The sequence below is a fragment of the Pararhizobium gei genome (assembly GCF_029223885.1).
Taxonomy (GTDB): Bacteria; Pseudomonadota; Alphaproteobacteria; order Rhizobiales; family Rhizobiaceae; genus Pararhizobium; species Pararhizobium gei.
On sequence record NZ_CP119409.1, the window covers coordinates 3,772,501 to 3,887,843 of the forward strand.

Consider the following 115,343-nt stretch of genomic DNA (forward strand, 5'->3'; position numbering starts at 1 on the left):
CGCCACTTCCTCGATGCCGGCGGTTACGACGAAGCCGCCGATGTAATCCTGCTTGCCGCTATCGACAGGCGCGACGAAATCCGACAACGCCACGTTCGGCCGGCCATCGCGCTTGCTTATCTGCTGGCGCAACGTGAAGAAGGTGGCCTCCTGCGTTTCCCGCGTCTCATCGGTGAACAGGCGGATATCGTCGCCGACTGTACCGGCCGGCCAGAAGCCGACGACGGCCTTGGGCGCAAACCAGGTTTCCGCGATCACCTTGGCAAGCATGGCTTGCGCATCGGCAAGCAGCGCGCGGGCGGCCTCGCCCTGGCGCTCGTCATCGAGGATCTTTGGATAGACCCCCTTCATCTCCCATGTCTGGAAGAACGGCGTCCAATCGATATACCGGGCGAGTTCTGCAAGATCCCACCCCTGGAAAACGCGGGTACCAAGAAAGGAGGGCGTCTTGGGCTGGTAGGTCTGCCAATCAACCTTCTGGGCATTGGCGCGGGCTTTGGCGAGCGGCAGGCGTTGCTTTTCCAGCTCGTTTTTCCCATGAGCCGCCGCGACCTTTTTATACTCGGCCTGCACGGTCTCGACATAACCGGCCTTCGTGTCAGGTGAAAGCAGGCTTGAGACCACGCCGACGGCGCGGCTGGCATCGGTGACATAGATCGTCTGGCCCGCGTTGTAGCGCGGATCGATCTTGACGGCGGTGTGCACGCGGCTGGTCGTCGCACCGCCGATCAGGAGCGGAATGTCGAACCCCTCGCGCTCCATTTCGGCCGCGACATGCACCATCTCGTCGAGTGAGGGCGTGATCAGCCCCGACAGGCCGATGATATCCACCTTCTGCTCGCGGGCGACCTGCAGAATCTTCGCAGCCGGGACCATGACGCCGAGATCGATGATTTCGTAGTCGTTGCAGGCAAGCACGACGCCGACGATGTTCTTGCCGATATCGTGCACATCGCCCTTCACGGTGGCCATCAGCACCTTGCCGGCGCTTTTGCGCTCGCCAAGCCCGCCGCCGGCGAGTCGCTCGGCCTCCATGTGCGGCAAGAGCACGGCGACCGCCTGCTTCATCACCCGTGCCGATTTCACCACCTGCGGCAGGAACATCTTGCCTGCGCCGAAGAGGTCGCCGACGACATTCATGCCGGCCATCAGCGGCCCTTCGATGACATGCAGCGGCCGCTCGGCATTGAGGCGCGCTTCGTCGGTATCGGCTTCGACGAATTCGGTGATGCCGTTGACCAGCGCGTGCTCCAGCCGTTTTTCCACCGGCCAGTCGCGCCATTTCAGATCGCGCTCCTTGGCCTCCTTGCCGGCCGTACCCTTGAAGCGCTCGGCCAGTTCCAGCAGGCGCTCGGTCGCGTCATCGCGGCGGTTGAGCACGACGTCCTCGCAGGCTTCCTTCAGCTCGGGCTCGATCTGGTCGTAAACGGCCAGCTGGCCGGCATTGACGATGCCCATATCCATGCCCGCCTGGATGGCGTGATAGAGGAAGACAGCGTGCATCGCTTCGCGCACCGGCTCGTTGCCGCGGAAGGAGAAGGACAGGTTGGAGACGCCGCCGGAGATGTGCACATGCGGCAGGGTCTGGGTGATCTCCCGCGTCGCCTCGATAAAATCGACGCCGTAATTGTTGTGCTCCTCGATGCCGGTCGCCACGGCAAAGACGTTCGGATCGAAGATAATGTCTTCCGGCGCAAAGCCCGCCTGCTCGGTCAGCAGCTTATAGGCGCGGGTGCAGATCTCGACCTTGCGGGCTTGCGTATCCGCCTGCCCCTGTTCGTCGAAGGCCATGACGACGACGGCGGCGCCATAGGCGCGGCAGAGTTTGGCGTGATGCAGGAAGGCCGCCTCGCCTTCCTTCATCGAGATCGAATTGACCAGCGGTTTGCCCTGCACGCATTTCAGGCCGGCCTCGATGATCTCCCATTTGGACGAATCGATCATGACCGGCACGCGGGCGATATCCGGCTCGGCGGCAATCAGGTTCAAGAACTCGACCATCGCCTGCTTCGAATCGATCAGGCCCTCGTCCATGTTGATGTCGATGATCTGGGCGCCGTTCGCCACCTGATCGCGCGCGACATCGAGCGCTGCCGCATAATCGCCTGATGTGATCAGCTTGCGGAATTTGGCCGAGCCGGTGACATTGGTACGCTCGCCGACATTGACGAAGGGAATGTCCTTGCTGAGCGTATACGGCTCCAGACCGGACAGCTTCATCAGGCGAGGCACGTCCGGAATGGCGCGCGGCTTGTGTTTGGCGACGGCCTGCGCAATCGCGTGGATATGCGCCGGCGTCGAGCCACAGCAGCCGCCGACGATGTTGACCAGGCCGTCGCGGGCGAACGCCTCGATCTGGGCCGCCATCTCATCCGGACTTTCGTCATACTGGCCGAATTCGTTCGGCAGGCCGGCATTCGGATAGGCGCAGACAAAGGTATCGGCGACGCTCGAAATTTCGGCGAGATGCGCGCGCATGGCGTTGGCGCCGAGCGCGCAGTTGAGACCGATGGTGAAGGGAGCGGCATGGCGCACCGAATGCCAGAACGCCGTCGGCGTCTGGCCGGACAGGGTGCGGCCGGAGAGATCGGTGATCGTGCCTGATATCATCACCGGCAAGCGCACGCCCATTTCACCGAAGATTTCCTCCGTTGCAAAGATGGCCGCCTTGGCGTTCAGCGTGTCGAAGATCGTCTCGATCAGGATGATATCGGCGCCGCCATCGATCAGGCCGCGCAGCTGTTCGCCATAGGCGATGCGCAGGTCGTCGAACGAGGTCGCGCGAAAACCGGGATTATTGACGTCGGGCGAAATCGAGGCCGTGCGGTTGGTCGGCCCGAGCGCGCCTGCGACGAAGCGACGCCGGCCATCGACCTGCTGCGCCCGAAGGGCGGCGCGCCGGGCCAGACGCGCGCCATCGCGGTTGAGTTCATAGACCATGGCCTCCATGCCGTAATCGGCCTGGGCGATGGAGGTCGAAGAAAAGGTGTTGGTTTCCAGGATGTCGGCCCCGGCGATAGCGTAGTTGTAATGGATTTCTTCGATCGCGCCCGGCTGGGTCAGCGTCAGCAGGTCGTTGTTGCCCTGCAGGTGGCAATCGCAGGCCTGGAATCGCTCGCCGCGAAAATGATTCTCGCCCAGACCAAGCTGCTGGATCTCGGTGCCCATCGCGCCATCCATAATCAGAATGCGCTCGCTGGCCGCCACTTTGAGCGCTGCCATGACCTCGGATCCATCCGGTTTGGGGGAAACTGCGCCGAAAAGTGCGTCGATGGCGGACATGGGAAATCTCCCGTTCTGAAAGCGTCAATAAACTGCCGGGTACAATTCACATAAAGATATCTTTATGTCAACATATGAGTTGGGCAGATGTTGCGATCCAAAACGGAAGCGGTCCGCCTGTGACAAGGCGGACCGCATGGAGTCGCGGCGATATCTCCGGTCAAAGCCGCTTCAGGCAATCCTCCACTTCATAAATCGCGCAAAGAATATGGTAAAAACTGCTGGCCGGTGCGGGTTCATCGACGAAGCTGCCGTCCGCCTTCTGCTTGTCCCGCCACAGACCGTTGACCGGGACATCGAGAAAGCTCTGAACAGCAGTGGCGGCACGGACAGCGGACCGCAGGTAGCGTTCGCGCTCCTCGTCCTGCGTCAGAGCGGCAAAACGGACCGAAGCCTTCAGCCATTCCGTCTGCGGCCACAGCCGGGCGATCGGATCGGCAACCGAGAAATCGTCGAAAAGCGTCATGACCGCCACATCGCGAGGCTGGACTATGCCGTGTTGCTCGCCGATCCCGAACAACCGCCGGGCCTTGACCAAGGCATCTGCATTGCCGCGCCGCTCGCCCCAGCGCAGAAGCAGCCAGGCCCATTCGAACTGATGTCCGGGCTCGACGATACGCCCCTTGTCACCGGGGATTGGCGCCCAGTCGTGATCGAAGAATTCACGTAGCGCGCCGCTTTCCCGGTCGATGAAATGCTCCATGCAGAGAAAAGCGATCTCATCGGCAAGATTGGTCCAGGCAACAGTGTCGAAACCGTCAACCGTTTCGCTGGCGAGACAGGCCTCGAAAAGATGCATATGCGGGTTGGAACACAAGGGTAGCCGTGGCGGATTGTCTTCCTCGAAGCCCGAGGTCGGATGTTTGCAATGCGCCTCGAGCCGGCCGCGTAGGGCATTGCTGCGTGCCGCCATTTCGGCACTGCGCTGCGGAAACACCTGCGCCAGATAAGCGAAGGCAAGCAGCGCGAAGGCCTGATTGTAGAGATCGAAGGACGGATCGAGCAACACCCCATCCGCGTCGGCAAGCGCGCCGTAAAAACCGCTCGGCTGCAGATAGACCCTGTCGAAATAGGACAGTCCATCGGTGGCGATCGTCTGCCAATCGCCGCTCCAGCCACGCCGCCCGGCCTCGGCAAAACAGTAAACCTGGCGTGGCTGAACGCGCGAACGCCGGTTGGCGCGCGTCGGCTGCCCGTCCATGCCGATGGTTTCGACAAAACCACCGCTCGCGGCGTCAAAGCCCTTCTCGCGCCAGAGCGGCAACGCGGTTTGAGAGAGCCATTCGTTCAGCGTCGCGGAAAACCCGGCAATATCCATGTTTCGATTATCCATTCGGACGTCAGTCTGAAAGCGTCAGCGAGGCGAGATCCTTGCCGAGAAGCCGGGCGAGCGCTTCAACAACCAGCACGTGATCGTCGCGCTGCGGCAATCCGGACACCGTGACCGCGCCGATACAGCCGGTCCCCTTGACAACGATCGGAAAGCTGCCGCCATGCGATGCGAACTCGGCTTCAGAAAGGCCGAATTTCGCCTGGATCGTGGTCTCCTGCGCGGCGAGAGACAGGCCGACGGCGTAGCTGCTCTTGAGGAAGCGGAAGACGCAATTGCGCTTGCGGCGTACCCAGTTCGGATTGTCCGGTGTGGAGCCCTCAAGCGCCACATAAAAGATCGGCATGGAAAACAGCGTCACATCGATGACGACGCCAAGTTTGCGCTCGACCGCCATGTCCCGCAGCAGAGATCCAAGCGCCCATCCCGTCGCAAGGTTGAAACTGTCGAACTGCAGTTCATGCTCCTGAAAGGCGATCCGCTCCAGATCCGTGTCGATACTCATCCTGCTCTCCCTTTGAGTTTTCAGTCTTTCCAGAGCCATGCGGCACCGCGCACGCCGGAACTGTCGCCATGCACCGCCTTGCGGATCGGCGTTTCGAAACTGTCACCGAAGATGTATTTGACGATCAGGCCGGGCAATTCATCGTAGATTTCATCGACATTGGACATGCCGCCGCCAAGCACGAAGACATCCGGGTCTATGATATTGGTCAGAAGCGCAAGGCTGCGGGCAAGCCTGTCGATAAATCGCTCGTAAACGGCGGCAGCAACCGGCTCTCCCTTGCGCTTGTCGGCGATGATGTCGCGGCCGCGCCGGTCGATGCCGGTGACCGTGCGATAATCGAGTTCCAAACCGGTGCCGCAGGCATACATGTCGAGACACCCGTGTTTACCGCACCAGCATGCATGTCCCGGAAACTCGTCTCCGGTCATCCAGGGCAGTGGATAATGGCCAATCTCCGCGGCAATACCCTGATAGCCGGCATGAACATGTTTGCCGATTGCCAGTCCACCGCCATGACCCGTCCCTATAATCACGCCGAAAACCGTGTGCGCATCCTTGCCGGCACCATCGACGGCCTCCGAAATCGCCAGGCAATTGGCGTCGTTGGCAAGCCGGACCTCACGCTTGAGCGCAGCCCCAAGATCGCGTCCCAGCGGTTGGCCGTTGAGGAGAACCGCATTGGAGTTGCGCACGATGCCGGTTCGCGGATTGGGGCTGCCGGGAATACCGATGCCGACCGTTCCCGTTTCTCCTGCCATCTGCTCGGCGGTTGCCACCAGTTCCTGGACCGCCCGAATGCAGGCTTCGTAACCGCTCGTTGGCGTGGCGATCCGGTGCCGGGCTCTCGTCTGGCCATCGCGGTCGAGCGCGATGACTTCCATTTTCGTTCCGCCCCAATCAATACCGATGAACATGCCGGATCAAACTCTCATGCTTCATGTTGCCGCTACGCGGCGGTCCCTGGAAATCCCCTCCCGCGCCGCCGCCCATGCTTAACACTGGAAAAGCATCGCGCGCCAGTCTACGTCTCGGCCTTGGAGACAAACAGCGATCAAGCCAATGCGACGGGGCCGTAAAGGGATATTGGACAGGAATCCGCGCACTGAATACGCAAACCAACGCCAAACCCGTTGATTGCTGAAGGAAGGTCGGTTATTGAAAGCGCGTTGTTCACGTAGCTCAGCAGGATAGAGCACAGGATTCCTAAAATTGGGGGTTGTACAGGGAAACCGTACAATCGATCTGCTCAAAGTCGGGGAACGCTTCGCTGTCTTCAGCATGCCAATCCCGAGCCAAGCTCCGGAGAAATCCGGTGAAGGTGTAGAGACTGGACGGGCAGGACCTAACGACTTCGGTCCAGGGTCAAGGGACAGTCCAGACCACGAACGCTAATGGCGGCGGCGAAAGCCGAAGTGGTATGAATCCTGGGGTCGGAGGTTCGAATCCTCTCGTGGACACCACTCTCTTCCTTGTCCGACCCGATTTTCGTTCGGTCGCTGGCGACAGCCATGGGTCAAAAGACGGTCAGGTTCGACTAGGAATTGAGTGATTCCTGAACCACCTGCTTAGGCCAGAATTGAAGCGCCATATCGATGACGCGGTAGAGTCCCGCCCGGTCTGCGCCGGACGCCGCCTGAATCGCGGTGCCCTGTGAAATCGTCATGATGTAGCGGGCGAGATCGAACGGATCATGGCCGGGCGGCAACTCTGCCTCGGTGGCCCGTTCAAAGCGTTCGCCGAGTTGCTGCTCTCCGCGATGCCGGTTTTCCACCAGGCATTTTTGAATATGCTCGGCCCCGTCGCTGCAGGCCAGCGCCCCGTTTATGCCGAGGCAACCGCTTGGTCCTGTTTCGGCCGTCTGTGAATCGGCAAAGCCCTTCAGGACTTTTTCAGCAACTAGGCGTGCAGTAGAAGCATTCAGGGCTTCCTCGAAAAAATTCATCTTGGTGCGCTGGTAGCGCTCGAGAGCCTGCAGGAAAAGACCTTCCTTATTGCCGAATACACCATATAGACTTGGCTTGGTAATCCCCATGCCTTCGGTTAAATCTGCCAGCGACGTTCCCTCATAGCCCTTTCTCCAGAACAGCTCCATCGCCGTTTCAAGGGCCTGATCGACATCGAATTCTCTTGGCCGAGCCATGGGCTTGAGACCTCCCGTATTTTTTTATACCGATCGGTATATAACGCATTGACAGTGATCGGTGAAGAACTCTATTTTATACCGATCGGTATTGAACGTCAATGAACTCGCGCCCGGAACTTTCGCCTCCCACGAAAGACAATCCGGTCAGCCCTCCCGGGGCAGAATCTAGGATAGGTCATGTCTCTCTCAAGTTTTACGAGCAAGCTGCTCGCCAGCGCCTTCGTATTTGGCATCGCGACCCTCGCGCCGACTGTCTATTTCGAAATGCAAGGCAGCCCTGCCGGCAGCGGAAATGCTGCAGATGTGACCGCCGCGGCACCGGCGGCAGTGCCGGTATCCGTTGCCGTTGTCGAATCAAAGCCGGTTACCCGGTGGAATGCCTTCTCCGGACGTCTCGAGGCCGTTGATAATGTCGAGCTCCGGTCCCGGGTCGCCGGTGCGATCGAGAGCGTGCATTTCCAGGAAGGCGCCGTCGTCCGGAAAGGCGATCTGCTTTTCACCATCGATCCGGCACCCTATCAGGCCGAAGCGGCGCGTGCACAGGCGAGCGTGACCGCTGCCGAGGCAAGAGCAGCGCTTGCCCGTATCGAGCTGAAGCGCGGCCAGCAGCTTCTTTCCTCGAATGCGGTCTCGCAAAGCGACTATGACCAGCGCCTCAACAATCAGGCGAGTGCTGAGGCGGACCTTGCAGCCGCCCGCGCCGTGCTGCAGTCGGCAACACTCAATCTGGGTTACACGCAAATCCGGGCGCCGATTTCCGGTCGTGTCGGAAAAATAGAAATCACAGCCGGCAACCTGATCGCCGCAGGCCCATCGTCGCCGATCTTGACACGGCTCGTATCGCTCAGCCCGATCTATGCAAGCTTCCAGGCCGACGAGGAGATCGTCGCGCGCATTCTTTCCGAACTGCCCGAGGGTGTGAACGCCCGCAACTTTCTCGACCGTGTACCGGTACGGATGGATGTGGCGGGGCGCGCGGATGTCGGCGGCAAACTGCAACTCGTCGATAACAGCGTCGATGCCGAAAGCGGCACCGTTCGCGTGCGAGCCGTCTTCGATAATACCAATGGCGCGCTGATGCCAGGGCAGTTCGCCCGTCTGAGCCTGGGTCAGTCGAAGAGCGAAGAAGCCGTTCTCGTTCACGAACGCGCCATCGGCACGGACCAGAACAAGAAATATGTGATGGTGGTCAATCCGGACAACACAGCAGAGTATCGGGAGATCACGCTGGGCACGAAGTCCGACGGGCTACGCATTGTAACCTCCGGCCTGAAGGCCAAGGAACGCATTATCGTCAACGGGTTGCAGCGCATCCGCCCGGGCGCTTTGGTCGCACCGGAAATGGTGTCCATGGCATCGGGCGCAAGTGCGCAGATGCAGGCATCCGTCAGCCAATAGGCCGTTCACGGCACCAGACATAAGGGCGATCCGCGCCATGAATATTTCCCGTTTTTTCATCGATCGCCCTGTCTTTGCCGGCGTTCTTTCCTTCATGATCTTTCTTGGCGGTTTGATCGCCATGACGATCCTGCCGATTTCCGAATATCCGGATGTCGTGCCGCCGCAAGTCGTCGTTCGCGCCAACTATCCCGGCGCCAACCCGAAAGTCATCGCCGAGACCGTGGCAACGCCACTGGAGGAATCCATCAATGGCGTCGAGGACATGCTCTATATGAGCAGCCAGGCGACGACCGATGGTCTGATGACGCTGACGGTGACCTTCAAACTCGGCACCGATCCCGATCAGGCCCAGCAATTGGTTCAGAATCGCGTCAGCCAGGCCGAGCCGCGGCTTCCCGAGGAGGTGCGACGTCTCGGCGTCACGACCATCAAGAGTTCACCTGATCTCATGATGGTCGTGCACCTCACCTCCCCCGAGGGTCGCTACGACATGACCTATCTGCGCAATTATGCGCTCATCAACGTCAAGGACCGCCTCGCCCGCATTGATGGCGTCGGTCAGGTCCAGCTATTCGGTTCCGGCGACTATTCGATGCGCATCTGGCTCGACCCGCAGAAAATGGCCGAACTTGGCCTGTCGGCATCCGATGTCGTCAATGAAATCCGTGCCCAGAACATCCAGGCCGCCGCCGGCGTCATCGGCTCCTCGCCAAACCTTGACGGCGTCGATCTGCAGTTGTCGGTCAATGCTCAGGGCCGGTTGCAGAGCGAGGAGGAATTCGGCGAGATCATCATCAAGACGAGCCCGACCGGCGCGATCACGCGTCTGCGCGATGTCTCCCGCATCGAACTCGGCTCTGCCGAATACTCATTGCGATCGCTGCTGAACAACAAGCAAGCCGTCGCCATCCCCGTCTTTCAGGCACCTGGATCGAACGCCATCGAGATCGCCGATCAGGTTCGCGCCACCATGGAAGAGGTCAAGGCATCCATGCCGCAGGATGTCGACTACGACATCGTCTATGACACGACGCAGTTCGTTCGCGCCTCGATCGAGGCGGTCATCCACACCCTGCTCGAAGCCATCGCCCTCGTCGTCATCGTCGTCATCATCTTCCTGCAAACATGGCGCGCCTCTATTATCCCGTTGATCGCCGTTCCCGTCTCGATCGTCGGGACTTTCGCCGTCATGCAGATGCTGGGTTTTTCGATCAACGCGCTCAGCCTTTTCGGCCTGGTGCTTGCCATCGGCATCGTCGTCGACGACGCGATTGTCGTCGTCGAGAATGTCGAGCGCAACATCGAGAACGGCCTTGCCCCGCGGGAGGCGACCTACAAGGCGATGACCGAAGTTTCCGGCCCGATCATCGCGATCGCGCTGGTGCTAGTCGCCGTCTTCGTGCCGCTTGCCTTCATCTCCGGTCTCACCGGCCAGTTCTACAAGCAGTTTGCCCTGACGATCGCCATATCGACCGTCATCTCGGCGTTCAATTCCCTCACCCTGTCGCCGGCGCTTGCCGCCCTGCTTTTGCGGGGTCATGACGCCCCGAAGGACAGGCTCACACGCGTCATGGACTTCCTGTTCGGCTGGTTCTTCCGCGGCTTTAACGCCGTCTTTTCCCGGGGGTCGCGGGCCTACAGCACCGGCGTCAAGGGTGTGATCTCGCGAAAGACGCTGATGATGGGGGTCTATCTGCTGCTCGTCGGCGCCACCGTCTTTCTCTTCAAGGCGGTGCCGGGCGGCTTCGTGCCGCCGCAGGACAAGCAGTATCTCGTCGGCTTCACGCAGCTTCCGGACGGCGCATCGCTCGACCGGACGGAGGAGGTAATCCGCCGGATCAGCGATATTTCACTCAAGGTGCCCGGTGTCGAAAACGCCATTGCCTTCCCAGGCCTCTCAATCAACGGCTTTACCAACTCCTCCAACGCCGGCATCGTCTTCCTGTCGCTAAAGCCTTTCGAGGAGCGCACCACGCCGGATCTTTCCGCCGGAGCGATTGCCGGGCGGCTGAACCAGGAGTTGAGTGTCATCCAGGATTCGTTCAGCGCTATCTTCCCGCCGCCGCCCGTCCAGGGTCTCGGCGCCATCGGCGGTTTCAAGCTGCAACTGGAGGATAAGGCGGGCCTCGGTTACGAGGCGCTCGACGCTGCCGTGAAGGGGTTCATGGCGAAAGCCTATGCGACGCCGGAACTTGTCGGCATGTTTTCCAGCTATCAGATCAATGTTCCCCAGCTCTACGCGGATGTCGACCGTGCCAAGGCGCGCCAGCTAAACGTACCTTTGACGGAGATTTTCAACACCCTGCAGATCTATCTCGGCTCGGTCTATGTGAACGACTTCAACAAGTTCGGGCGCACCTATTCCGTTCGGGTGCAGGCAGACGCTGCCTATAGGGCGCAGGCGGAGGATATCGGTAAGCTGGAGGTGCGTTCGAGTTCGGGCGAGATGATCCCCCTTTCCGCCGTGCTGAAAGTTAATTCGAGCGCCGGGCCGGAACGCGCCATGCGTTACAACGGCTTCCTGTCCGCGGATATCAATGGCAATACGGCACCGGGCTATTCATCCGGACAGGCCCGCTCCGCCATTGAGCGGATTGCTGCCGAAACCCTGCCGGCAGGCGTTGCCTTCGAATGGACTGAGCTGACCTATCAGGAGATTATTGCCGGCAATACGGGATTGCTGATCTTCCCGCTGTCGGTGCTCCTCGTCTTCCTCGTGCTGGCGGCGCAGTATGAAAGCCTCTCGCTGCCCTTGTCGATCGTCCTCATCATTCCGATGGCGCTGCTGGCAGCCCTGGCCGGAGTGTGGCTGACGGCAGGCGACAACAACGTCTTTACCCAGATCGGCCTGATCGTCCTTGTCGGTCTGTCCGCCAAGAACGCCATCCTGATCGTTGAATTCGCCCGTGAACTGGAGTTCGAGGGCGCCACACCGTTCAAGGCCGTCATCGAGGCAAGCCGCCTTCGCCTGCGGCCGATCCTGATGACGTCGATGGCCTTCATCATGGGGGTCGTGCCGTTGGTCACCTCGACGGGCGCCGGTGCCGAGATGCGCCACGCCATGGGCGTCGCGGTATTCTCGGGCATGATCGGCGTGACGCTTTTCGGCCTGTTCCTGACGCCGGTCTTCTACGTCACTGTGCGCGCCTTGACCGGAAACAGACCCTTGAAGAACACCGGTGGCCACCCGGGGCCAACGCATGCGGCAACGGTGACGCCGCTGCACAGCCAGCCAATTTTGCCGGGACTTGAGGCGGCGGAATAGTTCCCGCCGCAGCGGGCTGTGGAATCGTTGAAAGATATTGAAACCGACATCGTCCGGGGCGAACAGACCCCGAAGTTGAAAACCAACTTCGGGGGGTGGGGTCACAGCCTCAGCGGGATTTCTTGTAAAGCTTCTCGGCGATCTCGAACATTTCCTCGGGCGCATAGTCCGGCGTGAAGGCAGAGGGAACGCCAACAAGCTGATGGATCTTACCGCCTTCGGGCATGCCATCGACGACCTCGAGTTCCCCCGGCGGATCGTTCGGCAAGGCGACTTCTCCATTGCCCCAGATGCCAGCCATGTCCTTGTAATCGTTCGGGCTGAACGTATAGAGGCGGCGATGCGAGCCTTCATCCAGATATTTCTGGCACTCCGGAATTTTAGCGAGCGGGATATTCGGTGTCGGCAGAAATTTTTCGATCTCGACGCCAGTGATCTTCTTCAAAGCCAGCGCATAGGCATGGGCATGGACGGAACCACGGACAAGCAGGTAGCCGCAGACTTCGCGTCCCGTCGGGTCCGTCAGCGTTTCATAGACACGCAGCTTGTGCAGGCGAGCACCGCATTCAAGATGAAAATTGTGAAGAAGGTCGATAACGACATTGCCGGTCGTGGTGATGAAATCATTGTTCCAGGAGGCGCCATTGCTGTTCACCGGCATCGCACCGCCGGCACCGGAGAGGAATGCTGCCGCCAGACGGATGTCCTTCATGTCCTCGAAGGGTGCACCCGAAATATCGCCGCCATCCATGGCGTCGGCGTCTGGGATGTCCGGCCCGTTGTTGAGCATGGCCACGCCGTTACTCACCAATTCGACATGGCCGAGTTCTTCGGCGGTGATACTGGCGACGAGAGAATAAAAGGGTTTAAGTTTTTCTTTGGAACGAAAATTGAAGCTCTGAAACATGTAGTTTCCGAGGGTGGACATTTCTCCGTATTTTCCACCGAGCAGTTCCTGCAGTGCGGCAGCGGCATTGGGATCGGCACGTTTGGGCGCTGGCAGATTGGCCTGCAGCTTATCGACTCTCATGAACATATTGATGTTCCTTTGGTTGGAGGCACCGGCACAACCAGAGCCTCTGCCGATTGTTCCCTCGGAAAGGACAACCGGCGGGCATATCACGCCCCGTTGCTGCTGCGCCGTAGCCGGCACAACATGAAGCCTGCCGCGGCCGCATGATTGCCTGTCAGAGACTGCTGCTTCCGCTGAACGCAGAGCTTGCCATGTACTGTTTTTCGAAGTCGATCTGAATATCCATCAAGGCTTTCGCGAGAGGTGAATGGACAAATCGCTCCCGGCCAGAAAGATTCATCGACAACAAGCCGTTTTCACAGGCGCGGTCGTCGTCCCACCCAAGATGGTTGATGATCGGATAAAGGCATATTCCCTCCATCGGCACGCCGTTCTCCATGGCCGCTTTCACCTCGGTATAAACATACCGGATCCAGTCGGCACGCCGGCCCGCTTCGATCCCTGTTTCCGCAATGAAGATGGGCCTGCCATACCGGGCATAGGTTTCAATCAGGATGATGCGAAGCGGTTTGTAGAGCGCATGGCCCAGGTCCATCGGCTGTCCGCCGTGGATCCATTGATTGTTGTGGTAATAGTTGACGCCGACGATATCGAGATAGGCTTCAGCGCCGCCGATTTGTGGCCACATGCGTCCGGCAAGCAGGTCCCAGCCCTGAAACTGCGATTGGCGGTGACCTTCCGCGACACCCCGCTCCCAGGGGCGAGTGGGGTCGGCTACAACATTGATCACGGGATCGCAGTGCACGAAGCGCGCCCGCGGATCGACAGCAAGCACGGCGTCCATGGCCGCGATCGCGGCACGCGCCAACTGAACCTTCAGCTCGAATCCGCGGCCGTTGGCAAAGGGATTGAGATAGCCGGCATCGCCGCCGCCCCAGGAAAAGAACGAGATCTCATTAACAGGCGCGTAAAATGGCACGGTCTCGGTTTTGGCCCGCACGACCTTGGCAACGGCACCGGCAAAACGCGCAAAACGCTCCACGAAATCCGGCGACCAGATATCGATGTCATCTGGCCAGCCATAATGCAGCAGATCCCAGATCACCTGCGTCCCCGTATCCCGCGCCGCAGCGAGCATCGGCAGGAAACTTGACCAGTCATAGACGCCGGGGGTCGCTTCGATGAGATGCCAGCGCAATCCGTCTCGCACCGTGCAGATCGAATGGCGTGCGAGTTGCGCATAGTCTTGCGCCGCATGGACATCGTGATAGGTAGCGGCGATCACGTCCAGACGTTTGCCGGCCGTCTCGCCCTCGCGCGGTCGCAAGCGATGGGTTGAACTTTCGAACCCGCCGTGTAGAAAGGACTGGAATAAGCCCAGCGGAACGGCGGACGGCCTTTCACCGACCATCGCCTGCAGGAGATCCTCCCATTGTGGAAGGACAGCGCCAATGCTGTAATCCCTCTCGACCTTCGATCGAAGAGCCCGGCCCAGGCGCGCGCGCAACTCCGGGGACTCCATCAGTATCCTGATCGCTGCAGCGACGGCGGCAGGGTCGCGATAGGGCACGAACACACCGGATATGCCGTCGTCGATCTGCTGCAAAGCTCCATTGTCAGGCGTTGCGATAACGGGCAGACCCGCAGCCCCGGCCTCTGCGATTACATGCGGCATGCCTTCGCCCTCGGACAGCCAAGCGAAGATATCGAATGCCGACATCAATGCAGGAATGTCTTTTCGGTCGCCGAGAAACGTCATTGCTCCTGTTAATCCCCGATTGATCGCAAGCGATTGCAACCGAACGGCATAGTCGGGCATGAAGGCGTCCGGACCGCCGACAATGGCGAACCGCGCCGATTTGTCTTGTGCATGGACGAGCGCCGCCGCCTCGATAAAGTCCTCGACATTTTTCTTAGGATCGAGCCGCCCCACCCAACCGACAAGAATTGCATCGTCCGCAATTCCAAGGGAGGCCCGGATCGGGGCACGTAGAACCGGGTCGAACTCCGACAGATCGACCATCGAGGGGATTTCGATCGCATCGTCCTCGCGCCCTGGCATAACACTCGCCGCAGCATCGCGAATGGACCGGCACACACCGACATAACGGGTGGTGAAATGCTTCGGCCCCGCCAGAGCTTCCGACACGAGCCCGCCATGCTCGATCAAAGGCGGGCGGAGATGGAGCTGCTCCAGAGCCGGATAAATGTCGGCGACATTCTGGCAGGAGACCACCACGTCATAGCCCGGTATCTTGTTGGCGAGATAAGAGACCGTATCCTCGAACGAAAGATCGTATGGTGTTATATCCACATCGATGCCGAGCGCGGTCAATTGCTCATGGGTTTGAGGGGGCATATCGGGCTTGCGGAAACAGGCAACCACATCGATCCGGTAGCGGGTGCGATCGAGATTGGCGGCCAGCAGCCGCACCTCTGTTTCCTCCCCGCCGACGACAAGCCAGGCAAAGACGAACAGGACACGGATTGGGGATTCGGGCGGGTTCATTCGTGGACCTTAAAAACGATCTGCAGGAAATCGGGCCGGTTTTTCACCAAGTCGGCAAGGAAGGTCGGCCCGTCATCGAATGGAATGACATGCGTGATCATATGCTCGCGGATAAGGGCGCCATGGCTCTTCATAAGCCGGACTGTCTCCCCCGCAAGGCGGCGTCTGTCCCAAAGGGTTCCCAACCCGCGCGGGACGCGATTGATCTGGGCGCAGCGGATGTTAAGACCGTTGTGGTGAAATTCCTCGCCCAGCCGCAACGCGTCCGCGCCGCCTTGATAAAAGGCAAGATCAATCACCGTGCCCTGCGGGCGCAGCGTTTTTAACGCCGTGTGCAGGCTCTGCGCGTGCGCCCGGGTTTGAAAAACCACATCCGCGCCGCGGTCGCTCCCGCCATTGTGCCAACGGGCTTTCGCATGCTGCCAGACCTCGTCCTCGGTCATCGCCTGCACACCCATATCCTGCGCCTTGCGACGCCGGAACTCCGAGGGATCGGCGATGATCACGCCGGATGCCCCGGCTGTCTGCGCAAAAAAAGCGGTCATCAATCCGACCGTCCCCGCACCGAGCACAACGACACGACGCCCTGCGATGCCAGCGCCTAGAAAAGGGACATTGCTTCCAAGCGCGTCCGCATCGGCGTGCAAAATGCCATTGGCAGCAATCGGCCCCATCTGGGCGACGAACACGCCGAGAATGGGATCGATCTCAACGGGCAAAGGTACGAGCACGTCATGGAACGGATCAGCGGTATGGCCGCTCTTGTGCGCATAGGTCGTGGCGAAAACGTCGCCGTCGGAAAATCCGGAAGCCCTCGATTCCTGGACCCGCGCGACTTCCATATATCCAAGGAAAGGCACCGGATAGTGAAGATCGGGCTCGCTTTCGATGAAAACGCCGCGACCTGCATCGAACCGGGAGTGGAAATAGGGATTGGTATTTTTCATGAAGGTCAGCTCGGTGCCCGCCGAAAAGCCGGTATAGAGCGTCTCCAGCCGGACATGGCCCTCGGCTGGCGGACCTTCCTCGTACTCGAAGACATAGGCTTTCCCGGGCGCTTCGATCCCGAGTGAGCGGATCATGCGATGGCCCGGCCGCAGGCCTTGCGGTGGCTCGTTTCGGGGTTGCTGCTTCAGCGGCGCCAGAACATTGCGCTGGACGCTCGGTGGGGCGAGCCGGATAGGTTCACCCAAGCGCGCAGCGGACACGACCGCCAAAGCGACCCGATGCGTTTCCAGCGCATCCGCGTAGGTGCAGCGGATATGGTTGTCATTGCCACGCACCGCATCGACAAAATCGCGATCTTCACGCCAGACAGGGTCGCCGTCAGCGTGACGGGTAGGACGGCCGGCCCCCACGTCGACCATGATGTCATGGTCGGTCAATTCGATCGCGAGCCTGTCGGCAAAGATATTCAGTCCAACCTTGTGGTTCCAGCCAAGAAGGCAGGTGGATGTGATATTGGCGATGACACCCGACTGAAACGTGAGACTTGCTGTGGTGACCGCAGGCACGTCGAGACCCGGGAATTCAGCCCGGTCCCTGAACCCGACGTGCCCGTAGACATCCGCAACCTCGCCGACAAGGTATCGTGCCAGATCGATGATGTGCGTTGTCTGCTCGACCATCTGGCCACCTGAGCGCTCGTTCTTCCACCACCACTGGGGCGGCGGCGTCTGGTCCAGCCAATAGCCCGACAGGAGTTGTGCGGGATTATCCGCCAGAAGCCGGCGCGCTTCTTCGACAGTATCAAGGTAACGCCAGTGATAGCCGACAGCCGTGATCAGGCTTGCGCCGGCAATCGCAGCACTGATCTCTTCCGCCAGTTCGATGTCGAGCGTTATCGGTTTTTCGACAAAAAACGGGATTCCGCGAGCGATCAGATCCCGTTCCGCATCTCCATGCGCAAAGGGCGGTATGCAGATATAGACGGCATCCAGCGCTTCGCTCTCCAGCATGGCCTTGTGACTGTCGAAAGCTTTTGCACCGAACCGCGATGCCGCCTGCTCCGCGCGTGCAAAATCCGGATCTGCAAAAGCTACAAGGGAAACGTCCTCGAAACCGGCGAGAATGTCGAGATGCCGATGGGCAATTCCGCCGACGCCGATGAAGCCGATACGTGTCTTGTGCATGGAAACATGTCCTTGTCTGTCACTCGTCTGTTCAGAGAGAAAGCGCCGGTAAACGGCTGCGGTTTCATTGGCCATGCGTTGCGCCGAAAAGTCGGCGCGAAACCGCCTTTGGCCCGCCTGGCCCACCGCTTTGGTGTGTTCCGGCTCATTCAAAGCCCGAATTAAGGTCGCCGCCAGCGACGCGGGATTTCCGGGCTCCGCCAAGAGAGGATGCTGTGACCCCAGCGCTTCGATAGTGCCGCCGATCCGTGTCGCGATGACAGGCAGACCGATCGACATGGCTTCGAGAACCGCTAGTGGCAAGCCCTCGAATTGCGACGGCAGGACAAAGAGATCGGCACCGGCCATCAGGTCGGCAATATCCGTGCGATGACCCATGAATTGGACATGAGAGCCGAGCGACAGGTCGTCGGCCAACGCCCTGATTGCCTCCATTTCCTCACCCTGACCGACAAGAAGCAGGATGACGGAGGGGTCTGCAGCGATAACCGCTGGCATTGCCCTGATCAGGGTCGCGTGATCCTTTTGCAACGAGAAGCGCGCCACTGTCATGAGGACCTTCTTGCCATCGAAGCCGAGGGTTGTTCCGCGCCGGACGTTCTTTGGTTCCAACGCGAAAATGCCATTGCGGACGACGGTCATGCGGCTGGCATCGACGCCGTTGGCTGCAAAACTGGCCAGCGAAGCTTCGGACACGACGATATGATGCGCAAGAACCTGGGTCTCCCGGGCATAATGCGCTCTCTGTCCGCTCTCCGTCAGCAGGTAGGGAAGATGCTCCGTGCGGACAACAGGGATTCCGCAGGCCGCGCCAGCCTGGGCAAGGGCATGCCCTTCCCAACCAATACCCGCATGAACATGGAGCAACGAGACACCGGAAGATTTAAGCCATTTCTCGAAGGATCCGGCGTCGTCGAGAGATTTTACCGCAAGCCTCGCGCGGGCTGCCCGCGAGAGCAGTCTATCGTCCGCTCCATCGTGAGCAGCAAGCGTGATATCGAACCTTTCTCGAAGCGCTCGCCCGAGCGTCAGCATATGTTCGCCGAGGCCGGAGGGGTTCCGGCTGTCGGTCGCGAGAACGATGCGCAACGGGTATCCGCTCATTGCGTGTCAGCAGCAACTGCTTTACCGGAAACCGGTTTCATCATCCGCCTGTATGTCGCCAATGCTTGGCCGACCACCTGATCCATATTGTAATATTTATACGTTCCAAGCCGTCCGACAAAAGTGACATCGGTCCGTTCACGCCCGAGCGCTTCATACTGCTTATAAAGCGCCTGGTTTTCCGGGCGTGGGATCGGATAATAGGGATCGCCATCAGCACAAGCGAATTCGTAGGACATGCTGGTTTTCGGATGGATCTGCCCGGTTAAATGCTTGTACTCGGTAACCCGTGTGTAGGGGACATCCTCTGACGGATAGTTGACGACGGCGACCGGAAGCTTCTGCGCCACATCATGTGTCTCGTGCTGGAACTTCAGGCTGCGATAGGGAAGCCGGCCGAAGCGGTAGTCGAAATATTCATCGATCGGACCGGTAAATATCGTATGCGCCGCGCGCGTGTCCTTGCGGATATCGGCATATTCGGCGCCGGTCACAACCGTGATATTGTCGTGATCAAGCATTTTTTCGAACATGGCGGTATAGCCGTGAAGCGGCATGGCTTGGAAACTGTCCAGAAAATAACGGTCATCCGTGCTGGTGCGTGTCGGCACCCGCGCTGTCACCGACTTGTCGAGTTGCGAAGGATCCAGTCCCCATTGCTTTCGGGTGTACCCTTCGAAAAACGTCCGGTACAGGTCACTGCCTACCTGCGACACGACCACATCCTTCGAGGTCAGGATCGCATCACATGGCTCCGCCTGGCTCGCCAGAAAACGCGCGGCGTCCTCTTCGTTCTGCAGATCCAGGCTGTAGAGACCATTCAGTGTCGTTCTGTTGATCGGGACAGGCAATTGACGATCGCCGACTTGGGCGAGCACACGGTGTTCATACGGCCTCCACGCTGTAAAACGGGATAGATAGTTGAAAACATCTTCGCTGTTGGTATGAAAGATGTGTGGGCCGTAGCGGTGAACCAGAATGCCGTCTTCATTCTGAAAATCATAGGCGTTGCCGGCAATATGCGGACGCCGGTCGCAGATCAGCACCCGTTTCCTACCATCGGACGCCAGTCGTTCGGCCAACACAGACCCGGCAAAGCCTGCGCCGACGATGATGTAATCATAGCTGTTCGACGATGGTTTACGCGCTTTGGGCCGGTCTCTTTTTGCAGATTGCCTGGAAACGAGCCTCTGCGTCGTCGCCTCCTCCACAAGCGCCCGCATGGAAACGAAGGTGCCGTCCCAGGACAGGTCCGCCAGCATGGTATCGACGCGCGCCAACCAGCCAGGCATCGTCTTCTTCAGCGCAATGGCATCGTCACATGCCAGCGCGAAACGCTTGGCATCTTCGGCCAGGAAGACTCCGCCAAGCTCGCCGTAATGGCGCACCACATCGGTGATCGGCGTGCTGACGACCGGGCGTCCTGCCGCCAGATATTCAGGCGTTTTGGTCGGGCTGATGAATTTCGTTGCGTCATTCCGGGCAAAGGGCATCAAGGCAGCATTCCAGCCTGAAAGATAAGCCGGGAGTTGATCGTAATTCTTCTGGCCGAGGTAGTGAATGTTGGCAGCCTTGGGCAGGTCTTCGCGAGCGATCTTGACGACCGGGCCGATGAAAATAAAGGAAAATTCCGGTCTTGCCTTGGCCACCTCGCCGATCATCGCCAGATCGAGGCGTTCGTCGATGACCCCGTAATAGCCAAGCTTGGGACCGGCGATCGATCGCTGATCGGACGGCTCATCCTGGCATGTTCGCGCCGTTTCGAAATGCGCGACATCGACGCTCGACGGAAAGGGATGAATGTTCTCATGGAGGTGACGTTTGGCCTCGTAGAGGCTGTGACCTCCAGTGAACATGACGTCGGCGCGCGTAATAAGCGCCGCTTCCGTTTCCCGAAGCTTTGGGGGCGCAAATTTGAAATTCGCCAACTCGTCCATACAATCGTAAACAACCGCAGAGGCGTCTACATGACGGGCGAAGCTATACATCATGGGCGTATAGAACCATAAAATAGGGCGTGAAGCGCCGTGAAGCGCCAGCAGTTCATCCAGCAGTTGGCTCAATGCGCGTTCACGGTCATGCTCGTTCCACCAGTGCGGTATCCGCGGACGGACGGATTTGACGGTCGTTCCTGCAAAGGGATGGATTTCCAGATAGGCAAGACTGTGGTCTGTGGGAATAAATTCCTCAAAGAAAAAAACCTGCCTGTCTTTTGAGAAGCGCTCCATCAGGTGTTGCGGGCGCTGCAGCACGAAATCCCAGCGCAAATGGGAAAAACAGATCAGAGGCGCTTTGCGTCCAGGTGATGCAGGAGAGGAAAACGAGCTGGAGAGATTCATTGCACATCCGCGATTGAGAGACGGACGCAAACCAAGGTTACAGCGCTTTGTTCCATGCGGATCAAAACAGATTTCTAGACAGGCGAAAACTCGCCGGAATACGAGTTCCGACTCACTGCACCACGTTCGGTTACCGGTCAGCAAGCGTGGCCGTGACTGCGATCTGAAACGACCTCTCCGACACATATCCTCCTGCTGCGTTCGACAGCCGGAGAGGGCCGGTTACGCTGATCGGCGAATTTTAACCGGCACGCCCTTGTAGGCGGGCGTTCCGGATCTTTTGTCGTAATCGGCCAAGGCGATGACCCGGTTCATCTCGGGGTAATATCCTGCCACCGAGCCCGGCGGAATGTCATAGGCGACGGCAGTAAAGCCTGCGACGATCCTGGCGCTTTCTCCACCCATCGCCTCGATATCGATAAGATCGCCATCGGCCAGACCGCGAGCCTTAAGATCCATCCTGTTCATGAAGACAACGTCGCGGCGGCCGAAGACACCGCGGTAGCGGTCATCGAGGCCATAGATGGTTGTATTGTACTGATCATGGCTGCGCAGCGTGGTCAGCACGAGAGCATCGGGATCGCGCAGGCGGTCGTCCTCATCCAGACCGGGTGCGACCAGGAATTCGGCCTTGCCGGACGGTGTTTTCCACACGCGATCCGAAGCAGCGACGGTGAGGCGGAAGCCACCCGGTCGTCTGACGCGCGTGTTGTAGTCGTGAAAGTCCGGGAAAACGGTCTCGATCTTGTCGCGGATCCGGTCGTAATTGTTGGTCATACCTTCCCAATCAATGCCATATCGGGCTCCAAGTGTCGTCTGCGCCAAGCCGGCAACGATCGCCGGTTCCGAGCGAAGCTGGTCGCTCGGGGGCTTCAGAAATCCGCGGGAAGCGTGCACCATCGACATCGAATCCTCGACCGTGACCGATTGGACACCGGCTCTCTGGATATCCTGATCGGTGCGGCCCAGCACCGGCAGGATGATCGACGTCTTGGAGATCAGCAGATGCGAGCGGTTGAGTTTGGTCGCCATGTGGACGGCGAGATCGAGCTTGCGCATGCCCGCGAAGGTGGCCTCCGGATCGGACATGGCGACGGCAAGATTGCCGCCGAGGCAAACAAGGGCTTTGGACCGGCCTTCGATGATAGCTTCGATCGCCTCGACGGCGTTATGCCCCTTTTCAGCCGGTGGCCGAAAGCCGAATGCTTTCTCCATGCCGTCCAGAAGCGCTGCATTGGGGATTTCCGTGATGCCGACCGTGCGGTCGCCCTGGACGTTGGAATGTCCCCGCAGCGGACATATGCCGGCGCCGGGACGGCCGATATGGCCGCGAAGCATCAGGAAATTGGCGAGCTGCTGGACGTTTGCCGTGCCGTTGGCATGCTGGGTAATACCCATGCCATAGCAGAGAATGACGTTCCTGGCCTTGAGGTAGACATCGACGGCGCTGTCCAATGCGGCCATTGACAGGCCGGATTTTTCGATGATGTCCGGCCATTCGGTCTGCTCGATATCCGCCTTCAGCGCCTCCAGCCCAACCGTATGGCTTTCGATGAAATCGCGATCGAGGACACCCGGTCCGCCAGCTGCGATGTCGGCAGCATCGCGCTCGAAAATTCGTTTCATGAGGCCTTTGAGCGCCGCGAGATCGCCGCCGGTGCGAACCTGATGGTAGGCAGACGCGATCGGGGTCGAGGACAGCGTGGCCATTTCCACCGGGTTCTGCGGCGCGGCAAACCGCTCCAGCGCCCTTTCCTTGAGCGGATTGAAAACGACGATCGGCACGCCCCGCCGCGCAGCGTCATGCAGCGTCGTCATCATGCGCGGATGGTTGGTGCCGGGATTGTGGCCGAAGGAGAAGATGGCGTCCGCGTGGTCGAAATCGTCCAGCGTCACGGTGCCCTTGCCGACACCGATCGACATCGGCAGGCCGACGCTCGTCGCCTCATGACACATGTTGGAACAATCGGGGAAATTGTTCGTGCCGAAGGCGCGAACGAAAAGCTGGAACAGGAATGCCGCCTCGTTGGAAGCCCGGCCGGACGTATAGAATTCCGCCATATGCGGGCTGGGCAGACTGTTCAGTCCGGCGGCGATGCGGGCAAATGCTGCATCCCACTCGATCGGCACGTAGCGATCCGTTTCCGGATCATAGACAAACGGATGGGTCAGCCGGCCCTGATCCTCGAGCTTGTGATCCGTCCAGTGCCAGAGATCGGCCACCGTATGGCTGGCGAAGAAATCCGGACCTGCGCGCTTGGCCGTCGATTCCCAAGTGATCGCCTTGGCGCCGTTCTCGCAGAACTCGAAGGAGCTCGTGTGTTTGGGATCGGGCCAGGCGCAGCCTGGACAATCGAAGCCCTCAGGCTGGTTGGCCTTGAGCAGGGTCATCGCACCCTCGGCAACGATCTGCTGGCGCGCAAGCGTGTTGGCGACCGCCTTGAGAGCCCCCCATCCGCCTGCAGGCGCGGTATAACTCTCGATGCCATCAGGCCGCTTTTCGCTCATCGCAGTCTCCTTATCGATGCGTCGGCATACCCTAGCATCTGAGGCAGCCCTGTGACACTAGACCGATGTATAGGTAGAGGTAATCCATCATTGAATGTGCGCGAGCCACTGCTGGGTCTAAATTGTGTTCGATCAGTGCAGGCAATGGAGCAATATGATGACCATCACGGGACCGACGCAGAATGCCGCATCCCCCTCACCCCGAATCGACGCAATAGGACAGCCGGCTTTGCTGGCCATGGCCGCCGCCAGCGGCATCGCGGTTGCCAACATCTATTACAACCAGCCGATGCTCGGCATTATCGAGGCCGAATTCCGCCACCAGCCGATCACTGGCATGGTGCCGACGGCGACGCAGCTCGGCTATGCGCTGGGTCTGTTTCTGTTGTTGCCGCTCGGTGACCTCGTCAATCGGCGCCATATGATCATCGGGCAGTTCGTCGTCCTGGCGCTGGCATTAACGCTGGCGGCCTTGGCACCGACGGCCTGGATGCTGGTGGCAGCCTCGGTTCTCGTCGGGGCCTGTTCGACCGTCGCTCAACAGATTGTTCCGTTCGCCGCATCGCTTTCAGCACCCGAGAAACGCGGCGCCACGATCGGCACGGTCATGGCCGGGGTTCTTTCCGGCATTCTGTTCAGCCGGACCCTTTCCGGTTTCGTCGGAGAGCATGCCGGCTGGCGGGAGATGTTCTGGATCGGGGTGCCCTTGGCGCTGGCAGCCGCCGGATTGATGTTCGCCGTCCTGCCGCATCACCGGCCGACATCAGCCCTGCGCTATCATCAGGCGATCCAGTCGCTTGGTCAGCTTTGGAAACGCCATCCAGCGCTGAGGGCTGCAACCGTGATGCAGGCATTCCTGTTTGCCTCCTTCACCGCCTTCTGGACGATCCTCGCGCTCTATCTCGAAGGCCCGAATTTTCACCTTGGCGCTGACGTGGCAGGCCTGTTCGGCATCGTCGGCGCTGTCGGCATATTTGCCGCACCGCTTGCAGGCCGGGTCGCCGACAGACGCGGGCCACATTTCGTGGTCTGGCTGGGCGCGGGCTTGACGATCGCCGCATGGGTCATCTTCGGGGCATGGGCATCGATCATGTCTCTGGTCATCGGCGTCGTGGTGCTGGATTTCGGCATCCAGAGCGCGCTGATCTCCAACCAGCATATCGTCTACGCTCTCGATGCCGATGCGCGCAGCCGGCTCAACACCGTGTTCATGACCGGCATGTTTTTGGGCGGTGCGGCGGGTTCGGCACTGGCGACATTGGCCTGGGGGTACGGCGGCTGGCTTCTGGTGAGCGTTCTTGGAGCCGCCCTTGGCCTTGCCGCTTTCTCGGTCAAACTCCTTCATCACCGCCGCCATCCGTCTACAATGGCCCGACATTAAGGTCACCGACATGAAACGGCTTCGGATCAGGATCGCCGGCGGGTCGCCCGCCGGGGTGCGCATGAGACTGTGGATCTGGTGATCGGTCCGGATGGACCTGGTTTCGTAGCGCGTACCACAGTCAACTCGCAGGAATACGAAGACGCCTTGCCTCAGCGGGCGGCAGTCATCGCACTCAGCGCCGCATGGATCTGGGACACGACGGCGGCGCCCTCGCCGACCGCCGCGGCAACCCGCTTGGTCGATCCTGCCCGGACATCGCCGATGGCAAAGACATTCGGCAGGCTGGTCTCCAGCGGCAACGGCTTGCGTGTAAAAGGGCACAAGCGATCGAAAGACTGGCCTGTGACGATGAACCCTTTATCGTCGGTCAGAACCCTATCGCTGACCCATCCTGCATTCGGGTCCGCGCCAATGAAGAGGAAGAGATGGTGAAGCGCAAGCTGCGTCTCGATGCCATCCAGCCGGTTGCGCAGGGTGGCGGAAGCAAGCCCCGTGGCTTGATCGCCGCCGACGGCATACACCTCGCAATGCATATGCAACTCCACGTTCGGCAGCGCCTTGATTCGGTCGATCAGATATTGCGACATCGTATCCTCCAGCGCACGCCGCACGACGAGATGCAGCTTTTTCACCTGTGGCGCGAGGAAGACGATCGCCTGTCCGGCGGAATTGCCGCCGCCCACCAGCGCCACCTCTTCGCCGGCGCAGAGCTTTGCCTCGATCGGCGAGGCCCAGTAGGAAATGCCGTTGCCTTCGTAAGTTTCGATATTGGCGACGGCGGGACGGCGGTAGCGGGCGCCGGATGCGATGACGACGCTGCGGGCCGTGACGGACTTGCCGCCGGCAAGATCGAGCGTCAGCGCGCCAGCGTCGCCCTTGGACGACGCGAGGCTCTGGACCTCGATGGGCAGAACAAGTTCCGCGCCGAATTTCAGCGCCTGGTTGTAGGCGCGGCCGGCCAGAGCCTGGCCCGAGATGCCGGTGGGAAAGCCGAGATAGTTCTCGATCCGTGACGAAGCACCCGCCTGCCCGCCGACCGAGCGCTCATCAATGACAATGACATCAAGGCCTTCGGATGCGGCGTAAACCGCCGTTGCCAGCCCAGCCGGACCGGCACCGACGACCGCGACATCGTAGACCTTGCCGGGCACCAGTTCCGGCGTCATCCCAAGGCATGCAGCGGCCTCGGCATCGGTTGGGTTCTTCAGCACCGTGCCGTTCGGGCAGACCATCAGCGGCAGTTCGGTGGCAAGAATGCCCAGACGCTCGATCAGCGCGCGGCCTTCGCCTTCACTGGCGGAATCGAGCACGATATAGGGGAAGGCACTGCGGGACAGAAATCCTTGCAGGCGCGACAACGCGGCATTGCCGGCAGTGCCGATCAGCACGGAGCCCGCGCCGGCATCGATCAGTCCGACCCGGCGCAGAATGAAGGCGCGCATGACGATCTCGCCGACATCGGCCGAGCCGATCACCAGCGCCCGCAGGTGAGCCGGATCGAAGGCGACGGCCGTGCATCCGTCGGCTCCTGCGCGCGCGCCGGCCAGCGTCGGCCGGCCGGAGAGTTGATTGACCTCGCCGGACAACTGGCCGACCCCGTGGGTAGTGATCGGCGCCTCGTGCGAAAGGCCTTCATGGCGAAAAACGTCCATCGATCCGTCCAGCACCAGCCAGGCGGGCGCCGCATGATCACCAACTCTGTAGAGAAATTCGCCCGGCGCAAATCGCCTCGGCTCTCCGTTGGCAAAGCGCTTGGCCGTTTCGACCTGACGCGGATTGAGCACCGGAAACATCTGGTGCCGGCGGGCGCTGAGATCTGCCATCATTCCCTCATTCAAGCTTCGGCGAACGTCGTCGTGTCGTCGTGTTTTGTCAGTAATATCGGGGTATGGGACCACGCTGTGGCGTCTGGTCCGGCAGGTCGATCATCGTCTCGTCGACATAACACCAGCCCCAGCCTTCCGGAGGATCATAGCCTTCGATGATCGGGTGGCGCGTGGCATGGAAATGCGCGGTGGCGTGACGGCCCGGCGACTGATCGCAGCAGCCGACATGGCCGCATTCGCGGCAAAGCCTGAGGTGAAGCCAGACCTGCCCGGTTTCCAGGCATTCCTCGCAGCCCAGCGTCATGGGCCGGACCGAACGGATCGTCGATGTGTGGGAACAGCCATGCGACATGGATATGTCACTCCTTTTTCATAGCCTGTTGACGGATCTCAGTGCTTCAACGCCTCTTCCAGACACAGCACCAACTGATCGAAATTGACCGGCTTGCCGAGAAAAGCGAACGCGCCGCCGTTGAGCGCCGCCGCCTTTGTCCGTTCGTCATGATAGGATGTCATGAAGATCATCGGCGGCTTCGGCACAGTCTGCTCGTTCAGCACGGCCTGCAGCTCGATACCCGTCAGTCCGGGCATCTTGACGTCCACCAGCATGCAACTGATCGCGCCGCGGTCATCGGCAGCAAGAAAGGCTTCTGCGGACGTAAACAGGCGGCTCTTGTAGCCGCATGACAAAACGAGATCGTCAAGGGCTTCGCGGATCGACTGATCGTCGTCGACGATGGCTATGACAGGTTTTCTGGACAATATTTCGGGCCTTGCCTCGTTAACTCAACTGTCCACTATAATGCACCTTTCAGACGGGGCCTTGTACCATACAAGGGTGTAGGTTGCTCAACCCTATAGCCCAAGCAGTTCGGCCTTGCGCACAAGCTCGGCAACGGAGCGCGCTTCCATCTTGCGCATGACATTGCCCCGATGCAGCTTGACGGTGATCTCGCTGATACCAAGATTGAAAGCAATCTGCTTGTTCATCAGGCCCTTGACGACGGCTGCCATGACCTCCTGTTCACGGCGCGTCAGAGCCTTGGCCAGATCGGCAACAGCGCCATTGGCCGCAGACTGCTGGCGAATTTCCCGGTCCTTCTGGAACGCCACGGAGACGGCATCGAGAATATCTTGGTCCCGAAACGGCTTGGCAAGAAAATCGACTGCACCGGCTTTCATGGCGCGCACGCTCATCGGTATGTCGCCGTGACCTGTCATGAAGATAATCGGCATGCGGTTGCCGAGTTTTTCGAGATGCAGCTGGAAGTCCAGACCGTTGGCGCCGGGCAAGCGAACATCGAGCAGGATGCAGCCCGGCTGCCTGAGATCGGCCTTGTCGAGCAGATCCTGTGCGCTTTCGAAGGATCTTGCTTCCATGCTCATGGACAGAAAGAGATCGACCAGCGCCTCGCGGATCGATGAATCGTCATCAACGACGTAAACGACAGGTCTGTCGCTTGTGGCGTCTGTGGCAGACTTTCTTGCATCAGTCATGGCTCGCCTCAAGGGGTACGGTCATTTCGAAAAGCGCGCCGCCCTCCGGGTGGTTACTGGCGACCAAAGTGGCGCCACGGGCTTCCAGCATGCTGCGACAAATCGCAAGACCCATGCCGAGACCGGCTTCCTTGGTCGTGCAAAACGGCTTGAAAAGCTTTTCCAGAATGTCGGCGCTAAGACCGGGGCCGCTGTCATGAATTTTGACGGAAACCCTCTCACTGGCCACAGGCTCGATTTTCACTGAAATCGACCGTTCAGACTCAGGAGTTTCAGCCATGGCCTGGATAGCATTGGCGATCAGGTTGATCAGCACCTGTTGCAGCTCGATACGCACCGCATTCACGGTGGGCAAATCGGTCATGACACTGGTTTCGAAGATGATTTTGCTCCTGGCCAGCTCACTCTCCATCAGAGCCCGCGTCTCGGTCACGAGATCGGCCAATGAGACCGGCTCCAGCACCGGCGCACGCTTGCCCAGCATCGACCGGGTGCTTTGAATGATATCGCTCGCCCGCTGGCTGTCGCGCACGATGCGCTCGGCGGAGCGAGCCACGGCTCCGAGATCCGGCGGGTCGCGATCGAGCCAGCGCAAAAGCGTCTGCGCATTGACGACCAGCGCGCCGAGCGGCTGGTTGAGCTCGTGAGCAAGCGATGCCGACAGCGCTCCGACAGTGGCGGCACGTGACGCGAGTGCAAGTTCGGCCTGGGCTTCGAACAACGCCTTTTGTGCCATTTCGCGCTCGGTGATGTCGAACATGCCGACGATGACGCGATCGAAATTTCCGGCATCTTGCGGAAAACCGACCGTCAGAAGGACGAGTTTAGCAGTGCCATCGCTGGTGACAACAGTCCCCTTGCCCTCGAAATGGGCTTCATTGTTGAAGATCGCCACCATCAGATCGAGAAAGGTCGCGTCGTCTTGCGCAATGAAGCGCCGCATCGAGCCGGCGTTTTCCGCCGAGACGTTGCCGAGAAGCTCAAGCGCCGCGGCATTGGCGGCGACGGTGGGTATGCAGGCGATGCAATTTGCCACGAAATCCGGATTATTCCGCGCATGAGCGCGCAGATCAACGACACCTTCCGCCCGGAGCGCCGTCAAAAGCCCACGCACCTTCGAGTAGTCACGCTCCCACAGGGCAACGCGGCTCTGCTCGAAAATCGTCCGGTAGCGCTCCTCGCTGCTTTGCAGAGCGGCGTTGAACCTCATCAGATCGCGGCGGGCGCGCCAGTTGCGGATGACCAGCGCGCAGGTGATCAAAATAGCCGCCACGGCGACAGTCAGGCGCAGCGCCGCGGCAAGGTCGCCCTGAAGCCCATGGGCCGCCACATAGGAGAACAGCGACAGACCGACGCAGACTGCCGTGAGCAGCAGGGTTCCCTTCTCCGTCAGCGTTTCTGCCGAAAGAAGCAGGGTGATGACGTAGAGCGTGGCAAGCGCGCTGTGAATGTCGGTGAATGTATCGATATAGAAGACTGTAGCCGCAAGCATGAAAGCGAAGGAAAGAACGAGGATTTCCTGGCGGATCGGCAGGCGTCGTTTCGGATTCACAAGAAGAAGCGAATGCAAGGGCGTTTTCCATATGGATGGCGGCTGCGCCATCAAGCCATTCCCCGGAAAAAAACGCAAACTCAAAATCGACTATTCCCTGCAAACTCAACCTCATAGCTCACTGCAAAAGAAAGGCCATCCCAGCACGCCAGGATGGCCTTAAACGGATCGCGACATCCGGTGGCTCAGGGAGGGGGCGCCTGAACCGTCAGGGCTCGAGGCCCAGCGGGTCTTCAATGGAGGAGCTTGAAGACGCCTGATTTCTAACGTCTCCGCCGGACTTGCGAAACTATACCAAGGTGTGGGTTCGACTAGCCATGCATTGGATGTTGCGGCTTCGCAAGCTGGCCTACAACCATCCCATCAGCCGAACGATTTGGAAGCAGGAAACGAAGATGCAGTTTTTGACACACGATCTTTGCAGATGCGGCTCATGCAGTCAGCGCACCATAGTCCGCTCGTTTGCGCACTCATTTTTCCGGCTTCCCGCCCCTTTCGACAGCCCGCTTCTCGTCTCAAAGTTCTGAAATTTTCAAAATCCTCAACATCTCAGGAGATCATCATGGACCGCACCCTCGCCGAAAAGCATCGCAAGTCGCCGCTCGCCACACCGACAACTCTTGCTGCGGACGCCACGGCCGATATCGCCGGCGCCCTGACCGCACTGCTCGCAGATGTCTTTGCGCTCTATCTCAAGACCAAGAATTTTCACTGGCATATGAGCGGGCCGCATTTCCGTGATTATCACCTGATGCTCGACGAGCAGGGCGAACAGATCTTTGCGATGACCGACGATATTGCAGAGCGTGCCCGCAAGGTCGGCGGAACGACGATCCGCTCGATCGGTCAGATTTCCCGGCTGCAGCGTCTGCTCGACAATGATGCCGCTTTCGTCACGCCAGCCGACATGCTGGCTGAACTGCGCGACGACAATCTCACGCTGGTCTCGCTAATGAAGGCCACCCACGCCCTGTGCGACGAGCATGGCGACATCGCCACCGCCAGCCTGATCGAAAACTGGGTTGATGAAGCCGAACGCCGCGCCTGGTTTCTCTTCGAAAGCACCCGTGGCGCCGCGTGAGCCGGGGCGAACGATCGGAGCAAATGATGACGAATGACATGTCTCTATCCCGGCGGCAGGTTCTGTTGACCGGCACGACGATCTCGATCGCTTTGGCTGTTCCGGCCTGGGCGTCGGACAAGAAAAACGAACCTCACAATAAAGGATCTCAAGTTATGACCCATAATTTCGTGACCACCAAAGACGGCGTTGACATTTTCTACAAGGACTGGGGTCCGAAGGACGCACAGCCGATCGTCTTCCATCACGGCTGGCCCCTGTCCTCCGATGACTGGGATGCCCAGATGCTGTTCTTCGTCAACAACGGCTACCGCGTTATCGCTCATGACCGCCGCGGTCATGGCCGTTCGACGCAGGTCAGCGACGGTCACGACATGGACCACTACGCCGCCGATGCGGCAGCCGTCTTCGAACATCTGGACCTGCGCAATGCCGTTCATATCGGACACTCCACCGGCGGCGGCGAAGTCGCCCGCTATGTCGCCAAATTTGGCCAGCCGCAGGGCCGCGTTGCAAAGGCAGTTCTTGTCAGCGCCGTTCCGCCGCTAATGGTCAAGACCGCGTCCAACCCCGGTGGACTTCCCATCGAAGTGTTCGACGGTCTCCGCGGAGCGCTCGCCGCCAATCGTGCGCAGTTCTACATCGACCTCGCCGCCGGGCCATTTTATGGCTTCAACCGTGAGGGCGCGAAGATCTCTCAGGGCGTGATCGACAATTGGTGGCGCCAGGGCATGATGGGCAGCGCCAAGGCGCATTACGAGGGTATCAAAGCCTTCTCGGAGACTGATCAGACCGAAGACCTCAAGGCCATCACCGTGCCGACCCTGGTAACCCAGGGTGATGACGACCAGATCGTGCCCTACAAGAATGCGGTGGAACTTCAGGCCACGCTCGTCAAGAACAGCACCGTGAAAATCTACAAGGGCTTCCCGCATGGCATGCTGACCACCCATGCCGAGGTAATCAATCCCGATCTGCTGGCTTTCATCAAAGGTTGAAACGTCAGCCCGTCAAACATGTCACGGCGGCCCCTGGGGCCGCCGTTTCTACGAGTCCTTGGGAAAACCGGTCACTGAACCCGGGCATTACACGTTCCATTCCAGATTTTTGAAAAAGAGGAACAAACGAGCCGAACCCCAGTTCCATGTATTAAGCAGCTGCAGGAGCCCCCCATGCGTTTCGTTTTCACCCTCACCCACGGCTTGGCTTGAGCGGAGCGCCACGCATGATTCTCGTCGTCCTCGGCACGATCGTCGTGATTTACAGCCTGGCCACGGACCACAAGCTCGGGGCGATCCGGTTTCTGCGCATCCGCCTTCACCGTCTTCTTGACGCCGTTTTCTTACGCTGGCGCAACGGTGCCCAAGAGGGACCTGCCTTGTACGAGACCTTCACAGACAAAAGGGACAACTGCATCAAGGCTGTCATGGCAGCATAAGGCGCCGTCAATTCATAATTGGGCGCAATCTGCGCCCCTCACTTCCCGCTCAAAGGAGGGCACGCCATGTCAAACGCTACGAACGATCAAAGCCATCCCGGTTCCACCGACGCAACCAGCCCGACAGCATTTGGACGATCGGTGGAAAGCAGGCCCCAGAGAGAGGACGCCGAAACTACCGAAGATGTACAGCGAGAGCGTCTCAACGTCTACCGGCTCGAGCCCGTCGCGAAGGCCGACGACCCAAGATGGGACAATTCACCCTATCAAGGAAGCGTTGTCGTCGCGGCCCGCACGGCAGGCGATGCCCGCATCGTTGCAGCGGAACGCGAGCTGGATTTTATGGAGATCGACTCCGCTCCGGCTGAAGGCGTGACCACCAGCCATGCCAGTGCTTTCCGTTCAGAGAAGCTCTACACGGTTATTGAAATCGATCACGCGCGACTGGATCTGACCAGGGGCGTTCTGGAGGGTGATATTTCGGTTGCCACGATCAAACCCGTTCAAGTTTGAAAAAACACTCCACAACGGCTGAAGAGACGACGACGCAATGTCAGGCGTCGGAGAGCGCGATAACGGCGTCAACTTCCACCTGGGCACCCTTGGGCAGGGCGGAAACCTCGAAGGTGGCTCGGGCGGGGTAAGGGGCGGTGAAAGCCTCTCCATAGACGGCATTGATTTCGGCAAAACGCGAGAGATCGCGAACGAGCACCGTCGTCTTGATTGTCCGCGACAGATCGGTACCGGCAGCGGCCGCGATCGCTGCTATGTTCTTCAGGCACTGCCGCATCTGCTCAACGGCATCGTCCGAATTGAATTCGCCGGTCGAGGGATCGATGGGTATTTGGCCGGAAACGAACAACAAGCCATTATGGGAAACAGCCTGGGAATAGGGTCCGATCGCCGAGGGAGCATTGTCGGTCGAAATTACGTTCATAATATCTGTCCTTGGAACTTTGAAAAATGGCGCCACGTTGCGCAGCAGTGCGATTCGTTCAGCATAGCTTAACGGCTGTCGCCGTCGCCATCCACCGAGCAGTTGCAATCGAAATTCTGTGTGATGCGTCCAGCCATGGCAGACAAAGAAAAAGGCCGGGTGAAAACCCGACCTCTCCGACCCGTCTCGACAGCGACTGCCAGTACATCCGTGGTCAGCCGCTGGAAACGAATTCCATGAGCCCAATATGGCGCGTCACTGTAACCGTTTCAAGACAAAGCCGGAAAGAAGTAAAACTTCGCTTCACGCCGAGCGATCAGTCGGCTGCTCGTTCCCTCGGGACTACATTCATTGTCGTGCGCTGCCTCGCCATGTCGCTGACGGCCGCTCGCAGGCGCGGATGGCGCGTCATGAAAATATTGAAATCCCGCCTGTCGAGTTTCAGAAACTGGCAGAAATCCACGGCAATGACGTCGGCCGTGCGCAGGCCACCCGTCAAGAGCGCCATTTCGCCAAAAAATGAACCCGCCTCCAGAAGGATGTCCTTGCCCGGCAGCCGGACCTCGGCAGCGCCTGAAGCGATGAAATACATCGCGTCACCACGATCTCCGGCACGGATAACCTTGTCGCCGGGCGAGGCGGAGGCGGGGCGGAAAAGCAAAAGCAGCTCTTCAAGGGCATGATCGTTGACCTCGGAGAACAACGGAAATGTGGTGATGAGCTGCTGCTTCTTCAGTTGCTGCTGGGTTTCCTTTTCCTCGACCTTGGCTTTGATGATGTCGAGTTCGCGGCTGAGCGTAGCAAATCTGAGGCTGCCATACTGGGCCGTGAAGACCGGCACCTTCGCAGCCAGCACGGCGTGAAGCTTCTTCGCGGCTGCGAACATGAAAGGGTTGAGCGTAATGGAAAGGATGGCGCCGGCAAGGATGAGGTCGTGGCCTTCCTGGGAAAGCAGTCCCAAAGACATGCCGAGTCCAGCGACGATAAAAGAAAATTCGCCGATTTGCGCCAGACTGGCGGCAACCGTCAGCGCCATCTGCAACGGATAGCGCAGCGCAAGCACAAAGGCGGCCGCGATAATCGATTTTCCGACAGTAATAAGAAGCACGGTGGCAAGGACTGAAAAAGGCTGTTCGATCAGAACCGTCGGATTAAACAGCATGCCGACCGACACGAAAAACAGCACCGAAAATGCATTCTGAAGCGGCAGCGAGTCCGCGGCGGCCCGATGGCTGAGATTCGATTCGCTCATGATGACGCCGGCGAAGAAGGCCCCGAGCGCAAAGGACACGCCGAAAATCGTTGCCGATCCGAAGGCTATGCCAAGCGCCGTCGCAAGAACCGCCAATGTGAAGAGTTCGCGTGACCCGGTGCGCGCGACCAGGGTCAAAAGCCACGGCACCAGCCGGGGACCAAGCACGATTGCGATCACCGCGAAGGCTGCCAGCTTGGCAAGCGTCAGCACGATCGTCAAACCGATCGACATCTGCCCCTCCCCGTGGCCGCCGGCAGCACCAGGGGCGCCGAGCATCTCCGCCACGATCGGCAAAAGCACCAGCGTCAGGACCATGGCCAGGTCTTCGACAATCAGCCAGCCGATGGCCACCCGGCCTTTCTGCGAGTTCACGAGGTTTCGTTCCTCAAGCGCCTTTAGAAGAACGACGGTGCTTGCAACGGAAACGCACAGGCCGAAGACAAGCCCCGCTCCGAAGCTCCAGCCCCACATCGCGCAAAGCCCCATGCCGAGAAGAGTGGCAAGCAGGATCTGACCGATGGCGCCGGGAATGGCGATGCCGCGCACGGCGATCAGGTCCGAGGCGGAAAAATGCAACCCGACGCCGAACATCAGCAAAATGACGCCAATTTCAGCGAGTTGCGTGGCAAGCGCTGCGTCCGCCGTAAAGCCGGGCGTAAACGGGCCCATCATAATGCCGGCGACAAGATAGCCGACCAGCGGCGGCAACCGCAATCGATCCGCGAGATAGCCAAAACCAGCCGCCAGCACAAAGCTGACCGAAACGGTTGCCACCAAAGCCATATCGTGATGCACGTCCTACCCCCGGATTGTCTTTACTGGTCGCCGGATCACCGTATGCCAGCTATCCTGTTTTGATAAAGCACCATGTTGGCAATAGTCATCGTTCGTTTTTCGTCATTTCAGGAAACGATGTTGCATGCATTATCATACCTTTCTGTTCCCCTGGAAACTGCCATCACCGATGAGCACAACAGTCATTCCCTCAGGACGACGTTGTTACAACGGCCATGCGTTTCAGCCTAATTTTTGGGCTGAAGCGATGTCGCACCAATTTTGCTCATTGCCAATATTATTGCACTGCGTCATCTATGCATTATGGCTTATTTCGACCTTACCATTCTCGTCCTTGATGAGAACGCCATTCGCGCCTCGATCATCGAGGAAGGATTGCGCGAGGCGGGCCATACCAAGGTGACAGTGGTGCACGAGGTGAACGGCATCGCACGCATCATCGAGACCCTTCGTCCCGACGTGATCGTCATCGATCTCGAAAACCCCAACAGAGACATGATGGAGCATCTGTTCCAGCTGACACGCACGGTGGGCCGGCCAATCGCCATGTTCGTGGATCGCTCCGATACGGCCTCGATCGAGGCGGCAGTCGAGGCCGGCGTCTCAGCCTACATCGTGGATGGCCTTAAAAAAGAGCGCGTCAAACCCATCCTCGACATGGCGGTCAGCCGCTTCAACGCCTTCAGCCGCCTGAAGCGTGAGCTGGCGGATGCAAAATCAGCCCTGGAAGAGCGCAAGATTATCGATCGCGCCAAGGGCATTCTGATGAAAATGCGCGGCCTGTCGGAAGAGCAGGCCTTTACCCTGCTGCGCCAGACCGCCATGAACGAAAAGAAGAAGATGTCGGAGATCGCCCAAAGCGTCGTTACCGCAGCGGGGTTGCTGTTGTGACGGGCTCGGGGAGACCTCGGGAGGAGCTGGAGTGAACATGATCCCGAAGACCACGCATTCGCGGAGTGTGGGCCGGAACGATCTGGCCGCGCCGGCCCGGCTCGAGAGCGAAGGGCCGCGCACGTTGCGGGCCGGATTCATCCCGCTCGTCGATGCCTCGGTCCTGATCGCCGCCGCCGAATTCGGCTTCGCGAAAAAGGAAGGGCTGACGCTGGATCTGGTGAAGGATGTTTCGTGGGCCAATGTGCGCGACCGTCTTGCCTTCCGCCAGTTCGACATCGCCCATATGCTGTCGCCGATGCCGGTAGCCTCGATGCTCAGCCTCGGTTCGAACCCTTCTCCGACGATCACCCCCTTTTCGCTCGGCCGCGGCGGCAATGCCATCACGCTTTCCACCCGGCTTTATGCCCGCATGCGCGGTGAGACCGGTCTTTCCGAAGCAGCAGGTGCACTCGAAAACGCGCAGGCCCTTGCCGCGACGATAGAGCACCTTAAACGAGCCGGTGAGGCTCTGCCGACCTTTGGCGTCACCTATCCCTTCTCGTCCCACAATTACGAGTTCCGCTACTGGCTGGCTGCCGGCGGCATCAACCCGGATACCGACGTGAGGCTTGTCGTGGTGCCCCCACCCATGACATCGGATGCCCTCGCCGCCGGCGCCATCGATGGCTTTTGCGTTGGAGCGCCGTGGAACATGGTCGCGTCGGAACGCGGCGTCGGGCGCATCGTCGCGACCAAGCAGGACATCTGGTCATCGGCTCCCGAAAAGGTGATCGGCCTGCGGCCGGACTGGGCGGACAGCCGTCCGGAGACCGTTGCCCGCCTGATCGTAGCTTTGGATGCCGCGGCGCGCTGGTGCGACAACCCGGACAATCATGATGCACTTGCCGATGCGCTCGCCGACGACCGGCATCTATCGGTGCCCGTCGGCATCGTCAGACGGGTGCTGGCCGGCGAGTTCAATCTCGATGCCAGCGGCTCGAAAAGAATTATCGACGGGTACTTCCAGTTCCATGAAGATTTTGCCAATTACCCGCGGCCGAGCCAGGCCCTGTGGATCTACAGTCAGATGATCCGCTGGGGGCAGGCAACCTTTTCGTCGCAGGGCGTTGAAGCAGCGGCCTCCGCCTATCGTCCTGATATTTACCGGAATGCGCTTGGTGCGGCTGCGGCGCCGCCAGCGGCGGACGACATTAGGATAGAAGGCGGCGAAGGGTTTGACCGTTTCATGGATGGTGGAATTTTCGACCCCGCCGATATCGGCAATTACGTCGCGGGCTTTGCCGTGAAAGCAGTCGGCATGAGCCGCGGTGACGACGCCTGATCGACACGCGCTGCACAAATTTCACCCTTGCCGCTCACCTCGGCACCAGCACGAGCAAAAACTATCGGCAGAAATTATATTCGCCTAAAATTTGCACAGAGCGAAAATCTCCGTAAAACCGTTTATTTACAAACATCTGCATGTTCATCAATTAAATGGCACAGGGATTGCATGGTTCTAAGTGCTGCGGTCAACGATGATCGCGGCGGACGAGTGCAGCATAGGCATTCGTGAAAGACATCGACGTCGCAAGGTTTTTGCAGTCCGGGATCCTCCTATCCTGATGACGCAAACTCCAAGCGGCGTTTTTTTTGTGAAAAATTTCGACCGGGCACAGCAAGGGGACCTGTTCATGACGATAATTTCCGGCAATGGCTTCAGCCGCCGCAGTCTTTTGAAAACCACGGCTACCGCGGCGCTGTTCGGCGCCATCAAGGCGGCCTTCCCGTCCGGCGCCTTCGCCGCCACGGCCGGCCCGGAAGTCACCGGCGTCAAGCTCGGCTATATCGCGCTGACGGACTCCGCGGCGCTGATTATCGCCAAGGAAAAGGGCTTTTTCGAAAAGCACGGGCTGCCGGATGTCGAGGTTGCCAAGCAGGCATCCTGGGGCGCGACCCGTGACAACCTCGTGCTCGGCGGCGCTGCCAACGGCATCGACGGCGCGCACATCCTGTCGCCCATGCCCTATCTGATGCACACCGGCAAAGTGACGCAGAACAATGTCCCGGTGCCGATGGCGATCCTCGCACGTCTGAACGGTGATGGCCAGGCAATCTCCGTCGCCAAGGAATATGCCGATACCGGCGTCCAGCTCGACGCTTCCAAGCTGAAGGCCGCTTTTGAAAAGAAGAAGGCCGACGGCGGCGAAGTGAAGGTCGCGATGACTTTCCCCGGCGGCACGCATGACCTCTGGCTTCGCTACTGGCTCGCCGCTGGCGGCATCGATCCCGACAAGGACGTCTCGACCATCGTCGTGCCGCCACCGCAGATGGTGGCCAACATGAAGGTCGGCAACATGGACGCCTTCTGCGTCGGCGAGCCATGGAACGAACAACTGGTCAACCAGGGCATCGGCTTCACGGCGGCCTCGACCGGAGAAATCTGGAAGGGTCATCCTGAAAAGGCACTCGGCCTGCGCGCCGACTGGGTCGAGAAGAACCCGAACGCCGCCAAGGCGCTGATGATGGCCGTGATGGAAGCCCAGATGTGGTGCGAAAGCATGGACAACAAGGACGAGACGGCCGCGATCGTCGGCAAGCGCCAATGGTTCAACGTGCCGGTGAAGGACATCATCGGCCGCCTCAAGGGTGACATCAACTACGGCAACGGCCGTGTTGTGACCGGGACGGACCTCCAGATGAAGTTCTGGGCAAACGGCGCTTCCTATCCGTTCAAAAGCCACGATACCTGGTTCATGGCCGAGAACATCCGCTGGGGCAAGCTGGCACCCGACACCGACATAAAGGCGCTGGTCGATCAGGTGAACCGCGAAGACATCTGGCGGGCCGCCGCAGCCGATCTCGGCATCGCGGCAGCCGACATTCCCGCGACGACCTCGCGCGGCAAGGAGACCTTCTTCGACGGCAAGGTTTTCGATCCGGAAAACCCCTCCGCCTACCTCGACAGCCTGTCGATCAAGGCTGCGTCCTGATGTCTCGCGGCGCGGGTCTGCCTGCGCCGGCTTTTCTCTTCTTTTCAGGAGTTCTTCCATGTCCGCACTGGCCCGCACGGAAAAAATCATACCCGCGGCGACATCCAAGACCGGCGCAAGCGTGATCACCTTTTCACCCAAGCCATCCTCGCGGATGAAACCCCGCCCGATAGCCGCGGCAATGGCGCGCAACGTCCTGCCGCCGCTGGTGGTGATGATCATCATCCTGGCGATCTGGCAAATCCTCTGTTCCGGAGCGGGGGCCACGCTGCCGCCGCCGTCGCAGGTCTGGCAGGAAAGCTACGACCTGATCGCCTATCCGTTTTTCAACTACGGTTCGCAGGATATCGGTCTGGGCTGGCGCGTCCTGATCTCGCTGCAACGCGTCGCCTATGGCTTCGGTCTTGCCGCCGTCACTGGCGTTCTCGTCGGCGCGCTGATCGGCCAGTCCATCTGGGCGATGCGCGGTCTCGATCCGATCTTCCAGATTCTCCGCACCGTTCCGCCGCTCGCCTGGCTGCCGCTGTCCCTGGCCGCCTTCCAGGATTCGAACCCATCGGCGATCTTCGTGATCTTCATCACCTCGATCTGGCCCGTCATCATCAACACCGCCGTCGGCGTCCGCAATATCCCGCAGGATTACCGCAACGTCGCCAAGGTGCTGTGCCTCAACCAGTTCGAATTCTTCTTCAAGATCATGCTGCCGTCTGCCGCACCCTACATCTTCACCGGCCTGCGCATCGGCATCGGTCTCTCCTGGCTCGCCATCGTCGCGGCCGAAATGCTCACCGGCGGCGTCGGCATCGGCTTCTTCATCTGGGATGCGTGGAACTCGTCACGCCTGCCCGACATCATCGTCGCCCTCGCCTATATCGGTGTCGTCGGCTTCATCCTCGACAAGCTGGTCTCAGCCGTCGGCTCCATCGTCACCCGCGGCGCATCCGCCAACTGAGGATACCGTCATGACCGCCTATCTCAAGCTCGATCACATCGACAAGCATTTCGACCGGGGGGGCCAGCGCGCCGAGGTCCTGAAGGGCATCAATCTGACGATTGCCAAGGGCGAGTTCGTCTCGATCATCGGCCATTCCGGCTGCGGAAAGTCGACCCTGCTCAATCTCATCGCCGGACTGACGCCGGTCTCGTCCGGCGCGGTTCTCCTGGAAAACCGCGAGGTCAACGCACCGGGTCCGGAACGTGCCGTGGTCTTCCAGAACCACAGTCTGCTACCGTGGCTGACAGTCTATGAAAACGTCAATCTGGCCGTCTCCAAGGTTTTCGGGCGAGCGAAGACCAAGGCGGAGCGCCACGACTGGGTGATGGCCAATCTCGATCTCGTCCAGATGGCCCATGCCAAGGACAAGCGCCCTTCGGAAATATCCGGCGGCATGAAGCAGCGCGTCGGCATTGCCCGGGCGCTCGCCATGGAGCCGAAGATCCTCCTGCTCGACGAGCCCTTCGGCGCACTGGATGCACTGACCCGCGCCCACCTGCAGGACGCCGTTATGGATATCCACCTTCGTCTCGGCAACACCATGCTGATGATCACCCACGACGTCGATGAGGCTGTGCTTCTGTCGGATCGGATTGTCATGATGACCAACGGGCCGGCGGCGAGCATCGGCGAAGTGCTCGATGTTCCGATCGCGAGGCCGCGCAACCGTATCGAGCTCGCATCCGACCGAGCTTATCTCAGATGTCGCGAGGCGGTGCTGAAATTCCTCTACGAACGTCACCGCTTCGTCGAAGCGGCTTGAACCCGAAAGGCACAATGTGATGACACCGAACCAAATCGATCTCGTGCAGTCTTCCTTCGCAAAGGTCGTGCCCATCAGGGAAACGGCGGCTGAGCTTTTTTACGGGCGGCTCTTTGAGATCGCCCCTGACGTCAAGCCTATGTTCAGGGGCGAAATGAAGGAACAGGGTCGCAAGCTGATGATGACGCTGGGAATTGTCGTCAACGGTCTCAAAGATCTGCAAAGCATTCTTCCGGCTGCCGAAACGCTTGCCGTCAAACACAACAGCTACGGCGTCAAGCCCGAGCACTACACGCCTGTTGGCGAGGCGCTGATCTGGACGCTGGCGCAGGGTCTGGGAAAGGATTTCACCTCCGAAGCGCGCGACGCCTGGGTCGCCGCCTACACCACCCTGTCCGGCGTCATGATTGCTGCAAGCTGTCGCAACACCGTATCCGGGGAGCACAGTCATGGTGGATAAGCTTGTCATTATCGGCAACGGCATGGCGCCCGGCCGTATGCTTGAACATTTGCTCGAACAGGCCCCGGGCCGCTACGACGTCACGATCTTCAATGCCGAGCCACGCGTCAACTACGACCGCATCATGCTGTCGCCTGTCCTATCCGGCGAGAAGACCTACGAGCAGATCGTCATCCATGGTGACGGCTGGTATGTCGAGCATGGCATCACGCTCTACAAGGGCCACAAGATCGTCGCCATCGACCGCACGGCCAAGACCGTTACCTCGGATCATGGCGTAACCGAGAGTTACGACAAGCTGGTCATCGCCACAGGTTCGGTGCCCTTCATCATTCCGGTGCCCGGCAAGGATCTGCCCGGCGTCATCACCTATCGCGACCTTGATGACGTGCAGGCCATGCTGCTCGCCGCCCAGTCGCGCGAAAAAGCCATCGTCATCGGCGGCGGCCTGCTCGGGCTGGAAGCCGCGGCCGGTCTTGCCTCCCGCGGCATGGACGTGACCGTGCTGCATGTCATGCCGACGCTGATGGAGCGCCAGCTCGATCCGGCCGCCGGCTATCTGCTGCAGAAAGCCGTCGAGGAGCGCGGCATTAAGGTCATCTGCAAGGCCAACACGAAAGCCATCATCGGCGATGGCAGGGTCGAGGGCATCGAGCTCGACAACGGCACGATTATCCCGGCGACATTGGTCGTCATGGCGGTCGGCATCCGGCCGAACGCCGGTCTTGCCAAAGACGCGGGGCTCGCAGTCAATCGCGGCATTGTCGTCGATGCCGGCATGCAGACCTCCGACGGCGATATTCTGGCGCTCGGCGAATGCGCGGAGGTTGGCGGCATGGTCTACGGCCTCGTAGCGCCGCTCTATGAAATGGCCCGGATCGCCGCATCCCATCTGGCCGGCGACCGCACGCCCGCCTTCGTCCACTCGGATACACCGACCAAGCTCAAGGTCACCGGCATCAATCTTTTCTCGCTCGGCGATTTTGCCGAAGGGGAAGACCGTGAGGAGATCGTCCTGCGCGATGCCACCGCCGGTGTCTACAAACGGCTGGTGCTGAAGGACAACCGCATCATCGGCACCGTGCTTTACGGCGAAACCGCCGACGGCGCCTGGTTCAACGACCTGAAGAAGAAAGCCACCGATATCTCGGAAATGCGCGAGACGCTCATTTTCGGACAGGCCTACCAGGGAGGGTCCCCGCTGGACCCTATGGCGGCCGTTGCAGCCTTGCCGGATGATGCGGAAATCTGCGGCTGCAACGGCGTCTGCAAGGGCAAGATCACGGGCGCGATCACGGCCAAGGGCCTGACCTCGCTCGACGACGTGCGCGCCCATACCAAGGCATCCGCATCCTGCGGTTCTTGCACCGGTCTGGTCGAGCAGTTGATGACCATCACGCTTGGGGATGCCTATAATCCGGCAGCCGTGCAGCCGATGTGCAAATGCACCGAGCTTGGCCATGACGACGTGCGCCGCCTGATCAAGGCTAAGGGGCTGAAGACCATCCCCGCGGTCATGCAGGAGCTGGAGTGGAAGACGTCCTGCGGCTGCGCCAAATGTCGGCCGGCACTCAACTATTACCTGGTCTGCGATTGGCCGGACGAATATGCCGACGACTACCAGTCTCGCTTCATCAACGAGCGGGTGCATGCCAATATCCAGAAGGACGGCACCTATTCCGTCGTTCCCAGAATGTGGGGCGGCGTTACCAATGCGGCGGAGCTGCGCGCAATTGCCGACGTCGTCGATAAGTTCGAGATCCCGATGGTCAAGGTTACCGGCGGCCAGCGCATCGACCTGCTCGGCATCGAAAAGGAAGACTTGCCCGCCGTCTGGGCCGATCTGGGCAAGGCCGGGTTCGTTTCGGGACAGGCCTACGCCAAAGGCCTGCGCACGGTGAAGACCTGTGTCGGCTCGGACTGGTGCCGTTTCGGGACGCAGGATTCGACCGGGCTCGGCATCCGGCTGGAAAAATTCATGTGGGGCTCCTGGACGCCGGCCAAGCTGAAGCTGGGGGTATCCGGCTGTCCGCGAAACTGCGCGGAAGCCACCTGCAAGGATATCGGCGTCATCTGCGTCGATAGCGGATTTGAAATCCACTTTGCGGGCGCCGCGGGTCTCGACATCAAGGGCACAGAGGTACTCGGCCTCGTAAAGACCGAAGACGAGGCGCTCGAATACATCGTAGCACTCGCACAGATGTACCGCGAGCAGGGCCGCTATCTCGAACGCATCTACAAATGGGCGAAACGCATCGGGCTGGACGAAATCCGCCACCAGATCATGGACAACGCGGAAAAGCGGAGGACCTACTACGAGCGCTTCGTCTTTTCCCAGAAATTCGCCCAGGTCGATCCCTGGTCGGAGCGCGTCTCCGGCAAGGACAAGCATGAGTTCAAGCCGATGGCGACGGTTGGTTATCCGGAGGCGGCGGAGTAATGGACATGAACTGGATCGCGATCGGCGACATAAACGATATCCCGCTACGCGGCGCGCGTTGCGTCAAGACCCCGCAGGGCAAGATCGCCGTGTTCCGGACCGCGGAGAACGAAGTGTTCGCCATAGAGGATCATTGCCCGCACAAAGGTGGCCCCCTGAGTCAGGGCATCGTGCACGGCGCTTCGGTCACCTGCCCGTTGCACAACTGGGTGATCTCCCTGGAAACCGGCAAGGCGCTCGGAGCCGACCAGGGCGAAGTGCGGACGATCCCGGTGCGCAATGAAGACGGCATGCTGTCGATTGCGCTTGAAAGCCTGATGATGGCGGCGGAATAGCGATGATCGAGTTTGTGGCAATACCCCCCTCTGTCAGCGGCGCTGACATCTCCCCCACAAGGGGGGAGATTGTTCTTTTCCCTCGGGACCCGAAGTGTAAGGGACGTAAGAAATCGGTGACCAATCTCCCCCCTTTTGGGGGAGATGTCCCGGAGGGACAGAGGGGGGTTAGCCTCCGCGTTCTCGGACAATCCGGATGGGCTGCGCTCGATGCCCACTGAAACAAAAACCACTTGCCCCTATTGCGGCGTCGGCTGCGGCGTCATCGCGAAAATCGATGACAACGGCTCGGTCAGTGTCAGGGGCGATCCGGATCATCCGGCGAATTTCGGCCGGCTCTGCTCCAAGGGTTCGGCGCTGGCCGAAACCATCGACCTCGACGGACGTGTGCTTTATCCAAAGATCGCCGGTGAACGTGCGGACTGGGACGAGGCGCTGGACCTTGTCGCCGCACGCTTCTCGCAGGCTATTGCCGAGCACGGCCCGGACTCGGTCGCCTTCTACGTCTCCGGCCAGTGCCTGACGGAAGACTATTACGTCGCCAACAAGCTGATGAAGGGGTTTATCGGCTCCGCCAATATCGATACCAATTCGCGGCTCTGCATGGCATCCTCGGTCGCCGGCCACCGCCGTGCTTTCGGGTCCGACACGGTACCCGGCACTTACGAAGATCTGGACCAGGCCGACCTGATTGTCCTTGTCGGCTCCAACCTTGCCTGGTGCCACCCGGTGCTCAACCAGCGGATCCATGCGGCAAGGCAAAGCCGGCCGAACCTTAAGATTGTCACGATCGATCCTCGCCGTTCCGTGAGCGCCGATACCGCCGACATGCATCTGATGATTAGAAGCGACGGCGACGTCGCGTTGTTTAACGGCCTGCTTGCCCATCTCTCGACATCCCCGGCATTCAACCGGGCTTATGTCGCGGCACATACGACGGGATTTCAAGGCGCGCTCGCCGCCGCGCAAGGCTTGACGGTTCTCGACGTTGTCCAGGAGACGGGCCTGACTGTCGGCGAGTTGCTCGCCTTTTACCGATTGTTCGAGACCTCCGAACGGGTCGTGACCTGCTACAGTCAGGGCGTCAACCAATCCTCGACCGGAACCGACAAGGTCAACGCGATCATCAACTGCCATCTCGCGACCGGCCGCATCGGCAGGCCCGGTATGGGACCATTCTCGCTCACCGGCCAGCCGAACGCCATGGGCGGACGCGAGGTCGGCGGGCTCGCAAACATGCTCGCAGCCCATATGGACATCGAGGACGAAGCGGCGCGCGACCGCGTCGGGCGTTTCTGGCGAGCGCCTGCGATGGCGGCAAAGCCGGGCCTGAAGGCCGTCGATATGTTCGAGGCCGTTGCAGATGGCCGGATCAAGGCGCTTTGGATCATGGCGACCAATCCGGTCGTCTCCATGCCGGATGCCGACCGCGTGCGAAAGGCCATCCGGGACTGTCCCTTTGTCGTGGTCTCGGACATTGAGGAAAATACAGACACCGCCGCCCTCGCACATGTGCTGCTGCCGGCGACCGGTTGGGGCGAGAAGGACGGCACCGTCACCAATTCCGAGCGCCGCATATCCCGCCAGCGTGCCTTCCTGCCCGCGCCGGGCGAAGCCATGCCCGACTGGTGGCAGATGGCAGAGGTCGCCCGGCGGATGGGCTTTTCTGAAGCGTTCCGTTACGACCGGCCCGCCGAGATCTTTGCCGAACACGCAGCCCTTTCGGGCTTCGAGAATAACGGCGACCGTGACTTCGACATCGGCGCCAAAGCCGATATCGGCCCGGATGCCTTCGATGCGATGCCCCCTTTTCAATGGCCACATCAAAGAGGAACCTTGGAAGGCACGACACGCTTCTTTGCCGAGGGTGGTTTTTATACACCCGATCGCAAGGCCCGCTTCATCGCGGTCAGACCGCAACGCGATGACCGCACCAGCATTGAGGCGCCCTTCCTTCTCAACACCGGCCGCATCCGCGACCAGTGGCACACGATGACGCGCACCGGCAAGAGCGCCCGCCTCTCCTCGCATCTCGCCGAACCCTTCGTCGAGATCAACCCGGACGATGCTTCGGACCTCGGCATCGCCAAGGCCGGGCTTGTAACGCTCGACAATGCCTTCGGCTCCGTCACCTTGCGCGCCCTTATCACCGAGCGCCAGCCGAAAGGCAGCGTCTTTGCGCCCATGCACTGGAGCGGTCAGAATGCGGCCAACGCACGCGTAGACGCGCTGATGGCGCCGCGCATCGACCCGATCTCCGGCCAGCCAGCCCTCAAGAATGTCGGCGTCAGGATGGGGCCGGCAAAGATGATCTCCCACGGCTTTGCGGTTGCCGCAGTGCGTCCGGAGCGGCTCGATGCGGCCTATTGGGCGGCCGCCAAGACGGAAAATGGATGGCGGGTGGAATTCGGCTTCGATACATCGATCGGCGATATTGAGGCCTGGTGCCGCCACACGTTCAGCCTGCCCGATCGAAGCGACCATCTTGCCTATACCGACAACCAGAGCCGACAGCAGCGCCACGGATTTTTCGAGGGGGACCGGCTGCTGCTTGCCTTCTATGTCGCGCCGGAACCGGTTTCCGTCTCTCGCGACTGGGCTGTCGGACAGCTCGGCCTATCGCTTGCAACGCCGGCGGCCCGCCTTGCCATTCTCGCCAGTCGCCCAGGCGCCGGACAACTCGACCCCGGTGCCACCGTCTGCTCCTGCTTCGGCATCGGTGTCAACCAGATCGCTGCTGCCGTCACCGCCGGTGACTGCACCGTCGAAGCTGTCGGCATCCGCACCAACGCTGGAACCAATTGCGGATCATGCCGAACCGAAATCAGGGGGATCATCGATGCGTTTCATCAACAAGCTGCGGAATAACGGACAAAACCGCGCAGACATTCCTCCCCCGCGGTCTGCAATCCTCGAACGCCAGGAAAAACCGATACAGGCCGCAGGTCGCACGCTCCCGAAGAACAATTCCAGGTCTTCCACCAGATGCAATTCAGCCTGCCTTCCGACATCGCGGGCAGCCTGATGGCGCTGCTCTCTGCTTTGACGCTCAGCTTTGCGATCGGCTTCAGCTGGAACCGCTTCTGCCGGATCTTCCGCCAAGCAACCAGCCAGACCATTCTCTTGTCGCCGGCGACCCAGCTTGCCGGTGCAGTCAGCGTGTCGGCAGCAGCATTGGCCGCCGGCGGTAATCCTCCTGTCACGGCAAGCGCAATCGTGGCTTTGGGACTGGTCCTTTCAGTCCTTCTCTCACAAATGATGCTGCGCCCGGCAATTCAGATCGCTCTGGCATCGGTCAGTCTACTCGCCCATGCAGCACTTCCGAACGCTCTGTAAAGCGGGAACAATGGCGGACATGGCGCGTTTGCAGGCCAGCTAAAACAGGAATAGTGCAATGCAAATGGCCATGAGAGCCGTCTTCGTCATCATTGTCGGGTCGATCCTCAGCATACTTGCGATCAAATATGCCGAGAACGACCTCAACGCTTCAGTCCCCATGATGGACCCTGCCAAGGCTGCCGAGCAGACCTGAAGCCTGGTCTAGCCAAGCGTCGGAAATCTGCCATATTCGCCCTTCAACCATAGATTTCGGGGAACTGCGATAAGCCGTATCAACTTCGAGCAACCTACCGCTCTGGGGCCGGATTCGGATGAGGACTGGGGACGGGGCAATGACGAAATGGCGCAATGAACCTATGCTTCCTCATCATGTCGAGCTGTGCCAACGCGTATTCGACAAGGCGAGAGCCGCCCGCAAAATTGCACCGGACAGCGATGCAAATGATCCGGTTGCCGCTTTGGTCCTGACCCTCTACAGACACGGTGTCTGGGAGGAGGACCAGCTTTTGCAGCGTGTGCTGGCCGCTCTGGACGAGAAATCCTGAACCTCTACCCAATTTCATGACGAGCGGGCATGACTAGCAAGACGCACGCTGGTTTTGGCCTGTGGGCCTTCGAGCACCAGCTTGGCGCCGTCGATATGCCATGCGCGCACTTCTTTGAGAGCACTGAGAAACTTTACTTCCTGATCCATGACGGCCGGAACACAGGTTCTTGTTGTCGCCTCCGGCGGGGCGAAGGCTATCGTCTTTCTCCCCACGTCGAAGGTACCGGTAAAGCTGTTGCAACCGGCAAAACCTGAATAGGTGCCGTCATCATTGATTTCCAGCGTGGTCTCCAGAAAATCGATGACGCCGCCATGGGCAATATCTTCCGCAAGCCAGATGCCGCCGAGTGCAGCAGGGACGTCCCGTGCAGTGGTCGTCTGAATCGCACCTGGCCCGATGACGACGCAGCCGCAGGCAAGAAACAGCGCAATTTTCAACATCCGTTCTCCCCCGTGTTCATCGTCCGCCCGCGACACCGATTCGCCATTGCCGCGACCCTATCGCACCTGCCTTGTGGCAAACCACCCTTGTTGAGGTCTGTTTTCACCTGTAGAGCCTGTTGCAAGCAGAACAATAACGGGATTTGGCCATGACATCCGGCGCGACCTTGAAACGCCGATTGACCATTCTGGGCTCGACAGGCTCGATTGGTACCAACACGCTCGATGTCATCCGCCAGTTGGGCGGTCGCAGCTGTTTCGAGATTGCCGCAGTAACCGGCAACGGAAATATCGAACTTCTTGCGCAGCAGGCAATGGATGTGGGCGCCGAACTGGCGGTGACGGCCGACGAAAGACACTATGACAGTCTGAAGGCTGCCCTTGCCGGCACGGGGATCGAAGCGGCTGCCGGCAAAAGCGGCCTGATAGAGGCGGCGGAACGGGATGCCGGCTGGGTCATGGCAGCGATCGTCGGAACAGCCGGACTTGCCCCGACGCTGGCGGCGGCGCGACGAGGCGCCGATATCGCATTGGCCAACAAGGAATGCCTGGTTTCGGCCGGCGATCTCTTCGTCAACGCGGTCACGGCCGGCGGCGGCAAACTGATCCCGGTCGACAGCGAACACAGCGCCATTTTCCAATCCTTGGAGGACGACCAGCGCCATGCGGTTGAACGGATTGTCCTGACCGCCTCCGGCGGCCCTTTTCGCACCTGGTCGCGCGAACAGATGGCCGGCGTAACGGCCGACATCGCCCGCGCGCATCCCAATTGGTCAATGGGTCTGAAAATCTCCATCGGCAGCGCTTCCATGTTCAACAAGGCGCTCGAGATGATCGAAGCCCGGCATCTGTTCGGCGTCCAGCCGGATCAGATCGAGGTCATCGTCCATCCCCAGTCGATCGTCCACTCGATGGTGGGTTATACGGACGGCTCGGTTCTGGCGCAGCTTGGCTGTCCCGACATGCGCACGGCGATCGGTTACGCCCTGACCTATCCGCTGAGAACAAAACTCGACGTCGAGCGACTGGATTTCGCAAAGCTTTCGCGGCTGGATTTCGAAGCGCCGGACGAGGTTCGCTTTCCCGCACTTCGACTGGCACGGACGGCCATGCAACGCGGTGGCGTCCAGGGTGCTGTCATGAACGCGGCGGAAGAGATCGCGTTTCACGCCTTCGTCACCGGCCGTATCGGCTTCCTGGAAATGGCGGACATTGCGGAAACGGTGATGGAGAGCATGGCGGATCGTGCGCCAGCACTTACCATGGAGGATGTCTTCGCAGCCGACGGCGAAGCCCGGGCGCGTGCCGAGGAAACCATCTCTGTCAACGAAAAGGCCGCCTGAGAAGCGGCCTATATCTGATCTTAAAACCCTAATTTAGGCGACGGCTCTTGCCAGCGCGCAACGCGACCAGAGCTGATGCAGGGCGCCGACCAGATGGTCGATATCGGCATCCGAATGCAGCGGCGTCGGTGTAATGCGCAGGCGCTCGGTCTTCTTCGGCACCGTCGGGTAGTTGATCGGCTGGACATAGATGCCGCAATTGTCGAGCAGCAGGTCGGAGATCCACTTGCACTTGGCCGCATCGCCGACCAGCACCGGCACGATATGGCTTTTATTGTCCATATGCGGAATTCCGTTCCTGTCGAGCAGATTGCGCAGCCAGCGAACCCGCTCCTGATGGGCGAAGCGTTCGATTTGGCTTTCCTTCAGATGGCGGATCGAGGCGACCGCACCGGCAGCCAACGCCGGCGGCAGGGCGGTGGTGAAGATGAAGCCCGAGGCGAACGAGCGGATGAAATCGCACAGCGCGGTTGATCCTGCAATATAGCCGCCCATGACGCCGAACGCCTTGCCCAGCGTGCCCTCGATCACCGTCAGCCGATGCATCAGGCCTTCACGCTCGGCAATGCCGCCGCCGCGCGGGCCGTACATGCCGACGGCATGGACTTCGTCGAGATAGGTCATCGCGCCGTATTTATCGGCGAGATCGCAGATGTCCTTGATCGGCGAGATATCGCCGTCCATCGAATAGACCGATTCGAAAGCAATGATTTTTGGCGCACGCGGGTCGGCAGCTCTCAGCTTGGCTTCCAGGTCGGCAACGGAATTGTGCTTGAAGATCACCCGTTCGCATTTCGAGTGGCGAATACCTTCGATCATCGAAGCATGGTTGCCGGCGTCGGAAAAGACGATCACGCCGGGGATCTTCGAACAGAGCGTTCCGAGCGCCGCCCAGTTGGACACATAGCCTGATGTAAACAAGAGAGCCGATTCTTTGCCATGCAGGTCGGCAAGCTCCCGCTCGAGAAGAACGTGATGGTGGTTGGTACCAGAAATATTCCGGGTGCCTCCCGCACCCGCGCCACACTGGTCGATGGCGAGCTTCATCGCCTCCGTGACCTTGGGGTGCTGGCCCATGCCGAGATAGTCGTTCGAACACCAGACGGTGACGTCCTGCTTTTCGCCGTTCGCATTATAGCGCGTCGCCTTGGGGAATTGTCCGCGCTGGCGCTCCAGATCGGCGAACACGCGGTAGCGGCCTTCCTGATGCAGGCCATCCAGTTCGCCTTTGAAAAAACTCTCGAAATCCATCATCGTCTCCAGACCTTGCCGTGTTTTTGCCCGAAAGGCACTGTGTGCGTCAATCCCGAGTATTGGAATCGCCCCGGCATGCGGCAAAAGGCCTCTAAATTTGAACGATTCTACATTAAGCTTAGGGGATTTAATTCTTCTTAACCTTGATCCAAGTCAAGATACATTCAGTCACGAGATGGCGCTGCGCCGTTCACACTTTCAAAGGGTGACGCCGCCGCTCCCTGCTGAAAATAACCCGGAAGAAGCTTACCTCCTGATATAGCCTGCCCAGTGTCCCGAAGGGAACAGCGCCTTCAGCTTCAGTTCAGGTTGAATGGAGTTTCTTGCAGGAAGGAGAGGTTGCGGGATATGTGTGGACTTTCGCAAATGCGCAATTATCCTGAAACTGCAAGTTCGACTGGAGGGGACCTTGGCGTCCAGCTTCTGATTCTGGGGAATGGATGGCGGAGTAATCCGCCCGTCCTTTATTGGAGAACCACATGAATAAAGCCATTGCGCTTATCTTGATTGCCCTGTCTGCGGCGAGCTGCACGCAAACGGAGAAGGGTGCCGGCATCGGAGCTGTTTCCGGCGCGATCATCGGCGGAGCGATTACCGGCAACGTGCGCGGCGCCGCCGTGGGTGCGGCGATCGGCGGCGTCTCCGGCGCGGTCATCGGCAATGTCAGCGAACAGCCTGGCCAATGCTACTATCGTGACCGCTACGGTCGCCGCTATATCGACGATTGCCCGTGATCTGATTTCGCCGCTCCGACAGGACGGCAGATCGCGCGAGAAGGCTTCGGGAACATTCCGAAGCCTTTTTTGTTTCCCGCACGTCACACCTGCAGCTGTTTTTAGGCAAAATATGCCATTCTGCCTTCATCCGCGATGCAATGCTGTGTAGGGTCAGCGTTAATGAACGAAAAACTTTAATCTGCAATTGTGCCCCCAGCCATGATGGCGGGCGGATGTTGTTGGTAGCCTGGAAAGCGGAATGCGGGAAAAAAAGCCTCTGCCGGCAGTAAATGCCGTATATCGGAAGGCAAGTGCTGCGTTCACGATCGCCACAGTGGCCCTTCTGAGCCCTTTGTCGCTCAACAACGCCCATGCCTTCAAAATCTTCGGGATGAGTTTCTTCGAGGGCGATGAAGAGAAAAACGACGTCATAGACCCGGTCGATTACAGCCTGACGCTGACCGAAGGCTCTAACGATGAGGATCTAAAGGAGGTCCTGGAAAACAATTCCCGGCTTTTCCAGGACAAGGACGAGCCTGTTTCCGGTGATCTCGGCCTGGCGATCAAGGCACGCGACGATCGCGACCGGCTTCTTGCGACACTTTACGAGCAGGCGCGCTACGGCGGCACGGTCGCGGTGACAGTCAATGGGCAGGATATAGACACCCTGCCGCCGGATCCGAGTTTTCCGGACGGAGCGCCGGTTCCTGTCGAGGTCACGGTTACGCCCGGCCCCGTTTTCACGCTCAGGGACGTTCTCCTGAAGGGCGACGCCATCGGCCACAGGCCGGACGACTATCTGAAAATAGGCGAACCCGCGCGATCGACCGACATCATCAAGGCGGGCGAAAAGGTCGTTGAAGACCTGAAGGAAGAAGGACGGCCGCTGGCGCGGCTTACCGAGCGCAGCGCAACCGCCGACCACGCCAGCGAAGTGGTGGATGTCGTGCTGGCCGCTGACGGCGGCCCGGTCGCACCGGTCGGTGCAGTGACGGTGACCGGAACCAAGACCGTCGATCCCGCTTTCGTCGCCATGTACTCCCGCCTCAACGGCGGCGACCCCTATTCGCCGGAAAATCTGCGCAAGGCCTCCGAACGGCTGCGTCAGCTTGGCGTCTTCTCCAGCATCACGATCAAGGAGGCCAGCCAGTTGGCCCCGGATGGCACGATTCCGATGACCATCGAGGTTTCGGAGGGCAAGCATCGTTATTTCGGCGCCGGAGCGCAATTTTCGACAACGGACGGTTTTGGCGTCCAGGGTTACTGGGGACATCGCAATCTGTTCGGTCAGGCAGAGTCTCTGCGCATCGAAGGGTCGGTCAACCGCATCGGTGAAACCACCGATGTCGGCAGTCTCGACTATTCCGCCGGGTTGTTGTTTTCCAAGCCAGGCGCCTTCGGTCCGGCTTCGGCCTTCAATGTCAGTCTGAAGGCGCAACTGCTGGATCCCGATGCCTATAAGGCGACAATCTTCACCGGCGCCGCAGGCGCCAGCTTCGAATTGTCGGAGACAGACACGGTCTCCTTCGGCGGCGAACTGAGCTGGGCCGATGTCGAAGACGCTTTCGGCGTGAACGATTATCTAACGGCGGCGATTCCAATCGAGTATATCCGCGACACCCGCGACAACAAGCTTAACCCGACGGAAGGCTACCGGGCGGCGCTCAACGTCAAGCCAAGCTATGAGATCAACGGCCAGACCTTCTTCAGTTCTATCGAGGGGTCAGCCTCCACCTATCTCGGGCTTGGCGAGGAAGATCGTGTCGTGCTGGCCGGGAAACTCAGCGCCGGCGTTCTGGCCGGTGGTGACGGCCTTGACGCCATTCCAGCCAATCGCCGCTTCTATCTCGGCGGGGGCGGCACGGTGCGCGGCTATGCCTACCAGGAAATCAGCCCCCGCAATGCCGACGACGACATTCTTGGCGGCCGCTCCTATGTCAACGGCACGGTGGAGGCGCGGATCGGCGTCACAGAAAAAATCGGCATCGTTCCTTTTCTGGATGCAGGAACGGTCTCTGCCAAAACCGCGCCTGATTTCTCCGATATCCGTGCCGGCGCCGGAATTGGCGTGCGTTACGCGACACCCTTCGGGCCCATTCGCCTGGATGTGGCCGTGCCGCTCAACGCCTATCCTGGCGGGACCAAATACGGCATCTATGCAGGGATAGGCCAATCCTTCTGATTCTCGAGGGACTGGCTAATTCTCGAAGGGCTGGTTGATTGCCAAAAGATAGGCTGATTTTGACCACCGGAACCGGCTGCCGCGCGACGCAAACTGGACTTTGGATAAACCATGAATCGACTGTTCCGCTTTCTCAAAGCCGCATCGCGCTGGTTCCTTTATGGCCTCGGTCTTGTCTTCGTCGCGACAGTGCTTTTCGTGCTTTTCGCCGGATTTACCGCGCCAGGCGCGCGCGTCGTTGCCAAGCTGATCGAAAAATATGCCTCGACGCCGGATCAGATCGTCCGGATTAACGATCCAAGCGCGCTTCTGACCGGCGATTTCACGGCCTCCAGCATAACACTGTTTGACAGCAAGGGTGTTTACGCGGAAATCCGGGAAATCGCCATTGACTGGTCCCCGACCGCACTGTTTTCAAAGCGCTTCCAGGCGGCAATGCTGTCCGCCGGCTCGGTGCGGCTGGAGCGCTTGCCGATCCCATCCCAGGAAACCCAGGAAGTCCGCAGCACCTTCGCCTTGCCACTCGAAGTCGGCATCGATTCTTTCGATTTGAAGGAAATCATCATCGGCAAAGAGATTGCGGGAACGGATCAGTTTCTCAGCGCCAATGGCAGGCTTGACGCCACGAATGCCAGCATCGCAACCGCCCTGGCGCTTTCCCAGCGCGACCGCCCGGACGCAAAGGCGGTTGCCGATATCGTTTTTGATCCCGCGGCCAACGCGCTCAAGCTGGACATGACGGTCGACGAACCGAAAAACGGCCTGCTTGCGAAAGCCATGCGGCTTCCTGGCGAGCCGGCTGTCAGCGTCCGAGTGACGGGCAACGGACCCCTTTCGGACTGGAGCGGAACTGCAACGGCCGCACTGGACGACAACCAGGTTGTGAAATTCGATGGCCGGCATCGATTGGCGGCGGACGGCCAGCGCGCGGTCTCGCTGAAGGGCGGCGGAACGTTCAGCGACCTCTTGCCGGCAGCTTTTAGACCGCTGTTCGAGGGCACCAGCGACATCGACCTCGCCGCCGCGATCACCGACACGACGGTCAAGATCGAAGCTGGCAATCTTTCCACCGGCGCACTGACCCTTTCGGCATCAGGAACCTACAGCACGGCCGGAGAGAATGATCTCCAAATCAGTCTCTCCGGCAAGAACGGACCCATCGACTTCCGGCTTCCACTGGAAGAAGGACAGGCGCTGCTGGCGATCGACCGGGTAAGCGCATCGCTGATCGGCGACGCGCAGAACGCCGTGCTCGACATTGGCGGCGAGATCGGCAAGGCAACGCTGCCGCAGGGCGAAATCGAAGCGATCAAGCTGCATGCCTATAGCGACAGCTTCAATCTCTCGACCCGCACCGGCCCTATCCGGACGACGGTAGAAACCGGCGCGACACGGTTTGTCAGCGCCGATCTCGACCGGCTTGTCAAAGGGCCTGCGAAACTCGAAGGCAGCCTGTCGCTGACGCCGGAAACGGTTTCGTTTAATCCGGTCACGCTGGAGAGCGCCAGCATCGGCGGCACACTGACCGGTGCCTACACTCTTGTGGAAAATACACTGGCTGCGAGTTTCAAACTGTTTGCGGCACCGTCCTCCCTGCCACCGGCACTTGCGGGTAAGATAACGACACCGGTTGCACTGTCCGGCATTCTGGGAACCGGCGCCACCGGCGACGTTACGGTCAGCGATCTCACGCTGACATCGGACCTTGTCAAACTGGCCGGCTCGGCTGCACTCGAAACCGGAGCCTTGACAGCAACCCTTACCGGCACGCTGCCTGAAATCGGCAAGCTTGCCGCCGGCGCCAAAGGGACGGCCGCCTTCAGCGCGGATATCAGCGGACCGCTGGACGCGCTTGCGGTCAAAGCCCAGATCACCTCAACCGGCGCGAACCTTGCCGGGCGCGTGCTGAACGATCTCGAGGTGAACGCCGACGCCGTCGTCGGACGGGATGGTCCGACCGGAACCGTGACCGCAAGCGGCACGCTCGACGGCCAGGCCATCAGCGCCAAGGCGGACGTCCAGACCGCGAAGGGCACCACCGGCATCCCGTCGATCGAGGCTGTCATCGGCACCAACACACTCAAAGGATCGCTGGATTTCACCGGCGACCTCAAGCCGAACGGCGCGCTTGTGTTCGACTTTCCCGATATTGGCCTGCTGGCCGCCATGGCAGGACAGAGCGCATCCGGCGATCTGGCAGGTTCTGCAGATATCAGGTCGGAGAATGGCATCACGTCGGTTTCGGTCAAGGCGAGCGGCTCCGGCATCACGCGGGGCGAATTCGTCATCACGAAACCTGCAGCTGATATTACGATCGCCGATCTTGGCGCGCTTGCCATCCGGGGAACGGTAACGGTCGATGAAGCCCGCCAGGGCGGGAACCGTTTGGCGGGTCTGAAGCTGGGTTTCGAACGGCAGGGCGAACGGACCATTTTCGCCCTCGACGGCGCCTATGATGACGCACCGCTCAGCGCTCGCGGCGATCTCCAGGCGTCGGCCGGGCGCACCACCATCAATCTCCAATCCTTCGCGGCCACGCCGAGAAAAATCCCGCTGACCCTGGCCCAGCCTTCGACCATCGTCCTCGAGAACGGCACCGTGGCGTTGCAGCAACTGGCCGTGAACGGCTTCGGCGGCACGGTCACGGTCAACGGCACCGCAGGTGAAGCCCTCGCCTTGACCGCAGAGCTTGCGGCGATCGACCTTCGCCTGCCAATCCAGGGCGGCGAGGCGCATCTCGTTCTCAACAGTGGCACCGCCTCGATCAACGGCACGATGACATCGGCCGCTCTTGATGTGACAGCAGATGCTCAGGAGATCGCTCTTCCGCAAGGCCGTGTCGAATCCGTGAAGCTCCAGGCGCGTAGCAACGCCTTCAATCTTGAGACACGTTCCGGCAAGATAGAAGCCACGATCGGGACCGGACCGACCCAACTTGTTAATGCCGATCTCGATCGGGCGATCAAAGGCCCGCTTGAAATCAAAGCACAACTGAACGTGGCCCCGGAAGCAATCACCTTCGCCCCTGTGACTATCGGCAGTGCCAATCTTGACGGTACGCTCGACGGTGCCTTCCGGCTTTCGGACAACAGTCTGGACACGCGGTTCAAGCTTTCAGCACGACCCGCCGCGCTTCCGGCTGCGGTTTCAGCCAAATTCGATGCCCCGGTCGATGTCAGTGGCCGGCTGAAGACCGGTCCGGACGGCGCTGTCGATGTCAGCAACCTTATTCTGGCCTCCACCACGATCGAGGCGGCAGGCTCCGTTGCGCTTAAGGCAAGCAATCTTACGGCACTTTTGACCGGCACCTTGCCCGACCTCGGCAAACTTCTCGCCGACGCCAAGGGACGGGCAGACTTTACTGTCGATGCCACTGGACCGCTCGACAATCTGGGCGTCAAGGCGCAGATCACCTCCAGCGGCGCAACGCTGGCCGGTCGGACGCTGAGCGACCTGCAGCTGGCAGCGGACGCAACGATCAATCCGAAGAACCCGCAGGCGAAAATCAACGCGACCGGGGCGCTTGCCGGACAGGCGATCAATGTCGATGCAGATCTGGTCTCGAAAGATGGCGCCACCAGTATTCCGGTTCTGAACGTGCGGATCGGCGACAACACCCTGAATGGGGTGGTCGATTTCACCAGCGATTTCCTTCCCAAGGGGAAAATCGACTTTAATTTCCCGGATGTCGCCCTGCTTGCGGCGATGGCCGGCGAAAAGGCGTCCGGCGACATCAATGGCTCCGCGTCCATCACCAGCGATGGCGGCGTCACTGCGGTAGCGCTGAAGGCCGGCGGTTCCGGCATCCGGCGCGGCGACCTGGTGATTACCAAGCCGGTCGCAGACATCACGATCGCCGATCTGAAGACGCTTTCCGTCAGGGGCAATCTTTCCGTCGAGAGCTTTGCCCAGGGGGAAAACCGCATCAGCGGCCTGAAGCTTGATTTTGCGCAAAAAGCCGACAAGACCGATGTCATTCTCGACGGCAGCTACGACGGCGCGCCGCTGAAACTGCGGGGCGACATCAAGACAGCCGCCGGCACGACCACCGTCAACCTTGCCTCCTTTACGGCTTCGCCGAAGAAACTGCCGCTCAAGCTTGCGGCGCCGACGACCATTACCATCAGGAACGGCACCGTCGATCTGCGCAACCTGACGATCGACGCATCCGGCGGCACGGTTGCCGTGTCCGGCACGGCGGGCGAACGGCTCGATCTCGGCGTCAAGCTGAATGCCCTGCCCGCGCAGCTTGCCAACACATTCTCCCCGTCGCTCGGCGCCAAAGGGCAGATCAGCGGCACGATCGGGATCAAGGGTACCCCGCAGTCGCCGGATGTCTCCTATGATCTCAGATGGGCCAATGCCATGGTTGCCCAGGCCAGCGCCGCCGGCGTGCCTTCGCTCGACGTCACCGCAAAGGGGCAATTCGTCAACAACCGGCTGACGCTCGACACCGCAGTTAGCGGGGGCGGCCTCTCCTTCCGCGGCGGCGGCTCGCTCGGCATGACCGGAAACCGACCGATGGACATGAAATTCTCCGGCAACCTGCCCTTCGGCCTTGCCGCCGGCCTGCTCGCTGAACAGGGTTTCACCCTCACAGGCGCCGCCAATGTCGATCTCTCCGTAACCGGCGCTGTAACGGCACCTGTCATCAACGGGACGATCACCACGGCGGGCGCCCGCCTCGTAGACGTTCGGCGCAACCTTGCTCTGGGCGACCTTACCGCGAGCGTAGCGCTGGATGGCAAACAGGCGAGAATTTCGCGGCTGTCGGGTAAGCTTGCAAGCGGTGGCGGCATCGATGTCACCGGCACCGTTGGAATAGCGCCCGGTTCCGGCTTTCCCGCCGATCTCGCGATCCGTCTCGACAACGCGACCTATATAGACGGCAGTCTCGTCACCGCGACCGTTGACGGCGCGCTGACCCTGAAAGGCCCGCTGACGTCGGCGCCTGTTCTCGGCGGCACCGTCAAGATCGAGAAGGCAGCCATCACCATTCCAGAAAAGCTGCCGGCCTCGCTGTCCGAGATCAACATCAAGCACAAGAACGCCCCGGCCAAGGTCAGGCGAATGGTGGCGGATGTCCGCAAGGACGAAGGCGGCGATGGCGCTGGTGGCAGCGATGGCATCGCCTTTGACCTCACCGTAAGCGCGCCCGGCCGGCTCTTCGTTCGCGGCCGCGGCGTCAACGCGGAACTGGGCGGTGACCTCACCATCCGCGGCACGGCCGCCCAGCCCTCGGTCTCCGGCGCTTTCCGGATGCGACGGGGGCGTCTCGAAATCCTCGGCAAGCGGCTGGATTTCTCCGATGGCACGATCAGCTTCGGCGGCAATCTGATCCCGACGCTCGATCTCGACGCGACATCGAGCGCAGGTTCGACCACGATCACCATCAATGTCGCCGGCGTCGCCAACAATCCATCGGTGACCTTCTCGTCATCGCCAGCCTTGCCGCAGGATGAGATCCTGGCGCAGCTGATCTTCAACCGCTCGCTCTCGAACCTTTCCGCCCTGCAGATCGCACAGCTTGCAAGTGCTGTGAGCGAGCTTGCCGGCGGTGGGTCGAACGGCCTGCTGAACGGCCTGCGCAACAAGCTCGGCGTCGATGATCTCAATGTCTCGACGGATGCAAGCGGCGGCGCCGAAGTGACGGCCGGCAAGTATCTGAACGACCGCACCTATCTGGAACTGAAATCAGGAGCGGAGGCCGGCGGCGGCAAAGCCATCATCAATCTCGATGTCGGCCGCGGCATCAAGCTGCGCGGCGAGGCCGGCGGCGAGGGGACGGGCGCGGGGATTTTCTATGAGAAGGAATATTGACGACAGTATGCACCGCAATTCCTGGCGGACCGCGAAGTCGGCTACAACGCTGCGGAAAGCTTGCTGGTCTTTAATAGAATATTGGTTTCCGTCAGATTGATGCCGTCGATCAGCCGGATGCGCCTCAGGGTCTCGTCAAAAGTCGCGAGATCCTTGTCTTCCAGTTCGGCGATGAAATCCCAGCGGCCATTGGTGGAATGAAGCGCCCGCACCTGCGGCAGGCCGCGCAGCTGTGTGGCGACCTGGTCGGCCATCTTGCCGTGGATCTCGATCATGACGATCGCCCGCACGCCGCTGCCGGAAAGTTCTGCTCCCGTGCGGATCGTGAAGGCGGCGATGGTACCGGAGGCGACCAGCCGGTCGATTCGGGCGGCGACCGTGGCACGCGACGTGCCAGTGGCGGCGGCCAGCGATGACACCGGGGTGCGTGCATTGTGCCGCAAAGCGCCGATGAGCGCGCGGTCCAGATCGTCCAGGCTTATCACTGTGTCCACCCACACTTATCAAAGTGAAGAATTTTTCCGTCTATTTGCCAGTTTTCCCTCTATTTGCCAACGCCCAGGCCCGTATAATCCGCGCATAACCGGTGCGACCGGCGTTTCGCAATCCGCAGGGGACCCAATGGCTGAGACCAGGAAAAAGATCACTCTGATCGGCGCGCCGATTGAGGAAGGCTCCGGCCGTCGCGGCTGCGCCATGGGACCGGCTGCCTTGCGCATCGCGGGCCTCGACACGACGCTGGCCGAGCTTGGCCATATCGTCAGCGACGATGGCGATCTGAAGCCGATGCCGGCGCGGGATCTCGCCAATCACAAGGGCGCCAACAACCTGCAGATCGTTGCTGCCTTTACGCGGGCGCTCGACATTGCCGTGCATGACGTCGCCCGTACCGGCGGCGTTCCGGTCATCCTTGGCGGCGATCATGCGCTGGCCATGGGATCGGTCTCCGGCATGGCGCGTCATGCAGCCGAAGTCGGCCGTCCGCTCTTCGTGCTCTGGCTCGATGCCCATGCCGACTTCAATTCTCCGGACACGACGCCATCGGGCAATATGCACGGAATGCCGGTCGCTTTCTTTTGCGGCGAGGCTGAATTTGCTCCGATCCTCGACAAGGACCGTCCTTTTGTCGATCCGAAAAAGGTGTTTCAGGTCGGCATCCGCTCGGTCGACGAACGCGAGCGCGAGGAAATCGCCGACCATGGAGTCAATGTCTTCGACATGCGCGCCATTGACGAAACCGGCATGGCCCACATCATGCATGAAATCATCGCCACGGTGAGTGCCGCAAACGGCCTGTTGCATGTCAGTCTCGATGTAGATTTCCTCGATCCCGACTTCGCCCCCGGCGTCGGCACCACCGTTCCGGGCGGCGCGACGTTCCGCGAAGCGCATCTGATCATGGAAATGCTCTGCGACAGCGGCCTCGTCTCGTCGCTGGATCTCGTCGAGCTCAATCCCTTCCTCGACGATCGCGGCAAGAGCGCCCGCATCCTGGTCGAGCTGACGGCCAGCCTGTTCGGCCGCCGTATTCTCGATCGCCCGACGCGCAGCGCCTGAACACAAACACGAGCCCAAGGAGCGCTTATGAACCCGACCAACGCCCTGATCGAAACCGAACACAGGCTCGGTGCGCATAATTACAAACCGCTGGATGTCGTTCTGTCACGCGGCGAAGGCGTCCATGTCTGGGATCTCGATGGCAATCGCTACCTCGATTGCCTGTCGGCCTATTCCGCCGTCAACCAGGGTCACTGCCACCCGAAAATTCTGGCCGCCATGGTCGAGCAGGCCAGCAAGCTGACATTGACCTCCCGCGCCTTCCGCAACGACCAGCTTGCGCCTCTTTATGAGGAACTGGCAGCATTGACCGGCAGTCACAAGATCCTGCCGATGAACTCAGGCGCAGAGGCCGTCGAGACCGCCGTCAAGGCGGTGCGTAAATGGGGCTACGAGGTCAAGGGCGTTGCAGAAAACAGGGCGGAGATCATCGTCTGCTCCGATAATTTCCACGGCCGCACCATGGGTATTGTCGGCTTTTCCACCGATCCCGACGCCCGCTCGGGGTTCGGGCCGTTCGCACCTGGCTTCGTCACCGTGCCGTTTGGCGATATCGATGCCTTGCGTGCTGCAATCACCGAAAACACAGTCGCCTTTCTGATCGAGCCCATCCAGGGCGAAGCCGGCGTCATCATCCCGCCGCCGGGCTATTTCCCGGAGGTACGCGCGCTTTGCACCCGTCATGGCGTCACGCTCATTCTTGACGAGATCCAGACCGGGCTCGGCCGCACCGGAAAGCTTCTGGCGGAAGAACATGAGGGCATCGAGGCGGACGTGACCTTGATCGGCAAGGCCCTGTCGGGCGGCTTCTATCCGGTTTCGGCTGTGCTTTCCAACTCCGAAGTGCTCGGCGTGCTCAAGCCCGGCCAGCACGGCTCCACTTTCGGCGGCAATCCGCTCGCCTGCGCCATCGCCCGCGCGGCCCTCAAGGCGTTGACCGAGGAAGGCATGATCGAAAATTCCGCCCGGATGGGCGACCGGTTCCAGGCAGGTCTCAAGGACATCCGCTCCAACATCATCAAGGAGGTCCGCGGTCGCGGTCTGATGCTGGCCGTCGAACTCGTGCCGGAGGCCGGCGGCGCCCGAAAATACTGCGAAGCGCTGAAAGAGCGCGGCATTCTAGCCAAGGACACCCATGGTGACACGATCCGGATCGCGCCGCCGCTGGTGATCACGCAGGACCAGGTCGATTGGGCCGTCGAGCATTTCTCCGCTGTTTTGACATCGAATTGAAACGAAGAATATGCGTCGCCGCTCATCCGGCCGGACGCATATTCCCTTGCCATGAAAAAGCATCTCTTAACGATTTTTATATAAGGTCTCCTCAAGGCGAGAACGGCTGCCTGGCCGTGCATGACGCGTCGCCCCTGGCCGGATGTAACGGCATTCCATATATTTGATCTGGCGAACCGGCGCCGCGCGGAAAAGCCGTGAGCGGCAGGCTGTCATGACGCCGGGCAATATGACGCCAACCGATAGCCGCAACGCGAAGGAACCGCAGATGACGAACGCATTGAAAATGGCAGGTTTCGACGGCGAGACGTTGGAGATCATTGCCTTCCGTCTCCACGATCAGGAATTCTGCGTGAAGACAACGACCATCCGCGAAATCCGCGGTTGGGCACCATCGACGCCGATCCCGCATTCGCCGGCCGAAGTGCTTGGGGTTATGAACCTTCGTGGCACCGTCATCCCGATCATCGATCTTGCTCACAAGCTCGGCATGAAATCGACCGTCGCCAACGAGCGCAGCGCAATCGTCGTCGCCGAAGTCCACAACATGGTCATCGGGCTCGTCGTCGATCGTGTGTCCGATATCCTGACCGTCCAGGGCAACCAGGTTCAGCCCGTTCCGGAAATCACAACCTCCTTCGATAAGAGTTACGCCGAAGGCATCATCGCCAACGAGACGGGAATGATCTGCTTCCTCAATCTCGCTCGCATGTTCAAAGAACGCGAAATAGACGAAATGGCGGCCTGATCGGCCTGGCAGAAATGACAAAAGCGGCCGCTGGCCGCTTTTTCGCTTGAGCCTTCAATCAGCGCGATCTGGTCTCGAGCCGGGACAAAGGGAACAAAGCCTCTCCGGAACTGTTATCGCTCGCAGTCAGCTTTCGGAGGCAATACCATGCAAGCGATCGAAACCCAGGTCCACGCTCAGCCCTCATCCGGCCTCATTACGGTGGAATTCGTCAGCGACAGCGGCGACATAATCTCCGTGCAGATGAAGAAAGACGAGGATGGCGATCTGTCCCGTCTGAACGCCATCGAAAAAGCAAAGGCGATGATGATGAGGTTTGCAAAAACGCGATCGAACGATAGCCCGGATGCCGAATCCGAAGTCTTGGAAGGCCAGTCGCCGGCTGCCGCATCGTTGAGAAGCGCCCGTGCGTCAGAGGATTCTTCGACATTGGAGGATCAACTCAATGAGGGCTTGGAGGGAACATTTCCCGCAAGCGATCCGGTGGCGACCACGACAAGCACCATTCCAAGCGGTCGCACGGATAAAGAGGCAGCGCAGAAACAATAGTCCCATATCGCATGCAATTCGACTAGTCAGCGGCCGGAACGCGGATCGGCGTTGATGAAGCAGTTGCGCTTGACCACTCCAGGCTACCGTCTATCCTGCCCTTATGAAAAAGTATGAAGCCTCCTCGTCGCCTGCCTTTGCGCCCCTGGAGCGGCTGCGTTCCAGACTCCGGACGCTGTATCTTGGAACCAGCACCAAAGCCATTCGCTTCCAGATCGGCATGGCAATCATTGATCTGGCGATCATTGTCTTTTTCCTGGCAGGACCATATTTCGGCGGCGGGCGTGCCTATCTGATCATCGACTACATGATTGCGGTGATGATCGCGTTCGAGCTTGGCGCGCGCGCGCTGATAGCTTCAAATATATTGCGTTGGCTAACGCGGCCCATGACATGGGTCGATGTCGCCATCCTTGCGACTCTGGTTTTCCCTGCCACCTTTTCCAATTTTGCATTTCTTCGGGCGTTTCGTATCTGGTCTCTCGGCCAAAGCAAGGTTTTCGTGCTTTTGATCAAGCGCGCCGGCTGCAGCGAATGGGAAGATGTCATCCGCGCCTGCATCAATTTCCTGACCTTCCTGTTTCTCATCACCGGCTTCGTCTACACGGTATTTTTCTATGACCAGGCCGGCGTCGAAGGTTTTGTCGATGCGCTCTACTTTACCGTCGCGACTATTACGACCACGGGCTTTGGCGACATTACGCTCCCAGGCACACTCGGTAAATTGACCTCGATCATTACGATGATTTTCGGCGTCTCGCTGTTTGTAAGGCTGGCCCAGGCGATAGTACGCCCGCACAAGATACTCTTCCCCTGCCCTCAATGCGGCTTGCAGCGACATGATGTCGACGCCGTTCACTGCAAGGCCTGCGGCCATATGCTCAACATTCCGGACGACGGTCTGTAGCCAGACACCGAATGCACCGGCATTTCTGTCAATCCGGATACGGACCTGCAGGCAATCGCCCTATTTTAAAGCTTGATATCTCTGTTCTTTCTCGACAATAGCTGTGGTGACAGCGAGACTGCCCAGACAGGGTTGAACGGGAGTCCGGACTCGGTATGAAACAGGAGCAGAAGGGCCGGTCCGGTAAGGCATTCTTTCTTGCCACCGTCGGCCTGATCTTCGCTGCTATTCTGACGACCGTGCTTCTTGCCAACGACAAACGCAATCTGCGGACACTGCTCACCTATCTCGGCCATCCCGAAATCCTGCAAACCGTCGAGCCCACTCCCGCGCCAGTCCAAGTCAGGTCGCTGCGCACCGTCCGCTTGGCGGCGCGGACACTGATTTTCCCGACGCATATGTTCGCGGATATGCGCGTTCCGCAGCAAAATTTCATTCGCTTCATTCAAAGTGACCCTCGAACCCTTTGTGAAGAGCTAAGCGAGGGTGGCTTCGGGGACCTTGACTGGACCGTCAGCAGCGCAGCCCAGGAAAACTGGGAATGCTCGTCCACCATCGTCCTTCCAGCTCCGGAAGGCGAGGAAGCGGTGCCGTCGTCGCTCTTCATCTTCATCAGGGGAGACGGTGAAAAGCGGGTCACCTCATTCCGTGTCAAGCTGAACGTCGAGAATGCCGCCGATGCCGGGACAGTCGCTGAGCGTGGTGGTGAGGCAGCAAGCATATTCCTCAACCAGGTTCGTTGGGGAAATGCGGACGAAATCATTACCAGGATCAAGGCATACCAGCCATTCGACATTCGCAATTTTGGAAGCCGGATCCAGTTCAAGCGCGAATTTGGCGAACCGCCGCGCTATAATTTCCTGGCCAGCCAGACCAATAGGCCGCTTAGCCAATCCGCCGCGGACCTTTATTTTGACCGAACGCAATGGTTTCCGCTTCGCAGCAACGATGGCACGCCAAAGATCGGAGGCATGATGGCCGGCGAAAACCGTGATGGTCTCCCATTGCCACCCGGACCTTGAGCGTCATGGCTTCTGCGCCCGCCGGTTAACCACAAACCCAGATAGATGTGCAGCAACCTTGCCAGGCCGGCGTCCTTAATAAAGGATTAAGGCAACTGAGCCGTATGCAGGAGTAGAACATCATGTTGCGGAACACGCTTGCCGGAAATCCGATGCATGCTCCCAGAGGCGCCCCGGTGAGGTTCAGCGTAGGGCCTGTCGAGACGCCGGATGTGCCGGTCCAGTTTGCCATTAAGCGCATCATTGATGTCACGGCCGCGGCAACGGCGCTCTTCATCCTGCTGCCTGCGATGGTGGCCATCGGAATGGTTATCAAAGCAGACAGCAAAGGCCCTGTTCTCCGAAGGGAGCTTCGAATAGGGCGCGATACTGTTCCCTATGAAAGCCTGACATTCCGCTGCGTTCACCAGGATCGTGGCGGCAAGATGGAGCATGCTGCGCCTTTGACGCGAACAGGTCGCTTTCTGCGCAAGATGCAGATGGAGGCTTTGCCCCAGTTCTGGAACGTCATGAGAGGAGATATGTCGCTCGTCGGCCCGCAGGCGCATGTGCCGGATATGATGGCATCAGGCCTTGCGTTCGAGGAGATCGTGCGGGGCTACCACCGTCGCCATGTGGTGAAGCCGGGCATGACCGGCCTGGCCAGGGTTCGCCACATGACTGCGCCGGTTGAGAAACGCTGGCCGGCAATCCGCGGCATCGTGCATGATGTCGATTATATCCGCAATTTCTCGCTGCTGCTTGATCTGAAGATTCTGAAGCAAACTGCTTCGATAGCCTGGAGGCACGCCTTCGCGTGATAAATACCGGCAGGATAGGCCGGCAAGCGAAAAGCCGCCCGGGCGACACCCGAGCGGCTTTCCTTTTTGGCGGTAAGCCGAAGCTTATTTCTGCCAGCTCTTGACCAATTCGTCGTAGTTTACGGTTATTGGCTTTTCCTTTTCGTTTTCGATCTTGAGCTGAGGGGCGAGGTTTCCGGCTTTGACGGCTTGCGCGTTCCAGTAGGCCAGATCGTGTTCTTCGGCGAGTTTGGGGCCGATATCGCCCTGGATGCCGGACCGTTCGAGGCGGCCCAGCACCTTTTCCTGCTCGGCGCATAGCGAGTCCATGGCTTCCTGCGCGGTCTTTGCACCCGAGGATGCGTCGCCGATCGCCTGCCACCAGAGCTGTGCCAGCTTCGGATAGTCGGGAATGTTCGTCCCGGTCGGCGACCATTGCACGCGGGCCGGCGAACGGTAGAACTCGATCAGTCCGCCCAGTTTGGGCGCACGGTCCGTGAAGGACTTGTGCTGGATCGTGCTTTCGCGGATGAGCGTCAGGCCAACCTGGCTTTTCTTGACGTCAACCGTCTTGGACGAGACGAATTGCGCATAGAGCCATGCGGCCTTGGCGCGATCTTCCGGTGTCGATTTCAGCAGCGTCCACGAGCCGACGTCCTGATAGCCGAGCTTCATGCCGTCTTTCCAGTAGACGCCATGCGGGCTCGGAGCAAAACGCCATTTCGGCGTCCCGTCCGCATTGACGACCGGCAAGCCTTCCTTGACGAAGTCGGCCGTGAAGGCCGTGTAGGTGAACATCTGCTGGGCGATATTGCCCTGGGCCGGAACCGGACCGGACTCGCCAAACGTCATGCCCTGGGCTTCCGGCGGTGCATAGGCCTTCAACCAGTCGAGGTACTTCTGGATCGAATAGACCGATGCCGGGCCGTTGGTGTCGCCGCCGCGGGCAACGCAGGATCCCACAGGCTGGGACTTCTCGTTGACCTTGACGCCCCATTCGTCCACAGGCAGGCCGTTCGGCAGGCCCTTGTCGCCGTTGCCGGCCATGGAAAGCCAGGCATCGGTGAAGCGCCAGCCGAGCGACGGGTCCTTCTTGCCATAGTCCATGTGGCCAAAAACCTTCTTGCCGTCGATTTCGCGGCCGGTGAAGAATTCGGCGATGTCCTCGTAGGCAGACCAGTTGACGGGAACGCCGAGATCGTAGCCGTACTTCGCCTTGAAGTCCGCCTTGTTCTTCTCGTCGTTGAACCAGTCATAGCGGAACCAGTAGAGGTTGGCGAACTGCTGGTCAGGGAGCTGGTAGAGATCGCCGTCCGGAGCCGTCGTAAACTTGGTGCCGATGAAGTCGGCGAGGTCGAGACCGGGATTGGTGACGTCCTTGCCTTCGTTGGCCATCCACTTGGTCAGCGAGCGGGCCTGCTGGTAGCGCCAATGGGTGCCGATCAGGTCGCTATCGTTGACATAGGCGTCGTAGATGTTCTCGCCCGACTGCATCTGCGTCTGCAGCTTTTCGACGACGTCGCCTTCGCCGATCAGGTCATGCGTGACCTTGATGCCGGTGATGGCGGTGAAGGCCGGCGCCAGCACCTTCGATTCATATTCATGCGTGGCGATGGTTTCCGAGACCACCTTGATGTCCATGCCGGCAAACGGCTTGGCAGCATCGATGAACCACTGCATTTCGGCTTCCTGGGCGGTGCGATCGAGGGTCGACAACTCGCCCACTTCCGCATCCAGGAAGGTTTTTGCTTCATCCATGCCCGCGAATGCGGTCCCGGTAAAGGCCAGCAGCATGGCCGCCGTCGATGTCAATAGATGCTGTCGCATATGTTCCTCCTCAGGTTTTTGCGATTTGCAATATCCGGATTGTCCAATGGTTCCTCCCCAGGGCAATCCGTCCGTACGTCCTGTCTCAGACCAGTTTGAAGACGCCGACGGCGTAGACAACTGACAGAGCAAGAGCCCACCACAGGTCAGGGCCGCCAAGCCCCAGCCATGCGAGATGAATGAAGGCCGAGCCCAGCAGCGACACGAAGAGCCGGTCGCCGCGCGTGGTCTCGAACCGCAGAATGCCGACACGCGGATTGCCGCCCGGCGATACATATTCCCAGATGCCCATGCCGATCAGCAGAGAAAGGATCGTCAGGAAAAAGAGCGCCGTCGGCAGCGTCCATGCCATCCACGAAAAGTCCATGCGACTGCCTCCCCTATACCCGGCCAAGGGCAAAGCCCTTGGCGATGTAGTTGCGCACGAAGTAGATCACCAGCGCGCCCGGAATGATCGTCAGCACACCGGCCGCCGCCAGCACGCCCCAGTCCATGCCCGATGCCGAGACCGTGCGGGTCATGATGGCAGCGATCGGCTTGGCGTCGGTGGTCGTCAGGGTGCGGGCGATCAGAAGCTCGACCCAGGAAAACATGAAGCAGAAGAAGGCCGCCACACCGATGCCCGATGCGATCAGGGGCACGTAGATCTTCACAAAGAAGCGCGGGAAGGAATACCCGTCGATATAGGCGGTTTCGTCGATTTCCTTCGGCACGCCCGACATGAAGCCCTCGAGGATCCAGACGGCCAGCGGTACGTTGAACAGGCAGTGCGCCAGCGCAACCGCGATATGCGTGTCGATCAGCCCGAAGGCCGAGTAGAGCTGGAAGAAGGGCAGCGCGAACACGGCCGGCGGCGCCATGCGGTTGGTGAGCAGCCAGAAGAACAGGTGCTTGTCGCCCAGAAACCGGTAACGCGAGAAAGCGTAAGCCGCCGGAAGCGCCACCGAAACCGAGATGATCGTGTTGAGAACGACATAGAGGATCGAGTTGATATAGCCCTTGTACCAGGACGGATCGGTGAAGATCACCATGTAATTGCGCAGCGTCGGCGTCTGCGGAAACAAGGAGACGCCGGACATGATCTCCGTATTGGTCTTGAAGCTCATGTTCACCAGCCAGTAGATCGGCAGCATCAGGAACACGATATAAAGCGTCGGCACGAGCCAGGCCAAGCCGGTTTTCGTGCGCCGTGCCGGCAATGGAAGCGTGCCGGGGCGGCGTTCCGCCACCTGCGTCATGCCCGTCCGTAGCGTGTCGGCGGCATCCGTCTGTGCGGTCGGGATGGCGCTTGCGTGGGTGTTCATCACGCTCTCCTCAGTTGGCGGCGTCGCTGCTGGTCATCACGGTGTAGAACACCCATGAGAGCAGCAGGACGATCAGGAAATAGATGAGGGACATGGCGGCGGCAGGTCCAAGGTCGAACTGGCCGACGGCGATCTTCACGAGATCGATCGACAAAAAGGTCGTGGCGGATCCCGGCCCGCCACCGGTGACGACGAAGGGCTCGGTATAGATCATGAAGCTGTCCATGAAGCGCAACAGCACGGCGATCAAGAGCACCCGCTTCAGCTTGGGAAGCTGGATATAGCGGAACACGGCCCAGCGCGACGCGCCGTCGATCTTGGCTGCCTGGTAGTAGCTGTCGGGGATCGAGACGAGACCGGCATAGGCCAGAAGCACCACAAGGCTCGTCCAGTGCCAGACATCCATGACGACGACGGTGATCCAGGCATGCAGCGGATCGGAGGCATAGTTGAACGGAATGCCCAGGCGCGCCAGGCTGTAGCCGACAAGGCCGATATCCGCCCTGCTCAGCAACTGCCAGATCGTGCCGACCACATTCCACGGGATCAGCAGCGGCAAGGCCATGAAGACGAGACAGAAGGGGACGCCCAGCCCCTTCTTCGGCATGTTGAGCGCAATGAAGATGCCAAGCGGGATCTCGATGGCCAGGATGATGCCGGAAAAGAACAGGTTGCGCTGCAGGGCATCCCAGAACCGTGCGGAGTCGAGCACCTCCGTGAACCATTCCGTGCCGGCCCAGAAGAATTCATTGTTGCCGAACGTGTCCTGTACCGAATAGTTGACCACCGTCATCAGCGGGATCACGGCGGAGAAAGCGACCAGCACCAGCACCGGCAGCACCATCAACCAGGCCTTGTTGTTCCAGGTCTTATGCATGTCTTCAGCCCTCCGCGCCGACGCGCCAGCTATCGGCGTAGATGTTGATGGCCGCCGGATCGAAGGTAATCTTCGGTTCCGCCGGGATTTCCCCGTCCTCATGCAAAACGATGGCCATCGGCCGCCCGCCGAACTGCGCCCGCACGATCTTCTGGCGGCCGATATCCTCGACCTTGGAAATCGTCACCGGCATGCCCTCTCGCCCGAGCTTCACGAATTCCGGGCGAATGCCGAGTTCCGTCCTGGCGCCCGGCGCCACCTGCGGCGCGAAGGACAGATCGATCGTCTGGCCCTCAAGATCGACCGTGGAGCCCTCGATTTTCGCCGGCAAAAAGTTCATGCCCGGCGAACCGATGAAGTATCCCACGAACGTGTGCTTCGGCTTTTCGAACAGTTCCGCCGGCGTGCCGATCTGGACGATCTCGCCGTCATACATGACCACGACCTTGTCGGCGAAGGTCAGCGCTTCCGTCTGGTCGTGGGTAACGTAGACCATGGTGAAGCCGAACTGCTTGTGCAGCCGCTTCAATTGCGAGCGCAGCACCCATTTCATATGCGGATCGATCACGGTCAAAGGCTCGTCGAACAGGATGGCGCTGACATCCGAGCGCACCAGGCCGCGGCCGAGCGAGATCTTCTGCTTCTGGTCGGCGGTCAGCCCTTGCGCCTTTTTCTTTGCCCAGTCGGACAGGCCGATCATCTCGATGATTTCTCGCACACGGCGATCGACCTCGGGTTCGGAAACCTTCCGGTTGCGCAGCGGAAAAGCCAGATTGTCGTAGACCGTCATCGTGTCGTAGATCACCGGGAACTGGAACACCTGCGCGATGTTGCGTTCCTGGGTCGACAGGTTGGTCACATCCTTGCCGTCGAACAGGATCCTGCCTTCGGACGGCTGCACCAGCCCGGAAATGATGTTGAGCAGCGTGGTCTTGCCGCAGCCCGACGGACCCAGCAGCGCATAGGCGCCGCCATCGTTCCACTCATGGTGGACTTCCTTCAATGCGTAGTCACCAGGAGCCGACAGGCGAAGGCCGTAGGCGTGGCGGATATGATCGAGATTGATGCGTGCCATGATCTGTCCTCACGCCGCTTTCCGGCTGTCGCCGGAAATCGCCCTGCCATCCGCGCCGAAGGCCATCAGATGCCGGGTATCGACAAACAGGCCGACATCGGTATCGGCGTCGATATCGTGAATGCCATGTACCAGCATCACCCAGCGGTGGTCTCCAAAGGCCACGTGGATGAAACTTTCGGAACCGGCAATTTCCGAAATGATGATCCGGGCAGGCAGGACCGCCGCCGTCTCGTGCGGACGCCGGACCGAAAGGTGGTGCGGATGGAAGGCCAGCGTGCACGGGCCGTCCGGCAGGGCGGCAAGATGCTGCGGCACCGGCAGCACGGGTGCGCCGTTGCGCTGGAAGGCGGCGCCGGCTTTCGTGAGGTCGATCGTGTTCAGCGGCGGATCGGCAAAGGTTTTTGCCGTGACCAGATCATGCGGCCGGCGGTAGACGTTGATCGTCTGACCGAACTGGCTGATCCGGCCTTCGCTCATGGTTGCGGTGTTGCCGCCCAGCAGCAGGGCTTCCTGCGCTTCGGTGGTCGCGTAGACGAAGATCGATCCGGAGGCGGCAAACAGCTTGGGCAGTTCTTCCCGCAGTTCCTCGCGCAGCTTGTAATCCAGGTTGGCAAGGGGCTCGTCCAGCAGAACGAGACTGGCGTTCTTGACGATGGCGCGGGCAAGGGCCGTGCGCTGCTGCTGGCCGCCGGACAGATTGAGCGGCATGCGATCGAGAAACGGCGTCAGCCGCATCAGGTCGGCCGCCTTGCGCACCTCCCGGTCGATCGTCGCCTTGTCCCTGCCGGCGATCCGCATCGGCGAGGCGATGTTCTCATAGACCGTCATCGCCGGATAGTTGATGAACTGCTGGTACACCATCGCAACGCCGCGATCCTGCACCCGCAGGCCGGTCACATCCTTGCCGTCAAAGACAATCGTGCCCGTCGTCGGCTTGTCAAGCCCCGCCATCAGCCGCATCAGCGACGTCTTGCCCGACAGCGTCGGCCCAAGCAGCACATTCAGCGAACCCCGCTCAAGCGTCAGATCAGTCGGATGGATATGCGTATCCGCACCAACAACCTTCGTTATGTTCTTCAATTCAAGCATTCTAAAGGCTTCCTCCCAGCCATTGGTTGCGCCGTCGCGGCGCGCCCTCAGGCAACGTCGCGGATGGTCTCCCGCATGTAATCCTCCAACCCGGCGGCTTCAGCCTGGGTCAATGTCAATCCGAGCTTCGTGCGGCGCCACAAGACGTCCTCCCCGCGCCGCGCCCACTCTTCCTCAATCAGCCATCGCACTTCCGCCTCGTAGAGATCCGCGCCGAAATGCCGCCCCAACCCTTCCGCGCTATCGATATTGCCGAGCAGGCTTGCCGCCAGCGTACCGTACTGCCGCACAAGCCGCCGGGCATGTCTGGCAACAAGGAATGGATAACGGCGGATAAGCTTCGAAACCTCGGCTTCGTAACCGCTGACCGGGAAGTCGCCGCCCGGCAGCACGCTTTTTGCCGTCCACGGGCTGCCTTTGCTGCCGATCGCATCCGCGATCTTTTCAAGTGCATGCTCCGCAAGCCGCCGGTAAGTCGTGAGCTTGCCGCCAAAGACGTTCAGCAGCGGCGCATTGCCCTGTTCGCCGTCAATCTTCAACACATAGTCGCGTGTCGCTTCCTGCGCTTTCGATGCACCGTCATCGTAAAGCGGCCGCACCCCTGAATAGGTCCAGACCACATCGGACGGCCTGACCGGTTCAGCGAAATACTCGCTCGCCGCGTCACAAAGATAATTGATTTCGCCCTCGGTGATCCTGATATTCTTCGGATCGCCGTTGAAATCATTGTCGGTCGTTCCGATCAACGTAAAGTCGGTCTCGTAGGGGATGGCAAATATGATGCGGCTATCTGGATTCTGGAAAAAATAGGCCCGTGGATCGTCGAACTTCTTCTTCACCACGATATGGCTGCCCTGAACCAGGCGGACATTGTGAACATTGTTTCGGCGCACAGCATTCGACAGCACCACATCGACCCAAGGCCCAGCCGCATTGACAAGCATGCGCGCCCGAAACAGATCGACGACGCCGGTCGCCCTGTCTTCGACTTTGACCACCCAAAGGCCGCCGTCGCGCTCCGCCGAGACCACCCGGCTGCGGGTCATGATGCGCGCGCCCTTGATCGCTGCGTCTTTTGCATTGAGAACCACGAGGCGGGCATCATCGACCCAACCATCGGAATATTCGAACGCCCTGGTGAAGAGCGCCTTCAATGGCTTGGAAGCGGGATCGCGGCGCATGTCGAGAGTGCGCGTGGCTGGCAGGAGCTTGCGGCCACCGATATGATCGTACAGGAAAAGACCGAGACGGATTAGCCAGGCCGGCCGCACGCCGCCCTTGTGGAACGGCAGGACGAAGCGCATGGGCCAGATGATGTGCGGCGCCATGGCCCAGAGCACTTCGCGCTCCATCAGAGATTCCCGCACAAGCCGAAATTCATAGTGCTCTAGATAACGCAGGCCGCCATGAATGAGCTTAGTCGCGCGCGACGACGTGCCGGACGCGAAATCATCCATCTCGGCAAGCGCAACGGAATAACCCCGGCCGACAGCATCCCTGGCAATGCCGCACCCGTTGATACCGCCTCCTACGATGAAAATGTCGAACGCGTCCTGCGCAGGCACTGCTTCCCCTCCCATTTCGCATTGCAGCATTTTTAGCGCATACGAAAGCAAAATCAATTAAAGCGAAAAATTTGCGAATGTCAAACGAATGCTGGTGGAAAAGGCAATCGAATTTTAACGCGCCGTTTCGATCAACCGAACATCCTGGTCCTGGCAGATGGCCCTCACGTCTTCGACTGGACAGATATCCGTTATAAAGGTGTGGACCTGGGTAATGTGGCCGATCCTGACCGGCGCGGTCCGTTCGAATTTGGTCGAATCCGAAACCAGGATAACGTGGCGGGCATTGGCGATGATCGCCTGTGCGACCTTGACCTCGCGGTAATCGAAATCAAGCAAGGCTCCGTCGTGATCGATTGCAGAGGCACCGATGACGGCATAGTCCACTTTGAACTGCCGGATGAAATCGACCGCGGCCTCGCCGACGATACCACCGTCAGCACCACGGACGACGCCCCCGGCAATAACCACCTCGATCGAGGGAAAAACCCGTAACCGATTGGCAACATTTATATTGTTCGTGATAACCATCAGTTCGGTGTGGTCGAGAAGTGCTTCTCCCACCGCTTCAGTGGTCGTGCCGATATTGATGAACAGCGAAGAATTGTTCGGGATCATCGCGGCGGCAGCCTGCCCGATCGCCTGCTTTTCCAGGGCCGCGATCGAACGGCGCGCTTCGTATTTCACATTCTCGTTGCCGCTCGGGAAAATCGCCCCGCCATGAATGCGCGTCAGCACACGACCGTCGCAGAGGTCGTTCAGATCCTTGCGGATTGTCTGCGGCGTTACGGAAAAACGTGCGGCAAGCTCGTCGACGAGAACCCGGCCCTCCGTTTTGGCCAGATCGAGGATTTCTGACTGGCGCCCCGTCAGATACATGGCTTCTTCCTCCCATTTTCGTTTTCTTTCATAATATGCAAAAACGAAAGTCACGCAATTTCATAAATGCAGCGAGTGATCAGAGCTTGGTTCCTTTCCATCGTGACGTTGCAATTCAACGCGTGATGCTACAGCCTGCAATCGCGCCAGGAGGAGTATGGATGTTTCAGCCGTCATTGTTCAGGGATCAGCGTGTCGTCGTCACAGGTGCCGGCCGCGGTATCGGAAGGGAGGTTGCCCGGCAGTTTCTCGACTGCGGTGCAATCGTCTATCTGCACGGGGGGCGCAGCCTGCGCGAACCCATGCCTGATTTTCTGACTACAGCCCTGACAGAAGGCCGCGCTTTTCTGTCCTATGCCGATTTCTCGACCGCGGCCGGCGTCGAAGCACTTGCAACAGACATAGCATCGCGATTTCAGGCAATCGATGTTCTCGTCAACAATGCCGGAACCATGGTCGGCCGGTTCCTAGCCGAGGAATTGACGGACGCTCAATATGAGAGCGTCGTGCAACTGAACCAGACCTCGGTCGTGCAGACGACGCGCGCCCTCCTGCCGCTTCTCAGGCGCGGCACCCATCCGGCCATTGTCAACACGGTGTCTATCTCGGCCCTGACAGGCGGCAGCGCCGGTTCCTCCATTTACTCGGCAACGAAGGCCTTCGTCTCGACTTATTCCAAGGCCCTGGCCCGCGAGCTTGCACCCGCCGGCATCCGGGTGAATTGCGTTTCGCCCGGCACGATCGCCACGGAGTTTCACGAGCGCTATTCCTCGGCTGAAAAGCTGGAAGCAACGCGCAAGACTATCCCGCTACAGCGATTGGGAACGGCGCAGGATTGTGCGCCCGCCTATCTCTTTCTCGCCTCCAATGCGCTGTCCGGCTATATCACCGGGCAGGTTCTTGAAGTGAATGGCGGGCAATTGATCTGCTGAACCTGGACCTTTCGGCGTTTGGGGATTGCCCATGATCGACAAGCTGGAATTCTTTATCGCCCTCGCCCATGAGCGGCATTTTGGCCGGGCGGCCGAACAATGCGGCATCACCCAGCCGACGCTTTCGGCCGCTATCCGGCAGTTGGAAGACCAGCTCGGCGTCATGCTCGTCAATCGGGGTTCGCGCTACCAGAGCCTGACGCCCGAGGGCCAGCGCGTGCTGGAATGGGCGCGCCGGATCGTCGGCGATGCCCGCACCATGCACGAGGAAATGCGCGCGGCCCGGCGCGGTCTCGTCGGACATATAAGGCTGGCGGCCGTTCCAACCGCGCTTGCCATGGTTCCCCGCATCACGGCTCCCTTTCAGGAGAAACATCCGGAGGTGACCTTTTCGGTTTTGTCCACCACGTCCCTCAAGATCCTTGGCCTGCTCGAAAATCTGGAGATCGACGCGGGACTTACCTATCTCGAGAATGAGCCGCTCGGGCGCGTGACCAGCGTGCCGCTGCAGGTCGAGCGCTATCATCTCGTCACCACAGCGGGAAGCGAACTGGCGGATCGCGATACCGTGACCTGGCGGGAGGTCGGAAAAGTCAGGCTGTGTCTGCTGACTGCCGACATGCAGAACCGGCGCATCATCAACCAGCATTTTGCGGAAGCTGGCATCGCCGTTGCTCCCACGCTCGAATCCAATTCGATGATCGTCCTCTTTTCGCATGTCCGAACCGGGCACTGGGCGAGCATCATGCCCTACAACGTTGCGAAATCCTTCGGCTTTCACGACGACATTCGGCTTGTACCGATCATTGAGCCGGACGCGCGGCACACGGTCGGCCTGGTTGCAACGCATCGCGAACCCTTTACACCGCTTGTCTCGGCCCTGTTGCACGAGGCGCGAATACTGTCCGACGCCCAGATAGTCTGATAGAAAAATCCTATCGCTCCACGAAACACGCGTATTGACGCTCTTTGCCGCGACTGCGACAGTCGCCAGCTATGCGAACGGCAACTGCCGCCTGAGGCTTTCGATCGGCCAGACGCTCTGGGAGGAGCGATAGGGGCCATGAAAGGCTGAAGGCAAAGTCGGTTTCGCCCGTATCAGTTCGGGAGGTCTGAGCGTGAATGTGCATCTATCCAGCCGGGATACCGAACTCCGGACGCTCGATATCATCAGCGCGTTGAAATCTCTTGAAGGGCCGCTGCTGCCCATCCTACATGAAATTCAAGCCGAGTTTGGCTATGTGCCGCAGGAATCTCTGCCGGTCATCGCCCGAGAACTCAACCTGTCGCGCGCCGAGGTCCACGGCGTCGTGACCTTCTATCACGATTACCGCGACCACCCAGCAGGCCGGCATGTTCTAAAGCTCTGTCGCGCCGAAGCCTGTCAGGCAATGGGCGGCGATGCGTTGGCCGAACGCGTGAAATCCCTGCTCGGTATCGACTTCCACCAGACGACACTGGATGGAGCTGTGACGCTGGAGCCGGTCTATTGTCTCGGGCTCTGTTCCACCGCACCCGCCGCGATGCTCGACGGCGCGGTGTACGGACGGCTGGATACGGATGTCGTGCGCGATCTCGTTGCGGAGGCCCGCGCATGACCGTGCGGATATTCATTCCCAAGGACGCAGCCGCCCTGGCGCTCGGCGCCGATCGTGTCGCACAGGCTTTCATCCGCGAAATCGAGGCGCGCGGTCTCGATGCGGCGATCGTGCGCAACGGTTCACGCGGCCTGCATTGGCTGGAGCCGATGATCGAGGTCGAGACGCCGGAAGGCCGGATCGCCTATGGTCCGGTGAGGGCGTCCGATGTCGCATCCCTGCTTGACGCGGGCCTTGCCACCGGCGGCAGCCATGCGCTCTGTCTCGGGAAGACCGAGGACCTGCCCTTCCTCAAGAACCAGACGCGCCTGACCTTTGCTCGCTGCGGCATCGTCGATCCGCTGTCGCTTGAAGACTACAAGGCCCATGACGGCCTGAAGGGGCTTGCGAAAACCGTTGCGATGGTGCCCGCCGACGTCGTGGCACAGGTGACCGAAAGCGGCCTGCGCGGCCGCGGCGGCGCAGGCTTCCCGACGGGCATCAAATGGAAGACAGTGCTGGATACGGCAGGTGACCGCAAATACATCGTCTGCAATGCCGATGAGGGCGACAGTGGCACATTCGCCGACCGGATGATCATGGAGGGCGACCCCTTCGTACTGATCGAGGGTATGGCGATCGCCGGCATCGCGACCTTGGCGACCAAGGGCTTCGTCTATATCCGCTCGGAATATCCCCACGCCATCGCAACAATGACGTCGGCCGTCGAGATTGCCCGCAAGGCCGGTGTTCTGGGCAATTCCGTGCTCGGCTCAGGCAAGACTTTCGACATAGAGATCCGCACCGGCGCCGGCGCCTATGTCTGCGGCGAGGAAACGGCGCTCCTGAACTCGCTGGAAGGCAAGCGCGGCATTGTCCGCGCCAAGCCGCCGTTGCCGGCCCACAAGGGCCTGTTCGGCTGTCCGACGGTGATCAACAACGTCATCTCGCTGGCCTCCGTGCCTGTCATCATGGACAAGGGCGCGGCCTTCTACAAGGACTTCGGCATGGGCCGCTCGCGCGGCACGATCCCGATCCAGATTGCCGGCAACGTCAAGCATGGTGGCCTCTACGAGGTCGCCTTCGGCCTGACGCTCGGGCAGATCGTCGATGAGATCGGTGGCGGCACGGCTTCGGGACGCCCGGTTAAGGCCGTGCAAGTCGGTGGTCCGCTTGGCGCCTATTTCCCGCGCGCGCTGTTCGATACGCCGTTCGACTATGAGGCATTTGCGGCAAAGGACGGCCTGATCGGCCATGCCGGGATCACCGTCTTCGACGATACGGCCGACATGCTGAAGCAGGCTCGTTTCGCCATGGAATTCTGCGCCGTCGAAAGCTGTGGCAAGTGCACACCCTGCCGCATCGGCTCGACGCGTGGTGTCGAAACGGCTGACAAGATCGCACAGGGAATCGAGCCCGAGAAGAACCTCGCCTTGCTCGCCGACCTCTGCAATACGATGAAGTTCGGCTCGCTCTGTGCGCTCGGCGGTTTCACGCCCTATCCGGTCATGAGCGCCATGAACCATTTCCCGGACGATTTCCGTCCGACCCCTCTCGTCGAAGCTGCGGAGTGATCGCCATGTCCCTCGTTCCTGAAATCGACTTCGGTACTCCCGCCTCCCGCGCGGAAAAGATGGTGACGCTGACCATCGACGGCAACGAGATTACCGTGCCCGAGGGCACCTCGATCATGCGGGCCTCCATGGAGGCCGGCATCCAGGTGCCGAAACTCTGCGCGACCGACATGGTCGATGCCTTCGGCTCCTGCCGCCTCTGTCTCGTGGAGATCGAGGGACGCAACGGCACACCCGCCTCCTGCACCACGCCCGTCGCCTCCGGCATCAGCGTCCACACCCAGACCGCGCGGCTGAAAGATATCCGCAAGGGCGTGATGGAGCTTTACATCTCCGATCACCCGCTCGACTGTCTGACCTGCGCTGCCAACGGCGACTGCGAGCTGCAGGACATGGCTGGCGCCGTCGGCCTGCGCGATGTGCGCTACGGCCACGAGGGAGATAACCATGTCAAGGCGCGCAATGATGGCGCCATCAACGCCAAGTGGATGCCGAAGGACGAGAGCAATCCGTATTTCACCTATGATCCTTCGAAGTGCATCGTCTGCTCGCGCTGCGTCCGTGCATGCGAAGAGGTTCAGGGCACGTTCGCGCTGACCATCGAGGGCCGTGGCTTCGGCTCCCGCGTGTCGCCCGGCATGCACGAAAATTTCCTGGAATCGGAATGCGTTTCCTGCGGCGCCTGCGTGCAGGCCTGCCCGACCGCGACGCTGACGGAAAAATCGGTCATCGCCATCGGCCAGCCGGAGCATTCGGTCGTCACCACCTGCGCCTATTGCGGCGTCGGCTGCTCCTTCAAGGCGGAGATGCGCGGCGAGGAACTGGTGCGCATGGTGCCGTGGAAGGACGGCCAGGCCAATCGCGGCCATTCCTGCGTCAAGGGCCGTTTTGCCTATGGCTATTCGACCCACAAGGAGCGCATCCTCAATCCCATGATCCGTGAAAAGATCACCGATCCCTGGCGCGAAGTCTCCTGGGAGGAGGCGCTCAATCATACGGCATCGGAATTCCGACGCATCCAGTACCAGTATGGCCGCGAGTCGATCGGCGGCATCACCTCCTCGCGCTGCACCAATGAAGAAACCTATCTCGTCCAGAAACTGATCCGCGCCGGTTTCGGCAACAACAATGTCGATACCTGTGCCCGCGTCTGCCATTCGCCGACCGGTTATGGCCTCGGCGCCACCTTCGGCACCTCCGCCGGAACGCAGAATTTCGATTCGGTCGAACACACGGATGTCGTCATCATCATCGGCGCCAACCCGACCGATGGTCACCCCGTGTTTGCGTCGCGCTTGAAGAAGCGGCTGCGCCAGGGCGCCAAGCTCATCGTCATCGATCCGCGTCGCACCGACATGGTGTCGTCGCCGCATATCAAGGCATCGCACCACCTGCCGCTGAAGCCCGGCACCAATGTCGCGGTGATGACGGCGCTTGCGCATGTCATCGTCACGGAAGGCCTTACCGACGAGCAATTCATCCGCGAGCGCTGCGACTGGTCGGAATTCGAGGATTGGGCGGCCTTCGTCTCGCAGCCGGAGCACAGCCCCGAGGCGATCGAGGTATTCTCCGGCGTCCCGGCTGAGGAAATCCGCGGAGCCGCCCGGCTGTTTGCCACCGGCGGCAATGGCGCCATCTATTACGGTCTCGGCGTTACCGAGCACAGCCAGGGCTCGACGACGGTCATCGCCATTGCCAATCTTGCCATGGTCACCGGCAATATCGGTCGTGCGGGCGTCGGCGTGAACCCGTTGCGCGGCCAGAACAACGTTCAGGGCGCCTGCGATATGGGCTCCTTCCCGCACGAGCTTCCCGGCTATCGCCACGTCTCGGATGATGCAACGCGGGAAACCTTCGAGAAGCTCTGGGGCGTGACGATCTCTAACGAGCCAGGCCTTCGCATCCCCAACATGCTGGACGCCGCCGTCGATGGCTCCTTCAAGGGCATCTACATCCAGGGCGAGGACATTCTCCAGTCCGACCCCGACACCAAGCATGTGCAGGCTGGTCTTGCCGCGATGGAATGCGTTGTCGTGCAGGACCTGTTCCTGAACGAAACCGCGAACTATGCCCATGTCTTCCTGCCGGGCTCCACCTTTCTGGAAAAGGATGGCACGTTTACAAATGCCGAGCGCCGCATCAACCGAGTCCGCCGGGTCATGACCCCGCGCAACGGCTTGGCTGACTGGGAAGTGACGCAGAAGCTTGCCCAGACCATGGGGCTCGACTGGGCCTATTCGCATCCATGCGAAATCATGGACGAGATCGCCGCGACGACGCCGAGCTTCGCGCTGGTCTCCTATGACCATTTGGAGAAGATGGGTTCCGTGCAGTGGCCCTGCAACGAAAAAACCCCGCTCGGCTCGCCGATCATGCATATCGACGGCTTCGTGCGCGGCAAGGGCAAGTTCATCCGCACGGAATACGTCGCGACGGACGAAAAGACCGGGCCACGCTTCCCGCTGCTGCTCACCACCGGGCGCATCTTGAGCCAGTACAATGTCGGCGCGCAGACCCGGCGCACGGACAATGTCGTCTGGCACGAGGAGGACCGGCTGGAAATCCATCCGCACGACGCCGAAGTCCGCGGCGTGCGCGATGGCGACTGGGTGAAGCTGCAGAGTCGCTCCGGCGATACGACGCTGCGCGCGCTGATCACCGACCGCGTCGCGCCCGGCGTCGTCTACACGACCTTCCACCACCCGACGACGCAGGCCAATGTCATCACGACCGACTTCTCCGACTGGGCGACCAACTGCCCGGAGTATAAGGTAACAGCCGTCCAGATTTCGCCGTCGAACGGCCCGTCGCAATGGCAGATCGATTACGACGAACAGGCTCGCCACTCCCGCCGGATTGCTGGCAAGCTTGAGGCTGCGGAGTAGGGTGGAATGATGCGCTTGTGGCAAATACCCCCCTCTGTCGGCAGGGCCGACATCTCCCCCACAAGGGGGGAGATCAATCCTGGGCTGGCTTTCGAGCAAGATCTCTCCACAGCGATCTCCACCCTTGTGGGGGAGATGTCCGACAGGACAGAGTGGGGTGCCACACGCTCCATTCCGTCATGACCCAGTTCCAGCTCACCCAAACCGTCCCGGAGACCGCCTGCCGCAACGGCAAGCTCTCCCCCGGCTCGCGCGTCGTCCCCGAGGAGACCCCGATCGCGCTCTCCTATGGCGGCTCCACCCATGCGGTGATGATGGCGACACCCGGTGATCTCGAGGACTTTGCTGTCGGCTTCAGCCTGACCGAAGGCATCATCGCCGCTCCCGTCGAAATCGAATCGATCGAGGCCGTCGCCGACGGAAGCGGAATTGACCTGCAGATTATGCTCAAGGACGCGCAGAACGACGCGCTCACCGCCCGCCGCCGCCATATGGCTGGTCCGGTCGGTTGCGGTCTCTGCGGCATCGAATCCATCGAGCAGGCGGTGCGCAAGACGCCGTTGGTATCCGGTTCCTCATTGCGGTTGTCCGAACAGCAGATCATCGAGGCAGTTTCCCTGCTGCACGGCCAGCAGCCGCTACATTTCGAAACGCGCGCCGTACATGGCGCCGCCTTTTACGTGCCCGGCAAGGGCCTGATAGCCGTGCGCGAGGATGTCGGCCGGCACAATGCACTCGACAAACTGGTGGGCGCGGCCGCGCGCGCCGGTTACTCCGGAGCGGACGGTGCCGTGGTCGTCACAAGTCGGGTCTCCGTCGAGATGGTTCAGAAGACCGCGATCATCGGCAGTCCCTTCATCATCGCCATATCGGCTCCCACCGCGCTTGCCATCCGCACAGCAGATGAGGCCGGCATGACGCTGATTGCCTTGGTGCGCGGTGAGGATTTCGAGACTTTCACCCACCCTGACCGCATTCGATCCGGAGCTATCGCCGATGTCGCTTGATACCACCAATGGCAAACTCGTGCGCATGGCCAACCAGATCGCCACCTTCTTCAAGTCCCAGCCGGAAGCCGAGCGGGTCGAAGGCGTCGCAATCCATATTAACAAGTTCTGGGAGCCGCGCATGCGGCAGGCTTTCTTTAGCCTCATCGCGCGAGGTGACGCCGGGTTCGACCCTATCGTCATCGCCGCTGCCGCCCTGATCAAGCAACCCTATTCCGGCTCGGAAGGCGTTGGTACCGGGAGCGACGCTGCGAAAGGCGCCCCAGAGGGCAAAGGCACGGCTGCGGGCGAATCGCTGTCCGAACCAAGTATTCCGGAAAAGGCTTGAGTCCAAGAGCCGATTGGGATGAAATCGACATTGACGTCAGCGATTGATGCGCGTTGACAGAATGATCGACGACAGTGTCTTCTCGACGCCGTCGATCTCGCCGATCCTGTCGATGACGAGATCGAGTTCGCTGATCGACGATGCGGCAACGATGGCGATAAGATCGAAACTGCCGCTGACGGAATGCAGCATGCGCACGTCCTCAATGGCATGAAGCGCCTGCGTAACGCGCGCCAATGCCTTCGGCGCAAGCGTGATCATGACATGCGCCTTGACCAGACCTTTTTCGAAATCATCCGATAGACGCACACCATAGCCAGCGATCACCCCTGCCCGTTCCAGCCGTTCGATTTTCGCCTGCACGGTCGTCCGCGAAAGGCCAAGCCTGCGGGCGAGAAGAGCGGTTGGCATCCGGGCGTTCTCGCTAAGCATAGCCAGAAGCTGTCTGTCCTTCTCCATGACCGTCATTATGCCCACTCCCGACGGCATATTGCCGATTTTAACACTTCATTTCTAACAGACCGGCGCTTCATATCAACCACGGTCGCGTCGATAATGCCTTTAGACAAGCTACCAGGGGAACCAAATGAAAAACATCGTCGTTATAGGCGCCGGCAAAATCGGCTCGACCATCGCCCGGCTTCTTGCCCATTCCGGCGACTACCACGTGACCCTTGCAGATCGGAGCACCGAACAACTGGCTTTGCTCGAAAAGCATGAGGCAATCACCCCGGTCGAGATCGATATTGCCGACGGCAAGGCGCTGGTCGGCCTGCTCACCGGCAAATTCGCCGTGCTGAGCGCTGCTCCCTATCACCTAACGACGACCATTGCCGAAGCCGCAGCCAGTGCTTCTGTCCACTATCTCGATCTGACCGAGGACGTCGAATCGACACGCCGGGTCAAGGAAATCGCCGAAACCGCAACCACTGCCTTCATTCCGCAATGCGGCCTGGCGCCGGGGTTCATATCCATTGTCGCCAACGATCTCGCCAGCCGTTTCGATACGCTCGACAGTGTGCGCATGCGCGTCGGCGCCCTGCCGCAATATCCGTCCAATGCTCTGAACTATAATCTGACTTGGAGCACGGACGGCGTTATCAACGAATATATCGAGCCGTGCGAAGCGATCGTCGAGGGACAGTTGATCAAGGTACCGGCCCTCGAGGAGCGTGAGGAATTCTCCCTCGACGGCGTCACCTATGAGGCCTTCAACACCTCCGGCGGCCTTGGCACGCTGTGCGAGACATTGAAGGGCAAGGTGCGCACGCTCAACTATCGCACAATCCGCTATCCCGGCCATGCTGCAATCATGAAAGCCCTGCTGAATGATCTCGGGCTTCGCCATCGTCGCGAGGTTTTAAAGGATATTTTCGAAAACTCTCTGCCGTCGACCATGCAGGACGTCGTCATCATCTTCGTCACCGTGTCCGGCCGCAGGGATGGACGTCTGGTTCAGGAAACCTATGCCAACAAGGTCTACAGCGCCGTTATTGCCGGCCGCATGATGAGCGCCATCCAGATCACCACGGCCTGCAGTATCTGCGCCGTGCTCGACATGCTGGCCAAGGGTGATCTCCCGGCCAAAGGCTTCATCCGCCAGGAGGAAATCGGTCTGGATGCCTTCCTCAAGAGCCGCTTCGGCCACCACTACGAACAGAGAGCCTACGCGGACAAAATGGCAAGCTGACCTGCGGGGATAAGAAGACCATGGACCGCAACGCCCGGGATTGAAAAATCCCGGGCGTTTTCTTGTGCATGCTCGCTGAAAAGGGCTTCGATTCTCTGCCTCTGGAGCTCTGCTGCGCGAAACAGTCCGCCGGCAACAAAAAACCCCGCCGAAGCGGGGCTGAACAGTCGATGCATCGCCTCTGATCAGGCGGCGACGACAATACCGTTGAGCTGGGTCAATTCGGCGAGGAATTGTTCGAGACGAGTCTTATGCTCGTCGCTATGCGAACCTTCCTCGATCTCGCTCTTGGTTGCCTCGATACGCTTTTCGATGTGCTTGCTCTCCAACTCGCTCACCGGCACCGCCGATTCCGCAAGCAGCGTACAGCCGGTGGGCAGGATATCGGCAAATCCCCCGAACACCACGTAGCGGCTGACTGCACCATCCGCAGCCTTCACGGTCACGATGCCCGGCTTGATCGTCGTCATGACAGGCGCATGATTGGCCATCACGGTCATCTCGCCTTCCGTGGCCGGAATCACCACTTCACTGACCTGCGTGGAAAGCAGGAGACGTTCCGGAGAAACCAGTTCGAAATTGAAATCAGCCATGATCATTCGCTTCTTTTGGCACTGCCAGCACAGGTGCGCCGGCAAGTCATTCAATTCGCTGCGATCAACCGAAGTTTTCCCCGCAACGTCTGAAGATCACAGGCCAAGCGCAAGCCAAGCCCGTGATCGCAGTCAAATTCACGCGGCTTCAGCAGCCAGACGCTTGGCCTTTTCGATGGCTTCCTCGATGGAACCGACCATGTAGAAGGCGGCTTCCGGAAGATGATCGTATTCGCCATTGACGAGGCCCTTGAAGCCCTTGATCGTGTCTTCGAGCGCGACCAGCTTGCCCGGCGAACCGGTGAAGACTTCGGCGACGAAGAACGGCTGGGACAGGAAGCGTTCGATCTTGCGGGCGCGCGCAACGGCCAGTTTGTCTTCTTCCGACAGTTCGTCCATGCCGAGGATGGCGATGATGTCCTGGAGCGACTTGTAGCGCTGCAGGGTCGTCTGGACGCGGCGCGACACTTCGTAGTGTTCTTCGCCGACAACCATCGGGTCGAGCATGCGCGACGTTGAGTCGAGCGGGTCAACGGCCGGGTAGATGCCTTTTTCGGCGATCGAACGCGACAGAACGGTCGTTGCGTCCAGATGGGCGAACGAAGTAGCCGGCGCCGGGTCGGTCAAGTCGTCGGCCGGAACGTAGATGGCCTGAACGGACGTGATGGAACCCTTCGTCGTCGTGGTGATGCGTTCCTGCATCTGGCCCATGTCGGTGGCGAGCGTCGGCTGATAACCAACGGCCGAAGGAATACGGCCGAGAAGAGCCGACACTTCGGAACCTGCCTGGGTGAAGCGGAAGATGTTGTCCACGAAGAACAGAACGTCTTGGCCTTCGTCGCGGAACTGTTCGGCGATCGTCAGGCCCGTGAGGGCGACGCGGGCGCGGGCACCCGGAGGTTCGTTCATCTGGCCGTAAACGAGAGCAGCCTTGGAGCCTTCGCCGCCGCCATGCTTGTTCACGCCGGATTCGATCATTTCGTGGTAAAGGTCGTTGCCTTCGCGGGTGCGTTCACCGACGCCGGCGAACACCGAATAACCACCATGCGCCTTGGCGACGTTGTTGATCAGTTCCATGATCAGAACCGTCTTGCCAACGCCGGCGCCGCCGAACAGGCCGATCTTGCCGCCCTTGGCGTAAGGAGCCAGAAGGTCGACGACCTTGATGCCGGTCACGAGGATCTGCGCTTCCGTCGACTGTTCGACGTAGCTCGGCGCTTCCTGGTGGATCGAGCGCTTGCCGGACGTGATGAGCGGACCGGCCTCGTCCACCGGCTCGCCGATGACGTTCATGATGCGGCCGAGCGTTTCCAGACCGACGGGAACCGTGATCGGGGCGCCGGTATCTGTAACGGGCTGACCACGAACCAGACCTTCGGTGGAGTCCATGGCGATCGTGCGGACGGCGTTCTCACCGAGATGCTGTGCCACTTCAAGAACGAGGCGGTTGCCGTTGTTGTCGGTTTCGAGCGCATTCAGGATCGACGGCAACTGGCCTTCGTTGAACGAAACGTCGACAACGGCGCCGATGACCTGCGTCACGCGGCCGACTGCACCCGGTGCTGCGACAGCAACCGAGGTCGACACGGCTGCTGCTGCGGCCGGTTTGCGGGCGGCGGGCTTCTTTACTGCTGCCGTATCTGTGGGGGTAGCTGCCTTAGCCATAATTCTTACCCTCTTGTCCTAACCTTAGAGCGCTTCCGCGCCCGAAATGATTTCAATGAGTTCCTTGGTGATCTGAGCCTGGCGCTGACGATTGTACGATAGCGTCAGCTTGTTGATCATCTCACCGGCATTGCGCGTGGCGTTGTCCATCGCGCTCATCTTGGCACCCATTTCACCGGCAACGTTTTCGAGCAGAGCCCGGAAAACCTGCACCGAAATATTGCGCGGGATGAGATCGCTGAGGATTTCGCCCGCGTCGGGCTCGTATTCGTAGATCGCACCGGTATCGACGGCGGCTTCGGCAGGCACGGCGGCCGGGACGAGTTGCAGCGCTGTCGGTATCTGGCTGATGACAGACTTGAACTCGGAGTAGAACAGCGTGCAGACGTCAAACTCTTCCTTCTCGAAGAGACCGATGATCTTCTTTCCGATCAGGTCGGCATTCTCGTAGCCGATCTTCTTGACTTCACGCAGATCGACGCGGTCGATGATCAGCGAGGCAAATTCCCGGCGCAGAATGTCATAGCCCTTCTTGCCGACGCAGATGATCTTGACCGTCTTGCCTTCGGCAAGCAGCTTGCGCACGTGGTCGCGGGCAAAGCGGGCGATTTGGCTGTTGAAGCCGCCGCAAAGACCGCGTTCCGCCGTGCAGACCACCAGCAGATGCGTCTGGTCGCGACCAGTCCCGGTCATCAGCAATGGCGCGCTGTCGTCCGTCCCCACAGCCTGCGCGATGTTCGACAGAACAGCACTCATCCGCTGCGAATACGGCCTTGCAGCCTCGGCCGCTTCCTGGGCACGCCGAAGCTTCGCCGCGGCGACCATTTTCATCGCCTTGGTGATCTTCTGCGTCGCCTTGACGGAGGCGATCCTGTTTTTCAGATCCTTAAGTGAAGGCATCCGTTAATCCGTCCTTACTGGAACCCGATCAGGCGAAGGATTTCGCGAAGCTATCGAGAGCAGCCTTGAGCTTGCCCTTGGTGTCGTCGCTGATAGCCTTTTCCGTGCGGATCGTATCGAGAATGCCCTTGCCTTCGGAGCGCATGTAAGAAAGCAGGCCCTGTTCGAAGGCACCGATCTTGTTGACCGCAACCTTGTCGAGATAGCCATTGACGCCGGCGAAGATCACGGCGACCTGCTCTTCCGTCTTCAGCGGCGAGAACTGCGGCTGCTTCAGAAGTTCGGTCAGGCGCGCACCGCGGTTCAGCAGGCGCTGCGTTGCAGCGTCGAGGTCGGAACCGAACTGCGCGAAGGCAGCCATTTCGCGATACTGGGCAAGCTCGCCCTTGATCGAACCGGCAACCTGCTTCATCGCCTTGACCTGAGCGGCCGAACCGACGCGGGAAACCGACAGACCGACGTTCACCGCCGGGCGGATGCCCTGGTAGAACAGGTCCGTTTCAAGGAAGATCTGGCCATCAGTGATCGAGATCACGTTGGTCGGAATGAACGCGGACACGTCGTTGCCCTGCGTTTCGATAACCGGCAGAGCCGTCAGCGAGCCAGCGCCATTGGCGTCTGAAAGCTTTGCGGCGCGCTCGAGCAGACGCGAGTGCAGATAGAAAACGTCGCCCGGATAGGCTTCGCGGCCCGGCGGGCGGCGCAGCAGAAGCGACATCTGGCGATAGGACACGGCCTGCTTCGACAGGTCGTCATAGCCGATAAGGGCGTGCATGCCGTTGTCGCGGAAATATTCACCCATCGCGCAGCCGGCGAACGGTGCAAGATACTGCATCGGAGCCGGATCTGATGCAGTAGCGGCAACGATGATCGAATATTTCAGTGCGCCGCGCTCTTCGAGCACCTTGACGAACTGGGCAACCGTCGAACGCTTCTGGCCGATGGCGACATAGACGCAATACAGCTTCTCAGCATCCGGGCCATTGTCGTGAATGGCCTTCTGGTTGAGGATCGTGTCGAGAATGATCGCGGTCTTGCCGGTCTGGCGGTCACCGATGACCAGCTCGCGCTGGCCGCGGCCGACCGGGATCAGAGCATCAATCGCCTTCAGGCCTGTCGACATCGGCTCATGAACCGACTTGCGCGGGATGATACCCGGAGCCTTGACGTCGACGCGCGAGCGGCGCGTTGCGTTGATCGGGCCCTTGCCGTCGATCGGATTGCCGAGCGCGTCGACGACGCGGCCCAGCAGTTCCGGACCAACCGGAACGTCTACGATGGCGCCTGTGCGCTTGACGATGTCGCCTTCCTTGATGCCGCGGTCAGCACCGAAGATAACGACACCGACATTGTCGGCTTCGAGGTTCAGCGCCATGCCACGAATTCCGCCCGGGAATTCCACCATCTCACCGGCCTGGACATTGTCCAGACCGTAGACGCGGGCAATACCGTCACCGACGGAAAGCACCTGACCGACTTCGGAGACAACTGCCTCCTGGCCGAAATTTTTAATTTGATCTTTAAGAATTGCGGAAATTTCCGCGGCGCGGATATCCATCAGCCGACCTCTTTCAGTGCAAGCTTAAGGCTCGAAAGCTTTGTGCGAAGGGAAGTGTCAATTTGGCGGGACCCGACCTTGACGATCAAACCACCGAGAATAGAAGGATCAACAGTGACGTTGACCGCTACGTCTTTGCCGGTGACGCCCTTGAGCGCCGCCTTCAATTCCTGTGTCTGCGCCTCATCGAGCACATGGGCCGAAGTCACGTCTGCGGCAACCTCGCCCCGATGACGGGCGGCAGTTTCGCGATAGGACTTGACGATGCCGGGCACCGCAAAGAGGCGGCGATTGCGCGCAACCACCTTCAGAAAATTACCGACCAGACCCGTAATGCCGGCCTGCTGAATGATCGCGGAAATGGCTTTGAACTGGTCGTCGGCAGAAAAGATCGGGCTGACGATAAGACGCTTCAGATCGGCGCTTTCGTCGATCAACGACTGGAACCTGTCCAGATCGGATCCGACGCTCTCCACCGATCCCGCTTCCAGCGCAAGATCGAAAAGCGAAGACGCGTATCTTTCTGCAACACCGGAAATAAGCTGGGATGTGTCTGCCACGGGCACAAGCTTCTCTGATTTTAATTCGAGCGTGAAGCCTGCGGAGAACCGTAAACCCAACGCTTTGAATCTGTTGCGATATTTATTGAGGTATCCAAGCCGGGCGGCTCGCGTCCCCCACAAGTCGCGGTTCGTCTAGCATAGGATATCTGGACTCGCAACACGCGAACGGCAGGAATGCACGATAAGTCGCAATCCTTTCGGCCAAATTTCGCCAAAATGCAGGTATGAGCTGCCGCGATCGTGTTATGCCTGCTTAAAATTTACTTAGACAAGGCCGAAAACATAGGCGAGCGGCAAGCCCGCAAGAGACGCCTGCGCGGCCAGAAACAACCAGTTGGCGATCGTATTGCCGCCATCGGACAGCATGGAAAGAATACGTCCGAACGCTGCGAGCGCAAATGCGGCGCCAAGAGCGAGATAGACCATGGGCTGCGCTAAAAGCAGCGCCGCAAGGCCCAGTCCCAAGTGGAAACCACCCATCGTCGAGCGCGCCTCGGCAAATCCTCCGCGCCGCCCCTCCCGAACGTCTATTCCCAGCGCGCGAAAAGCCAGACGCGGCGCAAAAAGGAAAACAAGCCCGATAAGCGCGGTGACGGCGGCTGCGCAAAAGGCCAGGAACTCTCCCGTTTCTGTTGGAATGTAGAACTCCATAGCATTCTCCTGTTCAGGCGATGGCTGTGATGTAACGCAACATTCTTTGAAAAGGAATCGGTTACGGTTGCGGTTGGAAATACGAAGGTTCGCCGGTCACCGGATAAGGAAACTTCAACCTACAAAAAACTCTGCGGATCGATATCCAGCTGGACACTCACCGACCCGCGCATCTTCGGCCCGTTGGCCATCATTGTCTTCACGAAGGCCTGCATGTCACTGTTGCGGCGCCCGTGGACCAGAAGCCGGAAACGGTGCCGACCGCGGATGAGAGCGAGTGGCGCCTCCGCCGGCCCCAGAATGCTGATACCGCCGACCTTGGGTGCAGCCTGGCGCAAACCACGCGCATGGCTCTCGGCATCGGCGCGGGTGTCGGCCGACACGATAATCGAGGCGAGACGGCCGAAGGGCGGCAGAAGCGCTTTCTCGCGCTCGCCAATCTCTCGCTCGTAGAACGCTGCCGAATCGCCGGAAACAATGGCCTGCATCACCGGGTGCTGCGGCTGATAGGTCTGCAGCAGGCCAAGGCTCTTCAACCCCGTGCGCCCTGCCCGCCCCGTGACCTGGCTGAGCAACTGAAACGTGCGTTCCGCCGCGCGCGGATCGCCATTGGCAAGGCCGATATCGGCATCGACGATGCCCACGAAAGTCATCATCGGAAAATTATGCCCCTTCGCCACCAGTTGCGTGCCGACGACGATGTCGGCCTCGCCTTTCGCAATCGCTTCCAGCTCCAGCCGCAGCCGTTTGACGCCCATAAGGTCGGAGGAGAGCACGATGGTGCGTGCATCGGGAAAATGCCGGTCGACTTCTTCCGCGATACGCTCGACGCCCGGCCCGCAGGCAACGAGGTGATCGAAGGTGCCGCATTCCGGACAACTGTCCGGGGTGCGCTCCGCATGCCCGCAATGATGGCATTGGATCTGGTTGCGAAAGCGGTGCTCGACCAGCCAGCTCGAACAATCCGGGCACTGGAACCTGTGGCCGCAAACACGACACAGAGTCAGGGGCGCATAACCCCGCCTGTTGAGGAAGAGAAGCGCCTGCTCGCCGCGCTCCACCGCCTTGCCGACATGGCGCAGCATTACCGGCGACAGAAAGCCGCCGCGCTCCGGTGGGTGCTTGCGCATATCGATCAGGCCGAGATCGGGCAGAGCGGCATCGCCGAAGCGGGTTGGCAGGTGAATCGGCTTGTAGCGGCCGAGATCGCCATTGACCCGGCTTTCGACCGACGGTGTCGCCGAAACGAGGACAATGGGGAAATCGGCGATCCGGGCACGCACCACCGCCATGTCGCGGGCATTGTAGAAGACGCGGTCCTCCTGCTTGTACGCAGGGTCATGTTCTTCGTCGACGACGATCAGGCCGAGATTTTCAAACGGCAGAAACAGCGCGGAGCGCGCGCCGGCGACCACGCGAACGCCGCCTTCCGTCACCTGCCGCCAGACCTTTTCGCGCATGCGCGGCGCGAGATCCGAATGCCATTCGGCAGGCTTGGTGCCGAAACGGTCCTGGAAACGCTCCATGAAGCTGGCCGTCAGGGCGATTTCCGGCAACAGGATCAACACCTGCCGGCCGGCCTTCAGCGTGGCCGCGATCGCCTCGAAATAGACCTCGGTCTTGCCGGAGCCGGTAATGCCGTCGATCAGAGCGACGGAGAAGCCGCCAACCTCGACGCTTTCGAGGAGATCGAGAGCCGCCTGTTTCTGCGGTCCTTCGAGCCGGTGCTCGGCATAGTCGGGATCCGGCACTGCCACGACCGGCGGCGGTGACATGAAGATGGTTTCGAACACGCCCTGCGCCGTCAACCCGTCGATCACACTGGACGACGTGCCCGCCGCGTGGGCAAGGCCGGACCGCGTCCAGGCAAACCCATTGTCGGCCGCCGCGATCACCCGCTGCCGGGCCGGCGTGTTCCGCTCGGGTCGCAGTTCGGTCAGGCGCAGACCCTCGACCATGGGCTCGGGATCGAAGGCCGCCGGCGCGCGCAAGGCCATGCGGGCGACGAGGCCGGGGGGGGACACCGTATAGGCGGACACCCAGTCCAGGAAAGCACGCATCTCCCTCGTCAGCGGGGGGCAGTCGAAAACCTGCGTGATGGCCTTGAGCTTCTTTGGATCGACATCGTCGCCCCCGCTGCCGTCCCAGACGACGCCCACCACCTGCCGGGGGCCGAGCGGGACCTGGACGATCGATCCCGCTTGGACGGCCATTCCCTCCGGCACCACATAAGAGTATGGTTTCATAGCCGGCATCGGCACCAGAACGGGCACGGCCCGGCGGGAAAACAGGCCGTCAAACAAATCGGTCGAATCTTCGGTCATCGGTCGTGACCTTGCCTCCGGATTGCGTTAAAGAAAACCCCGAAACAGCAAAGCAGCCAGCACATCGCCCCCGGGCGCCGAAAGGGAGAATCCCATGAAGTTTTTTGTCGATACAGCCGATGTCAATGAAATCCGTGAGTTGAACGACCTCGGTCTCGTCGACGGCGTGACGACCAACCCTTCGCTGATTCTCAAGTCCGGCCGCAACATTGTGGAAGTGACCAAGGAAATCTGCGGTATTGTCGAAGGCCCGGTTTCTGCCGAAGTGGCTGCCACCGATTACGAGACAATCATGAAGGAAGCGGCGGTCATTGCAAAGATCGCCGACAATATCTGCATCAAGCTGCCACTGACGCTGGACGGCCTCAAGGCCTGCAAGAACCTGTCGTCCGACGGCCACCTGACCAACGTGACCTTGTGCTTCTCGGCCAACCAGGCCCTGCTCGCCGCCAAGGCCGGCGCCACCTTCGTCTCGCCCTTCGTCGGCCGCCTCGACGATATCGCCTTTGATGGGATGGAACTGATCCGCGAAATTCGCCAGATCTTCGACAATTACGGCTACGAGACAGAAATCCTTGCCGCCTCGATCCGCACCGTGAACCACGTCAAGGAAGCTGCCCTCATCGGCGCTGACGTCATCACCGCCCCGCCTGCAACATTGAAGGCGCTGGTCAAGCACCCGCTGACGGAAGCCGGCCTTGCCACCTTCCTCGCCGACTGGGCGAAGACCGGCCAGAAGATCGCCTGACATTTTTATATTTCAAGATCAAATAGCCCTGCGAGAGATCGCGGGGCTATTTTTTGTTCAGGGTGGTGATGCCGTATCGACTGACCAGACGCGCCTTCAAAGACAGGCTATGCTGCCTGCCTCGTTGGGACTCTGCCGGCACTGGAAATGTTGAAGCGTGCCGTGGCGCGGTTAAGATCTTGAACCTCGTCGCTGAGTTCGCGGCATGCGGCATTGGTCTCTTCGACCATGGCAGCGTTCTGCTGTGTCATCTGGTCCATGCGATGCAGGGCCGCACCGACCTCGGATAGAGCCTGGCTCTGCTGTTGCGCCGCAGTCTCGATCCCGCCGATCAGACCGGTAACCTGAAGGACGTGTGCCTCAAGACCAGTGAGCGCTTCGCCGGTTTGATTGACAAGTTTCACACCGCCCGCCACCTCGAGGGCCGAAGCCTCTATAAGCGCCGAGATTTCGCGCGCCGCCTTTGCGGATCGCCCGGCCAGTTCGCGGACCTCCTGCGCGACAACTGCAAAGCCCTTGCCCGTCTCACCGGCCCGCGCCGCCTCCACACCGGCATTTAGCGCCAAAAGATTGGTCTGAAAGGCAATCTCGTCAATAACGGAAATGATCTGGCGAATTTGCGATGACGAGCCAGCAATGCGTTCCATCGCCAATACCGCGTCACGCACAACGACAGAAGATCTCTCCGTGCCGCTCCGGGCGGCGGCCATGACGCCACTGGCCTCCTGCGCCCGTTCCGTCGAATGGCGCACAGCCACCGTAATCTGATCGAAGGCGGAGGCAGTCTGCTCAAGAGACGCCGCCTGCAATTCGGTTCGCTTGGCCAGGTCGCTTGTCGCGCCTGCGATTTCCGAGGAATTGGTCTGCAAACGTGCCGTGGTTTGCGACACAACGGCAATTGTCCCGGCCAACTGTTCGACGCCGCCGTTGAACTTGGTGCGAAGCTCCTCGTATTCCGCTGCAAAGGGCTCTCCAATGCGGATCGAAAGGTCGCCGCCGGCGAGATGTTCCAGCGCAAAGGTCAACTGCTGAATCACCCTGAGCCGCTTTGTCTCCTCGTCCTGTTTCTGGTGCGCTGTTGCGGCGTCGTGTTCATCCTGTTTTCGGCGGTCTTCCTCCATTCGTTGACGTGCGCTGCGGCGCTCGATCGCGGCTTCGCGGAAAACCAAAACGGATTTTGCAACCGCGCCGATTTCGTCCGAACGTTCCACAAAAGGGATGCGCTGGTCATAGTCCCCTGCCGCGAGGATCTGCATATAAGCCGACATGGCCGCAAGTGGCTGAACCGCCCGTCGGCGGAAAAACCAGAGACCGGCAAGCAGCAGGCAAACGGAAACAATCGAGCTGGTGAATGAAGCGGCGGAAAGTGCGGTTGTTTCCGATGCCGCGCCTGCTTCCTGCTCCTTCAGAAATCCATCCGCCATGGCAACGAGTTCATTCACTGCCGCCTCATGATGATGGAAACTTGTTTTGATCTCGGCGAGACCTCGTGCGGCCGCCGGGACGTCGCCGCTCGAAAACAGCAAAAGAAATTTTTCCATCGCAACCCAAAAGAGGTCCCCGCGTGCCAGGACGTCGTTCTCCAGCTTAAACATCAGCGAACCGGGAGCGGTAGAAGACTTCCAGTAGAGACGGCGATCCTCGAAGGCCTTTTTCAGCCCGGCAATCTTGTTGAGATTTTCTCGGGCAAGTTCTGGATTGGCCACGGCTTCCATGGCCAGCATATAGGATTCCACCGTGTAAAGCGGCGGCGGCAGGATGTCTGCTATGAGGTCCTTGCCGTAGATGATCTGCGTATAGACCGGCCCGCTGACCCGCAGTTTGTTAAAGGCATAGGTCTTGATGCCGATGGAAAGCATCAGGCCGGCGACGACAACAGCACCGAAGACAACGAGGCCCCGGGCGATGGTCAGCTTCATCTAATCCTCCGCAGAAAAGCACGGCATGTCGCGCCATCAAAGTTCAATTGAAATATAAGCTTGAAGCAATTCCGGATTCCGCCAGAAAGGATCCTGTGGCCTCATGCAACCGGCTGACCGCCAACATGGGTCATCCAGCAGATTTTGCTGGGGACAAAAATAGCGGATATTGGTTACCCCAATCTTAAGCGATCACTGAAACAGGCTCTCGGTGACCGCGATCGAGGGCTAGAACGGCTTCATTGGAATAGGTCCGAACGAGGCATCCTCATTCAGTGCCAGATCGAACACCGTGTGGCGCTCCAGAGCCCGCGTCACCTCGACCGGATCCCCGTCCAGCGCATCGGGCTGGATCAGGCTGCCGATGGTAAAGTCGAACACGTCGCCCTTCTTGTTCAAAAGCTCGTGGAACACGGTCATGTCGCGCAGTTCGGTCGACCATTTGGCCAGCCAGTAGAACAATCCGGAATTGCGGGCCGAGATATGCACGGGGAGGATCGGCATATTGTATTTGCGGACGAAGCTGATCGCCGAGGTCTTCCAGGGTCGCTCGTTGAGCCTTCCGTCCGCCCAGTAGGCGATGCGGCCGGAGGGGAAGAGCACGGTCGCCTTGCCCTCGGAAATCGCCCGGTTGGTGATCTGCAACGTTTCGCGCGCCTTCAGCTTGCTCTTGTGCTCGTCGCGCCATTCGACAGGGATGACCATCTCCACGAAGCGCGGATTGACCCTGATCGCATCGCGATTGGCAAAGAACATCATGTCCGGACGGCGATGCTTCAGAAGGTCATACATGGCGATGCCATCGGCAATGCCCGTGGGATGATTGCTCACCAGGAGAAACCCACCCTTTTCGGGAATGCGGTCAGCATTGCGGACGCGGATGTCGAGCGCCAGCATATCGCTGAGATACTGGAAGGCCTGGAACCCCGGCAGATTGGCCACGCCATCTGCAAATTCGATGGCCTTGCGATAGTTGAGCATCGTGTAGAGAAACGGCCGTATGACGGGCCAGAGCGGATGCCGGACGATGCGCTGCCCGCGTTCGGCAATCAGCATGTCGACGATATGGCCGGGTTGCCCCTGCGAAACCAGAGCGACCGTCTCTGCGAAGGAACTCAACCCGCCTGAGGAACCGCGTCTTGCCATCGTATCCCGCCTCGTCTGCCCTTGAGCTATCGCAGGTGAATATGATCCGAACATGACATTTTCCAAGAGCCGTTAGCAAAAACCTAAGTTCCGTTCCGGCAGGATCGGGACTTAGGCATTCCGTGGAGCCCGCTATGAACGACCTGATCATCATCGGCCATCCGGACCTCATGGCGGAGCGGCAGCGTTGGCTGGCCGCCCTTGGTGAAGAGCGCCGTCTTTCGCCGAAAACAGCGGAAGCCTACGAACGCGATACGCGCCAGTTCCTGCATTTCCTGACCGGTCATTTGGGCGGACCGGCCCGGTTGAGCGACATCAGCGCCCTGCGGCCCGGCGACCTGCGTGGCTTTCTTGCGGCCCGCCGCAAGGATGGTGCCGGTGCCCGCACGCTGGGTCGCGGAATGGCGGGCCTACGCTCCTTCCTGCGGCATCTCGAAAAAAAGGGGCTCGCCAATGCCGCCGGCGCCGCTGCCGTGCGCTCCCCCAAGCAGCCGAAATCCTTGCCAAAGCCGTTGAGCGACACGGATGCGCTAATGATTGTCACCAACGGCGCGCAGCTATCCGGGGAACCCTGGATCGCCGCACGCGATGCCTGCGTTCTCACGCTCCTTTATGGCTGCGGCCTTCGAATTTCCGAGGCGCTCGACCTGACGCCGCAGGATTTTGCCGGCGCACCGTCTTCGCTGCGCATTCTCGGCAAGGGCGGCAAGACTCGGATCGTTCCACTCCTATCCATGGCCCTGGATGCCGTACGCGCTTACGAAGCGCTCTGCCCCTTTCATCTCGCCACAGATGGCCCCCTGTTTCGCGGCGCCAAGGGCGGCAAGCTTCAGCCGGCAATCATTCAACGGGAAATGCAGAAACTACGCGGCGCGCTTGGACTGCCGGATACCGCGACCCCGCATTCCCTTCGCCATTCGTTCGCGACCCATCTTCTGGCCGGCGGCGGCGATCTCAGGACCATTCAGGAGCTTCTCGGACATGCGAGCCTCTCGACGACGCAGGTCTATACCGGCGTCTCGTCCTCGCGTCTGCTGGAAATCTACGACCGGGCGCATCCCCGCGCCTGACAATGGCGTCGATCCCGCGTTAACCATTTTCGTTAAACGTGCCGTGACACCTGTCCCTTAAAAATCGAGCGGCAGGCATTCGTTGCGATGGAATGAATCATGATTGAAATCTGGGCAAGACCGGCACGCGCCGTGGCGGAAAAATTCGGCAACGATGTCCTTGCCCTGATTGGCACGCTGCATGTTCTGGCGGCGATGAGCCTCATTCTCATGCTTCTGTCGATCCTGCCGGCCCAGGCGGCAACCGGCGAAAGCTGCGGTGGCAAAAACCTTATCGCCCAGATGAAGTCATCGGATCCGGCGCGCTATGAAACGCTCGAAAAGCAGGCGGCCGCAACGCCGAACGGCAAAGGTCTGTTCTGGAGGATCGAGAAGCCGGGCGTCTCCCCATCCTATTTGCTCGGCACGATGCATGTCACCGACCCGCGCGTGCTGGCCATGCCGAAAGGCGCAAGCCAGGCCTTCGCGACGGCAAAGACCGTCATCATCGAATCCGACGAGGTCGTTGACGAAAGAAAGGCCGCGGCGGCCATCATGATGCAGCCGGGACTGACCATGTTTGCGGAGGGAAAGACGATCAAGGACTTTCTTCCGGCGGAGGATCAGCAGAAGTTGGCGGCAGGCCTCAGACAACGCGGCATCCCGCTCGCGGCCGTGGCCAGAATGAAACCGTGGATGATTGCAAGCTTTGTGGCGCTTCCCGCCTGCGAAATGAGCCGCAAAGCCGCCGGCGCGTCCTTTCTCGACAAGAAGCTCGCTGAGGACGCCTTGACACAGGGGAAAACCCTCAAGGGGCTCGAAACCATGGTCGAGCAATTGAAGGCGATCGATGCGCTGCCCGTCCAGCTTCATCTCGACGCCCTGATCGAGACGCTCGATCTCGGCGAAACCTTGGCCGACGTCATGGAAACAACGACGGAACTCTATCTGTCCGGCGATACGGGCATGGTCATGCCGCTGATGAGGGCGGTATCGAAACAAGAATCAGCTGATGACAGCGCGAACTATGCAGATTTCGAGCAACGGATCATCATCGACCGCAACCGGGTCATGGCAAGCCGCGCCAAGCCGATCCTCGACGGCGGCTCCGTATTCATGGCCGTGGGGGCGCTGCATCTTCCAGGCGCGGACGGCCTGATTGAACTTCTGCGAAAAGACGGATTTACGGTTTCAAGCTTTACCGTCGTCAACTGAACAACCGAGCCAGTCGCAGACGATCGTGACCGGACTATACGGCCATCGTTCCGCCATGCATCCCCAATATTGCGCGAAACTCTTGCATCGGCGCGGCCTCTCTGCCTTTTTGCAGCCTGAAGGTCAAAACGCGCGTGATTCGCGCCGATGCTGCGTCCGCCCGGTCATGAGTTGGCGGAATGCGACAGGGGCAGAGTGCCAGGAGAGATATGATGACAGAGATCAAGAAACCCGTGATTTCGGAAATGAGACCGAAGATCACTGTCATCGGCGTCGGCGGCGGTGGCGGCAATGCCATCAACAACATGATCGCGGAAGGCCTGCAGGGCGCCGATTTCGTCGCGGCCAATACCGATGCCCAGGCGCTCACCATGTCGAAGGCGCCGCGGCTGATCCAGCTCGGCGCGCAGGTGACCGAAGGGCTTGGGGCAGGTTCGCTTCCGGAAGTGGGCCGCGCGGCAGCCGAAGAATCGATTGACGAGATCATGGACCATCTTGGTGGCACGCATATGTGCTTCGTGACTGCCGGCATGGGCGGCGGCACCGGCACGGGTGCAGCGCCGGTGATCGCTGCCGCGGCCCGCAAGGCTGGCATCCTCACCGTCGGCGTCGTCACCAAGCCATTCAGCTTCGAGGGCAAGCGTCGCATGCAGGCGGCCGAGGAAGGCATTGAGCGGCTGCGTGAAGCGGCCGACACCGTCATCGTCATCCCCAACCAGAACCTTTTCCGGATCGCAGACGCCAAGACAACCTTCGCCGATGCCTTCGTAATCGCTGACCGCGTTCTCTATTCCGGCGTCGGCTGCATCACCGATCTGATTGTCAAGGAAGGCCTGATCAATCTCGACTTTGCCGATGTCAAATCGGTGATGAAGGGCATGGGCCGGGCCATGATGGGAACGGGCGAAGCAAGCGGTGACGGCCGTGCATCAAAGGCAGCCGAAGCCGCGATCGCCAATCCCTTGCTCAGCGAAGTTTCGATGAAAGGCGCCAGAGGCGTCCTGATCTCGATTTCCGGCGGATCGGACATGACCCTGTTCGAGGTAGACGAAGCGGCCACGCGCATCCGCGAGGAGGTCTACGAGGACGCGGACATCGTCGTCGGCGCCATCTTCGACAAGAATCTGGATGGGGTTTTCCGTGTCTCCGTGGTGGCCACCGGTCTCGATCAGCAAGCTCCGGGTGCGGACGGCGGATCGCGGCCTGCGGCGGCGAACGGAACTATCGACCCGAACAGGTCGTCCACGCTCCAGTAACATCGGTACGATTACCGTGTGCTCCGAACGTCCGTGCCATGCGGAACAAAGGTCCTGCTTCAATGAAGCCCTGACCATATTACATTTGCTAATGTAAATGGCTGCCCCGGACCTGATCCGGCACATTTGCCATTATTCACTGTGAAGCCGCGCACTGCGCACGCAGGCGCGGCTTCGAGCGTTGTCGTCGATTACATGTGGATCGGTTTGAAGAAGGTCGCCAGCGCTGCTTCCTTGACAGCTTCCGACATGGTCGGGTGCGCATGGCAGGTGCGGCCCAGATCTTCGGACGATCCGGAAAATTCCATCAGCACGGCAATTTCGTGGATCATTTCGCCTGCCCCGAAGCCGATGATATGGCCGCCGAGAACACGGTCCGTTTCCTTGTCAGCAAGGATCTTCACGAAACCGTCCGTTGCCAGCATCGCGCGGGCACGACCATTGGCGGTGAACGGGAACTTGCCGATCTTATAGGCAATGCCGGCCGCCTTCAGTTCCTCTTCCGTCTTGCCCACCGAAGCGACTTCGGGTTGCGTATAGACAACGCTCGGAATGACATCGTAGTTCACATGGCCGGCCTGGCCTGCAATGATTTCGGCCACGGCAACGCCCTCGTCTTCCGCTTTATGGGCGAGCATCGGGCCACGCACAACGTCACCCAGCGCATAGATGCCAGGGACACTCGTCAGGAAGTGATTGTCGATTTCGACGCGGCCGCGCGCATCCATGGCGACACCGGCTTCTGCAAGACCGAGACCATCCGTGAACGCCTTGCGGCCGGTTGCAATCAACACGACATCGGCGTCAATCGACTGGGCATCGCCGCCCTTGACCGGCTCGAAGGTCACCTTGGCGCCGGTCTCCGCCTTTTCGACCCCGGTTACCTTGGCACCGAGCTTGAAATCGATGCCCTGTTTCGCAAGCAGGCGCTGGAACTGCTTCGATACTTCGCCGTCCATGCCGCCCAGGATGGTATCGAGATATTCAACGACCGTGACCTTGGCGCCAAGACGCGACCAGACGGAGCCAAGCTCCAGCCCGATGACGCCGCCACCGACGACGACCATCGTCGCCGGCACTTTTTCAAGACCGAGGCCGCCCGTGGACGACACGATGATGGTCTCGTCGATATCGACCTGCACGCCCGGAATGCCCGCAACATCCGATCCCGTGGCGATGACGATGTTCTTCGTCTCGATGATCTGTTCTTCACCGGCGTCGTTGGTAACTGAGACTTTGCCTTGCGCGACAACTTTTCCGGTGCCTTGGAAAGCATCGATCTTGTTCTTCTTGAACAGGAAGGCAACGCCGTCGACGTTTGACTTTACGGTTGCATCCTTGTGCGCCAGCATCTTGGGCAGGTTGAGCGTCGGCGCGGGAACTTCAACCCCCAGATCGGCAATGGTATGGCCTGTCTGGTGGAAGACTTCCGACGCGTGAAGCAGAGCCTTTGACGGAATGCAGCCGATATTGAGGCAGGTACCGCCATAGGTGGCGCGTTTCTCTATGACGCCGACCTTGAGACCGAGTTGGGCCGCCTTCACGGCGCAAACATAACCGCCGGGTCCGGTACCGATGACAATAAGATCATAAGACATGGAAAAGTCCTTTATGAGAGCGGCTATCGTCCACCGCTGACGTTGAGAATAGCGCCCGTGATATAAGACGCCGAAGGTGAAATCAGATAGAGAACGGCGTCGGCAATTTCCTGCGCAGTGCCCGGCCGCTTCATAGGAACGCTCGGTGCAAGGTCGCGGGCGCGATCCGGAAGCCCGCCTGAGGCATGAATGCCGGTGTCGATAATGCCGGGCCGCACCGCATTGACGCGAATGCCGTCTTCCGCCACCTCACGCGACAGGCCGATGGTGAACGTGTCGATGGCGCCCTTGCTGGCGGCATAATCGACATATTGCCCGGCCGACCCGAGAACCGCCGCCATGGACGATATATTGACGATGACGCCGCCTTTGCCGCCGCGACGAACCGACATGCGCCGCACCGCCTCCGCCGCGCAGAGGATCGATCCCGAGACGTTGACCTCCAGCATGCGTTGCAGCCGCGCTGCGGTAATCTCGTCGATCCGGGCCTTCATGCCAACGATGCCGGCATTATTGATCAACCCGTCCAACCGGCCGAAAGTCTGGTCCACCGCTGCGAAAATGGCGCTTATGCCCACTTCGCTGCCGACATCGCCTTCGACAGCGACCGCCTTCCCGCCCGCCGCCTCTATTTGAGTGACGACAGCGTCGGCGGCCGACCGGTTGGACGCGTAGTTGACCGCGACGGCCCAGCCGTTTGCAGCAGCAGAGAGGCAGACGGCAGCACCGATGCCGCGACTGCCGCCGGTAACCAGAAGAACGGGCTGATCGCTTGATGTCATTGCAAGCACCGCTTGAAGGTCAGAGCATCCCAAGGTGCAATCTTTGCTTGTCCCCAAATAGGGGAATTACGCAAGGCAGGCCCAAAATCCGGCAAGAGCAGTTGCGCGGCGGCGGCAGACCCTTCTGCCGGCAAAGACGCTACTTTGCCCTCCAAACTTACGGAATAGATCACACCTTCCCAGATGGTACAGGCAGCGATGTCATCGCCGGTCACGTCGCCTTCGGGGCACTTGTTCATGATCATGCCGTTCGGCCGGACCGGCTCGCCCGACTGCATCACGATGCCGTCAAGCACCAGATCGGTCCCGGCAATTCCGATTTTGAAATGATTGCTTGTCGCCGCGCTGGCGGAACCCACAGGTTCGAAGCGAAGTTCATAGGCGCTATCCGCGTCGCCATAGACCGCCTTTTCCTGCACGCAGTCCACAGCCAGTGCCGGTGACATCGTCAGCATAGCTGCAAACACGGATACGGGAGCGGCGAAACGCATGCTCAAGCGGCCTCCTCTCTCGCCAGACCGGCTCCGCGGGAAGAAATTGCGAAAGCGAGGATTACCAGCGAAACACGTTCGATCAGATAGGGATGCACGCCTGTGTCTCCGGTCGTTTGCGGGTCCGATATCCGTCAGAAGATAAGCACGCCCGTCATGACGAGCAAGCCGATGATCGAGCCAACCCATACGAGGGAGCGGACATAAGGAACGCCGGCCAGATAAAGCGGAATATAGATAATCCGGCAGATCATCCAAAGCCAGGCCCCCATCAGTCCCCAGCCGCCCGGCTCGCCCGCAACGGCCAGCGCCAAGGCAAGCCCGACAAAGGCGGGGTAGGTCTCCTGAAAATTTGCCGACGCACGGGCGGACCTGCCGGCGATCTTACCCTCGGGTTTATTGCTCCCGTCACGCGGACCGGCATTCCATGCCGATCCGAGTTCGCTTGTTGCGGTCATGCCTTGAAGACCGACGTGGAAAACAAGCAGCACCACGCTCCATCCAAGGAGCGTGAGAAATGGCGAGGCTGCCAGTTCTGCCGTATCCATGCGTGACGCTCCTTACAGGTCCAGAACCAGACGTTCAGGGTCTTCCAGGCTTTCCTTGACACGGACCAGGAAGGTAACTGCTTCCTTACCGTCCACCATCCGGTGATCGTAGGAGAGCGCCAGATACATCATCGGGCGGATGACGATCTGACCGCCGACGACAACGGGACGTTCCTGGATTTTGTGCATCCCGAGGATGCCGGACTGCGGCGCATTCAGGATCGGCGAGGACATCAGCGAACCGTACACTCCGCCGTTCGTGATCGTGAAGGTGCCGCCCTGCATGTCGGCCATGGACAGAGAGCCATCACGAGCGGACTTGGCAAGGCGACCGAGATCCTTCTCAATTTCGGCGATCGACATCTGGTCGGCATCGCGAATGACCGGGACAACCAGACCCTTGTCGGTGCCGACCGCCATGCCGATATGGCAGAAATTCTTGTAGACGATATCGGTCCCGTCGATCTCGGCATTCACAGCAGGAATTTCCTTGAGCGCATGTGTCACGGCCTTGGTGAAGAAGCCCATGAAACCGAGCTTGACGCCGTGCTTCTTCTCGAACAGATCCTTGTAGCGATTGCGCAGGTCCATGACGGCCGACATGTCCACCTCGTTGTAGGTGGTCAGCATGGCTGCCGTGTTCTGGGCATCCTTCAGGCGCTTGGCAATGGTCTGGCGCAGGCGCGTCATCTTCACACGCTCTTCGCGGGGCGCATCCGCTGCAGGCGATGGACCGCGTGTCGCGGCTTTCAACGGCTCCGATGCGGCGGGCGTCGAAAGACCCTTGGCAACCGCGGCGATCACGTCGCCTTTCAGAACCTGGCCACGCTTGCCCGAACCATCGACCTGATCGGCGGAAAGATTGTTCTCCGTCAACATCTTGGCCGCCGCCGGAGCTGCCGGCATGGCGGATGCCGCCTGAGGTGCTGCGGGCGCTGCTGCGGCTGCAGCAGGAGCAGCGGCGGGCACGGCAGCCTTCTCGGCAGCGGCCGGAGCAGAAGCGCTGGCTCCAGCGCCCTCAGCGATGTTGCCAAGCAATGCGCCAAGTCCAACGGTCTCGCCGGCGGCTGCGACGATTTCCGAGAGAACGCCGGCGGCGGGAGACGGAACCTCGATGGTTACCTTGTCGGTTTCGAGTTCAAGCAGCGGCTCGTCGGCCTTGATGGTATCGCCCACCTTCTTGAACCATGTCCCGACAGTCGCTTCGCTTACGGATTCGCCGAGGGTAGGAACGCGGATTTCTGTGGTCATTTTCAGATCCTGACTTTGATCGTTATCGGTTATGCGGCAGGTGTGGCGACATGCCTGAGAATAAGCGAGGGTATCGCGGCAATTTCGAACCGGAAACCAAGGCCGGCGCGGATGACAGGGTCGTGATCGGCAAGCGTCTGTGCGGCTGCCTCGTCGGAGGCCTCCACCACAGCCATGCCCCAAACCCCGTCCTTCGCGAAAACCGGGGCAGCGGCGATAGCGCAGCCAATCCCGGCCCGTTCCGCCCCATAGGCGCCGTGGCGCTCCATTGCGGCCATTTCCTCAGGCGTCGCGTCCTGAGGAAATGTGCGGCAGGGCGGCACCGGTTTCGGATGGAAATAGGCCATGGAACGCTGCCCCTTAACCGCCGAGCGCGTCTTCTAGGAAGGCCGCCAGCTGGGCAAGATGTTTCGACATCAGACCCGTCGCAGGCGACGCTGCGGCCGGACGGCCCGTATAGCGCACGCGCTGATACTTCGCGTCGATATGGGCAAGCACCCATTCCAGGTAAGGATCGATGAACGACCAGGCGCCCATATTCTTCGGCTCTTCCTGGCACCAGACCATCTCCGCGTTGCGGAAGCGGCTAAGTTCGTTGATCAGGGCCTTCGCCGGGAACGGATAAAGCTGTTCGACGCGCAGCAGGTAGATATCGTCGATACCACGCCTCTCGCGCTCTTCCAGAAGGTCGTAGTAGACCTTGCCCGTGCAGAGCACGACGCGCCGGATCTTGGCATCCTTCTGCAGCTTGATCGGGCCATCCTTGATGACTTCGGCATCATCCCAGAGCAGGCGGTGGAAAGAGGTTTCGCCAGCCATGTCCGACAGGCTCGATACCGCCCGCTTGTGACGCAGGAGCGACTTCGGTGTCATCAGGATCAATGGCTTGCGGAAGTCCCGCTTTACCTGCCGGCGAAGGATGTGGAAATAGTTCGACGGGGTTGTGACATTGGCAACCTGCATATTGTCTTCGGCGCACATCTGCAACCAGCGCTCCAGACGGGCAGAGGAATGTTCCGGGCCCTGCCCTTCGTAGCCGTGCGGCAAAAGGCACACGAGACCGGACATACGCAGCCACTTGCGTTCGCCGGAAGAGATGAACTGGTCGAAGATGACCTGCGCGCCATTGGCGAAGTCGCCAAACTGGGCTTCCCAAAGGGTCAGTGCATTCGGGCGGGCAAGCGAATATCCATATTCGAAGCCAAGCACCGCCTCTTCCGAGAGCATCGAGTTGATCACCTCGTAACGGGCTTGGGTCGGCGCCAGATTGGCAAGCGGGATATAGCGCTCTTCCGTTTCCTGATCGTAAAGCACGGTATGACGCTGCGAGAAGGTGCCGCGTTCGCAGTCCTGGCCCGACAGTCGGATCTTCGTGCCCTCGACGGCGAGCGAGCCGAAGGCAAGCGCCTCCGCCATCGCCCAATCGATACCTTCGCCGGTCTGGATCATGTTGGCGCGGCCATCCATGAAGCGCTGGATCGTGCGATGGACGTTGAAGCCCGCCGGAACTTCAGACAGCTTGCGCCCGACATCCTTCAGCACCTTCATCGGCACCGAGGTCTTGCCGCGGCGCTGCTCGTCCTGATTGTCGGCGGCCCGAAGACCCGACCATACACCGTCCAGCCAGTCGGCCTTGTTCGGCTTGTAGGACTGTCCGGCTTCGAATTCCTGTTCCAGATGGGCACGCCAGTCGGCGCGCATCTTTTCCAGTTCGCCTTCCGAAATCAGGCCCTCCGCGATCAGGCGTTCGCCGTAGATCTGGACAACCGTCTTGTGGGCGCGGATGACCTTATACATCTTCGGCTGCGTGAAGGACGGTTCGTCGCCTTCATTGTGGCCGAAGCGGCGATAGCAGAACATGTCCACGACAACCGGCTTGTGAAATTTCATCCGGAATTCGGTGGCAATCTTTGCAGCGTAAGTCACTGCTTCCGGATCGTCGCCATTCACATGGAAGATCGGCGCCTCGATCATCTTGGCCACGTCGGACGGATAAGGCGAAGAGCGTGAAAACGCCGGGTTGGTGGTGAAACCGATCTGGTTGTTGATGATGAAATGCACGGTGCCGGCGACGCGGTGACCGCGCAAGCCCGACAGGCCGAGAATTTCTGCCGTAACGCCCTGGCCGGCGAAAGCGGCGTCGCCGTGCAGCAAAAGCGGCATGACCTGCGCCCGCTCGGACAGCGGAATAACGTCGCCTTCGAAGACCTTCGCCATCTGGTCCTGCTTGGCGCGCGCCTTGCCCATGACAACGGGATTGACGATTTCGAGATGCGACGGATTGGCCGTCAGCGACAGATGCACCTTGTTGCCGTCGAATTCGCGGTCGGAAGAGGCACCCAGGTGATACTTCACGTCGCCGGAGCCTTCGACGTCGTCCGGCGCTGCCGAGCCGCCCTTGAACTCATGGAACACGGCACGGTGCGGCTTGCCCATGACGTTGGTCAAGACATTGAGGCGACCGCGATGGGCCATACCGAGAATGATTTCCTTGAGGCCTTCCTGGCCGCCGCGCTTGATGATCTGCTCCAGCGCCGGGATCAGCGATTCGCCGCCGTCGAGACCAAAACGCTTGGTCCCCTTGTACTTGACGTCGATGAACTGTTCGAAGCCTTCGGCCTCGATCAGCTTCTGCAGGATAGCCTTCTTGCCTTCAGGCGTGAACTCGACGCCCTTGTCCTTGCCTTCGATACGTTCTTGAATCCAGCCTTTGATTTCCGGATCGGATATATGCATAAACTCGACGCCGAGCGTCGAGCAGTAGGTGCGCTCAAGAAGATCAACGATCTCGCGAAGGGTCGCATATTCCAGCCCCAGCACATTATCGATGAAGATCCTGCGATCCATGTCTTCGGGGCCGAATCCGTAATTCGACGGCGACAGTTCATGATAGTCGTCGACAGGCGCGGCGATCTCAAGCGGGTCGAGCTTGGCATGCAGGTGTCCGCGCATGCGATAGGCGCGGATCAGCATGATTGCGCGCACACTGTCACGGGTCGCCTGGTGCACATCACCAGGCACTGCTGCAACACCGGTCGCTACAGCCTTTTCCTCGGCCTTGGCCTGCACCTTCTTTTCGATAACCTTCTCGACTGTACCCCAGTCGCCGTCCAATGCCGAAACCAGATCGCCCTTGGCGGCGATCGGCCAGTTCGGCTTCTTCCAGGAGGCGCCCTTGGCGGCCTTGATCACATCGTCAGGCTGGTCCTGCAGCGCCTTGAAGAAGGACTGCCACTCTCCGGAAACCGACGCCGGATCCCTTTCATAAGACGCGTGGAGCTGCTCGATATAGCTGGCGTTCGCTCCGTCGAGGAACGAGGTCAGCAGAAATTGCTCGTTGGCTTCTTGCCTTGCCATAGTGCTTCGCGGACCTGTCCGTCCGCCTCCTGACTTGTTGTATACACCGGGAAATTCCCGGCCAAACCGTCTTCATGGGAGCGCGAAAACCGCGCTAACCTTAAAATGGGGCTGACGGGAAAGGCTACAATGCCTACCCCGTCAGTTTCAGGTTTTTAGCCCTTCAGGACCTCTACCAGTGTCGTGCCGAGGCGTGCCGGGGAGGGCGAAACCTTGATGCCGGCCGCTTCCATGGCCGCGATCTTGGATTCCGCATCGCCCTTGCCACCCGAAACCACGGCGCCTGCATGGCCCATCGTCCGGCCCTTCGGCGCCGTGCGACCGGCGATGAAGCCTGCCATCGGCTTCTTGCGGCCCTTCTTGGCTTCGTCGATCAGGAACTGAGCCGCGTCTTCTTCGGCCGCGCCACCGATTTCGCCGATCATGATGATCGAGGTCGTGGCCGGATCGGCGAGGAACATTTCGAGCACGTCGATGAATTCGGTTCCCTTGACCGGGTCGCCGCCGATGCCGACAGCCGTGGTCTGGCCAAGGCCTTCGTTTGATGTCTGGAACACGGCTTCATAGGTCAGCGTGCCGGAGCGCGAGACGATGCCGACCGAACCCTTGCGGAAGATCGAGCCCGGCATGATGCCGATCTTGCACTCTTCCGGTGTCATGATGCCCGGGCAGTTCGGACCCAGCAGGCGGGACTTCGAGCGGTCGAGGCGAGCCTTGACGCGGACCATGTCCATGACCGGAATGCCTTCGGTGATGCAGGTGATGAACGGGATCTCGGCTTCGATCGCCTCGATGATCGCATCCGCAGCACCGGCCGGCGGAACGTAGATCACGGACGCATTGGCGCCGGTCCGTTCCTTGGCTTCGGCAACGGTCGCGAAGATCGGCAGGCTTTCGCCCTTCGAACCGGTCCAGGTTTCACCACCCTTCTTCGGATGGATGCCGCCGACCATCTGCGTACCGTAATAGGCAAGCGCCTGCTCGGTGTGAAAGGTGCCGGTCTTGCCGGTCAGGCCCTGAACGAGGACCTTGGTGTCTTTATTGACGAGAATAGACATTAGTTCGGGTCCTTCAAATTTATGCGTTGATCGCAGCGACGATCTTCTTGGCCGCGTCGTCCAAGTCGTCTGCCGCCGTGATCGCAAGACCCGATTCGTTCAGGATCTTCTTGCCAAGCTCGACATTGGTGCCTTCGAGGCGCACGACGAGCGGAACCTTAAGACCAACCTCCTGCACGGCCGCGACAACGCCTTCGGCGATCACGTCGCACTTCATGATGCCGCCGAAGATGTTGACGAGGATGCCCTCGACCTTCGGGTCGGCCGTGATGATCTTGAAGGCCGCAGCCACCTTTTCCTTGCCGGCACCACCGCCGACGTCGCAGAAGTTCGCCGGCTCCTTGCCGTAGAGCTTGATGATGTCCATCGTCGCCATGGCGAGACCGGCGCCATTGACCATGCAGCCGATATTGCCGTCGAGCGCCACGTAGGCGAGATCCCACTTGGAAGCCTCGATTTCCTTGGCGTCCTCTTCGGTCTCGTCGCGCAGCGCCTTGACGTCTTCGTGACGGAAGATCGCATTGCCGTCGAACGACATCTTGGCATCGAGAACGCGCAGATGATCGTTCTTCATGACGATCAGCGGGTTGACCTCAAGCAGCGCCATGTCCTTCTCGTTGAAGGCCTTGTAGAGCAGCGGGAAGAGCGACTTTGCGTCTTCGGCAGCAGCACCTGTCAGTTCGAGTGCCTTGGAGATGGCAGCAACGTCAGCATCCGTGACGCCGGCTTCCGGATCAATGGCGATGGTGTGGATCTTTTCGGGCGTGTCATGGGCGACAGCTTCGATGTCCATGCCGCCTTCGGTGGAAACCACGAAGGCAACGCGGCCGACCGAGCGATCGACCAGCAGCGAGAGATAAAGCTCGCGGGCAATGTCGGCGCCGTCCTCGATATAGAGGCGGTTGACCTGCTTGCCGGCTTCACCGGTCTGGGCCGTTACCAGCGTGTTGCCCATCATTTCCTTGACATGCGCCTTGGCTTCGTCGATGGAAAAGGCCAGACGAACGCCGCCCTTGGCATCGGGGCCAAGCTCCTTGAACTTGCCCTTCCCGCGACCGCCCGCATGGATCTGGCTCTTGACCACGTAAAGTGGACCTGGAAGCGACTTGGCTGCGGCTTCCGCCTCGTCCGCCGAGAAGATGGCGACACCTTCGGCGACCGGCGCGCCAAAGGTCTTCAACAGAGCCTTGGCCTGATATTCGTGAATATTCATGGGATTTTCCTGTTTAGGAGCCAGACGGCAATTGTATCAGGCCGATTACTTAAGGCTCGGCGCGATGGCGATGCAGGCTTCGCAAAGGCTGGCAACCGAAGCGACCGACTTTTCGAAGGCTTCCTGCTCGGCCTTGTTGAATTCGACCTCGATGATGCGCTCGATGCCGCCGGCGCCGATGATGGTGGGAACGCCGACATACATGTCCTTCACGCCATACTGGCCCGACAGATGGGCAGCAGCCGGAAGCACGCGCTTCTTGTCCTTGAGGAAGGCATCGGCCATCTCGATGGCGGATGCTGCCGGCGCATAATAGGCCGAACCGGTCTTGAGCAAGCCGACGATTTCGGCGCCGCCGTCACGGGTGCGCTGGATGATTTCCTCGAGGCGTTCCTTGGTGACCCAGCCCATCTTGACCAGATCGGTCAGCGGAATTCCGCCGACTGTGGAGTAACGGGCCAGCGGCACCATCGTGTCGCCATGACCGCCGAGAACGAAGGCTGTGACGTCCTGGACCGAAACGTTGAATTCCTGCGACAGAAACAGGCGGAAGCGCGAGCTGTCGAGAACGCCGGCCATGCCGACGACCATGTTCTTCGGCAGACCGGAGAACTTCTGCAGCGCCCAGACCATCGCGTCGAGCGGATTGGTGATGCAGATGACGAAGGCGTTCGGCGCATATTTCTTAATACCGGCGCCGACCTGCTCCATGACCTTGAGGTTGATGCCGAGCAGATCGTCGCGGCTCATGCCGGGCTTGCGGGCAACGCCGGCGGTGACGATGCAGACATCGGCACCTTCAATGGCCGAATAGTCGCTGGCACCGGTCAGGTTGGCATTGAAGCCTTCGACGGGAGAGGACTGGGCGATGTCGAGGCCCTTGCCCTGCGGGATGCCATCGGCAATATCGAAGAGAACGATGTCGCCCAGCTCCTTCAGACCGGCGAGATGCGCCAGCGTGCCACCAATCATTCCAGAACCGATAAGTGCGATCTTGTTGCGGGCCATGAAAATGCTTCCTTTGAGATCCAAATCTGACAAGGCCTGACGGGGCGCCTTCAGCGCGCGCGCTATGGCAGGCCTACGGCGCAAGCAATTAACCGCCAAAAGCTTAAATATCAACCAATACTTTTGGAGAGAATGATTTCAATCGGTTAGATCAAAATTTTCTTACGTAAACGTAAGATTTTGATGTCGATTTTATGACGAGCGCCATTCGCTAACGATGAGAATTTTTCGCATATTCGGCACTTTGCATTTCAATGAGCCGCGATACGGTCCGATCGAACTCGAAACCTTCCGTGCCGTTCCGTGCCGTTAAAAGATCAGCGGGAGGAGCTACCGCCGTTGCGAAGAGCCGCGCTCCCCGGTCATAGATCGTATCGACCAGAAGGATGAAACGTTTCGTCTCGTTGCGGCGCTCGGGCCCGAGATGCGGGATATGATCGATGAAGATCGTATCGTAGTGCGTGAGAATGGCGAGATAGTCGGCGGCGGCCAGCGGCCTTTCGCAGAGTTCGCCAAAGGAAAACCGGGCGCATGTGCCCGCTGCAGCCGGTATCTTGATCTTTCGGCCTTTATGCGCCACCTCGGCGGTTGTAACGACACGTCCATCCATCGCCGTCTTCCACGCCCTTTCCATTCCTGCATCCGCCTGCGGCCCGAGCGGCGAAAGCCAGACCGGCAGTCCTTCCATCTTCGACATCCGGTAATCCGTACCGGTATCCAGCGGCACTATATCAGCGTAGGACTTCAGCAGATCGATGAAGGGCAGAAACAGATCCCGGTTCAGCCCCTCGCGGTAGAGATTGACCGGCTCGACATTCGATGTCGCTACCAGCACACAGCCCTTGGCAAAAAGCTCGCCGAACAACCGCGACAGAATCATCGCGTCGGTAATGTCCGTGACGGAAAACTCGTCGAAGCACAGAAGCCTGGCCTCGGCGAAAAGCTCGGAGGCAACCGGCGGAATCGGATCGGCTTGGCGCGTCTCGCCGTTCTTCAGTTTCTGCCGGTGTTTGAAGATGCGTTCGTGCACATCGGCCATGAAGGCGTGAAAATGCGCCCGGCGCTTGCGCTGAATGGGCACCGTTTCGTAGAACAGGTCCATCAGCATGGTCTTGCCACGCCCGACGCCACCGTAGATGTAGAGACCCTTCAGAGGTGGGTTCTCCCGCTTGCGGGCGGCAAACAACCATCCCAGCGCATTCGACTTGCGTTGCGCGCGGCTACCGGCCAGCGCGGCCAGAAGATGGTCGAGACGCCTGGCAATGCCAAGCTGAGCGGGATCGCGGCTTATCGTTCCGGCGACGATCATGGCCTCGAGCTGTCGCGAAACGCTGTCTTCAGGATTGGGCACGCGCTAAACCGGTCGGAGGCTGGCGATCGAAAAAAAGCCCGGCGATTAGCCGGGCCGGTGGATCAACGGCTCAGGCTGATAGACTGGCCGCCATTCGTCGATCCGTCAAAGCGCGAATCGGCGGTCTTGAACAGACGCGCCAGCGGATTGCCGTTCCTGTCCTTGAGCACGACCTGTTTTCCCGCCACTTCCCAGGAGCCCATGGCCGTCAACTCACCGGCGCAGCCCCGCGTGCCGCCACGCGAGCCGCTGCCGAGATTGGTGAGCGTCAGGAACATGTCACAGGAACTGCCGGCATTTGAAACCCGCCAGTTGCCGACCATCGCTTCCTTGGTCACGTCGAGAGCATTGGTTGCCGCGGCGACTTCCGTGGCCGCCGGCTGGACGCCGCCGACCGCTGCCGTCCCGCTTACGGGCGCCGCTGGAAATTGCGAGGCGTCCTGCGTCGGGTCAGGGAGCTGGTTGGATGAGACGGTGGGAACAGGCTGTGCCTGAAGCGGGGCCGGGGAAATAGTATTGTTCCCGCCGAAATCGGTCATGGACGTCCGTTGACATCCAGCCACCGCCAGCACCACAGCCAGTCCCGCAACCGCATGTATTGTCCGCATGTCTAAGCTCCCGATCATCTCTGCTATGGCGTTGTCCAGTGGAATATAGGCGGAATTCGCTTAAAACTAACTTTAATTTCGAGATGACTGTGATTCTTTAAGACCTGTGGCATGATTGAAACGATGGAGCCTCGCGTCGTGGAGTTGCCAGAACCTTACGATGCGTTTATCGATCTTGTTTGCTTTCAGAGCGCGACAATTTCCCTCTTCTCCCCAGCGGGGACAAGTGCCGAACGAGGTGAAGCGACGAAGGAGCTTGGCGAAGCCTGAGCAACATGGAAGCTGACATTCGGCCTCCTCATCCGGCGCTTCACGCCACCTTCTCCGCGCCGGGGAAAAGACAGAGCAAGCTCCTACTGAGAGATCAAAATCAGACCCGCCGCTCGATCATCATCTTCTTGATCTCGCCGATCGCCTTGGCCGGGTTCAGGCCCTTGGGACAGGTCTGGGCGCAGTTCATGATGGTGTGGCAGCGATAGAGCCGGAAGGGATCTTCGAGATCGTCCAGCCGCTCACCCTTGGCTTCATCACGGCTATCGATCAGCCAGCGATAGGCCTGCAGCAGGACGGCCGGCCCCAGATAGCGGTCTCCATTCCACCAGTAGCTTGGGCAAGAGGCGGAACAGCAGGCGCAAAGAATGCACTCGTACAGGCCATCCAGTTTCTGGCGATCCTCGTGGCTCTGCTTCCATTCTTTGGCCGGTGTCGGCGAAACGGTCTTCAGCCAGGGCTCGATCGAACGATGCTGGGCGTAGAAATTGGTGAGGTCCGGCACCAGATCCTTGACGACAGGCATATGCGGCAGCGGATAGACCTTCACCGTGCCCTTCACATCGTCCATGCCCTTGGTGCAGGCAAGCGTATTGGTGCCATCGATATTCATGGCACAGGAACCGCAAATGCCCTCCCGGCAGGAGCGGCGCAGCGCCAGCGTCGGATCGATCTTGTTCTTGATGTAGAGCAGCGCATCGAGCACCATCGGGCCGCAATCATCGACATCGATATAAAATGTATCGATCGACGGATTTTTGCCGTCATCCGGGCTCCAGCGATAGATCCTGAGTTCACGGGTGTTCGTGGCACCAGCCGGCTTCGGCCAGACCTTGCCTTCGGTCATCGTCGAGTTCTTGGGGAGAGCGAGTTCAACCATGTTTCATTCTCCTCAATAAACCCGCGCCTTCGGCTCGATCTTGTAGGGATCGATACCCGGCTGCAGCAGTTCGGTATGCACCGGGCGATAATCGAGCTTCACATCACCTGCCTCGTTCACCCAGGACAGGGTATGCTTGCGCCAGTTGACATCGTCGCGCCCGGCAAACGGGCCA

The 115,343-nt window shown here is 60.1% G+C and carries 94 protein-coding genes (2 of these 94 only partly in view); 42 read left to right on the forward strand and 52 right to left on the reverse strand.

The features are described 5' to 3' along the window. The 5 genes from metH to PY308_RS18375 form a co-directional block, all read right to left on the reverse strand. On the reverse strand, window positions 1-3,282 hold the 5' portion of the coding sequence (gene metH / locus PY308_RS18355) for a methionine synthase (protein WP_275785414.1). The gene continues 489 nt to the left of window position 1, outside the view; the window shows 3,282 of its 3,771 coding nt (coding positions 1-3,282); the start codon lies at window positions 3,280-3,282; its stop codon lies off the left edge, out of view. Window positions 3,283-3,442: 160 nt separating this feature from the next. Next, entirely contained in the window at window positions 3,443-4,600 is a 1,158-nt protein-coding gene (locus PY308_RS18360; RefSeq protein WP_275785416.1) for an AGE family epimerase/isomerase, read from the reverse strand. 22 nt (window positions 4,601-4,622) lie between these two features. Then, window positions 4,623-5,117, reverse strand: a complete 495-nt coding sequence (locus PY308_RS18365) for a heme-degrading domain-containing protein (protein WP_275785418.1) — start codon at window positions 5,115-5,117, stop codon at window positions 4,623-4,625. Window positions 5,118-5,137: 20 nt separating this feature from the next. Then, the gene (locus PY308_RS18370) at window positions 5,138-6,034 is read right to left on the reverse strand and encodes an ROK family protein (protein WP_275785420.1); all 897 of its coding nucleotides are present in this window, start codon (window positions 6,032-6,034) and stop codon (window positions 5,138-5,140) included. Window positions 6,035-6,654: 620 nt separating this feature from the next. Then, window positions 6,655-7,212 (reverse strand): TetR/AcrR family transcriptional regulator, encoded by a 558-nt coding sequence (locus PY308_RS18375; RefSeq protein WP_338051075.1) that lies wholly within the window; start codon window positions 7,210-7,212, stop codon window positions 6,655-6,657. A gap of 228 nt (window positions 7,213-7,440) precedes the next feature. On the opposite strand from PY308_RS18375, the gene PY308_RS18380 reads away from it, so the two are divergent. Beyond that, complete coding sequence (locus tag PY308_RS18380; protein WP_275785423.1) at window positions 7,441-8,661, forward strand: efflux RND transporter periplasmic adaptor subunit; 1,221 nt, start codon at window positions 7,441-7,443, stop codon at window positions 8,659-8,661. A 37-nt stretch (window positions 8,662-8,698) separates the two neighbouring features. Further along, window positions 8,699-11,929 carry an efflux RND transporter permease subunit gene (locus PY308_RS18385; RefSeq protein WP_275785424.1) on the forward strand — a complete coding sequence of 1,077 codons (3,231 nt, stop codon included), beginning with the start codon at window positions 8,699-8,701 and terminating at the stop codon, window positions 11,927-11,929. 109 nt (window positions 11,930-12,038) lie between these two features. On the opposite strand, the gene PY308_RS18390 is transcribed toward PY308_RS18385, so the two are convergent. From PY308_RS18390 to PY308_RS18410, 5 genes are all read right to left on the reverse strand, one after another. Further along, a complete protein-coding gene (locus tag PY308_RS18390; RefSeq protein WP_275785426.1) occupies window positions 12,039-12,965 on the reverse strand; it encodes a manganese catalase family protein in 927 nt (308 codons plus the stop codon). A 151-nt stretch (window positions 12,966-13,116) separates the two neighbouring features. Then, the gene (locus PY308_RS18395; protein ID WP_275785428.1) at window positions 13,117-15,411 is read right to left on the reverse strand and encodes a glycosyltransferase family 4 protein; all 2,295 of its coding nucleotides are present in this window, start codon (window positions 15,409-15,411) and stop codon (window positions 13,117-13,119) included. Further along, entirely contained in the window at window positions 15,408-18,578 is a 3,171-nt protein-coding gene (locus PY308_RS18400) for a glycosyltransferase (RefSeq protein WP_275791194.1), read from the reverse strand. Before PY308_RS18400 ends, PY308_RS18395 begins: the two co-directional genes overlap by 4 nt. A gap of 65 nt (window positions 18,579-18,643) precedes the next feature. Further along, entirely contained in the window at window positions 18,644-20,986 is a 2,343-nt protein-coding gene (glf, locus tag PY308_RS18405; protein ID WP_434064168.1) for a UDP-galactopyranose mutase, read from the reverse strand. A gap of 222 nt (window positions 20,987-21,208) precedes the next feature. Beyond that, on the reverse strand, window positions 21,209-23,494 hold the full coding sequence (locus tag PY308_RS18410; RefSeq protein WP_275785429.1) for an FdhF/YdeP family oxidoreductase: 2,286 nt from the start codon (window positions 23,492-23,494) through the stop codon (window positions 21,209-21,211). 157 nt (window positions 23,495-23,651) lie between these two features. Here PY308_RS18410 and PY308_RS18415 point away from each other — a divergent pair, with 157 nt between their 5' ends. Next, window positions 23,652-24,875, forward strand: coding sequence for an MFS transporter (locus PY308_RS18415; protein WP_275791196.1), 1,224 nt, complete (start codon window positions 23,652-23,654; stop codon window positions 24,873-24,875). A gap of 152 nt (window positions 24,876-25,027) precedes the next feature. Here the strand turns inward: PY308_RS18415 and PY308_RS18420 are convergent, their stop codons facing one another. The 5 genes from PY308_RS18420 to PY308_RS18440 form a co-directional block, all read right to left on the reverse strand. After that, a complete protein-coding gene (locus PY308_RS18420) occupies window positions 25,028-26,701 on the reverse strand; it encodes an FAD-dependent oxidoreductase (RefSeq protein ID WP_275785431.1) in 1,674 nt (557 codons plus the stop codon). A 49-nt stretch (window positions 26,702-26,750) separates the two neighbouring features. After that, window positions 26,751-27,056, reverse strand: coding sequence for a UBP-type zinc finger domain-containing protein (locus PY308_RS18425; RefSeq protein ID WP_275785433.1), 306 nt, complete (start codon window positions 27,054-27,056; stop codon window positions 26,751-26,753). A gap of 38 nt (window positions 27,057-27,094) precedes the next feature. Further along, window positions 27,095-27,466: a response regulator transcription factor gene (locus tag PY308_RS18430; protein WP_275785435.1), complete on the reverse strand. Its 372-nt coding sequence runs from the start codon at window positions 27,464-27,466 to the stop codon at window positions 27,095-27,097. A gap of 93 nt (window positions 27,467-27,559) precedes the next feature. After that, on the reverse strand, window positions 27,560-28,201 hold the full coding sequence (locus tag PY308_RS18435; RefSeq protein ID WP_275785437.1) for a response regulator transcription factor: 642 nt from the start codon (window positions 28,199-28,201) through the stop codon (window positions 27,560-27,562). Further along, window positions 28,194-29,771: a sensor histidine kinase gene (locus PY308_RS18440; protein WP_275785439.1), complete on the reverse strand. Its 1,578-nt coding sequence runs from the start codon at window positions 29,769-29,771 to the stop codon at window positions 28,194-28,196. The genes PY308_RS18435 and PY308_RS18440 overlap by 8 nt, the downstream gene beginning before the upstream one ends. A gap of 544 nt (window positions 29,772-30,315) precedes the next feature. Here PY308_RS18440 and PY308_RS18445 point away from each other — a divergent pair. The 4 genes from PY308_RS18445 (at window position 30,316) to PY308_RS18460 (ending at window position 32,785) form a co-directional block, all read left to right on the forward strand. Beyond that, the gene (locus PY308_RS18445; RefSeq protein ID WP_275785440.1) at window positions 30,316-30,834 is read left to right on the forward strand and encodes a Dps family protein; all 519 of its coding nucleotides are present in this window, start codon (window positions 30,316-30,318) and stop codon (window positions 30,832-30,834) included. A 26-nt stretch (window positions 30,835-30,860) separates the two neighbouring features. Next, window positions 30,861-31,832 (forward strand): alpha/beta fold hydrolase, encoded by a 972-nt coding sequence (locus tag PY308_RS18450; RefSeq protein WP_275785441.1) that lies wholly within the window; start codon window positions 30,861-30,863, stop codon window positions 31,830-31,832. Between the two features lie 227 nt (window positions 31,833-32,059). Beyond that, entirely contained in the window at window positions 32,060-32,272 is a 213-nt protein-coding gene (locus tag PY308_RS18455) for a hypothetical protein (protein WP_275785443.1), read from the forward strand. Window positions 32,273-32,338: 66 nt separating this feature from the next. Then, the gene (locus tag PY308_RS18460; protein ID WP_275785445.1) at window positions 32,339-32,785 is read left to right on the forward strand and encodes a hypothetical protein; all 447 of its coding nucleotides are present in this window, start codon (window positions 32,339-32,341) and stop codon (window positions 32,783-32,785) included. Window positions 32,786-32,825: 40 nt separating this feature from the next. Here the strand turns inward: PY308_RS18460 and PY308_RS18465 are convergent, their stop codons facing one another. Continuing rightward, window positions 32,826-33,209 (reverse strand): Rid family detoxifying hydrolase, encoded by a 384-nt coding sequence (locus PY308_RS18465; protein WP_434064169.1) that lies wholly within the window; start codon window positions 33,207-33,209, stop codon window positions 32,826-32,828. A gap of 316 nt (window positions 33,210-33,525) precedes the next feature. Next, window positions 33,526-35,247 (reverse strand): cation:proton antiporter domain-containing protein, encoded by a 1,722-nt coding sequence (locus PY308_RS18470; RefSeq protein WP_434064267.1) that lies wholly within the window; start codon window positions 35,245-35,247, stop codon window positions 33,526-33,528. 315 nt (window positions 35,248-35,562) lie between these two features. Here PY308_RS18470 and PY308_RS18475 point away from each other — a divergent pair, with 315 nt between their 5' ends. The 12 genes from PY308_RS18475 to PY308_RS18530 all read left to right on the forward strand — a co-directional run bounded on the left by PY308_RS18475 (window position 35,563) and on the right by PY308_RS18530 (window position 48,001). Further along, complete coding sequence (locus tag PY308_RS18475; protein ID WP_275785449.1) at window positions 35,563-36,150, forward strand: ANTAR domain-containing response regulator; 588 nt, start codon at window positions 35,563-35,565, stop codon at window positions 36,148-36,150. 37 nt (window positions 36,151-36,187) lie between these two features. Then, window positions 36,188-37,474 carry a CmpA/NrtA family ABC transporter substrate-binding protein gene (locus PY308_RS18480; RefSeq protein WP_275785451.1) on the forward strand — a complete coding sequence of 429 codons (1,287 nt, stop codon included), beginning with the start codon at window positions 36,188-36,190 and terminating at the stop codon, window positions 37,472-37,474. Window positions 37,475-37,826: 352 nt separating this feature from the next. Continuing rightward, window positions 37,827-39,125 carry a CmpA/NrtA family ABC transporter substrate-binding protein gene (locus tag PY308_RS18485; protein WP_275785453.1) on the forward strand — a complete coding sequence of 433 codons (1,299 nt, stop codon included), beginning with the start codon at window positions 37,827-37,829 and terminating at the stop codon, window positions 39,123-39,125. A gap of 58 nt (window positions 39,126-39,183) precedes the next feature. After that, window positions 39,184-40,077, forward strand: a complete 894-nt coding sequence (ntrB, locus tag PY308_RS18490) for a nitrate ABC transporter permease (protein WP_275785454.1) — start codon at window positions 39,184-39,186, stop codon at window positions 40,075-40,077. Window positions 40,078-40,087: 10 nt separating this feature from the next. Then, window positions 40,088-40,882: an ABC transporter ATP-binding protein gene (locus PY308_RS18495; RefSeq protein ID WP_275785456.1), complete on the forward strand. Its 795-nt coding sequence runs from the start codon at window positions 40,088-40,090 to the stop codon at window positions 40,880-40,882. Between the two features lie 19 nt (window positions 40,883-40,901). Further along, the gene (locus PY308_RS18500; protein WP_275785457.1) at window positions 40,902-41,342 is read left to right on the forward strand and encodes a globin family protein; all 441 of its coding nucleotides are present in this window, start codon (window positions 40,902-40,904) and stop codon (window positions 41,340-41,342) included. Then, window positions 41,332-43,782: a nitrite reductase large subunit NirB gene (nirB, locus tag PY308_RS18505; protein WP_275785459.1), complete on the forward strand. Its 2,451-nt coding sequence runs from the start codon at window positions 41,332-41,334 to the stop codon at window positions 43,780-43,782. Before PY308_RS18500 ends, nirB begins: the two co-directional genes overlap by 11 nt. Continuing rightward, window positions 43,782-44,117: a nitrite reductase small subunit NirD gene (nirD, locus tag PY308_RS18510; RefSeq protein WP_275785461.1), complete on the forward strand. Its 336-nt coding sequence runs from the start codon at window positions 43,782-43,784 to the stop codon at window positions 44,115-44,117. The genes nirB and nirD overlap by 1 nt, the downstream gene beginning before the upstream one ends. A 210-nt stretch (window positions 44,118-44,327) precedes the next feature. Further along, window positions 44,328-46,985 (forward strand): nitrate reductase, encoded by a 2,658-nt coding sequence (locus PY308_RS18515; RefSeq protein WP_275785463.1) that lies wholly within the window; start codon window positions 44,328-44,330, stop codon window positions 46,983-46,985. Window positions 46,986-47,102: 117 nt separating this feature from the next. Beyond that, window positions 47,103-47,453, forward strand: coding sequence for a hypothetical protein (locus PY308_RS18520; protein ID WP_275785465.1), 351 nt, complete (start codon window positions 47,103-47,105; stop codon window positions 47,451-47,453). A 58-nt stretch (window positions 47,454-47,511) separates the two neighbouring features. Beyond that, the gene (locus PY308_RS18525) at window positions 47,512-47,649 is read left to right on the forward strand and encodes a hypothetical protein (protein WP_275785467.1); all 138 of its coding nucleotides are present in this window, start codon (window positions 47,512-47,514) and stop codon (window positions 47,647-47,649) included. 139 nt (window positions 47,650-47,788) lie between these two features. Next, a complete protein-coding gene (locus tag PY308_RS18530; RefSeq protein ID WP_275785468.1) occupies window positions 47,789-48,001 on the forward strand; it encodes a hypothetical protein in 213 nt (70 codons plus the stop codon). Window positions 48,002-48,015: 14 nt separating this feature from the next. On the opposite strand, the gene PY308_RS18535 is transcribed toward PY308_RS18530, so the two are convergent. Further along, the gene (locus PY308_RS18535; RefSeq protein ID WP_275785470.1) at window positions 48,016-48,444 is read right to left on the reverse strand and encodes an META domain-containing protein; all 429 of its coding nucleotides are present in this window, start codon (window positions 48,442-48,444) and stop codon (window positions 48,016-48,018) included. A gap of 149 nt (window positions 48,445-48,593) precedes the next feature. Here PY308_RS18535 and dxr point away from each other — a divergent pair, with 149 nt between their 5' ends. Then, window positions 48,594-49,787 carry a 1-deoxy-D-xylulose-5-phosphate reductoisomerase gene (dxr, locus tag PY308_RS18540; protein WP_275785472.1) on the forward strand — a complete coding sequence of 398 codons (1,194 nt, stop codon included), beginning with the start codon at window positions 48,594-48,596 and terminating at the stop codon, window positions 49,785-49,787. A 33-nt stretch (window positions 49,788-49,820) separates the two neighbouring features. Here dxr and hemA read toward each other — a convergent pair whose 3' ends face one another. After that, window positions 49,821-51,038: a 5-aminolevulinate synthase gene (gene hemA / locus PY308_RS18545; RefSeq protein ID WP_275785473.1), complete on the reverse strand. Its 1,218-nt coding sequence runs from the start codon at window positions 51,036-51,038 to the stop codon at window positions 49,821-49,823. 482 nt (window positions 51,039-51,520) lie between these two features. Here hemA and PY308_RS18550 point away from each other — a divergent pair, with 482 nt between their 5' ends. The 3 genes from PY308_RS18550 to PY308_RS18560 all read left to right on the forward strand — a co-directional run bounded on the left by PY308_RS18550 (window position 51,521) and on the right by PY308_RS18560 (window position 59,759). After that, window positions 51,521-51,775: a YMGG-like glycine zipper-containing protein gene (locus PY308_RS18550; RefSeq protein WP_275785476.1), complete on the forward strand. Its 255-nt coding sequence runs from the start codon at window positions 51,521-51,523 to the stop codon at window positions 51,773-51,775. 241 nt (window positions 51,776-52,016) lie between these two features. Further along, entirely contained in the window at window positions 52,017-53,939 is a 1,923-nt protein-coding gene (locus PY308_RS18555) for an autotransporter assembly complex protein TamA (RefSeq protein WP_434064170.1), read from the forward strand. 111 nt (window positions 53,940-54,050) lie between these two features. Continuing rightward, the gene (locus PY308_RS18560; RefSeq protein ID WP_275785477.1) at window positions 54,051-59,759 is read left to right on the forward strand and encodes a translocation/assembly module TamB domain-containing protein; all 5,709 of its coding nucleotides are present in this window, start codon (window positions 54,051-54,053) and stop codon (window positions 59,757-59,759) included. 41 nt (window positions 59,760-59,800) lie between these two features. Here PY308_RS18560 and PY308_RS18565 read toward each other — a convergent pair whose 3' ends face one another. Beyond that, entirely contained in the window at window positions 59,801-60,235 is a 435-nt protein-coding gene (locus PY308_RS18565) for an Lrp/AsnC family transcriptional regulator (protein WP_275791199.1), read from the reverse strand. Between the two features lie 145 nt (window positions 60,236-60,380). Here PY308_RS18565 and rocF point away from each other — a divergent pair, with 145 nt between their 5' ends. From rocF to PY308_RS18600, 7 genes are all read left to right on the forward strand, one after another. Then, window positions 60,381-61,316 carry an arginase gene (gene rocF, locus PY308_RS18570; RefSeq protein WP_275785479.1) on the forward strand — a complete coding sequence of 312 codons (936 nt, stop codon included), beginning with the start codon at window positions 60,381-60,383 and terminating at the stop codon, window positions 61,314-61,316. Window positions 61,317-61,343: 27 nt separating this feature from the next. Further along, on the forward strand, window positions 61,344-62,549 hold the full coding sequence (rocD, locus tag PY308_RS18575; RefSeq protein ID WP_275785482.1) for an ornithine--oxo-acid transaminase: 1,206 nt from the start codon (window positions 61,344-61,346) through the stop codon (window positions 62,547-62,549). Window positions 62,550-62,817: 268 nt separating this feature from the next. After that, window positions 62,818-63,297: a chemotaxis protein CheW gene (locus PY308_RS18580; RefSeq protein ID WP_275785485.1), complete on the forward strand. Its 480-nt coding sequence runs from the start codon at window positions 62,818-62,820 to the stop codon at window positions 63,295-63,297. 147 nt (window positions 63,298-63,444) lie between these two features. Next, window positions 63,445-63,846 (forward strand): hypothetical protein, encoded by a 402-nt coding sequence (locus PY308_RS18585; protein WP_275785488.1) that lies wholly within the window; start codon window positions 63,445-63,447, stop codon window positions 63,844-63,846. 103 nt (window positions 63,847-63,949) lie between these two features. After that, complete coding sequence (locus PY308_RS18590) at window positions 63,950-64,753, forward strand: potassium channel family protein (protein ID WP_275785490.1); 804 nt, start codon at window positions 63,950-63,952, stop codon at window positions 64,751-64,753. Window positions 64,754-64,908: 155 nt separating this feature from the next. After that, window positions 64,909-65,775: a DUF6030 family protein gene (locus tag PY308_RS18595; RefSeq protein ID WP_275785492.1), complete on the forward strand. Its 867-nt coding sequence runs from the start codon at window positions 64,909-64,911 to the stop codon at window positions 65,773-65,775. Between the two features lie 152 nt (window positions 65,776-65,927). Continuing rightward, a complete protein-coding gene (locus PY308_RS18600; protein WP_275785495.1) occupies window positions 65,928-66,575 on the forward strand; it encodes a sugar transferase in 648 nt (215 codons plus the stop codon). 84 nt (window positions 66,576-66,659) lie between these two features. Here the strand turns inward: PY308_RS18600 and PY308_RS18605 are convergent, their stop codons facing one another. The 8 genes from PY308_RS18605 to PY308_RS18640 form a co-directional block, all read right to left on the reverse strand. Then, window positions 66,660-68,381 (reverse strand): ABC transporter substrate-binding protein, encoded by a 1,722-nt coding sequence (locus PY308_RS18605; protein WP_275785497.1) that lies wholly within the window; start codon window positions 68,379-68,381, stop codon window positions 66,660-66,662. 85 nt (window positions 68,382-68,466) lie between these two features. After that, window positions 68,467-68,748, reverse strand: coding sequence for a DUF2160 domain-containing protein (locus PY308_RS18610; RefSeq protein ID WP_275785500.1), 282 nt, complete (start codon window positions 68,746-68,748; stop codon window positions 68,467-68,469). 13 nt (window positions 68,749-68,761) lie between these two features. Beyond that, the gene (locus PY308_RS18615; RefSeq protein WP_275785502.1) at window positions 68,762-69,685 is read right to left on the reverse strand and encodes a carbohydrate ABC transporter permease; all 924 of its coding nucleotides are present in this window, start codon (window positions 69,683-69,685) and stop codon (window positions 68,762-68,764) included. 10 nt (window positions 69,686-69,695) lie between these two features. Beyond that, window positions 69,696-70,562: a carbohydrate ABC transporter permease gene (locus PY308_RS18620; protein WP_275785503.1), complete on the reverse strand. Its 867-nt coding sequence runs from the start codon at window positions 70,560-70,562 to the stop codon at window positions 69,696-69,698. 4 nt (window positions 70,563-70,566) lie between these two features. Next, window positions 70,567-71,637, reverse strand: a complete 1,071-nt coding sequence (locus tag PY308_RS18625; RefSeq protein WP_275785506.1) for an ABC transporter ATP-binding protein — start codon at window positions 71,635-71,637, stop codon at window positions 70,567-70,569. 9 nt (window positions 71,638-71,646) lie between these two features. Then, window positions 71,647-72,729, reverse strand: a complete 1,083-nt coding sequence (locus PY308_RS18630) for an ABC transporter ATP-binding protein (protein ID WP_275785508.1) — start codon at window positions 72,727-72,729, stop codon at window positions 71,647-71,649. Window positions 72,730-72,776: 47 nt separating this feature from the next. Next, window positions 72,777-74,309, reverse strand: coding sequence for a glycerol-3-phosphate dehydrogenase (gene glpD, locus PY308_RS18635; RefSeq protein ID WP_434064171.1), 1,533 nt, complete (start codon window positions 74,307-74,309; stop codon window positions 72,777-72,779). Window positions 74,310-74,408: 99 nt separating this feature from the next. Beyond that, complete coding sequence (locus PY308_RS18640; RefSeq protein WP_275785515.1) at window positions 74,409-75,173, reverse strand: DeoR/GlpR family DNA-binding transcription regulator; 765 nt, start codon at window positions 75,171-75,173, stop codon at window positions 74,409-74,411. A gap of 161 nt (window positions 75,174-75,334) precedes the next feature. On the opposite strand from PY308_RS18640, the gene PY308_RS18645 reads away from it, so the two are divergent. The 7 genes from PY308_RS18645 to PY308_RS18675 all read left to right on the forward strand — a co-directional run bounded on the left by PY308_RS18645 (window position 75,335) and on the right by PY308_RS18675 (window position 83,476). Further along, the gene (locus PY308_RS18645) at window positions 75,335-76,105 is read left to right on the forward strand and encodes an SDR family NAD(P)-dependent oxidoreductase (RefSeq protein ID WP_275785518.1); all 771 of its coding nucleotides are present in this window, start codon (window positions 75,335-75,337) and stop codon (window positions 76,103-76,105) included. Window positions 76,106-76,136: 31 nt separating this feature from the next. Then, a complete protein-coding gene (locus PY308_RS18650) occupies window positions 76,137-77,030 on the forward strand; it encodes a LysR family transcriptional regulator (protein WP_275785519.1) in 894 nt (297 codons plus the stop codon). Window positions 77,031-77,223: 193 nt separating this feature from the next. Further along, window positions 77,224-77,703, forward strand: coding sequence for a formate dehydrogenase subunit gamma (locus tag PY308_RS18655; RefSeq protein ID WP_275785521.1), 480 nt, complete (start codon window positions 77,224-77,226; stop codon window positions 77,701-77,703). Continuing rightward, entirely contained in the window at window positions 77,700-79,256 is a 1,557-nt protein-coding gene (locus tag PY308_RS18660; RefSeq protein ID WP_275785523.1) for a formate dehydrogenase beta subunit, read from the forward strand. The genes PY308_RS18655 and PY308_RS18660 overlap by 4 nt, the downstream gene beginning before the upstream one ends. 5 nt (window positions 79,257-79,261) lie before the next feature. Continuing rightward, window positions 79,262-82,141: a formate dehydrogenase subunit alpha gene (gene fdhF / locus PY308_RS18665; RefSeq protein WP_275785525.1), complete on the forward strand. Its 2,880-nt coding sequence runs from the start codon at window positions 79,262-79,264 to the stop codon at window positions 82,139-82,141. 179 nt (window positions 82,142-82,320) lie between these two features. Beyond that, window positions 82,321-83,148: a formate dehydrogenase accessory sulfurtransferase FdhD gene (fdhD, locus tag PY308_RS18670; protein ID WP_275785526.1), complete on the forward strand. Its 828-nt coding sequence runs from the start codon at window positions 82,321-82,323 to the stop codon at window positions 83,146-83,148. Continuing rightward, window positions 83,138-83,476, forward strand: a complete 339-nt coding sequence (locus PY308_RS18675; protein WP_275785529.1) for a formate dehydrogenase subunit delta — start codon at window positions 83,138-83,140, stop codon at window positions 83,474-83,476. The genes fdhD and PY308_RS18675 overlap by 11 nt, the downstream gene beginning before the upstream one ends. A 36-nt stretch (window positions 83,477-83,512) precedes the next feature. Here the strand turns inward: PY308_RS18675 and PY308_RS18680 are convergent, their stop codons facing one another. After that, window positions 83,513-83,944 (reverse strand): Lrp/AsnC family transcriptional regulator, encoded by a 432-nt coding sequence (locus tag PY308_RS18680; protein ID WP_275785531.1) that lies wholly within the window; start codon window positions 83,942-83,944, stop codon window positions 83,513-83,515. A 118-nt stretch (window positions 83,945-84,062) separates the two neighbouring features. Between PY308_RS18680 and PY308_RS18685 the strand changes: the two genes are divergently transcribed. Next, entirely contained in the window at window positions 84,063-85,166 is a 1,104-nt protein-coding gene (locus tag PY308_RS18685) for a saccharopine dehydrogenase family protein (protein ID WP_275785532.1), read from the forward strand. A gap of 185 nt (window positions 85,167-85,351) precedes the next feature. Here the strand turns inward: PY308_RS18685 and PY308_RS18690 are convergent, their stop codons facing one another. The 7 genes from PY308_RS18690 to PY308_RS18720 form a co-directional block, all read right to left on the reverse strand. Next, window positions 85,352-85,759: a F0F1 ATP synthase subunit epsilon gene (locus PY308_RS18690; protein WP_275785534.1), complete on the reverse strand. Its 408-nt coding sequence runs from the start codon at window positions 85,757-85,759 to the stop codon at window positions 85,352-85,354. Between the two features lie 138 nt (window positions 85,760-85,897). Then, window positions 85,898-87,424: a F0F1 ATP synthase subunit beta gene (gene atpD / locus PY308_RS18695; protein ID WP_275785536.1), complete on the reverse strand. Its 1,527-nt coding sequence runs from the start codon at window positions 87,422-87,424 to the stop codon at window positions 85,898-85,900. A gap of 24 nt (window positions 87,425-87,448) precedes the next feature. Continuing rightward, a complete protein-coding gene (locus tag PY308_RS18700; RefSeq protein ID WP_275785537.1) occupies window positions 87,449-88,324 on the reverse strand; it encodes a F0F1 ATP synthase subunit gamma in 876 nt (291 codons plus the stop codon). Window positions 88,325-88,352: 28 nt separating this feature from the next. Continuing rightward, on the reverse strand, window positions 88,353-89,882 hold the full coding sequence (gene atpA, locus PY308_RS18705; protein ID WP_275785539.1) for a F0F1 ATP synthase subunit alpha: 1,530 nt from the start codon (window positions 89,880-89,882) through the stop codon (window positions 88,353-88,355). Next, a complete protein-coding gene (locus tag PY308_RS18710) occupies window positions 89,882-90,448 on the reverse strand; it encodes a F0F1 ATP synthase subunit delta (RefSeq protein ID WP_275785542.1) in 567 nt (188 codons plus the stop codon). Before PY308_RS18710 ends, atpA begins: the two co-directional genes overlap by 1 nt. A 261-nt stretch (window positions 90,449-90,709) precedes the next feature. Continuing rightward, window positions 90,710-91,096, reverse strand: coding sequence for an AGROH133_08824 family phage infection protein (locus tag PY308_RS18715; protein ID WP_275785545.1), 387 nt, complete (start codon window positions 91,094-91,096; stop codon window positions 90,710-90,712). Window positions 91,097-91,215: 119 nt separating this feature from the next. Then, window positions 91,216-93,420 (reverse strand): primosomal protein N', encoded by a 2,205-nt coding sequence (locus PY308_RS18720; protein ID WP_275785547.1) that lies wholly within the window; start codon window positions 93,418-93,420, stop codon window positions 91,216-91,218. A 94-nt stretch (window positions 93,421-93,514) separates the two neighbouring features. Between PY308_RS18720 and fsa the strand changes: the two genes are divergently transcribed. After that, on the forward strand, window positions 93,515-94,168 hold the full coding sequence (fsa, locus tag PY308_RS18725) for a fructose-6-phosphate aldolase (protein ID WP_275785548.1): 654 nt from the start codon (window positions 93,515-93,517) through the stop codon (window positions 94,166-94,168). A 107-nt stretch (window positions 94,169-94,275) separates the two neighbouring features. Here the strand turns inward: fsa and PY308_RS18730 are convergent, their stop codons facing one another. Then, window positions 94,276-96,087, reverse strand: a complete 1,812-nt coding sequence (locus tag PY308_RS18730; RefSeq protein WP_275785549.1) for a methyl-accepting chemotaxis protein — start codon at window positions 96,085-96,087, stop codon at window positions 94,276-94,278. A 228-nt stretch (window positions 96,088-96,315) separates the two neighbouring features. Further along, complete coding sequence (locus tag PY308_RS18735; RefSeq protein WP_275785552.1) at window positions 96,316-97,233, reverse strand: GNAT family N-acetyltransferase; 918 nt, start codon at window positions 97,231-97,233, stop codon at window positions 96,316-96,318. A gap of 134 nt (window positions 97,234-97,367) precedes the next feature. Between PY308_RS18735 and PY308_RS18740 the strand changes: the two genes are divergently transcribed. From PY308_RS18740 to ftsZ, 3 genes are all read left to right on the forward strand, one after another. Next, the gene (locus PY308_RS18740) at window positions 97,368-98,303 is read left to right on the forward strand and encodes a tyrosine recombinase XerC (RefSeq protein ID WP_275785555.1); all 936 of its coding nucleotides are present in this window, start codon (window positions 97,368-97,370) and stop codon (window positions 98,301-98,303) included. Window positions 98,304-98,402: 99 nt separating this feature from the next. After that, on the forward strand, window positions 98,403-99,497 hold the full coding sequence (locus tag PY308_RS18745) for a TraB/GumN family protein (protein WP_275785558.1): 1,095 nt from the start codon (window positions 98,403-98,405) through the stop codon (window positions 99,495-99,497). Window positions 99,498-99,709: 212 nt separating this feature from the next. Further along, window positions 99,710-100,753 carry a cell division protein FtsZ gene (ftsZ, locus tag PY308_RS18750; protein ID WP_275785560.1) on the forward strand — a complete coding sequence of 348 codons (1,044 nt, stop codon included), beginning with the start codon at window positions 99,710-99,712 and terminating at the stop codon, window positions 100,751-100,753. Window positions 100,754-100,944: 191 nt separating this feature from the next. Here the strand turns inward: ftsZ and lpdA are convergent, their stop codons facing one another. The 14 genes from lpdA to sdhA form a co-directional block, all read right to left on the reverse strand. Continuing rightward, complete coding sequence (lpdA, locus tag PY308_RS18755) at window positions 100,945-102,351, reverse strand: dihydrolipoyl dehydrogenase (protein ID WP_275785562.1); 1,407 nt, start codon at window positions 102,349-102,351, stop codon at window positions 100,945-100,947. 23 nt (window positions 102,352-102,374) lie between these two features. Next, on the reverse strand, window positions 102,375-103,133 hold the full coding sequence (locus PY308_RS18760; protein WP_275785564.1) for an SDR family oxidoreductase: 759 nt from the start codon (window positions 103,131-103,133) through the stop codon (window positions 102,375-102,377). Continuing rightward, window positions 103,130-103,624, reverse strand: a complete 495-nt coding sequence (locus PY308_RS18765; protein ID WP_275785565.1) for a hypothetical protein — start codon at window positions 103,622-103,624, stop codon at window positions 103,130-103,132. The genes PY308_RS18760 and PY308_RS18765 overlap by 4 nt, the downstream gene beginning before the upstream one ends. Before the next feature lie 134 nt (window positions 103,625-103,758). After that, window positions 103,759-104,172: an MAPEG family protein gene (locus PY308_RS18770; RefSeq protein WP_275785568.1), complete on the reverse strand. Its 414-nt coding sequence runs from the start codon at window positions 104,170-104,172 to the stop codon at window positions 103,759-103,761. A gap of 12 nt (window positions 104,173-104,184) precedes the next feature. Then, window positions 104,185-105,423 carry a 2-oxoglutarate dehydrogenase complex dihydrolipoyllysine-residue succinyltransferase gene (odhB, locus tag PY308_RS18775; protein ID WP_275785571.1) on the reverse strand — a complete coding sequence of 413 codons (1,239 nt, stop codon included), beginning with the start codon at window positions 105,421-105,423 and terminating at the stop codon, window positions 104,185-104,187. A gap of 29 nt (window positions 105,424-105,452) precedes the next feature. Then, window positions 105,453-105,770, reverse strand: a complete 318-nt coding sequence (locus PY308_RS18780) for a YciI family protein (RefSeq protein ID WP_275785574.1) — start codon at window positions 105,768-105,770, stop codon at window positions 105,453-105,455. A gap of 13 nt (window positions 105,771-105,783) precedes the next feature. Further along, a complete protein-coding gene (locus PY308_RS18785) occupies window positions 105,784-108,780 on the reverse strand; it encodes a 2-oxoglutarate dehydrogenase E1 component (protein ID WP_275785577.1) in 2,997 nt (998 codons plus the stop codon). Window positions 108,781-108,935: 155 nt separating this feature from the next. Beyond that, window positions 108,936-109,838 (reverse strand): succinate--CoA ligase subunit alpha, encoded by a 903-nt coding sequence (gene sucD, locus PY308_RS18790; protein WP_275785579.1) that lies wholly within the window; start codon window positions 109,836-109,838, stop codon window positions 108,936-108,938. A gap of 19 nt (window positions 109,839-109,857) precedes the next feature. Next, window positions 109,858-111,051 (reverse strand): ADP-forming succinate--CoA ligase subunit beta, encoded by a 1,194-nt coding sequence (sucC, locus tag PY308_RS18795; protein WP_275785581.1) that lies wholly within the window; start codon window positions 111,049-111,051, stop codon window positions 109,858-109,860. Between the two features lie 45 nt (window positions 111,052-111,096). Continuing rightward, window positions 111,097-112,059: a malate dehydrogenase gene (gene mdh / locus PY308_RS18800; RefSeq protein WP_275785583.1), complete on the reverse strand. Its 963-nt coding sequence runs from the start codon at window positions 112,057-112,059 to the stop codon at window positions 111,097-111,099. Window positions 112,060-112,270: 211 nt separating this feature from the next. Beyond that, window positions 112,271-113,410 (reverse strand): cell division protein ZapE, encoded by a 1,140-nt coding sequence (gene zapE, locus PY308_RS18805; protein ID WP_275785586.1) that lies wholly within the window; start codon window positions 113,408-113,410, stop codon window positions 112,271-112,273. Window positions 113,411-113,472: 62 nt separating this feature from the next. Continuing rightward, entirely contained in the window at window positions 113,473-114,018 is a 546-nt protein-coding gene (locus tag PY308_RS18810) for a protease inhibitor Inh/omp19 family protein (RefSeq protein WP_275785588.1), read from the reverse strand. Window positions 114,019-114,388: 370 nt separating this feature from the next. Next, complete coding sequence (locus tag PY308_RS18815; protein WP_275785590.1) at window positions 114,389-115,168, reverse strand: succinate dehydrogenase iron-sulfur subunit; 780 nt, start codon at window positions 115,166-115,168, stop codon at window positions 114,389-114,391. Between the two features lie 12 nt (window positions 115,169-115,180). Next, window positions 115,181-115,343: the 3' portion of a succinate dehydrogenase flavoprotein subunit gene (sdhA, locus tag PY308_RS18820; RefSeq protein WP_275785592.1), read on the reverse strand. 1,682 nt of this gene lie beyond the right edge of the window; only the last 163 of its 1,845 coding nucleotides appear in the window; its start codon lies beyond the right edge, outside the window; its stop codon occupies window positions 115,181-115,183.

Bases quoted from the DNA above. Each gene is read 5' to 3' on its own strand.
- PY308_RS18360 (WP_275785416.1), bottom strand. From the start codon at position 4,600: ATGGATATTGCCGGGTTTTCCGCGACGCTGAACGAATGGCTCTCTCAA.
- PY308_RS18365 (WP_275785418.1), bottom strand. From the start codon at position 5,117: ATGAGTATCGACACGGATCTGGAGCGGATCGCCTTTCAGGAGCATGAA.
- PY308_RS18370 (WP_275785420.1), bottom strand. From the start codon at position 6,034: ATGTTCATCGGTATTGATTGGGGCGGAACGAAAATGGAAGTCATCGCG.
- PY308_RS18375 (WP_338051075.1), bottom strand. From the start codon at position 7,212: ATGGAGCTGTTCTGGAGAAAGGGCTATGAGGGAACGTCGCTGGCAGAT.
- PY308_RS18380 (WP_275785423.1), top strand. From the start codon at position 7,441: ATGTCTCTCTCAAGTTTTACGAGCAAGCTGCTCGCCAGCGCCTTCGTA.
- PY308_RS18385 (WP_275785424.1), top strand. From the start codon at position 8,699: ATGAATATTTCCCGTTTTTTCATCGATCGCCCTGTCTTTGCCGGCGTT.
- PY308_RS18390 (WP_275785426.1), bottom strand. From the start codon at position 12,965: ATGTTCATGAGAGTCGATAAGCTGCAGGCCAATCTGCCAGCGCCCAAA.
- PY308_RS18395 (WP_275785428.1), bottom strand. From the start codon at position 15,411: ATGAACCCGCCCGAATCCCCAATCCGTGTCCTGTTCGTCTTTGCCTGG.
- PY308_RS18400 (WP_275791194.1), bottom strand. From the start codon at position 18,578: ATGCTGACGCTCGGGCGAGCGCTTCGAGAAAGGTTCGATATCACGCTT.
- glf (WP_434064168.1), bottom strand. From the start codon at position 20,986: ATGAATCTCTCCAGCTCGTTTTCCTCTCCTGCATCACCTGGACGCAAA.
- PY308_RS18410 (WP_275785429.1), bottom strand. From the start codon at position 23,494: ATGAGCGAAAAGCGGCCTGATGGCATCGAGAGTTATACCGCGCCTGCA.
- PY308_RS18415 (WP_275791196.1), top strand. From the start codon at position 23,652: ATGACCATCACGGGACCGACGCAGAATGCCGCATCCCCCTCACCCCGA.
- PY308_RS18420 (WP_275785431.1), bottom strand. From the start codon at position 26,701: ATGGCAGATCTCAGCGCCCGCCGGCACCAGATGTTTCCGGTGCTCAAT.
- PY308_RS18425 (WP_275785433.1), bottom strand. From the start codon at position 27,056: ATGTCGCATGGCTGTTCCCACACATCGACGATCCGTTCGGTCCGGCCC.
- PY308_RS18435 (WP_275785437.1), bottom strand. From the start codon at position 28,201: ATGACTGATGCAAGAAAGTCTGCCACAGACGCCACAAGCGACAGACCT.
- PY308_RS18445 (WP_275785440.1), top strand. From the start codon at position 30,316: ATGGACCGCACCCTCGCCGAAAAGCATCGCAAGTCGCCGCTCGCCACA.
- PY308_RS18450 (WP_275785441.1), top strand. From the start codon at position 30,861: ATGACGAATGACATGTCTCTATCCCGGCGGCAGGTTCTGTTGACCGGC.
- PY308_RS18455 (WP_275785443.1), top strand. From the start codon at position 32,060: ATGATTCTCGTCGTCCTCGGCACGATCGTCGTGATTTACAGCCTGGCC.
- PY308_RS18460 (WP_275785445.1), top strand. From the start codon at position 32,339: ATGTCAAACGCTACGAACGATCAAAGCCATCCCGGTTCCACCGACGCA.
- PY308_RS18465 (WP_434064169.1), bottom strand. From the start codon at position 33,209: ATGAACGTAATTTCGACCGACAATGCTCCCTCGGCGATCGGACCCTAT.
- PY308_RS18470 (WP_434064267.1), bottom strand. From the start codon at position 35,247: ATGGCTTTGGTGGCAACCGTTTCGGTCAGCTTTGTGCTGGCGGCTGGT.
- PY308_RS18475 (WP_275785449.1), top strand. From the start codon at position 35,563: ATGGCTTATTTCGACCTTACCATTCTCGTCCTTGATGAGAACGCCATT.
- PY308_RS18480 (WP_275785451.1), top strand. From the start codon at position 36,188: ATGATCCCGAAGACCACGCATTCGCGGAGTGTGGGCCGGAACGATCTG.
- PY308_RS18485 (WP_275785453.1), top strand. From the start codon at position 37,827: ATGACGATAATTTCCGGCAATGGCTTCAGCCGCCGCAGTCTTTTGAAA.
- ntrB (WP_275785454.1), top strand. From the start codon at position 39,184: ATGTCCGCACTGGCCCGCACGGAAAAAATCATACCCGCGGCGACATCC.
- PY308_RS18495 (WP_275785456.1), top strand. From the start codon at position 40,088: ATGACCGCCTATCTCAAGCTCGATCACATCGACAAGCATTTCGACCGG.
- PY308_RS18500 (WP_275785457.1), top strand. From the start codon at position 40,902: ATGACACCGAACCAAATCGATCTCGTGCAGTCTTCCTTCGCAAAGGTC.
- nirB (WP_275785459.1), top strand. From the start codon at position 41,332: ATGGTGGATAAGCTTGTCATTATCGGCAACGGCATGGCGCCCGGCCGT.
- nirD (WP_275785461.1), top strand. From the start codon at position 43,782: ATGGACATGAACTGGATCGCGATCGGCGACATAAACGATATCCCGCTA.
- PY308_RS18515 (WP_275785463.1), top strand. From the start codon at position 44,328: ATGCCCACTGAAACAAAAACCACTTGCCCCTATTGCGGCGTCGGCTGC.
- PY308_RS18520 (WP_275785465.1), top strand. From the start codon at position 47,103: ATGCAATTCAGCCTGCCTTCCGACATCGCGGGCAGCCTGATGGCGCTG.
- PY308_RS18525 (WP_275785467.1), top strand. From the start codon at position 47,512: ATGCAAATGGCCATGAGAGCCGTCTTCGTCATCATTGTCGGGTCGATC.
- PY308_RS18530 (WP_275785468.1), top strand. From the start codon at position 47,789: ATGACGAAATGGCGCAATGAACCTATGCTTCCTCATCATGTCGAGCTG.
- PY308_RS18535 (WP_275785470.1), bottom strand. From the start codon at position 48,444: ATGTTGAAAATTGCGCTGTTTCTTGCCTGCGGCTGCGTCGTCATCGGG.
- dxr (WP_275785472.1), top strand. From the start codon at position 48,594: ATGACATCCGGCGCGACCTTGAAACGCCGATTGACCATTCTGGGCTCG.
- hemA (WP_275785473.1), bottom strand. From the start codon at position 51,038: ATGGATTTCGAGAGTTTTTTCAAAGGCGAACTGGATGGCCTGCATCAG.
- PY308_RS18550 (WP_275785476.1), top strand. From the start codon at position 51,521: ATGAATAAAGCCATTGCGCTTATCTTGATTGCCCTGTCTGCGGCGAGC.
- PY308_RS18555 (WP_434064170.1), top strand. From the start codon at position 52,017: ATGCGGGAAAAAAAGCCTCTGCCGGCAGTAAATGCCGTATATCGGAAG.
- PY308_RS18560 (WP_275785477.1), top strand. From the start codon at position 54,051: ATGAATCGACTGTTCCGCTTTCTCAAAGCCGCATCGCGCTGGTTCCTT.
- rocF (WP_275785479.1), top strand. From the start codon at position 60,381: ATGGCTGAGACCAGGAAAAAGATCACTCTGATCGGCGCGCCGATTGAG.
- rocD (WP_275785482.1), top strand. From the start codon at position 61,344: ATGAACCCGACCAACGCCCTGATCGAAACCGAACACAGGCTCGGTGCG.
- PY308_RS18580 (WP_275785485.1), top strand. From the start codon at position 62,818: ATGACGAACGCATTGAAAATGGCAGGTTTCGACGGCGAGACGTTGGAG.
- PY308_RS18585 (WP_275785488.1), top strand. From the start codon at position 63,445: ATGCAAGCGATCGAAACCCAGGTCCACGCTCAGCCCTCATCCGGCCTC.
- PY308_RS18590 (WP_275785490.1), top strand. From the start codon at position 63,950: ATGAAAAAGTATGAAGCCTCCTCGTCGCCTGCCTTTGCGCCCCTGGAG.
- PY308_RS18595 (WP_275785492.1), top strand. From the start codon at position 64,909: ATGAAACAGGAGCAGAAGGGCCGGTCCGGTAAGGCATTCTTTCTTGCC.
- PY308_RS18600 (WP_275785495.1), top strand. From the start codon at position 65,928: ATGCATGCTCCCAGAGGCGCCCCGGTGAGGTTCAGCGTAGGGCCTGTC.
- PY308_RS18605 (WP_275785497.1), bottom strand. From the start codon at position 68,381: ATGCGACAGCATCTATTGACATCGACGGCGGCCATGCTGCTGGCCTTT.
- PY308_RS18610 (WP_275785500.1), bottom strand. From the start codon at position 68,748: ATGGACTTTTCGTGGATGGCATGGACGCTGCCGACGGCGCTCTTTTTC.
- PY308_RS18615 (WP_275785502.1), bottom strand. From the start codon at position 69,685: ATGAACACCCACGCAAGCGCCATCCCGACCGCACAGACGGATGCCGCC.
- PY308_RS18620 (WP_275785503.1), bottom strand. From the start codon at position 70,562: ATGCATAAGACCTGGAACAACAAGGCCTGGTTGATGGTGCTGCCGGTG.
- PY308_RS18625 (WP_275785506.1), bottom strand. From the start codon at position 71,637: ATGGCACGCATCAATCTCGATCATATCCGCCACGCCTACGGCCTTCGC.
- PY308_RS18630 (WP_275785508.1), bottom strand. From the start codon at position 72,729: ATGCTTGAATTGAAGAACATAACGAAGGTTGTTGGTGCGGATACGCAT.
- glpD (WP_434064171.1), bottom strand. From the start codon at position 74,309: ATGGGAGGGGAAGCAGTGCCTGCGCAGGACGCGTTCGACATTTTCATC.
- PY308_RS18640 (WP_275785515.1), bottom strand. From the start codon at position 75,173: ATGTATCTGACGGGGCGCCAGTCAGAAATCCTCGATCTGGCCAAAACG.
- PY308_RS18645 (WP_275785518.1), top strand. From the start codon at position 75,335: ATGTTTCAGCCGTCATTGTTCAGGGATCAGCGTGTCGTCGTCACAGGT.
- PY308_RS18650 (WP_275785519.1), top strand. From the start codon at position 76,137: ATGATCGACAAGCTGGAATTCTTTATCGCCCTCGCCCATGAGCGGCAT.
- PY308_RS18660 (WP_275785523.1), top strand. From the start codon at position 77,700: ATGACCGTGCGGATATTCATTCCCAAGGACGCAGCCGCCCTGGCGCTC.
- fdhF (WP_275785525.1), top strand. From the start codon at position 79,262: ATGTCCCTCGTTCCTGAAATCGACTTCGGTACTCCCGCCTCCCGCGCG.
- fdhD (WP_275785526.1), top strand. From the start codon at position 82,321: ATGACCCAGTTCCAGCTCACCCAAACCGTCCCGGAGACCGCCTGCCGC.
- PY308_RS18675 (WP_275785529.1), top strand. From the start codon at position 83,138: ATGTCGCTTGATACCACCAATGGCAAACTCGTGCGCATGGCCAACCAG.
- PY308_RS18680 (WP_275785531.1), bottom strand. From the start codon at position 83,944: ATGACGGTCATGGAGAAGGACAGACAGCTTCTGGCTATGCTTAGCGAG.
- PY308_RS18685 (WP_275785532.1), top strand. From the start codon at position 84,063: ATGAAAAACATCGTCGTTATAGGCGCCGGCAAAATCGGCTCGACCATC.
- PY308_RS18690 (WP_275785534.1), bottom strand. From the start codon at position 85,759: ATGGCTGATTTCAATTTCGAACTGGTTTCTCCGGAACGTCTCCTGCTT.
- atpD (WP_275785536.1), bottom strand. From the start codon at position 87,424: ATGGCTAAGGCAGCTACCCCCACAGATACGGCAGCAGTAAAGAAGCCC.
- PY308_RS18700 (WP_275785537.1), bottom strand. From the start codon at position 88,324: ATGCCTTCACTTAAGGATCTGAAAAACAGGATCGCCTCCGTCAAGGCG.
- atpA (WP_275785539.1), bottom strand. From the start codon at position 89,882: ATGGATATCCGCGCCGCGGAAATTTCCGCAATTCTTAAAGATCAAATT.
- PY308_RS18715 (WP_275785545.1), bottom strand. From the start codon at position 91,096: ATGGAGTTCTACATTCCAACAGAAACGGGAGAGTTCCTGGCCTTTTGC.
- PY308_RS18720 (WP_275785547.1), bottom strand. From the start codon at position 93,420: ATGACCGAAGATTCGACCGATTTGTTTGACGGCCTGTTTTCCCGCCGG.
- fsa (WP_275785548.1), top strand. From the start codon at position 93,515: ATGAAGTTTTTTGTCGATACAGCCGATGTCAATGAAATCCGTGAGTTG.
- PY308_RS18730 (WP_275785549.1), bottom strand. From the start codon at position 96,087: ATGAAGCTGACCATCGCCCGGGGCCTCGTTGTCTTCGGTGCTGTTGTC.
- PY308_RS18735 (WP_275785552.1), bottom strand. From the start codon at position 97,233: ATGGCAAGACGCGGTTCCTCAGGCGGGTTGAGTTCCTTCGCAGAGACG.
- PY308_RS18740 (WP_275785555.1), top strand. From the start codon at position 97,368: ATGAACGACCTGATCATCATCGGCCATCCGGACCTCATGGCGGAGCGG.
- PY308_RS18745 (WP_275785558.1), top strand. From the start codon at position 98,403: ATGATTGAAATCTGGGCAAGACCGGCACGCGCCGTGGCGGAAAAATTC.
- ftsZ (WP_275785560.1), top strand. From the start codon at position 99,710: ATGACAGAGATCAAGAAACCCGTGATTTCGGAAATGAGACCGAAGATC.
- lpdA (WP_275785562.1), bottom strand. From the start codon at position 102,351: ATGTCTTATGATCTTATTGTCATCGGTACCGGACCCGGCGGTTATGTT.
- PY308_RS18760 (WP_275785564.1), bottom strand. From the start codon at position 103,133: ATGACATCAAGCGATCAGCCCGTTCTTCTGGTTACCGGCGGCAGTCGC.
- PY308_RS18765 (WP_275785565.1), bottom strand. From the start codon at position 103,624: ATGCGTTTCGCCGCTCCCGTATCCGTGTTTGCAGCTATGCTGACGATG.
- PY308_RS18770 (WP_275785568.1), bottom strand. From the start codon at position 104,172: ATGGATACGGCAGAACTGGCAGCCTCGCCATTTCTCACGCTCCTTGGA.
- odhB (WP_275785571.1), bottom strand. From the start codon at position 105,423: ATGACCACAGAAATCCGCGTTCCTACCCTCGGCGAATCCGTAAGCGAA.
- PY308_RS18780 (WP_275785574.1), bottom strand. From the start codon at position 105,770: ATGGCCTATTTCCATCCGAAACCGGTGCCGCCCTGCCGCACATTTCCT.
- PY308_RS18785 (WP_275785577.1), bottom strand. From the start codon at position 108,780: ATGGCAAGGCAAGAAGCCAACGAGCAATTTCTGCTGACCTCGTTCCTC.
- sucD (WP_275785579.1), bottom strand. From the start codon at position 109,838: ATGTCTATTCTCGTCAATAAAGACACCAAGGTCCTCGTTCAGGGCCTG.
- sucC (WP_275785581.1), bottom strand. From the start codon at position 111,051: ATGAATATTCACGAATATCAGGCCAAGGCTCTGTTGAAGACCTTTGGC.
- mdh (WP_275785583.1), bottom strand. From the start codon at position 112,059: ATGGCCCGCAACAAGATCGCACTTATCGGTTCTGGAATGATTGGTGGC.
- PY308_RS18810 (WP_275785588.1), bottom strand. From the start codon at position 114,018: ATGCGGACAATACATGCGGTTGCGGGACTGGCTGTGGTGCTGGCGGTG.
- PY308_RS18815 (WP_275785590.1), bottom strand. From the start codon at position 115,168: ATGGTTGAACTCGCTCTCCCCAAGAACTCGACGATGACCGAAGGCAAG.